This window comes from bacterium (assembly GCA_036504735.1).
Classification (GTDB): Bacteria; Electryoneota; RPQS01; order RPQS01; family RPQS01; genus DASXUQ01.
In genome coordinates this window covers 57,672-149,490 of the sequence record DASXUQ010000018.1, presented here as the reverse complement: position 1 = coordinate 149,490, position 91,819 = coordinate 57,672, and the positions used below count along the sequence as shown (strand labels likewise).

Genomic DNA, 91,819 nt, shown 5'->3' with positions numbered 1-91,819 from the left:
GCGCCGTTTGGAATACAGCACCTTCCTTGGTGGCAGTGATCGCGAATTTCCGAACGGGATACTCTGGGACAGCGATCAGCATACCGTCTGGCTGGCGGGGACCTCAGACTCACATGATTTGCCCGTAACCCCCAACGCTCTAGTACCAGACGATCATGGCGTGGAACACGGCTACGGCTTCTATCTATGCTACGACCTGCCTGAAGACAGTGCGGGCACTGCGCCAAAACCTTTACCCGTGCCGCAAACCTTCTCCCTGTCTACTTTCCCCAATCCCTTCAACCCCACCACGACGCTGTCCTTCACACTGCCCGCACCGTCCGAGGTGAAGCTGGAGGTGTTTGATGTGCTGGGGCGGTGTGTGTATCAGAGGGAATTCGGGAGGATGAGTGCGGGGGAACAGCGGTATCGGTTTGAGGGATCGGAGCTTTCTTCGGGGGTGTATTTTGCGCGGGTGGCGGCGGGGAGCAATGCGCAGGTGAGGAAGATGGTGATGCTGAAGTAGGCACTCTCAGGAAACTCCTTCACGTCTCTCCTTCGCCTTGTCATCCTGCATTTGTCTTCAAATGCAGGATCTCTCGGGGAGCAGCATCAAAGAGAGATCCTGCATCCCGCGGACGGCTGCAGGATGACAAGTAAGGGGGACGCCATGGACTGCGTTGTACTTCTATCGCATTAAAGGACAGAGAAAAGGCGAACCGCAGGGCTCGCCTTTTCTAATCTATTGCCGGGGCAGACGTCTATTCCTGCCGTTCCTTATCGCGCAAAATCTTGCTGGCTTTTTGAAGGCGCTTGCGTTCGGCAGGGGTCAGGCCGTCCATGCCGACACGGTTGATCTTGTCGAGCAATTCATCCACCTCGCGGCGAACCTTGTCCAGTTCAGCTTCTTCTCGGCGGCGGACCGCTTCATCGCGGGACTCCTTCCATGCTCCCATGCCGCGCCGGGGCAAAAAGGAGCGGCGCTTCAGATAGAGATAGCCAATCGCCATACCGCCCAAGTGGGCAAGGTGGGCGACGCCGCTCTCGCGCGAAAAGCTGGAAAGAAATTCAATCGCGCCGAAGATCAAAGCAAACCACTTGGCCTTGAGCGGGATAATGAAATAGACATAAATAATATTCTCCGGAAAGAGCACCGCATAGGCGGCCAGCAATCCGTAGATCGCGCCCGACGCTCCCACGGTGGGAACGGTGGAGTGCATATTGAACAGCGCATAAGAAAGTCCGCCGCCTAGTCCGGTCAGCAGGTAATACTTGAGGAACTCCTTGGAGCCCCATTCCTGCTCAAGGATCGAGCCGAACATCCACAGCGCCAGCATATTGAAGAAAATGTGCCAGAAGTTCGCGTGCAGGAACATGTAGGTAACGATCATCCAGATCTTACCCGCAAAGAACGCCGCCGGAATGAGGCCGAAATTGTAGGAGAGCAGCCCCTGCAGCTTGAAGATTTCCTGCACCGCAAAAATGGTCACATTCGAGAGGATCAGGAAGCGGACGATCTCCGTCCATCGCATCCCCATATCCATGTATGCGAATCGTAATCGCTGCACGAGTTATTCCCTAAAAGTCGGTTAGCGTTTAAAAGACCTGAGACGTGAGACTAAAGACGTGAAGGAAACGATCTCGAGTCTCCAGTCTTTGGTTTCGAGTCTTTCCTATACCTTCTCTGCCTTGTAATCCTTGCCCAAACGGGCGATCCAGCCGTGAAAATTGTGTGGAAAGCCCGAGTCGGGCAGAAACATGTAGGGACAATAGCCGGTAATCACGCGGATACCATTGTCCCTGCAGAACTCGATGTCTTCAGGGCTTAAGGGAGTCTTACCCGCGCCGAGGTGGATCCACACCCGGGAGATGCCGGCAGCGGCACAATCCCGCACGGCCTGTCCGGTGTGCCTGTCCGAGGTCATCACCAGCGCGGCCCCCACGGGAGGAACAATATCCTGCACCCGCGCCGCGCACGGCAGATCATCATAGTTCGACGTGCCCGGATTCACCGGCACCGCATCATAGCCGTGCTTCCACAGATCGTGGAACAGCTTGTGCGAGAACGATCCCGGCTTGCGCGATGCGCCGACGACGGCGATCCGCTTCTGCGCCAGAAAATCCCGGATGGACTGTTCGGTCGTCATGGGTGTCCCCTCAGCGAATTTCCATTTTCCAAAGGTAATTGAACAGCGAGTTGTGCTCGCCGCTGCGGATCATCACCCGGTTTTCCCCCCGTACCAGCGCGCCCGACAGCGACCATTCTTCATAACGCTCTTCATCGGCGGCCTGAGTGGTATAGGTGGGGCGGTAGCCATCAAGGAAGGTGTGTCCGTTGACCGTCACCACCACCTCCGCTTTGCCCGTCAGACTAAAGGCATAGCGGCGGCTGGAGCGGTACAGATAAAGCCGCAAGGTCAGCGGCGATTTGGGATCCGCGTCCGGCGGCAGGGCAAACGTAAACTCGATATAGTCCCCGCCGACTGGATTGCGGTTCGGGTCCCCCTCAGCCAGCTCCCAGCCGAATTTGCCGGACTCGGGAATCTGGCGAATCTTCGGCCCCAGGGCAGCAGACGGATGCGCGCCGTCATCTTCGAAGTAAGCCCCAAGCTGCCAGCGAACTCCGCCTGAAGCAACCGGCTTGCTGCCGTCCACCTCTGCCGCCGCATGAAACAGCCGGACATAAAGGCCGCGGACCGAGGGCCGCGGCTGTGTCGGCGTAATCGAGATATGGATCGGGTCGGGTGTTTTCCACCCGGCGGAATCCCCGAAGCTAACCGTGTATGAGCCGAAATCGCGCGAGACGGCCACTTTGCCATCGCCCACCGGAACACTATTGATCAGAATCTTTCCGGCTATCGGCGCAGTCTCGACGGCAAGCTCGCTGGCTACGTTTTGGGTATTCAGCGCAAAGTAAATCGACTGCAGCGGCGAACTGCGGAACATGCTGACCGTCTGGTCTGCCGGATCAGAGGTATAGCCTGTCAGTTCAACCCGCACCACGTATGTTCCGGCAGGCAGTCTCAGACTGGCTGGCGTGGTTTGAGGCTGTTCCTGATCATTGACAAAGACCTTGGCCCCCGGAAGAGAGGCTGCTACTTCGAGAACTCCAGTTGTGGACTGCGGTTCCACGACTTCGGTGGGTTGAGCGTGAGTTTGAGGCAGAGGCTCGGGTTGTCCCTGCGGCTTGATCGCACCCGTGTGGGGTGTCGATTCCGGAGGGGAAACCGGCGTCTGCACCGGTGGCAAACTTGGCAGCTTGTCGGTTATCGGTGGTGTCTCGGCAACATGCCGCAGGGCATGCGGAGCCAGCAGGCGGAAACGGACGGTATCCGTCCGGCCTTTTCGCACGTCAATGACTTGGGCGGTGGGGTCACATTCGAGTGTGTCTAACTTGACCATCACTGAATGCTTGCCGGAGGACAGGGACTCCAGACGGCCATTGGTCCGGGTGTCGGTGGGTCTCAGGTCCACCCACACCTGTGCCCCGGGAGGATCCGAGGTCACGACCACGGCTCCATGTCCTGCCGGCCAATACTGGTCATAGACCAGATAGCCGATCATCGCCACGACGAGCGCCGCTAATGTCCAAACTGCAACACGCATAGGTTCAATAATATACACTTATTCGGCAAAATCGCAATCCTTACAGAAGCAAGCTGAAACCGTGCCATTCAGTCAGTTTCCCCAAAGCTCGCGGGCAGCCACGGGACGAGGGGCAAAGATAGTGTGATGTTCATTGACATTCCGAGGTGAGATTCGTATTTTGTAAAGAGTTGCACTTATGAGGAAGCGATATCGACATGTGTGCCAAAGAGTCCTCGGAATGGTATGCGAGATGGTTTGATGAAGACTATCTTGCCCTGTACGCGCACCGCGATGTGAAGGAAGCGCAAGACTTTGTGGAAATTATCTGGGCGAGCCTCGAACTGAGACCCGGAATCACCGTGGCCGATGTGCCGTGCGGTGCGGGCCGTCACAGTCTGGCCTTCGCGCAAAAAGGTGCGCGCGTGATCGGTGTGGATCTGTCCAGTATTATGCTGGCCCGGGCCGAAGAGGTGGCGGAGGTCTACTCCCTACCGCCGCTGTTCGTGCGCGGCGACATTCGGCATCTGCCGCTGGCTGCCGAGTATGACGTGGTGGCCAATATCTTTTCCAGCCTCGGCTATTTTGACAGCGAGGCGGATAACCACGCGGCTTTTTCCGAACTGGTGCGGATTCTCGCTCCCGGCGGAATCCTGATCCTCGACGTAATCAATCCCAACTATCTGCGCTCGCATTTCATCGCCCATACTCACCGCGAAACGCGGGACGGAGAAATGTCCGAACGCCGCGAGTTGGATCGGGAACGGAAACGGGTGATTAAGCATATCGAAATACAACACGGCAGTGTCACGCGCAAGATCAGCGAGTCGGTGCGGCTGTACGAGTCGCAGGAACTCGAACAGATGGCCGAAGACCGCGGACTCTCGGTGGTAGAACTCTGGGGCGATTATGACGGCAAACCGTTTGTGCCGCAATCGCCGCGACTGATTCTTTTTGCCCGGAAGTGAGCAGCGTGAGCAGAACCTCTTCGGCGATCCCCTTCGGCAGCTTAGGCAACTTCTCGCGCACATGGCATGCCATCATGCAAGGCCGCGTGCCGCACGATCTGTTTGCGGCGATGCCTGCGGATATGAACTCCTGCCGTATCGCAGCCGAGCGGCAGCGTGCGCAGTCACGGCCGTGGAAAGAACTGGCGGATCTGTTTGAGGCGCGCGGCAAGAGTTACGGCGTGCCATCGTCCACCCTGGCTCGCCTCGATGCGTTGCGGGAAGGCCGCGCGGTAATGGTGGTGACCGGACAGCAGGCCGGCTTCCTCGGCGGACCGCTCTATACCTTTTTGAAGGCTTACCACGCCACGCGCCTGGCCGCTGAACTCGAAGACTATTTGCATCTTCCCGTGCTGCCGGTCTTTTGGCTGGAAGGGGAAGACCACGACCTCGAAGAGGTCCGCCATGCACGGTATCTGGCGCGCGGCGGCGACCTCGGAGATCTGCGCTTTGAACCGACTGCCGAGCATAAGGGATTCATGGTCGGTCTGTACGGCGTGGATGCGGCGGCGCAGATCGAAGAATTGGCGGCGGCGCTGCCCTTGCCCAGCGATGAGGGGCTGACGCTCTTGCGTGAGGCTTACAGCCATACCACCCTGTCCGATGCGATGGGCCGATTGCTGGCAAGGTCACTGGGGCCGCGCGGACTGTTGGTGATTGAAGGCATGGAGCCGGAGTTGAAACGGATGGCCCTGCCGCTGTGGGAAAAGGTGCTGGACCGCGGGCCGCTGCTGGGCGAGATGCTGCGGACACGCTCCGAAGAATTGAAGCAGCAGCAATGGGTCACGCCGCTGGAACCGACGCCGGACTCCTACCTGTTCTATCTGGCGGGAGAAGATCACATCCGCCATTCTCTCTCTTATGACGGCAAACTGCGGACTCCGGGCGGACAGGCCGAAACGCTTACGCACCGGGAGATCAAAGCGCGCGTGCGCGCGGGCGAGGTCAGTCCCAAAGCGGCCTTGCGGCCCTTGTATCAGGATGTTGTGCTGCCCAGCGTAGCCTACGTGGCGGGTCCGGGGGAACTGGACTATCACGCGCAGCTCACGCCGTTGTATACTGACTTAGGTGTTGCGGCGCCGTCGCTCTTCCCGAGACTCTCCGCCACGCTGCTCGATGCCAAGACCGCCAAGGCCGTGGAGAAGCTCGGAGTTACCTACGACAAGCTGCTGGGCGAGGACAAGCAGGCGCTGATCCGCGAACTGCTGCGGGAGGAAGATGATCAGCAAACGGCGCAGCTTTTCGATCTGGTGCGCTACACGATTGAAGCTCTCTATGCGCAGCTTAGGCCCGCGCTGGCGGAGATTGATCCGACGCTGGACGGCGCGCTGCACGGCGCGACGGGAAAGTCTTTGCATCCTCTGAATGAACTGCAGCAGAAGACCGAACGCGCACTGAAGCAGAAGTACGGAACGCTGCTGGCGCGTCTCGATAAGACGCTGACGGCCCTGAAGCCGGAAGGCAAAATTGCCGAACGGGTGCTCTCGACGGGATACTATCTGGCGAAGTTCTCTCCGGAGATGCTGTTGGAAGCGCTGGATCAACTGCCTACGGAGTTGCGAGAGCACTGGGTGATAGAGATGGAGCAGGGCTAAGCCCTGCACCTGTGTCGCCTGCTCGGCGGGGGGCGGGGGTCTGCCAGCATCCGCCACCACCACCCCGCTATGATTCCGGCGTGTCCACCCCGTGTAGGGGCGGGTTAAGCAGAAGACGCCACACCTCAGTGGATGCAACATGCGCAACCCGCCCGTGATGATTCCGGCAATAGGCAAGACGGGAGGGTTGCGGCAGACCTTAACCCTCCCCTACACGACAATGGCATGGGTATCGCCTCTGCCGTAGGGGCACGACATGTCGTGCCCGTCTTATCGGCCGCAACGCACCCGTCTCGCTCAATTTAAATTATGCACGAGAAACAATACATGGCATTCAATAATCTTCACGTAGATGTTTTGGCATTTGGGGCGCATCCGGATGATCTGGAATTGTCGTGCGGCGGGACGCTGCTGCGGATGAAGTCACTGGGTCACACCGTGGGCATGGTGGACATGACACGGGGTGAGAAAGGCACGCGCGGCACGGCAGCGATTCGCGCCTCTGAGGCGGCATGCGCTAAGAAAGTCATCGGCGCGGACGTGCGCGAAAATCTGGACCTCGGCGATATGACCGTAAAGGATACTCCCGAAGGCCGCCGCGCGGTGGTGGAGTGCATCCGCCGCCACACACCGAAGATTATCATTACCCATTGGCTGCAGGACCGCCATCCCGACCACGAAGGCACGTCGGCGCTGGTAAAGAACGCCATGTTTCTTTCCGGCGCGCGCAACTTCGAGGCCGAAGGCGAGCCGCATGTTCCCGCGCGGCTGATGTATTTCCCCTCCCATTGGATGCCCGAGGTGAATGTGTTTGTGGACATCAGCGAGTTCTGGGAGCAGAAGCTGAAGGCGGCGCAGTGCTATAAATCGCAGTTCTTCAATCCCAGTTCCACCGATCCGGACACGCTGCTCTCGCGCTCAGGATTCTTTGACGATCTGGAAGCGCGCTTCCGCAATTTCGGCCTGCAGATCGGCGTCAGGTACGCCGAAGCCTTCTGGGTGCGGGAAAAACTGCGGATTGACGATCCGGTCGCCTTTTTTAAATGATGAGCGAGGAACGATGAACGAGGAAACGAAGAAGGCCGCGATGGACGCTCTGCTGGCCAGGCACGGCATTGCGGATTACAAGTGGATTGCGCCGCAAAGCATCGTGGTCTCGCAGTGGGTGCGGATGAAGTGCATGTACGGCTGTTCCGAATACGGCAAGAACGCCTGCTGTCCGCCCAACACGCTCCCCGTGCCCGAGTGCCGCACCTTTTTCGATGAATACAAAACGGCGCTGATCTTCCGCTTCGAAAAGAAAGTGGAGAAGCCCGAGGACCGCAAGCTGTGGTCTCGGCAGGTCAATCAGGGGCTGTCTAAATTGGAGCGCGACGTGTTTCTGGCCGGCTATCAGAAGGCCTTCCTGCTGTTTATGGATTCCTGCCAGCTCTGCGCCGACTGCACCGCCCTGCGTGCTGACTGCAAAAATGCGGTGATGGCCCGCCCGGCTCCCGAGGCCATGGCGGTGGATGTCTTCGCCACGGCCCGCGCCAGCGGCTACCCCATCGAGGTTCTCTCCGACTATAATCAGGCGATGAACCGGTATGCGTTTCTCTTAGTGGAATGATGGCTTTATGAAAATCGGTATTGTCTGTTATCCGACCTTTGGCGGTTCTGGAGTGGTGGCTACCGAACTGGGGCTCACTCTGGCGGAGCGCGGTCACGAAGTGCACTTTTTTTCCAATGCGCGGCCTTTCCGGCTGCCGGGATTCAAGCCGCGGGTGTTGTTCCACGAAGTGCCCGTGGTGCACTATTCCCTGTTCGATCACACGCCGTACACACTGACGCTGTCCTCGACCCTCTACGAAGTTTTCGAGCTGCACCAGCTTGATGTGATCCACGCGCACTATGCGATTCCTCACGCCGCGGCGGCTTATATGGCCAAGCAGATGACCGGCGGCAAGCTGCCGTTTGTCACCACATTGCATGGCACGGACATCACACTGGTGGGCTCCCATCCGGCCTATGCGCCGGTGGTGAAGTTCACCATCGACCAGTCGGACGGCGTGACGGCGGTGTCGCAGGATCTGGCCCGGGAGACGCACGACCTGATCGGCGTCACGCGCGACATCAAGGTGATTCCCAATTTCGTAAACATGGAACTTTACCAGCACCGCGACGGCTGCGAGTTCAAACAGTTCTTTGCGCCCAACTGCGAGCCGCTGATTGTGCACATCTCCAACTTCCGCCCGGTCAAGCGCATTCCCGATCTGATCAAGGCCTTTATCAAAGTGCGCAAGGAGATCCCGGCGCGGATGCTGCTGGTGGGCGACGGCCCCGAACGTGCACGGGCGGAAATGGATGCCCGGGCGGGAGGAGTGCTGGATGACATTTTCTTCCTCGGCAATCAGGTGGCGGTGACGGATCTGCTGTCCATCGCCGATATGTATTTCCTGCCCTCGGAGACCGAATCCTTCGGTCTCTCCGCGCTGGAAGCAATGGCCAGCGAATTGCCCGTGGTGGCTACCCGTGTGGGTGGTCTGCCCGAAGTGGTGAGCGACGGCGAGACTGGATTTCTGGTTCCTGTCGGCGATACCGATGAGATGGCGCGGCGGCTGATCGAACTGGCCGTCCATCCCGAAAAGCGCCGCCAGATGGGTCTGGCCGCCCGGGAGCGCGCCGCCACCTTGTTCCCACGGGACAAGGTCGTGGCGATGTACGAGGATGTGTACAAGGAAGTAACTCATAAGAAAAGCTGAAACAGAATATGGTGTTAGAGATTTGTCTTATTTACAAAGGAGACTGTAGATGAACCGGAAGGCTAATGCCGTGTGGAACGGCGATTTGAAGGCGGGCAAGGGTGTGATGTCGGTGGACAGCGGCGTGTTGCAGAACGCGCAGTATTCCTTCAGCACGCGGTTCGAAAATGGAATCGGCACCAATCCCGAAGAACTGATTGCCGCCGCCCATGCGGGCTGTTTTTCCATGGCGCTGTCCGGAGAATTGACCAAGGCGGGGATGACTCCCGAAAGCATCCACACCACGGCCACCGTGACACTGGAAATGCTGCCGCAGGGTCCTACCGTAACCGAAATCCATCTCGACGTCACCGCGCAGGTTCCCGGTGTGGACAAGGACGCTTTTCTGAAGACCGCCGAGGCCGCCAAAGCCGGCTGCCCGATCTCGCGGCTGCTGAACACCAAGATCACCATGAACGCCAAATTATCGTCTTGAACGCACGAAAGGCACGATCATGATCCAGCATATCCCGGCGACCAGTCGCCACTATCAGGATTTCGGGTGGTTGAAGACCTATTGGTTGTTTTCCTTCGACACCTACCACGACCCTTCCAATTTGCGCTGGGGAGTGCTGCGTGTGTTCAATGATGACCGGGTGGATGCGGGACAGGGCTTCGGCATGCACCCCCACCGCGAAATGGAGATCGTGACCGTGGTGCATTCGGGTGAGCTTTCCCATGAGGACAGCACCGGCGGCAAGGGCGTGATCCGCGCCGGGGAAGTGCAGCACATGTCGGCGGGCACGGGGATCATCCATTCGGAATTCAACCACGGCAAGGAGCCGGTCAGCCTTTATCAGATCTGGGTGCTGCCCAACGAGCGCGGCGTGCAGCCGGGCTACGAGCAGAAGATGGTAGGCGCGCCGCAGCCCAATTCCCTGCTGGCGCTGGCGTCGGGCGAAGGCGTCAGCGGTGCGCTGACCATGCATGCCGACGCCACCATCTATCAGGGCAACCTCAAGGAAGGCCGCAAGCTGGACTATGACACCGACCCCGCGCGGCGCGTGTTCATCTACGTCACCACCGGCAATCTCAGTGTCAACACCGTCAGCTTTTTGAAGGGCGACCAGGCGCGCGTCAAGAGCGAGAGCAAGCTGACGCTCGAAGGCGTTGCCGACACCGACTTTATGCTGATTGACGCCGGTGTGGCGCTTTAAGAAAGGATGAAGGCGGAAGGATGAAGGATGAAACAATCCCTTCTGCTACTACCCCGCACCCTCCGGGTGCGGGTGAGAGCGGCGGCGGGAAATTCCTGCTTGAAACCCATCGCCTTACTCTGCGTGAACTGACCTTCGACGACACGGACAGCCTGTTGTCTATTCTCTCCGATCCGGTGGCGATGCGGTGGTATCCGCAGACCTACAGCCGCGAGGAAACCCGGGGCTGGATCGAACGCACGCGGGCCAGCTATGAGAAACATGGCCACGGCTTCTGGGCCTGCATCTTAAAAGAGAGCGGCGGGTTTGCCGGCATCTGCGGCATCCTGCAACAGACCGTCGAGGATGCGGAGGAGAAAGAAGTCGGCTACCTGTTCGTGCGCCGCCTGTGGAATCAGGGCCTGGCCACCGAAGCCGCCCGCGCCTGCTTTGAGTACGGCTTCAACATCCTTCATTTTCCGCGTATCATTTCCATGATCCGCCCGGAGAATCTCCCTTCTCAGCGCGTCGCCCAGAAAAACGGCCTCGTGCTGGAACGCGAAGTTTTCTGGAAAGGGTTTGTGCATGGAGTGTGGGCAAGAATGGAGTAAATAATGATTCGAACTGGAATAGTCTCAACCACACACGTAGACAAACACGGGGATCGCGTATCTGAAGAGGCGCTGAGGCAGTTGGCCGAGGCATGGAACAGCCAAGGGGGGCCACCGAATGGGATAGAGCATGATCCGTCCGTTCCACCGGTAGGGCGAACTGTATCCGGCAAAGTGGTGCCCACAGAGGATGGAGAGTTCGCTCTGGTCGCAACTCTGGAGTTCTTTGAGAGAACAGAAATGGTTGATGCTGTCGGACGGCACAAAGCTGATAAGAAAGAGCGGAGACCAAAGCTCTGTTCCGTTCTATGGGTGCGACGACCCGCCGGAGTGGATGACATTGTCAACGGACAAAAATAACTTTGCAGACTCATATAACGGCACCGACTACTTTGCGGACCTCCATGCGGCGTCCGAGGTGAAGTTTAAGGCACATTGGTCGTTTCGCAAATCTATGTTGCCTGATCCGGAGTTGGTCATTACCTTGAGCAAGGCAATCATAGAGATACTTGCTTTGAACAAAGTCTCTAAGTTAATTGTTGACCACGTTGGCCAGAAGCTTGCGGACCGAGCGGCGGATGACTTAGCGAAATTCTACGATCTGGTCAAGATCGCGTGTCTGAACCTTGCCAAGCATGCGATTCCGAAGAACCGGCCCATCACCTACGTTCTGGATGTTCCGGGCGTGCCCGAAGTACAATTTGTTGCCACCACCTCTGATCCAGTGCCCTTCCTCGATGCTATCTATGTGCCCCGGTTGCATGAATGCATGTCACGAGCGTCAGAGTTGGCGCGTTGGCTGGGCGCGGTCAAAGTACAGTTCCTTCTGAGTTCGGATGGGAAGTGGGATCTAAACTATTTGCTCACCAAAGATGGTGCCGTGGTGGGAACGCCCGCGAGCTTCGAGAGGCAAGTGAGAAAGCTGGAAATGCTCACCAGACCCTTGGATTATGGCCAGGTGAGTGAATAGATCCGAGGCGTGAAATCCTAGCCAGAGGGAACCGAGATGCTAATTGAACAACCGTGGCTACCAGGAATTCTATTTGATCTTTGCGAGGAAGACATGAGTAAAGGCGAAGTGATCATTGCAACGACACAAATGTCGCGGCATGGGTTTTGTATTACGCGCGACTATCTTGAGCGCGCATCCCAGGACATCAGGCTCAAGGGATGCATGCCGATAGATGTCGAGCACATTCATACTGTTCCTCCCATTGGAAGAATTGCTGAAACCAGGGTCGTTGCTCTCGATGACAATGTATATGCGTTGGTCGCAAAGCTCGAGTATTTTGAACTGGAACGACCGTATGTGTTGCCAAGTGGTGACCCTGTGGTGTGGAGACGGGTTAATGGGCCATCGCATCCTTTCGCTTCAGACGCCTCACCACCAGCAATTCTGGGGATCCAATATGACCCGGTCAATATTGATTCCGAGGACGACTTGCAATTCATCAAGGCCGCACTCCCAATGGACGGCGCTGCTGTCTTTAGTCCTTTCAGCAGAAATGCAAGAATCCCAGACCCAGAATTGATCATTGCCGTCGGAGAAGCACTTGTCAAGTTGTTCCTTGTCAAATATGTTTTGAAACCTATTGCGGAAGAGATAGGAAGACAAATATCGGCAGAGTTCGGCGTATTCATGCGTTCCACAAAAAGCGTATGTGCGAGGTGGGCACAGCGTGCAATACCTTTAGGAAAGTGTAGGACATATATTGTGCATATTGCCGGAACCCCGGAAATTGACTTGGCAGCCGAGACGGCTGACGTGGACTTGTTCCTAGGGGCGTTAACAGAAGAAAAGACCGGTGAGGCCATCCGACACGCTCACGATCTGCACCAACATATTGCAGCCACGAAAATCCAATACCTTCTCGACGGCGATGGCCATTGGAAATTTAATTACTTGTTGACAAGCGAGGGAGACGTAATTGGAACGCCTTTGAGCTTTGATCGACAGAAGCGCCGCTATGAACTTTCGTTTTCGCAAGTCTCCGATGACCCGGATGCCACTGGCAGTGAATAGAACATCAGGAGGTTTAAGCTTGTTTTGAAACTGAAAGGGCATCGTTCAGAGAGCGGGCTTGGATTTACAAGTAATAGATTTGTCTTTCATTCTTTACATAAACACATTGCGGGCAGGCGTGGGCGCCTGCCTCGGCGAGGGTAACGGAGAACAATGAACATCAACCCCAACATTTTTCGCGAGTATGACATTCGCGGGGTCGTCGTGGATGATTTGACCCCGGAAGTGGTCGTGGCTTTGGGCAAGGGCATCGGCACGCTGCTTAAGCGCAAGGGCGCGCAGCGGTTCACCATCGGGCGTGACGGGCGGCTCTCCAGCGAGCGCATTGCCAGCGATCTGAAAGACGGCCTGACCAGCACCGGCATCGAGATTACCGATGTCGGACAGTGCCCGACTCCGGTGCTCTATTTTTCCGCGGCGCACCTGTCGATGGACGGCGGGATCATGATCACCGGCTCGCACAATCCGCCGGAGTTCAACGGGATAAAGGTCGCCTTCGGCAAGGCCGCCATCTATGGCGAAGAGATCCAGGCCGTGCGGCAGTTGATCGAAGCCGATGATTTCGACAAGGCCTCGCCGCTGCCCGTGCGCAAGTACTCCATCCTCGACCCGTACGTGTCGTGGCTGACCACCAATATCAAATTCGACCGCGCCGTGCGCGTCGGCATCGATTCCGGCAATGGCGTCGGCGGGCTGGTCGCGCCGAAAATCTTCCGCGAATTGGGCGCGACGGTGTTCGATCTGTACAGCGACGTGGATGGCCGCTTCCCCAACCACCATCCCGATCCCACGGTGGAAAAAAATCTTGTGGATCTGAAGAAGCTGGTGGCGGACAAAGGTCTGGATGTGGGTGTGGGGCTGGATGGCGACGCAGACCGTCTTGGAGCGATTACCGGCAACGGCAAGGTGCTGTGGGGTGACCAGCTCATGGTGCTGTTTGCGCGCTCCATTCTGCGGCAACAGCCCGGCGCGACAGTGATTGCCGACGTCAAGTGCAGCGAGAACTTCTTCGAGGACGTGCGTAAGCACGGCGGCAATCCCATCATGTGGAAGACGGGCCACGCGCTGATCAAGAACAAGCTCTGGGCGGAAGAGGCGGTGCTGGCGGGCGAAATGAGCGGCCACTTCTTCTTCGCCGACCGCTACTTCGGTTTCGATGACGGCATCTATGCGGCCTGCCGTCTCGTGGAAATCGTCAGCCGCCTCGATCACACGCTCTCCGAAGAGCTGTCTGATCTGCCGCCGACCTTCAGCACGCCGGAAATTCGCGTGGACTGCCCCGATGAGGTAAAGTTCGCGCTGGTGGACAAGGTCAAAGCGGAATTCAAAAAGATGGGCGCCCAGACGATTGACCTCGACGGCGTGCGCGTCAAATTTCCCGACGGCTGGGGCCTGGTGCGCGCCTCCAACACCCAGCCGACGCTCGTGCTGCGTTTCGAAGCCAAATCGCAGCAGGCCTTGGATCGCATCATTGCCGAGTTCAAGTCGCTGCTGGCTAAAGAAGGGTTTGAATTGAAAGTTTGAGATTGCCGAACAGGGTGCATAAAACAAGGGCGGGTCCAAAAGGACCCGCCCTTGCCGCATCAGTGACGCCACGATCAAAGCTGCTTTGCGAACTACTCCGGCGTCACGTCAACCACCTCAAACATCCCACGTCATGCCGCGTATACTCATCCAAGTAGAAGTAGCATTCTCATCTGGTCTCAACTTTTCCACTCGAGCACATGAATTCCGGTTCCAAATCGTCTAATTATAGTTTCCGAGAAATCAACATGTTGAAAATCAATTTCTAAACTGGGCCTGATGAGGTGGGGACAAATCGGGTGCGCGAGGCGGACGCGATTTCGGGCAGAGACGATCTATGCCGGATAACTTATTGCGGATTATATATTTATCTATGAATTACCGCTCGTGTCGGTCACCAGGCAAAAAGAGGCGTTTTTGCATGGTGATTTCGTGCCTCTCTTCGCAGACATACTCTATGCGTTCTTCATGTGCCGAAAACCGCCGGATTCCGGTTGTGAAAGGGTTGGAATTGATGTTTTAATTGCAGATGTTTAAACAAGATACAGTTAAGCAGCCCGTTTCTTTTGACCGTTGAAAGCGGGCGCGGCTCTGCCCATGCGGATTTTCAGGAAGTTGTGTTAGGGTCTTGATAACATAGTTGATGGTATTATATTTGTAGTGTTCTACCCGTACTGGAATTGAACCTACTCCCAAGGAGATCGTATGAACCGTCGTTCGTTTGTTGTTATGCTGGCCATCGCGGCATTGTTGCTGCTCGGAGCCTTAACTGCCACTGCCGCGGTGCGCACCGTGCTGACGGAAGGCTTCACGCAATGGAACTGCGGCCCCTGCGCCGGCTGGAATCCAATAGAACGTCAGGTGGTGGAAGCCATGGGGCGCGACTCCGTGCTCAACATCAAGTATCACGTTTCCTGGCCTGCCCCCAATAACGACGCGATGTACTTGTGGAACACGTCGGAAGTCAACACCAAGATTACGTATTACAACGTGACCGGCGTTCCGGATGGCTGGGTGGATGGCCGCACGGAAATTACCCGCAGCGCCTCCGGCTTCCGTTCGCAGATCCGTACCGCCCGCAATGTCCCCGCGCCCTGCACGATCGACATCGAAGCCAGCATTTCCGGCGAAACCACCGTGCAGTTCAGCGGGACCGTTACCGCCACCGACAGCGCGCTGGCCAACACTCGTCTCTACGTGGTGCTGATCAGCGACGTGGACAGTCCGTCCCCGCATGGTTCCAACGGCGAGACGTCCTTCGACAACATTTTCCGCGATTTCTATCCCGATGCCGCCGGCCAGACCATCACCAGCGTGCCCCTCAACGGCACCCTGGATTTCTCCGGCACGCTCAATAAGTCAGCGGCCTGGGACACGGACAGCATGTCCGTCGTCGTTTTCTTGCAGGACTATGCCAGCAAGTACGTGCATCAGGCGGCGTGGGCCCCGGTGCTGAACCTCTGGCAGGTTCAGACCTCCTGCACCGATCCCGTTCAGCTCATCTCGGAAGTGAACGGTGGCGAAGTGGATTATACCATTCAGCTTTCCAACCATGGCCGCAACAATGACACCTACACGGTGTCCGTGGGCGATGCACTGCCCGGCGGCTGGACGCAGACGATTGAAGCGACCGATGTGGCTTCCGATCCGACCAGCATCGACGTGCCGCTGACTTCGGGCGAAGCGACGACGCTAACGCTGCGTGTGAATCCCAACGGCCACGGCGGCAGCGCCAACCTCGCGGTGAATATCCAATCGCAAGGCAATACCACTACCACTGCGGCGCTGGCCTTCCGCCTGATGGCGGGGCTGGACGTCCTGCTGGTGGATGATGACGGCGGCGCCAACAATGTCGAGACCTTCTACACCAACGCTCTGCAGGCGTCCGAGCCCAACCGCGCTTGCGGCTGGTGGGACCTCCATGCCGGCGCACTGGACGAGAATATTCTGCCCGCGATTCCGATGTTGATCTGGATGACCGGCGCTTCCCCCACGGGCAACACGCTGACCGCTGCCGAGCAGTCCACGCTGGAAATGTACGTGAACAACGGCGGCAAGCTGTTCCTGACCGGCCAGGGCATCGCCTTTGACCTGCGGACGTCGTCCTTCATGACCGACGTGCTGCATGTTGGCCATTACCTGCCGTTCCCCACGGGACACAATGTCACGGGAGTTTCCGGCAACGCCATCAGCGACGGCCTGGACCTCGCGGTCATCGGCGGCGACGGTGCGAGCAATCAGACCCGTCAGAACAAGATTCATGCATTGGATTCCTACGCCACTCCGATCTGGAATTGGCAGGGTGTGACCGGTGACACGTGCGCCGCGGTGCAGGTGGAAACGCCGGTGTACAAACTTGTGTTCATGGCCTTCGGCTTCGAAGCGATTTCCAGCGCGGCTAACCGCAATGCCGTGATGGGGCGCATCGTCGACTGGATGCTGGGCCCGGTCGCGGCCGATCCGCGCACGGTGTCCGCTCCCAACGAGTTTGCCCTTGCGCAGAACTACCCCAATCCGTTCAACCCCGAGACCGTGATTCCTTACGCGTTGCCGTTGCGGGCGGAAGTATCGCTGCGGATTTTCGACGTTCTGGGCCGTCAGGTGGCGGTGTTGGCGTCAGGTCTGCAAGAACCGGGAGCTCATGCCGTGACGTGGAATGCGGCGAAGGTGTCCAGCGGTTTGTATTTCTACAGCCTTGAGGCTAAGGCCGGAAGCCAAACCTTCCGGGCCACGCGCAAGCTGATGCTTTTGAAGTAAGTAATCTCTGCTTCATGATCCGGTCACCTGTGGCCTTGCGGCCACAGGTGCCGTTTCGTGAGCGGTCGCTCCTGCCTGAAAAGAAGGGAGATGGACCGCCCACGAAACGGACAGACTCCCGCCCGTCGAGCACGAGCGGCGACACGAGATCATGCACTTAACCTGGGAGGGCTACACTACCATGATGCAGTTGCTACGACCAATCCTCCATCGCTTGCGCCCATCCATGCTGTTGCTGGTGGTCGGCGCGGCGCTGTTCCTGTGGGGCGCGACCCACACGGCGGTTGCCTGCTGGAACTATGTGGAGACGCAGTGTTTCAGTACGGATCCACTTCCCCAATACTGGGGACCCAACGGCTGGTCGCACCCGGCCAATTCCGGCCGCTACTGGCAGCGCTATCCCAATTATCCTTACGATTATGTGCCCAGCAACGTAACCTCCTGGGATTGGCAGCGGGTGTACTATGATCCGCAGCACATGTGCAACGACCAGATCGGTCAGGCCCTATGGTGCGCCGGATTTCCGCGCAGCAACGACCCCGCCTATACCACCTATCCATCCTGGGACAGCGCGTACGTCACCTACGGACCCATTGATCTGAGCCAGGCGGTGGCCGGCGGATGCAGTTTTTATCTGTATAATCGCTCGGAAATTGCCCATGATTCGGTCTTTTGGGGTTTGACCACCGCGCGCGTGATTCGCCAGAATCATGACAGCATGTACATTGCGGGCGTGTCCTCGCAGATCATGCAGGGGATCGATTTCCAGCAGCGGATCATGGATTTTTCGCGGCTGCACCGGGTCGGCACGCTGGATACCGTATCGCTCCTGGGCCGGTCTCAGGTGTGGGTCTTCTGGCGTTTCTGGAGCGACGGCAATGCCAACCGCGACAAGGGCGCCTTCATTGACAATGTGTCGATTTCGTGGGATGACGGCGGTCAGGACTTGGGAGCGGTCAGCGGAGCGATCTACAAAGATTCCACGGTGAATGTCTTTCCTCTGGCCGGGGACACCAGTTATGCCAAGCTGACATTCCAGACTTGCGCCGGCGGAATCCAGAATTATGCTCCGTTCCGGGCTGTGGTAACGGTGGACACATCGGTAGTGCTCGACACCATAATCACTACGGCCGAGCAGGGCACTACCTACGAACTCCTTACGCACCCCTGGATTCTCTCGCCCGACACCCATGTGGTGCGGCTGGTGCTGGACTCCATGAATGTGATTCCCGAGGTCAACGAAGCGAACAACGTCGCGACCTTCACCTATGTCGTGCCGCAACCGCATCCGCCGGCAGCCTTTGCGTGGGTGACACCGCTGGACAGCATCGAATACGGCGATGAAACCGCCACGCTGCGCTGGGAAAGCTACGACGATCCGAACAATCCGTCGACGCTGGCATTCTATTCGACGACGCAGCACACCGGCTGTCAGGGATTGCCCGTGGAAGGCGGCACCGGTTTGCCTGTGGCAGATGGACCTGATTCTCTGGTCTGGAACCTCACGAGCTTCAATTATGGCCGCGTGCTGAATGTGTTCGTGCGGATTCATGATTCCTACAACGATACCTGCATCTATGCACCGTATCCCGTGATCCGCCGTCGCACTCCGACCGCGGTAGGTGACCATGGAACCAGTGTCATTCCCGATCATTTCTACCTCGATCAGAACTACCCCAATCCCTTCAATCCCGCGACCGATCTGCGTTATGGTGTGGCCAAAAGCGGCCACGTGACGCTGAAGGTCTTCGATCTGCTGGGACGGGAAGTAGCCGTGCTGGTCAACAGTGAACAAAGCCCCGGAACCTACACCGTGCCGTTCAACGGCGCGAAGCTTCCCAGCGGACTGTATCTGTATTCGCTGTCGACCGCCGAAGGGACGCAAACCCGTAAGATGATGTTGATGAAATAACCCACACCGGGGCTATGAATCAGGCACAGGCGGCGCGCAAGGCCGCCTGTGCCGTTTCGCAACGGCCAATGCGGTCGTGGCGCAGCGGATAGTCAGCTAACTTCAGGGGAGTAACCTGAAGATGCTGAACGGTTCGCACTTGCCAAGGGGTTTCTACTTGCGTATCTTGTCTACCGGGGAAGGTACGCAGACAACCGAGATAATGCTTTTGAAATAAGAGCGAAAAGAGAATCGTATTGCGGTAATATTTTCGCTTCTTTCGATGTTTCACAATTGGGAGGGCTACTATGATGGCGATGCTAAGACGAATCCTCCGCGGCGGGAGGGGTTTTGTGGGATGGAGTATGCTGCTGGCGGCGGGTGTGGTGCTCAGTCTGCAGCCGCACGTGGCGCAGGCGTGTTGGAATTCGGTGCTGTCCCAGTGCTGGGATCAGGCTCCGTCGAGCCAGTGGCAGGTCGCGACCAACCAGACGGACCGCTGGGGGATCCAGAACCGGTATTTCGATACCCATATGTGCCAGAACGATATCCATGCGGCCTGGATATTGGGGTTCCCGACGACCAATGATCCGGCGTTCACGCCCTATCCTCCCAATTTGGATACCTATTTGACGTGGGGTCCGCTGAATCTGGCACAGGCGCAGGCGGCGGCGGCGTCTTTCTGGATGTTCAACCGCTCCGAACCGGCGCACGATTCGATCTTCTGGGGCGCGGCGACTACGCGCCAGCTTACCACCCAGAACATGATGATCGCAGGCACCTATTCGGGAGATATGAACACCGACTGGGAATTGAAGTACATCGACTTCGCGCATCTGCGCAATCCGGCGGGGGACACGATTTCCTATCTTGGCCAGCAGACGGTGTATGTCTTCTGGCGGTTCCGCAGTGACGGCAATCCCAATCCGGCCAATAACCAGCCGCTGCGTTTCGGCGCGCTGATCGACAATATCAGCCTCTCTGTCGATGACGGGGGAGTCGATTTGCAGGCGCTGCCCGCCTCCCTGCTGCGCCCCAACGGCGAGCCCCACCTCACCCCGGTGGAAGGAGACTCGGCGATGGCCCGTTTCAGTTGGATGTCCTGCAGCGGCGGCACGGGCAACTATCCGGACTACCGTGTGAGGGGCGTCCTCGACAACGGCACGGTGGTGCTGGACACGGTTATCTCTGGCGACTCCGCGGGAGCCTCCCACATCGTGGACACCCGCCCGTGGGTGATGGTCGTCGACACCCACACCGTGCGCTTTGTGGTCGATACGCTGAATCAGGTGGGCGAGACCGACGAGACCAACAACGTCACCGTCATGCAATATGTGGCGGCGCCGATCCATGTGGTCCAGTTCAACTGGATCACCCCGTCGGATACCGTCTATTCGGGCCAGCAGACGATCACGCTCCGTTGGAACGCGCAGCATAATCCGCGCATCCCGGCCACGGTAAGCCTCTACTCGTCAACGCAGTCTTCCGGGTGTACCGGGGCGGCGATTCCGGATGGCAGCGGCCGTCCTGTAGTGGATGGCGAAGACTCTCTTTCGTGGGACCTCTCGCAATACGGTTGGGGTGTTCCCCGTTATGTGTTCATTCGCTGGCATGACGCCGCCGTCGACTCGTGCATCTACGCGCCGCGCACGGTGATCCGGCTGGACGCGGATGCCCGGCAGGGCGGTTTGATTCCCGAGCGCTTCTACCTCGCGCAGAATTATCCGAATCCTTTCAATCCCGCCACCGGCTTGGAATTTGGCGTGGCCAGAAGCGGGCATGTGAGCCTGAAGGTCTTCGACCTGCTGGGCCGGGAAGTGGCGGTGCTGGTCAACGGTCAGCGCAGCCCCGGTGTTTACCGCGCCGAATTCGACGGCAGCAAACTGCCCAGCGGTCTCTACCTGTACACCCTCCGCACTCCCGAAGGCACCCAGACCCGCAAAATGATGCTGCTGAAGTAAGTCCTTCGCAGGCAGCCTCCGAATAAGCGAAAGCCGCGTGACGAACAATCACGCGGCTTTCTGTTTCTCGAACTCTATGGCCGGGTCAGCGGCGGGCGATGAAGAAGAGGAAGTAAACGTTGGCCAGCAGCGCCAGGCCGCTGGAGACGGTCATGATTTCCGTAAACAACTGCCATGCCGAGCCATTGACAATCACGGTGTCCTCGGGCTTGAGCGAGGGGATCAGCCGCTTATCGCCGGTCTTCAAATACTTCTTCAGATTGACTTCAATGACTTCGCTGGTACTGCCTGTTCCGCCGCGGACGACCTTGACATCCGTCAGCCGCGAGCGGCCTTCCGGTCCTCCCGCCGCCGAGATCAGGGTAATCAAATCGGTGGTGGCCGGCACAAAGTACTGCCCGGGTTTCAACACGCGCCCCCACACGTTAACCCGCATCAGCAGTTCATTGGCCTGCCCGAGGTAATACTGGTTGCCTTCCCCGGCGGATTTGATCACCGAGGGAGTGGTCTGCTGCACCTGTCCTTCCTGCTTCTGATAGGGCGACGGCTGTTGCGCCATCGCGGCCACCGGCAGGAAGAAGGCTGCATGCAGAGCCAAAAAAGTTATCGCCACCGTATAAAATGCTCGACGAGTCGGCATCGCTCCTCCACTCGAACGCTATGGTTGGTATGAAAAAGTCGTGAACGCCGCCGCACCGGCCAGCGAATCGGTGTGGGCTTCATTCACGCGGTTACAGATGACATTGACTTGGCAGACATAGGTGCAGTCGCGCACCAGCGATGCGGCAATGCCGCGAAAATCCAGGGTGATACTCGCCAGGGTTTCGTAGCGGTGAATCTGCTGGAACGTGACCAGCGAATCCGGCCCGTAATAGTGCGAGTAGACGCGAATCATGTCGTACAACGGCCGGTCATCTTCACTGCCGGGCGTGTACACATAGTTTAAGGTATACACCTGCGCCGCGGCCCGCTCCGCCGACAGCGTGGTCGGATTGGCCAGCAGACGGTAATAGAGGCGCGGGGACAGCGTCGAGCGGTTTCCCGCCGAGTCAATCGCCTGAATTTCCCAGTAAAATCCGCGCGATTGTCCGGTCGTCTCATCCGGCGCCAGATTGTCCTGGCTGCCGTCATTGGGATTTTCCCCCCGGTCAACCCAACTGAAAATACTCTGTCCCTCGGGCAGATCCAAACCCACGCGCAGGTCTTTGATGACGTAGTGGCGCAGGGGATTTTGCTCGGTTTCGGAGATCCGCCACACGCGGTAGGTGGTTACATCCGATTCCGGATTGGCGTACCATTCGAGGTGCACCCAATGATAGTCGCTGTTCGGATGGCCCAGATCATTCTGCACCGGTTCGGCGCGGATGCCCTGCTGCGCGTACATATTGTCGGCGCTGCGGTCCACCCAGCGCGGAGCAGACGGCGCCAGATCGTCCTTGCTGCTCTGATCCTGCCCACAGCCGGAGAGCAGCGCCAGGGCAAGTACCAGGCCTGCCGCCGTGGCGGAAAGACTCTGTCTTGTGTTCATCCTTTGTCCCTCAGCGGATTTTGAAGGCCACACTGACCCGGTGAGTGTTGCCCAGTTCGCGAGACAGGTACGCATAGTCTACGGTCGCGCGCCAGATCGAGAGGCCCGCCCCGGCGGTCCATTCCCGTCCCCAGAACCCGCCGCGCAGCGCCAGCACTTTTTCGAACTGATATTCCAGACCGTAATGGTTCGTGTGCACCCAGCGGTATTCCGTATCATAGCTCAAAATGAGCTTGCTGCTGCGGCCCGGCATCTTCTGAATAAGCGCCACACCGTTACGGAAGTTGGTGGGAATCGCGTCCTTGTTGCCTTCACCCCAGTCCACCGCCGTCCGCGTCAGGTCCTGCACATTGAAGCCCCACGCTACCTGCGCCTTCCATTTATCCCACAGGAGATCGGAGAGCGGAACGCGGATCTGGCCGCCGCCATCCACGCCGATTCCCGAACCTTTCGCGCCGCCCAGACTCTGGTTGATGATCTTCACATTGGCGCCCAGCGGAATCTCGATGGGAATCTGGAAATAGGACCAGCCGAAGTCGATGGTAAACTTGTTCAGCTTGGCAAACGTCAGAAAGACGGCGGATTCGTTGTCGGAAAACTGTCCCTGAGCCGCGCCGCCGGTGGCCAGCAGATATTCCTGCACGGACAGGGTGTCGCCGTGCAGAATCCGGTTGGACAGCGCTGCGTAGTCGGGATGGCGGCCAATGCCGGAGACTCCCAACCGCACATAGTTCAGCGAGAACACCGCGCCGCTGACGGGCAGCGTCAGTCCCGCCACGGAGTAGTTGGCCAGTCCGTCGAACAGATCGGCATACATACCCGCCGCCTGCACGCCGCTGACATACCCCATACCGGCGGGATTCCAATAGAAGCTCATGGCATCATCGGCATGGGCGGTCATGGCGCCGCCCATGGCTACGCCGCGCGCTCCGATGCCGATCTCGAGAAATTCGCCCGCGTAGCGGGCCGCCTGCGCCGCCGAAGAGAGCAGCAGGGCGAGGCAGAGGAGAAGCAGAGTTTTTTTCATCAGCGCACCTTTGCCAGCTTAACCATCTTCTCCACTTCGGTCTTGCCCTGTTTGGCCCTTAACCGCGCAAAGTAGACACCGTTGGCAACCTCATTGCCGCGATCATCACGGCCATCCCAGGTAATCTCCCGGTAATTGGCCACGGCGCGTTCTACTTCCCGCACCGTGCGGATGTAGCGGCCCGACACCGTAAAGATCTTGCATTCCACGAAATTGTCGGCCACATCCGTGAGCAGGTAGGCGATGGTGGTGGTCTTGGGGAAGGGATTCGGATAGTTGATCGCCCACTCGATGCCGAACGCGCCGCTGACCTCGAACTCCACCGACGTGCTGTCCGCCATGCCCGTATTATCGGTGGCGAACACCCGCAGTACATGATGGCCGGGGTCGAGATTGGGACGGATCAGCGCGCTCATGGCCGCATTCGACACGAGGCTGTCTGACCAGACAATCTGGCCATCGGGCAGCGTGTCGCCGTCAAGGATAATGCCGAACTTGCCCGCGCTGCGGTCGATGCCGGAAGGGTCGGTCAGATTAGCAAAGATCTGCGGATGGCGCGGCAGGATCGAATGCGGTGTAAAGTGCATGCCGTCGACCGAAATCTGAATCTGCGGCCCCTGTTCGTCATGATACCGGAACAAGGCGAAATTCCCGAGGTCTGATGCCGTGCCGGACACTTTGCCCGCAAAGCTGATAATTCGCACACCGCGTGAGAAGGTCGTGTCGCGGTGAACGCCTTCTAAAAAGAGATTGTCGAGCTTGCGCCAGGCGGTGGCGACATCCCGCCTTTCAAACAACGCCAGTTCGGACAGTTCCAGTGAGTCGCGCACAAAAGAGAAGTTCAATGAGACGTTCGCCACGCCTCCGGGGACCAGTGCATCGCTGGAATCGGCCAGCGTCACGCGGAATACATACACGGAATCACGCAGGGTATCCGGCAACCCGGAGCCGGTCTGGCTCAGACCGGAGTAAGACAGTTGCGCCAGTTCGCCGGCACTCAAGGCGCGCGGCGCCGTGTAAATCAACGTCGTGGAATCCACCGGCAGCGACCCCGGCATCACCTTCAACCAGATGGTGTCCGCAAGTCCCGGTTTATAGAAATAGTGGAAGGCGGTGCTTTGCGTGGTCCGCGGCATGTACGTGCCCAGCGCGTTGGTCGCCGGAAACAGATTCGGCATGACCAGCGTGGTGGTGTACGTATTGTTGGACTCATTGATTTCGGGCACGATGTTATCCGGGTCCACCATGAGGGTAATCCGGTAAAACTGTGGCCAGAAATAGGTCGGAATCAGCGTGTCGAACAAGGCCGCATGCGCCGAAATATTGTTGATATGGATGGTCGTCGCAATCGAATCGAGCACCACGTGAACGGTGTGGTGAGTCGCGTCGGTGTAAGTGCAGTCATGCACCGCGGTCATTCGCACCGGAAGGTCATCGACGTTGCGCGTGAACGCGCTGTTGGTCGATCCCAGCGGAACGTAATAGGCCGGCTCCTTTCCCGCGACGGGCTTGGGCGCCACACCCGCGCTGCTGTTGAGCAGATAATCGTTGCGGGCTTCCAGCGTCAAATTGTAATCATCGGTGGACACAAATTCGCCCCCGGTCGCTGGCTGCACAAAGAACTGCATGCGGTACGAGCCGCCGTAAACCGAATAGGGTCCAAGGTCCGGTGTGCGCCACAATCCCGGCTCCTGTTCGACAAGGTCCAGAGTATCCAATGTCACCGGGCCCTGCGCCGGACGGAAAACACCGCGCGCCTTGACCCGGGCAATCCCTCCCGGGTTCATGAGATTGACCTGCACCTGAAATGTGGAATCATTGGGGATGAAACCTTCGATGTTCCCCAATTGCACATTGCGCAGAGGCAGCAACTGAATCGAAAAGACCTGCAAACCGGTCAGGCTGTCGGCCAGAAAGAGCGGCAGCGTGCCGATGGCGTCCTGCGGCTGAACTCCGGCGCTTCCCTGATTGACCGCGTACACCACCACATGGCCCTGCAAGGTGTGCAATCCCGCGGAAATCGGTACAGGCAGGTTGGAAAACTCGCGCGTTGTCACCTGCTGGGGAAAGGCGAGGTCAAGATTGAGGGCGGGTACATGGGAGGTCTGGACCGGAATCACAATCGCCGTGTCTTCTCCATTGGGCAGACGGTAATGCTGCAGATAATAGGACAATCCGGCGCCATTGTAGGGTAGCAGATAGACGTCGGTGGGTTGCCCGGCAGGGTCCCACGGCAACGTGCCGCTGACCCGCAACGTATCTCCCAGATGCACGAGGCCGGTGTTGGCATGCACATCATGCCACGTCTGCTGCGGCAGCGCGAGTTTGACTCCGGGATCGCCCAGCAGCGTCATCATCATCATCATCGAATACTCGGAATCGCCGATGGCGAGATAGTCGCCCATCGCCCAATTGTAAACTCGCCGTCCCCAGAACCGCGTCTTGTTTATCTGTACGATTTCGCCGAGTGTCAGCCCCGGGACGGTGGCGCAGAAGTCATACAGATACTGCTGCATGGTGCGTCCGGCATTTGCCCAACCGACGCCCGTGGAACTGTAAACTCCGATGCCGCCCACCGGATCCAGCCGGTTGTTCTGGGCGAATTCGAAAGCCTCCCCGAGCACGTCGGCCTGATTGATGGCATCGAACGCGCCCACGTAACAGGTAAAATTCGTAATAAACGGATAGGCGCGGCGGTTGTTGAGCTGGCGTACGCCGGCCACATCCATCAAGTTGGTGCCGCTCCACACACCACCACCACCGTGCCCGTTATAGTTGATCAGCACCGCGCCGTTGCGGAAGCCGTCGCGCAGCACGTTGGGACCCTGTCCGGAGGGCAGACTGTCGAGGTAGACGCGCGACACGTTGATCTCGTCCGGCATCGTCTGAATGGTCGGTTCCGAGTAGCCGCCGGGGAAATCGAACTGCGCGTCTTTCTTGTCGGCCACCGCCAGCATGGTGCAGTGATACAGCGAGTTGTAGGCCGTGCGGGACGGATCTTCGTAGGCGATCAGCTTTCGGACATACGATTCGAGTTCCGTGGCCGAGCGGCAGGAAATGCGGCCGACGGCGATGTCCGGCAAAATGTCCCACGGAGGACCGGAGACGCAGCCGAACAGCATATCCGCCGCGGTGGCTCCGTACTGGGTAGTCAAAGTATAGAGGCTGGAAATCAGATCGCCCTGCCGCGCGCCGCTGTACTTGTTTTCCATCACGCCGTCTCCCACGAGGCAGCAATGCGTGGGACGCACCGCCCAGTGTTCATAGGCGTACTTCAGGAAATTGCGGATCGCTTCCGGGTTGACGATGCCGTCATTGAACTGCTCATAAATCTGTGAGACTCGAATCGTATCCACCGAGCCGTCGAAGGTCACGCGGCGCAGACTGTCCAGCCGCTGCAGCCAGGGGGAAGCCGCCGGGTCATTGGCGAAACTGTCGTGATAAATGATCAGGTAGCGCGCGCCGTTCAGCGTCCGCAGATCACGGTTGGAGGTCTCGGGCACAATCGCCGCGGGATGTTGCGGATACCGGTCATCGAACAGCGCCATCTGATAGGCGCCGTCGCTGATCAGTTGGAAGCGCGCCGCCCAGCTTGGGCTTTCATCCGCCGGATTGACACGCCGCACCAGCACATTGGTAAGCCGCGCATGGTCCAGCTTCCAGACGGAAATGTTGCGGGTGGCAAAGCCGCGGATTTCAAAGGAATAGGTGTCGCCGCGAGTTGTATCGAACGGGAAATAGATGGATCCGTCGTAAGAGGCACGGGGCGCGCGGGCATAGTCGATCTCGAACCAGTTGACCATGACCTTGTCGTTTGCGCCCGCCAGACCATCGCCGGGAAGAGACACGGAAATGACATTATTCCCCTGCTCCAGCGTTCCGGCGGTGATGCCGACGCCCGCCGTATCCGTGGGACGCGTCTGCAAAATAATCGGCGTCTGGTTCTTCCATACCGGAAAGTTATCCCTCTCGGTAATCTTACCGCCCTGCAGTCCGGGAGCCGTCCGCCCATTGACATACACAATGGCCCGGTGGTTGCCCATCGGCTCGGCGTCCGAGAAGGTATACCCTTGCAGGCAGGCCCGCACGGTCACATTGTACAGAGCCTCGGGGCCCGACGTGGCCGGAAAGGGAAGATAGGCCAGGAAACTGCGTGAACTCAGGCCTTCAATCGGCGTACCCCAGAACCAATGGTCCTGGTGGATTCCCAAAGGACCGTTTGCCAGCAACGTTTGAGCGAACTGAGAGGTGCTGGCCTGCAGGCGGTCGAACTTCCAGTCGGCTTCGAAGTGCAAGGACGTCTGGACATTGGAGATCTGATGCACCTGCTGCGGCGACCAGTCGGGATGATAGGTTCCATCCTCATTGGCCAGCCGCAAACCGGGCTGACCGTCTCCCCACGACAGCCAGTAGACATTCTCATTGGTCCACGGGTCCTGATAAAAGGACGGCGAGAACGACTGGTAGGTCTGTTGATTGGGGATGCCGTAGAAATCGAAATAATCGCCGTCATCGAACCGGTTGTCTTCTTCACCGGAAAAGTAGATGGGGACTTCGTGCCCGCGATTCTTGAGATGCACTTCCCGCGCGGTGATCTGTTCGACGGGACATCCGGCAAAGCGCAGATCCGTGGCGGTCACGCGCACAATCCCGCGCTGGCTGACGATGATCTTCCAGCGGGGATGCAAGGGGTCGAAATCATCGAGGCGGTTCCGCCCCGACGCGCCGCGTCCTTCAAGGGCTTCAGGCATGCGCGTCGCCAGTGCTGTGGGCGCGAGCTGGCCGAGCATCTTGCGCAGCATGTCGGTTTCGGACGCCTGATCGGGAATGCGGCTGACGGCCGTGGCATTACGCGGCATGGTCACCCGTACCTTAATGCGTTTGACCACGTGCGCTACGCCGCGCTGGGCGTCCACCTGTACGGGAAAAATATTCAGAGACATCAGCCGGTGGCCGCGGTAAACGCCGGCCTCCTGTACACTGACCACCTGCGGCGGCCACATGCCGGAAATCAGCGGCGTGCGGGAGGCGCGCTCGCTCCAGGACAGTCGTTCTGCGGGCGAGTCGAGGGCCTGTCCGCCGCGCGTGCTGTCCGAAGCCGGAGGCGCATCTACCATAATGTCCTCGGGAGTGGCGATCATCTCGCCAAGCAGCCGCGTGTCGGCCTCCATATCGACGACTTGTGCCGTGACTTTGCCGGGCAGACAGTCCAGAAGCTGGGTAAATTGCGGCAGGGTCGGGACACCGGTTTTTTGGCAGGGATCCGCGCCGTTCATCATGACGGCGGCAATCCGGTGCGTCACCGGGTCACGTTCGAGCTGAATCTCCGGACATTTCCATTCCAGCGTCAATTCGCCGTCTTCCTGCCGCAAAAGCTGCAACGCAGCGCGGGTAGCGGCGGTGGACTTTTCGGCGTTGACGGTTTTGGCAGCAGGGGGAGCTGGGGGAGTCTTGCGGGCGGAGGGCAGGGCGCTGAGCACCGAGATGCTCCCACCAATTAGCAGGAGCAAGAGAAATGTAAATAGGATCTTACGGGTGGGAAATGCCATAGAGTTTCGGTCCCCGACAAAAAAGTTCGCTAAGCTACGCATGCCGTCAGAGAGCACTCCACCGGAACCCTGCCCAAAGGCAGCGTCCGGCGACAAGCATTGGAGTTTCTACTGACGGTACAAACAGCTTAGCGAACTTGCTATAAAGCCGACTCCCTGAGATTCGTTTCAAAATAGGAAAAACTTTCCAGTTTGTCAAGCCTCTTCAACTCCGCAAGTGCTTGGTTTTCCGCCAACAGTAAACATGACCCTGAATAATGGATTAATTAGCAATTCTTGCTCCAAGTCACAGGTTGGGGAAATTCACGTGCAGTGGACCGCTCTATCCAACGGGTACATTCTGTGCATTTCTGTCTCTCAAAATGCTACGGCTCCAAGAGGATCGGTTGCCTCAGTCCACAAGGTTTGTTATATTGCAAAGTTACAGTGCATTGCCGATTCGGTAGGCCTCTGCCCGAGCTTGATCGTGTGAAAACAGCAGGATCGTCCCGGACGGCATTGTCGAAAACCACATGCCTCTCTGCCGGCCGCACCGCATGCGCCGTCGGCCACACCTCAACCCCCACCTTCCCATGTCCCAGACACAAGACACCACCGCCAATCCCGCACCGCTCGGTCTCTTAGGATTCGGCATGACCACCGTCCTGCTCAATTTTCACAATGCCGGTTTTTACGGTCTCAGTTCCATGATTTTAGGCATGGGAATCTGGTACGGCGGCGTGGCGCAGATTATCGCCGGCGCCATGGAATGGAAAAAGGGCAACACCTTCGGCACCGTCGCCTTCACGTCGTACGGACTGTTTTGGATTTCACTGGTCGCCATGTTTGTGATGCCCAAGCTGGGCGTGGCCGATGCGCCGGATGCCACCTCGCGCGCCGCGTATCTGTTCATGTGGGGAGTCTTCACGTTGGTGATGTTTGTCGGCACGCTGCGCCTGAACCGCGCGCTGCAGGTCGTCTTCAGTTCACTGACCATTCTATTCTTCCTGTTGGCCTGGGGCACCATCGCGGAAAATGAAAGCATTATCCACGTCGCCGGCTGGGAAGGCCTGTTCTGCGGCCTGTCCGCCATCTACACCGGCCTCGCGCAGGTGCTGAACGAAGTCTACAAAAAGACGGTGTGGCCGCTGGGAGCAAAGTAAGCATAACAGGCGAAGAGACCCCCCTTGGTCCCCCCTTATTCTAAGGGGGGAGACCTGCCCCCCCCTTAGTCCCCCCGTAAACGGGGGGAGACCCGATGGCCCTTCCCCCTTTGAAAAAGGGGGAATCAGAAGGGGGTTCTTGAAGCAAAGCACCTTCCAACATCACCCTTCATGAAACTTTTCTTCAACCGGAAATAATCATGTCCCTATCTCTGAATACCACCAATGCCTACAGCGCCAGAGTGGGCGCGCACGGCGTGTCGACGGAGCAGATGGATCAGCTTGCGCCGCGAATGCACGAGGCGATTGCCGATCTGAACCGCCACCATGACATGGGCACCCTCGAGTTTCTCGATCTGCCTTATGACATGGGCGCGTATCTTTCCAGCCAGCAGGCGGCGGAGCATTTCCACGGTATCGATAATTTTGTGCTGGCCGGAATCGGCGGCTCGGCCCTCGGACCGGCGGCGATCTTCAATGCGCTGGCCCACCCGCTGCACAATCTGCTCTCATGGGAAGAGCGCGGTGGCCGCAGCCGGTTCTTTGTGCTGGACAATGTGGATCCGGACCAGGCCTGGAGCCTGCTGGATTTCTGCGAGCCGCGCGATACGGTGTACAACATTATCTCCAAAAGCGGCGCCACCGCCGAAACCGCCGCGGCCACGCTGCTGATTTTCGACCGCCTCAAAAAAGCTCTCGGTCCGCAGTGGAAAGAACACGTGGTCTGCACTACCGATCCGCGCTCGGGTGATCTGCGCAAGCTTTGTCAGGAAGAAGGATTGCCGACGCTGGATCTGCCGACGGCGGTGGGTGGGCGGTTCTCCGTGCTGAGTCCCGTTGGTCTGTTTCCCGCCTTCTGCCTGGGCTTCGACGTGTTGCAAATGCTGGATGGCGCGGCGGAAATGGCTGACCGCTGCCTGAATGATAACCTTGCCGAAAATCCCGCCGCGCAGATGGCCGCGCTGCTCTATCTGTTCGATACCGCGCACAAAAAGCCGATGCACGTGATGATGTCCTACGCCAACTCCGCCTATCTGCTGGCCGACTGGTTCCGCCAGATCTGGGCCGAATCGCTGGGCAAGGCCAAGGATATCGACGGCAAGACAGTCAATGTGGGACCGACGCCAATCAAGGCGCTGGGCACGACCGATCAGCACTCGCAGGTGCAGCTTTACATCGAAGGCCCGCACGACAAGGTGTTCCTGTTCCTCGAAGTGGAGAAGTTCCGCACCGCGCTGCCGTTGCCCGCCATCTATCCCGAAGTCTCCTCGCTGAACTATCTGGGCGGGCAGTCGATGAACAAGCTGATGGCCGCCGAATTCGCCGCCACGCGTGAGGCCCTTGCCCGTCAGCAGCGGCCTTCCCTTACCATCCGCTTCCCGCGCCTCGATGCCCGCAGCGTCGGCGAGTTCTTCATGCTGCTCGAAGTCACCACTGCCCTTGCCGGCTCCCTCTACCGCATCAACCCCTTCGACCAACCCGGCGTGGAATTAGGCAAAGTCCTGACGTATGGTTTGATGGGTAGGAAAGGATTTGAAGAGGCGGCGGACGGGATTTGATTGAGGCGGCGGGTTCCAGCCCGCCACTCTGAAAAAAGAGGATTGCCGATTAGCCGGCGGCTTCCATGCCGCCGGGAATTAAGACGATCCGTTGCGGCGCAAACTGCCCCGGAGCACAGATTTCCCGTGGTGCACAGAGGCCGTTGGAACATGAGTCTCTGGTGTCGGCACAGTGGCCGTTGGAACAGATTTCCTGTGGTGCACGGAGACCGTCGGAACATGAGTCTCTGGTGTCGGCACAGAGGCCGTTGGAACAGATTCCCCGTGGTGCACAGAGACCGTCGGAACATGAGTCTCTCGTGTCGCGGCGCGGAGGCCGTTGGAACAGATTCCCCGTGGTGCACCGAGGCCGTCGGAACATGAGTCTCTGGTGTCGGCACAGAGGCCGTTGGAACAGATGTCCCGTGGCGGCACGGAGACCGCCTGAACAAGAATCTTCTGCGGCGGCACGGAGGCCGCCGGCTAATCGGGTATGCCATTTTGGTAAGGCGGGATGGAACCCGCCACCGGACATGAAAGGGGAAGCTGTTCATGGACCGTGTGCCTGCTGACCGTCTCGAGGCAAACCGGTTGTTCTTCGTTACCGTGTCCACTGCGCACCGTAAACCAGTGTTCACGAATTCGGCAGTTGCTCTTGCCGTTGTGGAAACGATGGCCTTTTATGCCCAGCGTGGCCAGGCTCCCTTGATCGCCTATGTTGTCATGCCGGATCACTTGCATGTGTTGGTCTATCCGAGATCACCGCTGACGATTTCGCGGTGGGTGGGACAGGTCAAGAGTTATTCGACGCACCGAATCGGCATCGGGACCTTCTGGCAGGAAGGGTGCTGGTCTGAGATCGTGCTGCACGATCGGTTTCTTCAACAAAAACTTGTGTATGTTCACGATAACCCGGTCAGGGTCGGTCTTGCCGAGAGTCCGCACACGTATCCTTGGTCGAGCGCGGCGGAATACTACAACGAATCCTTCCGAATCGTGACCCCTTACTGGAAAATCGCCTTAGACGGTTCGGCTGACACACATGACGGCACGTCTGGTGCGGCGGGTTCCAGCCCGCCACTCTGAAAAAAGAGGATTGCCGATTAGCCAGCGGCTTCCATGCCGCCGGGAATTAAGACGATCCGTCGCGGTGCAAACTGCCCCGGAACACAGATTTCCTGTGGTGCACGGAGACCGTCGGAACATGAGTCTCTCGTGTCGCGGCACGGAGACCGCCACCTCATCGGGTGCGCACTATCTGATAGTGTCTGGATGGCACCCGCCGCCCAATCTACAAGAGAAAACCACCTCATGTCTCTCCCCCACATTCACTTGATGCTCAATCACGTTCCGATGATCGGCGTGATTTTTGGAATTCTGATTCTGTTGTTTGCGAAGCTGCGCGACAACCGGGACAATATGATCGTGGGATTATGGATGCTGGTCCTCGCGGCGGTGTTCACTGTTCCGGTGTACCTGACCGGTGACTATGCGGCGAGCGATATCCGCGAGCACCCCACATTCGTGAAAGGGATGGTCGAGGAGCACGAAGACGCGGCGGTGTGGGCGTTCATCCTGGTCGGCGCGCTCGGCGTGGCCGCACTGTTCGGGTTGACCTTTGCCCACCGGCAGAAGAAGCCGCCGAAATGGCTGCCGGTTACGGTGATGATTCTGTCGCTTCTGACCGCCGCCACCTTTATCCGCACGGCCCAGCTCGGCGGCCTCATTAGCCATCCCGAATTGCGCTCCGGATTTGTTGCGCCGCCGTTTCTCGATGAAGACGATTGACCTTCCATTTTTCAACTCCGGCTTATGAATTCCCTTTTTGACGATACCGTCCGCGCTCAGATTCGCGAGCGCCTCGAAAAACTGACACCGCAGCACAAGGCGCAGTGGGGCAAGTTCGTGCCCGCGACGATGCTGACGCACCTGATTGATACCTTTGAAGTGGCCTTTGCCGAGCGGCCCGTCACCGTCAAAAAGGGTTTTCTGAATTCGGCGCTGGGCCGATGGATGGTGATTGACTCTCCTATGCCGTGGCCCAAGGGGTCGCCCACCGCGCCGGAATATCTGGAAAGCAAGCCGGGAGAGTTCGTACGCGACAAGCAACGGGTGCTGGCGTACGTGGACCGCTTTGCCAAAGGGCGTGGCCAGCAATGGGGCCGGAGTCCCGGCTTCGGCGATCTGACGCCTGAGCAGTGGTCGCGGCTGAACTTCCGGCACTTGAATCACCATCTCATCCAATTCGGTCTCTGAGGCTCCCCATGGCCATCGTCGCCGTTTCCATCGCACCCTCCGATGTGGGAGGCACCAGCCTTTCCCAATATGTCGCCGCCGCCGAGCGCGTGATCCGCGAAGACGGGCGCGTCACCTACCGCCTCGATCCGATGTTCACCACCATGCAGGGCGAACTTAGCGTCTGCTTCGAGATTATCGAGAAGATGCACGAAGCTCTGTTCGCGATGGGTTGTAAACGCGTGGGCAGCGTCATCAAGATCGACGACCGCCGCGATAAGGCCGTCCAGATGGAGGACAAGGTGCGCTCCGTAGAAGAGAAGTTGAAATGAAATATGTCTGCCTGCTCGGTGTTCTTTTGCTCGTGACCGGCTGTGCCGAGACCTTTACCATCACGCGCGGCTCGTATTATTCCGACTTCGAAGAGGCCAACCTGCAATGCATGGGCACCACCAATCATGTGCGGCTGCGCAGCGGGGCCGTTATCGATACCCAGCAGCTCATTCTTGCCGCCGACAGCGCCACGTGGCTCTTGCCGGATGGCCGGCGTCAGCGGATCCGCCTGTGGGAGATTGCGCGGATCGATAATATCAACCACCGGCGCGGCGCGCGCAGCGGCGCGTTTGTGGGGCTGGTGGCCGGGCTGGGCGGCGGCATCGCCGTCTCCTCGCAGATCCACACCCACAACACCCTGGGCAAAATCGCGGTCGGAGCGCTCAGTGGCGCGACGTCCGCCATCGGCGGCTTTCTCGGCGCCACCGTTGGCAGCGCCATCGGCTACCGCACAGTCATAAAATTCGATTCCACCCGCAGGATTCTTGCCGATACCCTGCGCTCGCCTGCGCGCAGCAGTGCCGGCTGGGCCATGCCCGGAGCATCCGACAGCACGCAGAAACGATAAGTCCCTACACCATTCCGTCGAGTCCCGGGCCTGTCGGTCTGGCGCTTGATTTCAGATTTTCAGCACTTCAGTATTTCAGGATTTTCTTCCTATGCGACTTTACGAACATGAAGGCAAAGTCTTCTTTGCCAAAAGCAAGATTCCTGTTTCGGCAGGCAAAGTAGTCACCACTGCCGATGATGCCGCCAAGGCGGCTGTCGAACTCGGCTTCCCCGTTGTGATCAAGGCTCAGGTATTGATCGGTGGGCGCGGCAAGGCCGGCGGCGTGAAAATCGCCAAAGATGAAGCCGAAGCCCGTACCCTCGCGGCGCAAATTCTGGCCCTGACCATCAAGGGCTATCCCGTTGAACGGCTGCTGATCGAGCCCGCGCTGAAGATCGAGCGCGAAATGTACCTCGGCGTGACGATTGATCGCGCCAACTACAAGATCGTGCTCATCGGCTGCGCCGACGGCGGCGTCGAGATCGAAGAAACCGCCCGCACTGCGCCCGAAAAGATCGTCAAGATTCCCTTCGAGATCGACGATCCCATCTACACCTATCACGGCATCGAAATGGCCAAGGCCCTCGGACTTTCGGGCAACGATCTGAAGGAAGTCGGTGCGATCACCGTGCGGCTCTTCAATCTGTTCAAGAAGCTCGACGGCAAGGTGGTGGAGATCAATCCGCTGGTGCGCACCGCCGAAGGCAAGTGGATTGCCGCCGACGCGCGTGTGGCCTTGGATGACGATGCTATGTTCCGCCATCCGGAACTGGCCGAGATGGGGATTGTGGCCCGCCACGAAATCGGCGAACTGACGCCACGCGAAAAGCAGGCGCAGGAGTGGGGCATCCCCTACGTGGATCTCGAAGGTGACATCGGCATGTTCCCCGGCGGCGCAGGCTTTGGCATTGTGGGCAACGATTTCATTCACCATTTCGGCGGCAAGCCGGCCAACTTCATGGACAGCGGCGGCGGCCCGGCTCCCGAGCGCATTGCCAAGATGCTGGTGCTGCTCGATGAGAACCCCAAGGTGAAGGCGATTTTCGGTGCACGCTTCGGCGGCATTTCCCGCTGCGATGATTTTGCCAAGGGCGTAGTGCAGTTCCTGCGCGAGCACGGCCTCTCCAAGCCGATGGTGGTGCGCATGACCGGCAACAAGTGGGAAGAGGGCCTGAAGATTTTCGCCGAAGCCCGCAACAGTTCTCCCCAATTATTCTCCCAGCTCGAATTCCACGGCATCGAAACCCCCATCGAAGAAATTTCGAAGAGAGCCGTGGAACTGGCGAAGACGGCAAAGTAGGTTCTTATGTCCCTTCCCCTTTTCACCGTAGACTCCTTCACCGAGGTGCCGTTCAAGGGCAACCCGGCGGGGGTGTGTCTGTTGTCCGAAGCCAAAGACGCGGCGTGGATGCAGAATGTCGCGGCGGAGATGAAACACGCCGAGACTGCGTTCTTGGTGTCGCGGGCGGAAGGGTATGATCTGCGCTGGTTCACGCCGGCCGTGGAGGTCAACCTCTGCGGACATGCCACACTGGCCAGCGCGCACATCCTTTTTCAGGAAGGGCGCGTCAAACCGGGCGAGCCGATCCGCTTCTTTACCCGTAGCGGTGAACTGAAAGCGCGCCGGGAAGGTGACATGATTGTGCTCGATTTTCCCACTCAGCCCGCACAGGAAATCGCACCTCCGCCGCACCTGCTCGAAGCCTTGGGCGGCGTGGAGCCGCTGTTTGTGGGACAGAATGATGACGATTACCTTGTCTGTGTCTCGTCGGCGGAGATGGTGAAGGCCCTGTCGCCGGATTTCGCCCAACTTAAGCGCTTTGATGTGCGCGGAGTCATCGTTACCGCCTCCGACAATCAAAGCGGCGTGGATTTCGTCTCCCGCTTCTTCGCTCCCGGCGCGGGGATTGATGAAGATCCCGTCACCGGCTCGGCGCACTGCTGCCTCGCCGTCTACTGGAATCAGCGTCTGCACAAGACCGAGTTCATCGCCCATCAGCTTTCCGCGCGCGGCGGCGTGCTGCGCGTCACCTTGGCCGGAGACCGCGTGCTGCTCGGCGGCCATGCCGTGACTGTGTGGAAAGGCAGCCTGCTCGCGTAGTTCGCCTGCGAAGTCTAACAAGGGAAAGCCCGCCATGGAAGACACCGCTAAACTTCTGAAACGCGTTCGCGTCGTCTTGCGAATCGCGCAGTGGATTCTGCTGTTTTATGTGGTGGGCTCGGGAGTGCGGTTGTGGTTCACACGCACGGAAGGAAAAGTATACCGCAACTGGACACTGGACCAGGCCCGTTATCCGCTGATTCGCGTATTCACCGATTATGCGGATAACGTGCCGCGCGAGTTGGCGCTGATGCCGCCGCCATCCGATGCCGCACTGCTTGGGGTGTGGGCGGACAGCGTGCAGGTTCGCACCGGGAAGGACGCGGGAGTTTTTCTTCTGAAGAACAACGCTGTAACTTGGGTGCGCAAACCGTCGGCACTGGTTGATGACGCCGCCGCCTTTGAAACGCGCCTTGCGGACACCACGCATAAAGGCGCGCGTTTCCCCTGCGGCTCAACCGAAGGGCGAATGATGGTCGTCAAGGATGACCCGAAGTATGAAAAAGCGCGCGTGGCGGAAATCATCGGCGCGCCGGAGCAGCCGCTGCGCTGGGGCATCCTGCACCGGCGTGTGGAGCTGTGGCGGCCACTTTGGGCTCATGTCAGCCAGTTTACCGAACATAGCCCTGGCGGCGGCCCCATCGATCCCCTCGCCGAGCGGCTGAATTGTTCGGTACAAGTTGGAGACCTGAAGGTCCGCGAGAAGAGCTGGTCGACGCGCCCGACCATTCGCGTGTCACTCGACAACGATCTGCTGTTTACATCACCCGGTCTGGATACGACCATGGTGTCGAAAGTGGACTGGGTGGACGGGGCAAAGGTGGAGTTTTATGTCTCTGCCATGGACAATATCTTTGCTGAAAGGTTAGGCGGTCATGGCTGGCCGTGGGGCGGATTTGCCTTGTGGCTGCTGCTGCTGGTGGCCAATGAACTTTGCTACCGCTGGCTGCGCCAAGTTGGCAAACCGCTTTCCGCGCCTGCGATTCCGGTGAAGGATTGACCCGCAAGATGCCTGAGCAAACCGCCGCCCAGATCCGCCTGACCTCCATACGCCGCTTCCGCTGGATGGTGGTGATGCTGATTTTGATCTCCGGGCTGGCGGTGGCTGCCCGCTATGCCCAGCACCGCATTGCCGATAACTATGGCCGCGCCACGCTGGCGCGGGAGTCCGCCGCGCTGACCCGCGAGTACACGCGCTTTGAAGCAGCGCGCGGTCAAAACCTGGGACTTTTTCCGCCACCCGCAGACACCAGCCGGCGGGAGATTTGGGCGGTACAACTCGGCGACGAGTTCGATCAACCGTCCGCCCTCTGTCTGGTGGAACACGGAGTCGTGACGTGGCTCCGCAAACCCTACGGCTTCGAAACGACGGCTGATTCGGTCACCGGATGGCTGACCGCGCAGCAGGATGCTCCCAAAACACTGACGGCTGAACGGTTCGGAAATTCGCGGATGCTGCATGCGCGCTTTCAGTCCGGGGATGACATCCACAGCCTGTGGCTGTTCAGCCGCGGCGAGGACAGCCTGAGCTGGGGAGTGTTGCTGAGTTCCAATGACGCGTGGATCGCCTTCTTCCGCAATCTTCAATTGTCGGCGGCGGTGGACCCCGCGGTCGGCTCTCCGGCGTGGGCGCTGCAGGATATGTTCGCCCTCCCGAGGTCCAACACCAACCGCTGGAACATGGGCGTGCGCGCCTTCCTGAACGACAGTCTGATCTTTTCCAGCAGCGATCTTGACACCACGCGTCCCTCCTGTACCTATGACTTCAATGGCCGCAAGGCGCAGTGCTATCTCTCAAGCTGGCAGGAAATTTCCACGCACTGGAGAATCATGCGGCTGGCCTTCTGGCCGATTCTGTTTCTGCCGCTGGTGCTGATTGTCCCCTTCTTCCATGACTACCGTCAGATCCACCACCTGACGGCCAACGATGCGGGGTCCTCTTGATCAATCCGCAGAATCCGGCGGGACCGCAGGACGCCGCCAAAGCGCAGATCCGCAAGAAAGCCAAAAATCGTTTTCGTGTGACGGTGATTCTGCTGGTGATGATCTCGCTGGCGGGTGGGTTCGTCTTATATGGACTGCATTTCATTCCCCGCATCGAGCGGCAGACACAGCTCAGAAGCAACTCGCTGCGTCTCTACTATGAGTATCTGCGTTATGAGGTGGATCAGGGCATCGGCGTCGCGGCCTCGCCGCCTCCAGCGGTTGCCTCCGCTCAGCAACTATGGGCCGAACAGCTTGTCTCGCATTTCGATCATGGGGCGGCGGTGTTTGTCAAGAGCGGTTCCGCGCTGACCTGGCCGCAGACACTCCCCGATTCCCTTTCGCGTCGGCAGGTGGAAACCGTGCTTGCGGCCCTCGATACCGCGACCCGTGTACCCCAGCCGCTCAAGTCTTTCGGGTCCGCCGGTCTCTGGCTGCGGGACTTCGACCATCAGGACGCCGACTACCGCATGTGGCTGGTTGCCGAATCCAAAAACGGCCTCAAATGGGGCGCGGTCTACAAGGCTGACGCCGACTGGATTTCATTTTTTAAAGACTTGGACACGCCCAAGGGGACGCCGCTCGCTTACGGTGGTCCGGCCTGGGAACTCAACGGCTCCTTTGCCCTGCCCACTTCGGGCAACCCCCAGTTCCTCACCGGCATGCGCGCCTATCTGAATGATAGTCTGCTGTTTGCTTCACCCGCGCTGGATATGTCCCGCGACTCGCTGCAATGGACCTATCCCGCCGGGCCGCGCATGGAGTTCTTCACCGGATCGCGCGACTTCAGCTATGCCAAGATGCGGATCTTGCTCGTAGCGTTTCTGCCCCTGATTCTGTTGCCGCTGATCCTGATCATCCCCTTGACCTTCTGGTACCGCACCGTGCGGCGACTCACGGATGAAGGATGAAGGATGAAGGATGAAGGAAAGACTGCTCCACATCCTTGGCATTTTTGGTATTTTGGCTTTTTAGCTTTTTGGCCTTTTCTTTGGTGACACCGGGTTGCTTCGTTGAAACACACAATGCCGGAGGTAGGTCATGAGACGCTCTTTGTTTTGCATCTGTTGCCTCGCCGTGGTGTCGTTGGTCTGTGCACAGGGATGGGAGGTGCAGCCTTGCCATCCAACGCTGAATGATCTGAACAGTATCGCGCGCGTCAGTCCCACGGTACTATGGGCCGTGGGTCAAAAAGGAACCGTCATCCGCACCGATGATGCCGGAGTAACCTGGGCCGCGCAGGCCTCCGGAACTCAGGCAAACCTTAGCGACATTTTCGCGCTGAACAGCAGTACGGCCTGGGCGGTCGGTGATTCGGGGACGATGCTGCATACGACCAATAGCGGTCAAAGCTGGGAGATGCACCGGGCCACGGATTTCCGGCTGGTTGCCGTGACGTTCACCAACGCGCAAAATGGTTGGGTTGTAGGCTACAGAGGCTTCGCCCTGCACACCACCGATGGTGGCGAGACGTGGCTGACGGTGTCCATCCTGAATACCGGTAGTGATCTCCACGACATCCAATTTCTGAACGACAGCCGCGGCTGGATCGTCGGCAGCGTTGGATCGCGCTTTTACACCTCGGACGGAGGCACGACGTGGATTGACCAGATGGGCACCTGGCAGACCGGCATTTTGTGGAGTGTGCAGTTTGTGGATGACAGCAGCGGGTGGGCGGCGGGCGATAGAAGCAAAATCCTGCATACGACCAATGGGGGCACAAGCTGGAATGATCCGCATTTGGGATATGACGGCAATGGTTTTGTCAGTGTAAACTTTGCCGATCCGCTGCATGGCTGGATCGCCGCCGACAACGGCACGCTGCTACGCACGGCTGACGGTGGAATCACCTGGCATGAGACGGCAATTCCACTGAACCGCTGCCGCAAGGTATTGTTCAGCGACAGCCTGCACGGCTGGAGTGTGGGCGAGATGGGGCGCGTGCTTCAGACCGAAGATGGTGGCACCACGTGGGCCTCGCTGACCGGCTACTATCTGCAGGACAATGTGCAGAGCGTGTATTTCTGCGACCCACGCACCGGCTGGACCGCGGGAGATAATGGTTCGATCCATCGCACCACCGACGGGGGCCGGTCATGGGTTCGGTCCGGTTCCGGAACGACGATAGACTTGTACGGCACTTGGGCGACAGATCGCGATACGGCCTGGGTGGTCGGCGATGGCGCGACCATTCTCCGCACCACCGATGGCGGCGCGACGTGGCAGCCGCAAAACTACGGCACCGGCTACTACCTGTGGGCCATTGCCATGCAGGATGGGCACACCGGCTGGACGGTGGGCTCACAGGGCACAATTCTTTACACCACCGACTCCGGCGCTCGCTGGACCGCACAGACCAGCGGCACAGATCACTTCCTTTATGGAATCGCCGTCAGCGGTCAAACCGTTTACGTGGTGGGCGATTACGGCGATGTGCTGCACAGCACGGATGACGGAGCAACCTGGGACTTGCAAACCCTTCCGGTCTTGAGTTCCTTTGGCGGCGTAGCGGCCATCGGTACGGACTCCGCCTGGGCGGTGGGCGACGGCATCATCGCCCGCACGACCGATGCCGGCACCACGTGGACGTGCATGAACGTGCAGGCCTCGCCGCAAAGCGTCACCTTTTCCGATCATCTGAACGGCTGGGCCGCCGCACGAAGCGGCGTCATGCTGCGCACTACCGATGGCGGCAACACATGGACCGGATGGGATTCCGGCATCCCCTGGGATCTGGCCGCCATCACCTTCCCCACCGCTGGGCAGGGCTGGGCAGTTGGACAAATCGGCATCATCCTTCACTATGGCGGCGAAGCCGCGGCAACTCCGCATCTTCCGGTTCCGGCAGTCACGCGGGATTACGCGCTGAGTGCATACCCCAATCCCTTCAACGCGAGTACCATGCTCCGCATGGCGGTCCCGGTTTCCGGAGCGGCATCCCTTTCCGTTTACGATGTGACGGGCCGCCTCGTCACAACGCTGCAGAATGGTTTCCTCAGTGCCGGAATCCACACGTATCGTTTTGACGGCCAGGATCTTTCCAGCGGCATCTACTTCGCCCGCCTGAGCGCGGCAAAGGGTTCGACGTCGCAGAAACTTATCTTATTGAAATAGCCATGGACAGCGCCACCAGAACTGCGATTCTCGAAAAAGAGCGTGCGCTCTTCCGCGTGACGGAGACGCTGCTGGTGATGCTGTTTGTGCTTACCGCGCTCTTTGCCGTCAACCTGCGCGTGGCTGCCGACTTTATGGCCCTCTGGCCGCTGCGCGCTGCCAGTGATGGCTTTCACCGCGCGGTTGCTGAGTGGACTGCGCAGAACGCGCCGAAAGATTCGCTGGCCGCAAACACGGATCGCCTTTCGGCATTCGCGCATCAAGCTCTGAACTGGAAACCGACCCCCGCTACAGACTATCTGCGCACCGTCGTGGCGGTGGACAATCCCAACTATCCGGGACTGCGGGTCTACCTGAAGGACTCGCTTCTGGGCACCACGCCGGGGCTGGATACCACGCGCATCCATTACGTGGTTGCCTCCGGCCCGCTGCGCGAAGAGTATTATCTCCCTTACGCCCAGCAGGCGGTGGCCGACCGCCTGCGCAAGGCGTGGTTCCCGTGGCTCTTCGCCGTTGCGGAAGTGATCTTGATGGCCGTCGTCTACGCCTTTCACCGCTGGCTCCGCAGACTCGCATCGGAAGACTAAGCTCTCCCTTCCGTTTGTCCACTCCAAGGGATACTATGAAGCCCCTGCTCCTCGCGCTTGCGCTGGGCGTGTTCCTGTCCGGCTGCTCCCTGCACTCGGTCATTACGCCGCAGAGCCCGGCACAGCACTATGCCGCCATCAACACGGCAGCCAGGCAGTATCCGGTAGAGGTCAGCAGTGCCGCCGGCTCGGTACATCACGGCTATGCGGTCACTCTCGCCTCAGACTCCATCCGCTGGAAACTCCACGAACCGGACCTGATGGAGGATCTGCGTGCTTCCGGTATCCATGTGACTCCCCAGCCCCGGCAGGCACTGGCCCTGTGGGACGTGAGGGAAGTCCGCATCACCGACGGCAACCGCGGCATGCGTGACGGTCTGCTGTTCGGCCTTCTGTCCGGCGCGGCTTTGGGGGGACTGGTCCAACTCACCGGCGCCAACTATCTGCCGGCGGAGCACTTCATCGAACCGCTGATTGCCCAGTGGGCGCTCGAACTCGTCGGTGGGTCCTGCACCGGCGCTGTTATCGGCTCCATCATCGGAAGCCCGCACATTATCCGCATCGAGGCGGCCGCCTCGCCATCCACGCTTCGCTAAGCTATCTGACGTCCCATTTCCATACCGGAACTCGTTCATGCGACACCTGATTCTGCTTTTCGCCCTGTGTCTGTTCGCCGCCGTCTGCTACGCGCAGTCGGAGTTTCCCAATCCCACCGTGGGCACCCGCCCCGGAGCCTTCTCTTCGCGGTCGTTGAGCCTTGGACATGCCTATCTGACCGATGAAGAGGGGCCGCCTGCCGTCATGGGGAATCCCGCCGGCCTCGCCGAGCAAACCACGCGCTGGCGCTTCCTGTTCTCGGGCAATATCGCCCGGATCAAGGAAACCCGCAAATACCCCGTCTTCGACGCCTTCAACGCCGTGTTGATGTACAACAACTACGCGCTGAACGATCACCTCTATTCCAAGATGGACGGCGGCATTGCCTACAAGCTGCCGACCGATGCGGTCCAGTCCCTTGTGCTGTCGCTGGCCAGTTTCTCCGCCTACAGCTTCGATTACACTTACCATGAAGAAGTCCGCGACCGTTACGCTTCTGGCGGCATCATGGATCTGAAACTCGGAGAGAACGATCTGGACGTCTCCGGGGATCTGCGCACCATTTCCCTCGCCGCCGCCGCGAAGATGCACGGCCCGCTCTCGCTGGGCTTTGCCTTCAACACTCTGGCCGGCACCTGGACCTACACGCGCGGTGTGCATTATGTCAGCTCCGATTCAGCGAACTATGCGGATCGTGTGAAGTATTCCAACGTCGGCGCCCCCGGCGAACTCAACTTCGGCGCGGCCTATGCGCTGGGCGAGCGTCTGAAGTTCGGTGCGCGTGCCCTCATGCCCACGGGAGAGTACAAGTTCAAGCAGAACGGCACCTATGCCCATGAACATGACGTCCATCAGGTGGGCATCGATACCACGCTCAGCGCCGGCGGCAATGTGATCATCAAGTACCCCAAGCGCTTCTCCGCCGGACTGCAATTCCGCCCCAAAAGCGAATTCCGTCCGCTGCTGCTGCTCGAAGGCGAGATCTTCACCTATCATGATACCGATCCCACTCTGAACAACAGCTTCGAAATCCGCGCCGGTGTCGAGCATCAGGTGGTGCCCGGTGCGCCCGTGCGCTTCGGCTATGTCTACACCACGTCACCCTCGGACAAGGAGCATGCCAGTTCCCTGTTCACGGCGGGTATCGGGTTTGCCGTGCACAAAGTCAGCGTCGATTTCGGCGTGGAAATGGGCACCGTCAATTATGTCTCCACCGACATGTTCCCCCAGACCCTTTATGGCGGCGTGAACCGCACCGACAAGGACCACGTGGAAACCGACGTCTTCCGCGGCATGCTGACCCTGAAGTATGACCTGTAAACCCCTGTGATACTACTCCACACCCTCCGGGTGTGGGTGAAAAACAGGACGCCCGGCATGCGCAACGTCCCAGCAAATCGTTTCGAAAGCGATCGCACATTCTTCGTAACGAGTACCCTGAGCATTTCCCGGCCCCTGTTCGCGGATGCCCAAAACGCACAATGTATTCTGGATACGTGGGATTTCTACCGCGCGAGAAGCGAGATAGAGCTTTATGGCTTCGTGGTCATGCAGGATCACATTCATCTTATTGTCCAGGTGCTCAGCCCCTTAACGCTTGACGCATGGATGAACCGATTCAAGAGTTACGTGGCTCACAAAATCAACTGTGGGCCAATGTGGACTCGCAGTTACTGGTCCGAGGTGGTCGTCAACGAGAAATTCCTACGGCAGAAACTGCATTACATTCATCTCAATCCTGTAAGAGCAGGATTAGTTGCCAAGCCTGAGTTGTATTATTGGTCGAGCGCACGGGATTATGCCAATGAAGCTGGACCTTGGCGGGTAGACCTCTGAAATGCACAGCGCGGAATTTGTAATTGTAGATGGAGATTTCTGAGCGCTCGGTCCTTCACCCGCACCCGGGATGATAGATCGAAGGCGCGATCTTCCGTTTTTCACCCGCACCCGGAGGGTGCGGAGTAGTAAACTTCTTTCACACACAAATGAAACATTTTCTGCTTATTTTTTCCGTTCTGCTGTGGGCTGCGGTGGCCTGTGCGGGCGAGACGTGGTCGCTGGTGGTGTGCCATTCCAATGACGTGCACGGCGGCGTGGACTCGTCGCTGGCCACGTTCATGAATCCCGAATTTCCGCCGCAGCTTGGCGGTGGCGCGTCCGCCTCGACCTTGATTTCCTACATGCGCCAGTACTGCCACACCAAGGGGGACGGCTTTCTGCTGCTGGATACCGGCGACATCTTTCAGGGCACGCTGGTCGGTACCAAGACCAAGGGCGATGCCGTCGTGCGCTACATGAACGAAGTCGGCTACGACGCCTGGGTGCTCGGCAATCATGAATTCGATCTCAGCCGCGTGGTTCCGGAAAAGCTGATGACCGAAGCCGAATTCACCGTGCTCTCGGCCAATGTCTACGATACCACCAACGGTGTGTATACGCACTTTGCCAAGCCGTATCTGATCCGCGATTTCGGCAAGCTCAAAATCGGCATTGTGGGCATCACCACCGCCGGCACCGTGCGCGAAGCCTTCAAGGAAAATATCCACAACCTGTTCTTCGCGCCGGAAGTCCCCACGCTGGCCGCCTACCGCGATACGCTGCGCGCCAAGGGCTGCGACATTGTGATTGCCGCCTGCCACTTCGGTCTGCCCTTTGACCGCTGGGAAGCCTATGACGACGTCGAGAAGCGCGAGAAAGAAGGCTGGAAATCCGACTATGCGAAGAACGCCATGGAGCTGGTGCGGCGCGTGCCGGGCATCGATATTCTGTTCGCCGGCGATATCCACGTCGGCTATCAGGAACCGTGGGTGGATCCGGTCAATCACACGCCCTGCTTTCAGGGCTATGGCCGCGGCACCAATCTGCTCGCCGTCGAATTCGAGTTCGATCTGACCACCAAAAAACTCGTCGGCTGGAAGAACTTTCAGGATGAGGGCTCGCTGATCACGCTGATGTCGGACCGCTTTCCGCGTAACCGGCAGGTTGCCACCAGTATCGACACCGTGGCCGAACGCGTGGAAAAGGGCTTCAATGACCGCATCGGCGAAGCGATTGCGCCCATCACGCGCACCGGCGAAGGGGAATCGCTGCTCGGCAATCTGATCTGCGATGCCATGCAGTGGAAGATGAAGGGCGATATCGCCATCACCAACAAGGGCGGCGTGCGTACCGATATTCCTGCGGGCATAATTACCCCGCATGATGTGTTCGATGTGCTGCCCTTCGACAACACTCTCGGCACGGTGATGGTCAGCGGCAAGTTCATGAAGGATCTTCTGGAGGCTAAGGTGATTTACGGCGGCAGCGGCCTGTATGTCAGCGGCATGAAGGTCAAGGTGGACCGCGCGCGTCCCGCAGGAGATCGCGTGGTCTCGCTGGAAATCGGCGGCAAACCGTATCAGCCGGACAGCACCTACCGCCTCGTCACCACCGACTATCTGCTCGAAGGCAACAGCGGCATGGAAAAACTCGCGGCGTTGCGCTCGCAGGCCGCCATCGAGAGCGGCGTCTTTATGCGGGATGCGGTGCTCGAATACATCAAAGAACATTCGCCCATCGATCCTAAACTCGACGGGCGCTGGCAGACGACCGGCGACAAGCCGTAAGATCCCTCCACTATTTTCTCTTTGTCCATTACACTCTTTCATATCTTTAGGAGAACTCCCATGCTGCGCAAAACGCTAATGTTGTTTGCGGCTCTGGCCGTCCTCGGTCTGGGCCTGCTGTCCACGGCCAACGCCGTGATGCTCAACGAAATTCTGTATGACACTCAGGGCACCGACGACGTCAATCTGATGTTCACGGAGCTGTGGGGCACGCCCGGAACCGACATCGGCGGCTGGACGCTGGTCGGCATCAATGGCAACGGCGGTGCGGAATACGTCACCATCACCATTCCCGACGGCACCACCATTCCCGCCGACGGCTACTTTGTCATCGGCAATACTTCCAGCGTTTCCAACGTGGATTACGTCTGCGGCGGTGCGGGAGGCGCGGGTGTGGACTGGCAGAACGCCGGCTCCACCAGCCAGATAGATTGCGACGGCATCGATCTGCGGGACGCTGACGGCGCCACCGTGGACCACCTCTGTTACGGCGAATGCCGTGTCGCCGGCAGTTGCACGGGTGAAGGCAGCCACAATGCTCCCGATTACAATCCGCCTTCCACCGGCCCCAACAAGTCGCTGGCCCGCATGCCGGATCATCAGGACACCGGCGACAACGCCGCCGACTGGACCGTCAACGAGACGCTGACCCCCGGCGCTCCCAATGCGGGCGTGCCCTGCGTGCCGCAGTATGTAACGCTCTCGCAGGTCCGCGCCAATGACGCCGAAGGCATTCCCACATTGGACAGCTCCTTTGTGGTTTTCCGCGGCATCGTCAACATCGACAACTACCTCATCGACAGCACGTCGCTGACCAAGTTCTTCATTCAGGATGATGATGCCGGCGTGCAGATCTTCCGTGGCGGCGTTCCCGAGAACATCGTGGCCGGCGACTGCCTGACCGTGTCCGGCTGGGTGGGCTTCTACCGTGGCCTCACCGAAATCATCTCCGGCGGCAGCGGCAGTTGCGTCTACCGCATCGACCGCACCAATCATGTCAATCCGCCCACTCCGAGCCTGATCACCTGCGCCTCGCCCTTCGAGCAGTATGAAGGCATGGTGGTCCGCATCAACAACGTGCACATCGTCAGCGGCACCTGGCCGTCCGAAGGTCAGTACAGCAACAACCTCATCATCAGCGATGATCAGGGCACCATCGAACTGTCCATCAATAAGTGGACCAACGTCGACGGCTCGCCCCAGCCCACCGGAGCCTTCAGTGTGGTCGGCATCATCAGCCAGTATGACGTCGCCACACCGTATGATGGCTACTACGAGATCATTCCCCGTTCGACCGACGACATCATCACCCTCGGCGCCGATGATCCGCACGGCATGGCCACCGTTGGCGAATTCCGCCTCGATATGCCGTATCCCAATCCCTTCAACGGCACGGCACTCATTCACTACACCGTTGGTTCGGCGCGCGACCTGACCTTGACAATCTACGATGTGCTGGGACGTGAAGTGCTGCACGAGCGGCTGTCCGGCGTAACCCCCGGCGAGCATTCTTACTCCTGGACGCCGACCGCGGCCTCCGGCTTGTACCTGCTGCGTCTGACTGGAGCTTCCCAGACTCAGACCGCCAAACTGCTCTATTTGAGGTAAGTCGGTCAGGATTCCCGGAGCAGGTCGCCTTAGGGCGCTAACCTCCAGATTTGAAAACGCTTGCGGCTGCCGGACAAAGATTCCGGCAGCCGCTTTCTTATTGACTTTCCTCACGGTTGCCCTTACCTTGTGTATCAGGAGAGCTATCGATGCACGCACATTAAAGGCCGTCGAAATACGAAGTTATTGGGTCAGCAGGATTATTTGCGCAAGGAAGGACACAGGATGGGCTTGTATTCAAGAGTTTGGATCAGCGCAGCGATCATTCTCGCTGTGGCAACGGTCAGTTTCGGTCTGGGTGAAGCCACACGTTCGGCATTGCTTACACCTAACGCCGCCTTCGAACAGGCAGGCACGGGCGAGTGGCAGGGCACACAGGTGCTCAACAAAGCCACAGGCCGGGTTGAATCGTTGTTCGGAATGGCCGTCGGTCCCTTCTCGGGCTCTCCCGCGGAGGCTGCTCGCCGGTACCTCTCCACGCAAACCGCCGTCACCGGATACGCGGCGGAAGAACTCTCCCTTGTGCGCAGCATCGAATCGCAAGGCAGCCGCTTCGTCACCTTTGAAGCCAAGGTCGGCGGCCTGCCGGTTTATCCCGGCGAAACCGTGGTGACGTTCGACTCCCGGATGCGCGTCGTCTTCCTGTACAACGGTCTGCTCCCCGTGGACCGCACGGCGAAAACCGGCATGGGCATCTCAGCAGATGCCGCCATTCAAATCGCCCGCAGCTATCTGAAGCCCTCTGGCCGTGATCAAGGCGCACCTTCGGCCCGCGCCGTCCTGTGGACTGGAGATACAACCGTCCGCCCGGCGTGGATTGTTTCCATGCCCGCCGAGCAGCCGCGCGGCGACTGGCAGATCTTTGTGGACGGCAACTCGGGGCAGGTCTTCCGCGTCCGCAACAATGAAAAAGACTTCAACGGCCACGGCATGGCCTTCGTCCCCGATCCTCTGACCACGGCGCAAGCCACCTATGGCCAGACGGGTTACACCGACAACAGCGATGCCAACTCAACCCAGCTTCAAGCACAGCGCGTGGCCGTGACGTTGCCGGACATTACCTTCTCCGGCGGGGTCTACAGCCTTTCCGGACCGTGGGTGAATCTGCTCAACTTCGAGAGCCCGGCAGGCAATCCGGTCACCTCCACCGATTCCAACGGTTTCAGCTTCACGCGTGACGCTCAAGGCTTCGAAGATGTGATGTGCTACTATCACATTGACCTTTCCCAGCGCTGGATCCAGAGTCTCGGTTTCAGCAACATTCAGCACGCTCCCATCGGCTGCGATCCGCACGGTTTGTCCGGCGCGGACAACTCGCACTACGTTCCTTCTACGAACCGGATTGCTTTCGGTGAGGGCGGGGTGGATGACGCGGAAGACGCCGATGTGATCTGGCATGAATACGGTCACGGCATTCAGAACAGTCAGGTACCCAACTACGGTGCAGGCGGCGATGAAGGTGCGATGGGCGAAGGCTTCGGCGACTACTGGGCCGGATCCTATTCCCAATCCATCTCGTCCTTCAACAACTCCTGGATCTTCAACTGGGACGGTCACAACACCTTTTGGGCGGGCCGCACCTTTACACAGAACAAGGTCTATCCCACCAATCTCGACGGCGAAGTGCATGACGACGGCGAGATCTGGTCGCAGGCCTGCTATGACACCCGCAACCGCGCCAACGTGGGCCGCACGGTGATGGACAAGGTGGTGCTGCAGCATCATTTTTCGCTGGGCACAACCGCGACCATGCCCACCGCCGCCGCCGCCATTTTGACGGCCGACAACAGTCTTTACGGTGGCGTGCATTATCCGGATATCTACGCGGGCTTCGTGCCGCGCGGCCTGCTGTCCTCGACCGGCGCCATCTCCTGTCTGGCGCCCAATGGCGGCGAATCTTGGAATACGGGCACGACCCACACCATCTCCTGGTCCTATTACAATCTTACGGGCAATGCCCGCATCGAAATCAACCGCAGCTATCCGGCGGGCGCGTGGGAACTGGTAAACAACACCACAGCCCTCTCCACCGGCAGCTACACGTGGACGGTCAGCGGCGCGGCTACTGCCACCGCGCGTATTCGTATCAGCGCGGACAACAACACCGCCGTCAATGACATCTCCAACGCCAACTTCACCATCGTCTCTTCGGGGCCGCAGATCACCCTCACCGCACCCAACGGCGGCGAATCCTGGTACGTGGGTGATGCCAACACCATCACGTGGACCTCTTCGGGTCTTGCCGAAAATGTCAAGATCGAACTGAACCGCGCCTATCCCGGCGCCACATGGGAGACCATTGTCGCCAGCACGGCCAACACCGGCTCCTACAGTTGGACACTGACCGGCGCGGCGTCTACCACGGCTCGCGTGCGCGTTAGCGGCGTTACACAGACCACCGTGGCCGACACCTCCAATGCCAACTTTACCATTGGCGTCCGCGTCATCGTTCTCACCGCACCCAATGGCGGCGAAACATGGCTGACCGGAGATGCCAATGCCATCACCTGGACGGCGTCAGGGCTGCTCGAAGATGTAAGAATCGAACTCAATCGCACCTATCCCGGAGCCACGTGGGAGACCATCGTTGCCAGCACCAACAATACCGGTGTCTACGTCTGGACAGTAACCGCTCCTCTTACCGGCACGGCGCGCATCCGGATTTACCACGTGACGCACACCTCCATCGCCGATACGTCTGCGGCCAACTTCACCATTGCCGCGCGCGCACTGACCGTTACGTCACCCAACGGGTCCGAAAGCTGGACTACCGGATCGCTCCACAACATCACGTGGACCTCGCAGAGCCTCACCGGCACTGTGTCGCTGGATCTGAACCGCAGCTATCCCGCCGGAGCGTGGGAGAACATCGCCACAGGAGCCTTGAATAACGGCAGCTATCCGTGGACCGTCACCGGACCCGTCACCAGCGTGGCCCGCGTGCGTCTCACCAGTGAAAGCTTCGCCACCGTATCCGATGTCTCCGATGCGAACTTCAGCATCTTCGCCCCCAATCAGCCGCCGGTCATCGTCCACGATCCGCTGCATGATCAAAATCCCGCGCCCTTTACGGTAACCACGCTGGTAACCGATGATGCGCCGGGCGTCAGCGCGTCCATCTCCTATCGTCTGGTTGGCGCGCCATCCTTCAACACGCTGGCCATGCCTTCCACCGGCAATGCCAATGAGTTTGCCGCCACGATTCCTTCACTGGTTGAGGGATCGTATGAATACTACCTCAGTGCCACGGATGCAGGTCTGCTGACCTCCACCACGGCGCACTATGTCTTCTATGTGGCGCAAAGCTGTGGCAACGAACTGGGTTACGATGACGGCAATGCCGAGCGCAGCAACTGGAGTTCCAACACGGCCTTCAAATGGGCGGTCAAGTTCGATGCTCCCGCGCTGCCTTTCGCGCTCTGTAATGTTCGTGTCGGTATCAGCGCCGCCAACCCTGATGCGGCTCACTCGCAGGTTCAGGTCAGCATCCTCCATGCGGACGGTCCGGGCGGATTACCGGGCACTCCGGTGGTCACCCGCGTGGCCGGAAGCATCGGCAATGTTATCGGCGGCGTTCCGCAAAATCCCGACAACTGGACCACGGTCTTCTTCCGCGATAACGGTCAGCCCTTTGTATTGAGCGGCGCGTTTTATGTCGCCGTCTCCAATCCCGATTCCGCCGCGGGCTTCGAATCCTTCCTCTCCGACACCACCGGCGCTCTGGCCGGACGCAGTTATGTTTACAGCCCGTGTGACAGCAGTTGGCATCTGGAAAATGTCACCGACAGCATCACCTTCCGTGGCAACCGCATGATCCGCGTGTCCGGCTACGGCCTGATTCCGCCCGGCGACGTGGTCATTCTGCCCGTCGGCAATGATCTGCATCTGGATTGGACCAACGTCGGTGCGCCGTTCTATCACATCTACAGCGCCCTGTACGAGGATGGCCCCTTCACCACGCTGGTCGGCACCACCACAACCAATAGCTTCATCGACGCCGGTGCTGCCGACGCCCGGAAATTCTACCGCGTCCTGACCTCCACGACGCCGTAACGAACTCCTCTGCATCTCACTCTCTAAGGGCGGCCACAGTGCCGCCCTTGGCGTGTTATGGCGGTAATCCAACGCACGAATCCGCAAAAATTGCACACTTTGAATCCCTTTGCACAGATCGTCATAAACATGATTTCCCGATCTACAATCCATCTCGGGTCGCGTGTGTTGCTAAGGCCTTGCAAAGGAAACAGTAGGATTAGAGCAGCAACCGGTTTCTGATAACTTCTAAACGCCTTAGATTTCGGCATATGGATTGCGTAGTACAATCTACGCCATAAGTTTAAGTTCGCACCTTCAATCAGGGAGCCGTCATGAAAGCTTTGCGTATCAGTCTTGCTGTCGCCTTGCTGTTTGCTCTCTTGGGATCCTACGTCTCGAGCACCCTGTCCAAGCCCGCACCGTCTCATCCGAACCGTGGCCCCATTGCCGCTCCTGCCGGAGCCTTCTCCGCAACCGAACCCCATTCCGGGTCCTCTGCCACCGATAGCCGCGGTCCCTCGGCCAGCCCGCACCCCGACCGCAGCCCCATCAATCGCTGCTTGACCGCCCGCGCCGGAGATGCCCCACCGGTCAATCCGCCGCCTCAGGGTGGAGTAGACAATACGCCCCAGTTGGTCCGCGAGGGTGATGTATTGCGCGTTGTTCCCAACCGCCGTACACCACCGCCGCAGAACCATCCGCGCAACGGAAACTCCGCTCTGGATCAGGGCAGCGATGCCTGCCCGGCAACCGTGATTTCCGCGCTGCCCTTCCGTGATGAAGGCTCGCTGCGCGGCAAGCACAATGATTATGATATTAGCTGTGCCGCTTATTCCGGTCAGCCCGATGTCATTTATCAGTTCACGCCGACCCGCACGGCACTGCATGCCTTCGACTGCGATCCCGCCGATTATTACATAGCCTTCAGCCTCCGTACGGGCGGAGCCTGCCCCGGCGCCACGGAAATTGCCTGCGCTTCGGGGTCTTACCTCCATCTCGCACAGACGCTTACCGCCGGAAACGTGTACTACGTTATCGTAGATGGCGATACGACCGATGGCCATGGAAACTATTCCCTGTCCGTGAATGTTGCCACGGAATGCAACCCCGACGCCGACCTGACCGCACCGGGATCAATCTCCGGCAACACCTGCTTCGCCCACGATGACTGTCCGCTGGCAGCGGGTGACGATCAGATGGTGCGCGTGACCATTTCCCATGACGGCCGCTACACCTTCGGACTTTGTGACAGCCAGCCGTGGGACGCGCGTCTGTATCTCAGTTCAAGCTGCTGCGCCACCGACTCCATTCTTGCCACCAGCGACTACGGCTGTCCCTACGATCCCTACTATTACTTCAGCCGCCCGTTCATCGCCTCGCGCTTTCTCCGCGCCGGGGTCTATTACGTGGACATCGAAGGCTACTATGAAGGGGAATGTGGCGCATGGACGCTGACCGTCGAAGAACAACCCGTCTGCACCACTCGTCCGCCTAACGACAATTGCGAGAATGCCGGCCCTCCGCAGTCCTTGCCGGCCACCTTTACCGGAAACACCAGTTGCGCCAGCCGTGATTGTGATTCTCTGACCTACGGTGACGGTGAGACGTGGCACGCCTTCACGGTAGAAACGGCCTCTGACGTCATCATCAATATCTGCGGCAGCCCCGACTACTGGCTGTCCATGTACAGTTTGCTGGCTCAGGGCTGCCCCTGCGAAGGCCACCCCATGATTCGTTCCACAGAGAGTGCTTACGGCCTGTGCGAGCAGGGGCCGAGCGGTGGACTGATTTTCCGCAATCTGCAGCCCGGAACGTACTACTATCCGGTTCTGCGCGACAGCATCTATGGCACCGAAGGCGCTTATACCCTGCATGTCACCGCAGCGCCCACCTGCCGCATCGAAAGCCAGCCGGGCGACGTCATCGAGTGCTTCGACAGTCCCGAACTGTCCCGCAGCGGAGTGGATTGTGACCATGGCTGCGCCACCCCTTCTGCCTTCCAGCAGATTAATCTTGGTCAAACGGTGTATGGGCGCAGTTTCACGTGGCGCGATGCTCAATATAATTACCGGCGGGGCGACGAGGACAACTTTGAGTTCACGCTGAGCGACACGGGCACCGTGACCGTAACCATGCAAGCCGAGTTCCCCTTTTATGTGGGAATTTATGATCGCAGTTGCAGCTATCAGGCCTGTTATGCTTCGGACTATACTCTGCTGCCGTGCTCCACACTGACATTGACCACTCACGCGTTGCGGCCGAACACCTACGTTCTGCGGATTGAGCCTTCCTACTACCTTGCGCCGCTGGATACCATGCACTACCGGGCTACGATCACGGAAACGCCGTGCGCTTGGCCGGTGGTCATCACTCAGCAGCCGGGAGATCGCCCCGAGGGCGAACCCATCTGTCAGGATGATTATCACGACATCTATAACGGCGGCTGTGACGGAAATCCGCCGAACTTCGAGGAAATCGCCTGTGGCGATACCATCTACGGCACGTCCGGAGTGTTCCGTCTTGGCACATACACCTATCGGGACATTGACTGGTACCGCTTTACCACGACCGAGCCTTGTATCCTCAGCATGTCGGCCATCGCGGAATTCAATCCCTATCTGATTCTCTCCAATTATTGCCCGGGTTGTGACGGCGGTTTAGTGGAGACATGGGGATATGCGGGAGACCTGGTCAGCGGCTCCACACAATGCATGGATCCGGGCACTTACATCTTTGCCATCCTACCCGAGGATTGGTCGAACCTGCCCTGCGGCACGGCCTACCGGACGTGGATCACATGTCGTCCGTGCGCCCCTTGTACGGATCTGAACACGGTGGGCGATCTGCTCGAAAGCGAACCGCCCTGTTCCACGTGGAATTCCCCGGCGGATCATTTTAACGGCGGTTGCAACTCCGTTCCGCCCGCCTTCGGTCCCGAACTGCGCTGCGGGCAGAGTATTTCCTGCCAGAGCGGAACCTATTACAGCAATAACGGCCCGATGCGCGATACCGACTGGATGCCGTTTACGCTCACCTATCCCGAAACGCCACGCTTCTGCGTAAAGGCCCATTTCCCCGTCATGAGCGCGATTATTGGCCCCGGCCCCGGTGGCCACAACGGCTGTGATCAGGTCCTGATGTATAGTGACATCGGCACGGGCAACGCCTGTGATACCGTCTGCGTGTCGGCCAATGCCGAGCTGCCCGCAGGCACCTACTGGCTGTATGTCTCTCCTACAGCCTATCGCGGGATCGTCTGCGGTCAGGAGTACCGCGCCTGGGTGACGTGCGATCCCTGCATCCCCCGTCAGGTGACCAATTTGACCGCAACCCGCTCGGGAGATGACGTCATCCTGCGCTGGAGCGCCGACCGGGACTTTGCCGGAACCTATACCGTCTACCATTCCAGCACCTATGCCCAGTGGCCCAGCGGCAACTGGGAGGTTCTGGCGCAGAATGTCGCCCCCACGGCGGCCACCCGGGATCGCTACATCCACACCGGAGCCGCGCAAACTCTGGACAGTCAATACTATGCGGTGGTCCGCATCTGCCCCTAAGCCGTTGGCGCTTGCATTGTGCAGGCGGATATGTTAGATTAGCAGCAGAGTTGGCGACGGACGATCCCGGCAACGTCTGCGGCACGCAAGACCTTACCGAGGGAGCCGGCTTTTGGGCCGGCTCCTTTTTTGTAACTGGGCAGGAGATCCCGCGAATGACCCGTGGCAAGAATTATCTTTCAAGCGTGATGATAGCGGCATGCTGCCTGCTGGTGGCGTCCGCGTTGGCCGCAGAGCAGACACTGACCATTAGCCTGAAAGACCGGCCAGATCAGCAAAAGGGCAGCGTCGTTTACATGAGCGGCTACCTGCGCACCGTCTCCGGTCAGACGCTGGAGTACAGTTCTTCCCATCCCGATGCCTGCAGCGCCCTGCTGGTGCGCGCGCAAAAAGACCAGAGCGCCGTCTGGGAAACTGACACCCTGACGACTCTCGGCAAGGATGGACTTTATCATCTGATCTGGCTGACAGGCCTGGAACGTGGCGGTCTCGACAAACTGCAACCGCACACCTTTATGCTGCTCATCAACGGCAAACCGTATTTCCGCTTTGTCAATCACAAGGACGACACGGCCGGCAACTGGACCGTCCCCGGCCCGGACAAGTCCCAACTGCGCTTTGAATCTCAGATGTCCGATGTCTACGGTGATCTCTTCGGACTGATGTTTCTGGACCTTCCGCCCAGCGCCGTCGAACGCGGGAAACCGCTGAGGCTTGAAGTCCTTGGAGAGGACGCCGCCAGCGCCGATTGGTATATGACGTTCCAGTACCGCTTGAATTCCCGTCCCAATGTTCGCCTGCTGCCCGTGCGGTTGAAGTCGGACAGCGCCAATCGCCTGCTGCGCGTCAGCGCCGACAATTTGCTCTCGGCGGCAGAACTGGAAATCAGCGCGCCCGGACAGACGGCACTTCGCAAGACTCTGCAGCGCGGCGCTAACTCCGTAGATGTTCCTGTAAGCGATTCTCGCGGCACGGCTCTGCGAATTCTCTATCGGCACAACGGGGTGGAAACCGGCCACGAGGCCCTCTCGCTTCCGCCGCTTACTCCCCGCGACATCTATCTTCTGCCCTATGCCCATACCGACATCGGCTACACCGATCTACAACTCGTCGTGGAACGCAAGCACTGGAAAAACATCGACGACGCGCTGCGTTTCATCCAGAAAACAAAAGATTATCCCGCGGACGCGCGCTTCAAATGGAACATCGAAGTCCTCTGGCCATTGGAATCCTATCTGCTTCAAGCCAGCGATGCACAGAAGCAGGCATTGACGCAAGCCGTCAAGGACGGGACCATCGGACTCAATGCCTTCTACGCCAATGTCCTGACCGGTCTGATGAGCGCCGCAGAACTCCGCCATTCGCTCGACTACTCGCACACGCTGGCAACGCTGTATCAGCATCCCATCAACACCGCCGTGATTTCCGATATTCCCGGTTTCACGTGGGGCACGGTCAATGCTCTGGCGCAGAGCGGAGTGTGTTACTTTGCCAGCGCCACCAATCCCTTTGACCGCATCGGCCACATGCTCGAAGTGTGGGGCGATAAACCCTTCTGGTGGAGATCCCAATCCGGCACCGACAGTGTCCTGATGTGGATGCCCGCCGTCAGCTATGCCCTCTTCCACAAAGGCAGCCTGCCGCAAGTGGGCGGTGATAAGCTCTTTATGCTCCTCCACCAGCTCGATGAGCGCCACTACCCCTACCGCATCGTCCAATTGCCCTACACTCTCGGCGACAATGCGGGTGTGGACACATTGCTGCCGGATTTCGTCAAGAACTGGAATGAGAAATACTCTTCCCCGCATCTGATCATTGCTACCCATCAGCAAATGTTCGAGGCCTTCGAGAAGGACTACGGCAAGCAACTGCCGTCCTTTGCCGGGGATCTCACGCCCTATTGGGAAGACGGTGCGATGAGCACGGCATCAGAAGTGATTATGAACCGACATTCAGCGGATCGTCTGACTCAGGCGAAGAGACGGTACCCCTCTTGTCCCGATAGCATATTCAGTTCGGCATGGCGTGATGTGATTCTCTTTGATGAGCACACATGGGGTGCGGCCAATAGCATAGACCAACCGGATGATTCCGGGGTTGTCGCGCAGTGGAAGCATAAGCAGCAGTTTGCCGTGGAAGGATTCCGGCAATCGCGGAATTTGAATATCCCCGGGTTGCGCGATCCCCTCGTCACGAACGGCCATCCTAAGTCTGCTGCGCAAGTCAATGGCAATGTGCTCTCCAATGAATTCCTCACGGTGGAAGTGGATACGGCGACAGGCGCTATCAGACATCTATTCTCTAAGACTCTCCACCACGATTTTGCCGACAGTGTCAACTGGTTGAATCACCTCCTCTACCTGCCGGGAAGCAATCCGGATTCGGCGCAGCACTTTGTATACAAGAAAATTGGACAGACGGCAAGAAAAGGTTATGTCGTTCGTTGCAGATTAGTCGGTGAAAGCCCTGTCGGGGATGAAGACCGTTGTGAAATCCGCCTGATTTCCAGTGTCAACCGCGTGGACATCACCCACCGCATTACGAAGCGCCCCATCCGCACCAAAGAATCCCTCCACATCGCCTTCCCCTTCAACGTCCCGGACGGACAGATCCGCTACGATGTCGCCAATGCTATCGTGCGCCCTGAATTAGATCAACTCCCCGGCTCCAACAAGAATTTCTTCTCGGTCAATAGTTGGATAGACGTCTCCAACCACGACTACGGTATCACGCTGGCCACGCCCGATATTCCCCTCGCTGAATTCGGAGAAATCACTGCCGAACAGCCTTGGCGCGAGCACGTCGCTCCCGGCACCGCGGTCTACTCCTATGTGCTGAACAACTACTGGCATACCAACTTCAAAGCCGATCAGGAAGGTATTGTTGAGTTCCGCTATTCCCTTCAGCCGCATGGCCCTTTCGATTCCACGACTGCCGCCGCCTTCGGTCAGCAGCAGCGTGAACCTCTGATTACCTTCCCGGCCACTGCTGCTGAAGCCGTGCATTGACCCGCATCTGCGGTAAACGGCACCCCCTAAACCGCTGAACTCTTCGATATCCGCAACTTAAGCCGTCCCCTGTAGGCCCGTAGATAGGCTATATGCGGTCTGTAAATCCATAATCTCAGCCTTGCGAATCAGTCCGGATATGTTACATTAGGGGGGTCAGGAAATCCCCGATAGAGAGTCATGCAGAACCCTACACTCCATAAGCTGCAGGAACGCGTCAAGGAGCTGTCTGCTCTGCATCGCACCGCGCGCGTCCTTCAGGAAGAAACTCGCCCCAGCGCGGATGTAGTGCGGGAAATTGTCGGTCTGCTCCCCGCAGCATGGCAATATCCGGAGATTACCGTCGCCCGCATCCGCTTTCAGGAGATCTCCGAAGCCACGCCGGATTTTCGTGAGACTCCGTGGATGCAAACCGCGCGCTTCACCGCCAAAACCGCGGATGAAGGCCTGATTGAAGTCGCGTATCTGGAAGAGCGTCCGCCCGAAACGGAAGGACCGTTCCTGGCTGAAGAGCGCGAGCTGATTGAGTCGCTGGCCGACATGCTCAGTTCCTACTTCCGCCGTCTGCTGGCAGACCGCGCCATCCAGGCCGCGCAGGACAACCTCGAACAGCTTGTCGCTGCGCGTACCGAAGAACTGCGGACGACCAACGCCAAACTGGCGCGGGAGGTCAATGAGCACCGCGCAGCGCGGCTGCAGATCGAAGACTATCAGAACCGCCTGCGCCAGCTCACCACCGAACTTACTTTAGCCGAAGCCCGCGAGCGCCGCGAAATTGCCGTGGACCTGCATGACCACATCATTCAGGAATTCGCCTTTATCAAGCTGCGGATAGTGCAGTTTCGCGGTGACGCCGTCTTCTGCGGCTTCGAGCGCAACCTCGAAGAGATCATCGGATTGCTCGAAGGAGCGATCCATCACACGCGGCAGCTCACCTTCGAAATCAGCACACCGATTCTCTATGAGCTGGGCCTGTCCGCCGCCCTTGAATGGCTTGCCGAGCAATATGAAACGCGCCACAAGCTGAAGATCAAAGTTAAGGTGCAGGATGAGCCCCGCCAGCTTGCCGAAGCCATTCGCGTCATGCTCTTCAAGTGCGTGCAGGAACTGCTGACCAACGTAGTGAAGTATGCTCACACTTCGCAGGCCACCATCACCATGAAATGTGAATTCAAACAGCTCTGGATCGAAGTCGCCGACAACGGCAAGGGCTTCGATTTTGCCAAGGTGGAAAACACCGGCGATCCCCATCGCGGCTTCGGGCTGTTCAGCATTCGGGAACGGCTGAAATCTTTCGGCGGCGATCTTGTGGTGCATTCGGCCATCGGCAATGGAACAACCGCGCGGATTTCCGTCCGCCTCGAAGGATAGATATGCCCGACGTCAAACTGCTGCTCGCCGATGACCATAAGCTGTTCCGCCTCGGGCTGCGTCAGCTTTTGTCCCGCCAGCCTCTGGTACAGGTCGTGGGGGAGGCCGCCACAGGCTTCGAAGCGGCCACGCTGGCTCGTGACCTCAAGCCGGACATCGTGCTGATGGACATTTCCATGCCGGAACTCAACGGCATCGAAGCCACGCGCCGCATCGTGGATGAAGATCCCGCCGTACGCGTGATTATCCTTTCCATGCACTCCGACCGCCGCTACATTCAAGAGGCCCTGCGCGCCGGAGCCAAGGGTTATCTGCTCAAGGATGCCGCGCCGGAAGAAGTTATGCGCGCCATCCAGAAGGTCATGCGCAATCAGTTCTATCTCTCGGTGCTGATCAACGAACAGGTCATCGCCGATTTCATCCGTCTGACCGAATCCGACCAGCCGACGCCTTTCCGTCTGCTGAGTGCCCGCGAACGTGAAGTTCTGCAACTGCTGGCTGAGGGTAAATCCACCCGTGAGATCGCCGACAAGCTCAACGTCAGCGTCAAGACTGTGGAAACCCACCGCCAGCACATCATGGACAAACTGAACATGCACACCGTTGCCGAACTCACCAAATACGCCATCCGTGAAGGCCTGACACCGCTGGAATAGGCCGGTTTCATCCGGCCACATGACCAACGACCCCCCCTTGATCCCCCCTTATTCTAAGGGGGGAGGCCCGAGCCCCCTTGATCCCCCGTAAACGGGGGAAAGCCCGACTGCCCTTCCCCCTTTGAAAAAGGGGGAATCAGAAGGGGGTGCTTCGCTTTTTTCTAACCTTCACTGCTTTGATAATCCCTCAAGGCACGTTATTCTTATATATTTCATTTAGGAGGAAACCATGTTTGACACTGGGAACACTGCGTTTATGGTGATGGCGAGCAGCCTCGTGCTGCTGATGACGCCGGGCCTCGCGTTCTTCTACGGTGGACTGGTAGGCCGCAAAAATGTGTTGACGATCATGATGCAAAGTTTCGTCTCGATGGGCGTGACGGCGGTCATCTGGTGGGCATATGGCTACTCGCTCTGCTTCAGTGGCGGCGAGGGCAGCATTATCGGCAATCTGGACAAGTGCTTTCTGCAAGGCGTCACACTGAACTCCCTTTCTCCTTACGGCGAAGGACGGATTCCCGAGTTTGCCTTCATCGCCTTTCAGATGATGACCGCCATCATTACCCCGGCCCTCATCACCGGAGCCTTTTCCAATCGCATGCGCTTCGGAGCCTATCTGACTTTTCTCGTCGCTTGGCTGACGTTCGTCTATTTCCCGTTCGCCCACATGGTATGGGGCAATGGCCTGCTCGCCAAAATGGGCGTGCTGGATTTTGGCGGCGGTATTGTCGTCCACAACATCGCCGGCATGGCTGCTCTGGCGGCGGTCTTCTTTATCGGCAAGCGGAAGTTCACCAATGAAGTTCCTCACAGCCTGCCGCTGATGGCCATCGGTATGGGCCTGCTCTGGTTCGGCTGGTTCGGCTTCAATGCCGGCGGTGAACTTGCAGCCGACGGCGTGACCTTCCTTATCTTCCTCAACACCCAGCTCTCCGGTGCCTTTGCCGCCGTAGCGTGGATGCTGATGGCCTGGATCTTCGAAAAGAAACCCAAGTTTCTCGGCTTCCTGACCGGCGGTCTCGCCGGATTGGTCGTCATTACTCCCTGCTGCGGCTACGTCACTCCCACCAGTGCCGTCATCGTTGGCCTGCTTGCCGGCGTTGTCTGCTACGGAGCGGTAAATCTGAAGAACCGTATGAAGTGGGATGATGCGCTCGATGTCTGGGGCGTCCACGGCGTCGGCGGCTTCCTCGGCATTCTGCTGCTCGGTGTGCTGGCCGACAAAGCCGTCAACCCTGCCGGAGCCGATGGCCTGTTGAAGGGCAACCCCGCCTTCCTCGGCACGCAAGCCTTGGCCATTGTGATCTCGTCGGTCTGCGCCTTCGGTATCTCCTGGTTCATTCTGCGCGGCATCCAAACCGTCACCCGCGTCCGCACCACGGCGGAGGAAGAAGCCACCCTCGACGCCTCGATCCACGGCGAGTTTGCTTATGAACCGGAGGAAACCGAATTCAAGCCCAAGCGCCGCATCGAAGCCGCGTAAACTGTGCGAGGCGAGCGCGTACGGGAAGGTTAAGGTCTTCCGCAACCCTCCCGCTGAACATGAACCACTATGCTGGGATCGAAGCGGGCAGGTTGCGCCTGTGCGATCTCTTAGGTGTGGCCTCCGTTGGCTTAACCTGTCCCTACGATGTATTCACAACATGCAGGCCGTCCGCAAGGGCGGCCTGTTCTATTGCGGCGACCGACGGCAGTCCGCTCGTGACTTAATGCATATCGGCGGCACATCGGTGAAACGAGTTACGCCATCAGACAAAGAAATACGGCCCCGCGCACAGTTGCGCGGGGCCGCTTCCGATCAATCATCGTCTTCGAGGAGCATGGCTCATGGAACCATTGCTCTTGCTGCGGATCAGCACAAAACAAAGGAAGAGGATTTCCCGCAAGCATTGAGGGCTAACCGTGTGGATCGGCAAGTAGACGGTTACGGCGACGATGCCGTCCACTTCCGGGCTGGAATCGCATGTCTCAGTGACATACGACACCCCTTTGATCAGCATCCAAATGATGAGCAACATGATAACTGGGCGGTGCATTTTTGTGTCCTCAGAAAAGGGTAATGAAATGTTCTGTCTTGCTTTCAATTACTAAGTACCCTATAAATTGAGCAGTGTTTCGGATTTGTACCAAGTCTGTAATAGTATGTGATGGCTATGTTTGCTGGTGATGGACGGCAATTAGGTGGACTCATTCAAGGGGGGCGACCTGTACTGCCAAGCTCGTAAATGAGAAAATGGGTCGTTCACGGCCCATTTTCAGAATACAGTGCTCCATAATTCAGCGGCGATTTCGGATTTGTGCCGCCCTTCAGCCTTTTCCCCACCCAAAATCGGGCATTCCCTGATACCACCAATGTTAGGATCTCGTTATCTTCTTCACAATCCATGATCCCCATTCTGTGCAGGAGACCTCATGTTCGATACTGGAAATACTGCGTTTATGCTGGTGGCTTCAAGCCTCGTCATGCTCATGACGCCGGGCTTGGCCTTTTTCTATGGCGGCTTGGTGGGACGCAAGAATGTGCTGACCATCATGATCCAGAGTTTTGTTTCGATGGGTGTCACCACCATCATCTGGTGGGCTTATGGCTATTCTCTCTGTTTCTCCGGCGGTGAAGGTGGCATCATCGGCAACCTCGACAAGGTCTTCTTGAATGGCGTAACCCTGACCACGATGTGCCCCTTCGGCAGTGGCAACATTCCCGAATTTGTGTTCATGGCCTACCAGATGATGTTCGCCATTATCACACCCGCCCTCATCACCGGCGCGTTTGCCAATCGCGTTCGCTTCGGAGCTTACCTCGCCTTCCTCGTGGCCTGGTTGACCTTCGTGTACTTCCCCTTCGTGCACATGGTGTGGGGCAACGGCCTGCTCGCCAAGCTGGGCGTATTGGACTTTGCCGGCGGCATCGTGGTGCATAACATTGCCGGTATGGCGGCGCTGGCGTCTGTACTTTATGTCGGGCGGCGCAAGTCAGGGGACTCCATTCCGCACAGCATTCCGCTGGTTGCGCTCGGCACCGGACTTCTGTGGTTTGGCTGGTACGGCTTCAATGCGGGCAGCGAGCTGCGCGTAGATGCAGTCACCGGTCTGGCGTTCCTGAACACGGACATTGCCGCTTCCTTTGCCGGCCCAACTTGGCTGCTGCTGGCGTGGATCTTCGAAAAGAAACCCAAGTTCCTTGGTCTGCTGACGGGCGCGGTCGCGGGACTTGCGACCATCACTCCCTGTGCAGGTTATGTGACGCCTACCAGCGCCGTGATCATTGGCATTCTTTCCGGTGTCGTCTGCTACATGGCGGTGAATCTGAAGAACCGGCTGAAATGGGACGATGCCCTCGATGTCTGGGGCGTGCACGGTGTCGGCGGCGCCTTCGGTATTATTCTGTTGGGCATTCTTGCCGACAAGAGTGTGAATGCCGCGGGTGCGGATGGGTTGCTGATGGGCAATTCCGGTTTCTTTACCATGCAGGTCTTTACCGTGGTGGCGTCGTCCATCTACGCCTTCGGCTTCACCTATGTCATGCTCAAGGTCATCAACATCTTTACCCGCGTACGCACCACGGCGGATGAAGAAGAGCGCGGTCTCGATGCATCCCTCCACGGTGAAACCGCCTACGATGAAGCTCAGGTGATGGTAGCCATCCGCGAACGCCAGAGTTCCTTCTAACCCGGGAACCTTCATGAGCAAGCATTCTTCCCTGCTGCTGGTGATCATCGGCGTCGCTCTGCTGGCTCTTCCGCACCTCGCGGGCGCTACCGCCACGACTCACATCTGGGCGCCATCCACCGATGTCCAGAGCTTCAATCTCTGGCACATCACCAGCGACATGTATCTTCCGGTGGAGACCGATCCCAGCGGCCACGCGGTGCCCACCGTGACGAACGTTGGCCTTACCGTCGGCGTACTGCCTTTCCAGAAATTCAATCTGGAACTCGGCATCGATCACAAATCCGGTCTCGGGGCCGCCGACCGCTACCCGGTCTACGTCAATGCCAAGGCGGGCATTCCCGAAGGCGCATTCGGCAAGCTCTTTCCGGCACTGGCCGTTGGGATGTTCGATCACGGCCATAAGAACAAGGTCACCAACTACGACGTCGCCTATGCCAAAGCCGCCAAGACTATCGGCCCTGTGGGCAGAGTCTCCGTCGGCTACTTCTCGGGTAACAAAGACCTGCTGAAGAATGCCAATGGCGAGAAGGACAACAGCGGCCTGCTTCTGGCCTGGGAGCGCACCATGCCCGAGCTGTCCGACAAGCTTTGGCTGTGTGTTGAATATATGGGATCGAACAGCGCCTATGGCACTTTCAACGTGGGCGCGTCTTGGAAGTTTGCCGACAATGTGGCGCTGCTTGCGGGCTATGATATTTACTCCGAGAGCAAGCTGAACCTGCCCAACACCTTTACCTTGCAGGCCGATATTGATCTGAATCTGTGTGGCAAAAAATAGATCTCGACTCCGCCTGAACCGCGATCAAAAGAGCCGACCTTCTGGTTGGCTCTTTTCTTATGGGCCGGAGTTCTTGCTGAAGCGGTGGCTAAGAAAGCCGACAGAGCCTGTCGAATGTGTGGGTTATGGATCGCTTAGAGCCGCCTGAATGTTCATCTAAGCACTTCTAAATATTAAGCATATGGAACTTGTTCGTAAAAGTGGAGTGTTACGTCTGACAACGCAATTGCTATGCTATATAGTGTGATATGGACGGATCAGGAAGGATCGCTTCGGGCGCAAATAGCGCTGTAGGCGGCCTGTCTGATGTGCAGATTTCTCAATGTGTTTATTGTTTGATCTTAGTGATTAAAGAAAGGGAATAGAACTATGGATGGCACTCCCGAATTCGTCTCCCAGCCATCTGGCCGTACCGAGGTAGTAGCTCCTCCTGTTATTAAGAAGGTGTCTTGGGGCGCGATTTTCGTGGGAGCGTTCGTCTCCCTCGCGGTCCTGGCCACACTGGCCCTGCTCGGTCTTGCAGTGGGTCTGGGTGCATTCAATCCCGACCGGTATGTAAATCCCCTCTCCGGCATTACCGCCGGAACAGGCATCTGGTGGTTGATTATCTCTATTATTGCATTCTTCGTGGGTGGCTGGGCGGCCAGCCGTCTGATTACTCCGCTCTACCAGACAGAGAATGTCTTGCATGGTGTGGCCTCCTGGGCAGTAGCGGCCGTGGCCATGATTGTCATGGCTACTTCGGCGGCCGGTCTGATCATGGGTGGCGCACTCGGCGTGGTCAGCAATACCGTGCGCTATAACGGTCCGGGCAGCATGATTTCCAGCACCCTTTTTGGCGCTCCCATGGGGAATAATCAGGGTTGGGGTGCTCCGGTCGGCTCTGGGTATGGCTATGGCGGTTATGGCACAAACTACAACGGGCAAGGAATGGGTGGCCAGACCAGCACGGGTTCCAGCAATTACGGCACCAGCGGCACGAGCAACAACTATGGCGGCGCGTCGGAATCTAACCAGACCGGCAGCACCAGTGGCAGCAGCTATCCGTCGGGCACCAGCAGCACCGATACCGGCAGCTACAGCCGTTCGACCTATGGCACCGGCACAAGCAGTGACATGTCCGGCTCCAGCAGCGAGCGGACCGGAACCACCAGCCAATATGGCACCAGTGGCAGCAGTGACAAGGCTGGCACGTCCAGCAGCACCATGCGCCAGGGCCGCACCAGCAGCCGTAACCGCACCACCACCGGGACCAGCAGCACCTATGGCACCGGCGGCACTGGCACGGATAACACCGGCAACAGCAACATGAGCGGCACTGCCGGTAGCGGCTATGGCTCGAACCGCTATGGCGGCACCAACATGTACGGCGGCAGCGGCATGGGCAATCCGGATTATCAGAACTACCAGAATGCTCAGGCCCGTCAGATTGCTACGCAGGCGGCGCACACGGCGGCTACAGCAGCCGGCTGGACCTTTGTCATGCTGCTCCTGTCCCTTGCGGCATCGGCGCTTGGCGCAGGTCTGAGTGCTCCCAAGAATATTCCTGCGGCGCGCAACATGCCGTAACGGCGCTTCCCGCCAATAGATCATACTCAAAGCCTGCAAGGACAAATCCTTGCAGGCTTTCTTTTGGGCCACGATGGTCCCTATGTCCCTACTTGCTTCTCAAGCCCACTCTTCCTATCTTGCGCACTCCTTCTCCTCAGTTCTTAGAGTAAATAGAGATCCTGATTATGGACATGCGAACGATTTGCGATGACGTCTTCTGGCTGGGTGCCATTGATTGGGAGCGGCAACTGTTTGACGCTCTGGTGCCGCTGCCCGAAGGCACCAGCTACAATGCTTACCTTGTGCGCGGTAACACCAAAACCGCGCTGCTCGATACGGTGGAACCGGATATGGTGGACGTGCTGCTGAACCAACTGCGCGATGTCGAGCGCATCGATTACGTGGTGGTGCATCATGCCGAGCAGGATCATTCCGGTTCACTGCCGGTCATTCTCGAAAAATATCCGGATGCCAAAGTGGTGACATCGGCCAAGTGCCTGCCACTGCTGCGGGATCTTTATCCGGTAGACCCTGCGCGCTGCGTGCTGGTCAAGGATGGAGACACACTGGATCTGGGCGGGCGCACCCTCGAATTCATCTTCACCCCTTGGGTCCACTGGCCGGAGACCATGGTCAGTTACCTGCGCGAAGACGGCGTACTCTTTACCTGTGACTTCTTCGGCTCCCATCTGGCCACGTCGGATCTGTTCGCACACGACAGGCCGCGAGTCTACGATGCTGCCAGGCGCTATTATGCGCAGATCATGATGCCCTTCCGCAGCCATATCACTAAACATCTGGAGCGGCTTGCGCCACTGAAGGCGCGTGTGATCTGTCCCAGCCACGGCCCGGTCTTCGATGATGCCGCGTTCATCATGGATGCCTACCGCGACTGGGTCATCGGCGAACCGAAAAAGCAGGTCGTCATTCCCTATGTGTCCATGCACCACAGCACCAAGCAGATGGTGGACATGCTGGTCGCCGAACTGGCGCAGCGCAACATCCCGGTGCAGCCGTTCGAGATGACGGTCACCGACATTGGCCGCCTGGCCGCCGCGCTGGTGGATGCGTCCACCGTGGTCATGGCCACGCCCACCGTGTTGAACGGCGCCCATCCCAATGTGGCCTATGCCGCGTTCCTGGTCAACCTGCTGAAGCCTAAAACCAAATATCTGTCGGTCATCGGTTCCTTAGGCTGGGGTGGGAAGGTTGTCGAACAGCTTGCCGCCATGCTGCCGAATCTGAATGTCGAAATGCTCTCGCCGGTTCTGGTCAAGGGAGTCCCCGGCCCCGAGGCTCGCACCGCCCTTGCCGCCCTTGCCCAAACTATCGCCGACAAGCACCAGCCGGTGTAGTGCCGGACGGTCCTGCGCAGCCGAGATCTCGCCGCAGGCGATCAATCTGCTGCCACCTGTCCCATTTGTTATGCCCTTGTTAAGTTAGAACTTGACAAGGGCTTTCCATGTGGAGCGCGAACGGTACAACGCTACGGGTCTTCAGATCCTCTAACATGGTAATCCCCTCACACCAGAGGTGGTTCAGCCTTACTCGTCTTGTTTTTGTCCGAAATTTTCGCCATCTTATGAGGCTGCAACGGCCCATGTTACAAAACGGTTAGGACCATGCGACTCGACCGAATTCTTCAAAAACTTCTGCCCCATGATCAGCACTTCTTCGACATGTTCGAAGAGTCGGCGCAGAATATTGCCCTTGCCTCGGAAGCCTTAAGCCGGCTGCTCTCTGCTGCCAATGACGACGAGCGGCGTGCCGTCGTACGCGAGATCCAGGAATACGAGCATCAGGGCGACGCCATCACCCATAAGATTTTCAACGAACTCAGCGGCACCTTCGTTACGCCTTTCGATCCGGAAGACATTCATCTGCTGGCGTCCGTGATGGACGACATTCTCGACAACATCGACGGCAGTGCGCGCCGCTATCTGCTCTACCGGCTGGCCGGCTGCCCGCAGGATATGTTCTTTCTCGTTCAGTCCCTGCAACGCTCGGTGACCGAGGTGCAGCGCGGTCTGCACTTCCTGCGCAAGATGGAAAAGACCACCGAGATGAAAGAGATCATCCGCCGCATCAATGACTACGAAGGCGAGGCCGATGATATTTTTGCGCATGCCGTCGCGGATCTGTTCGACAACTTCGCCAACGACCCTGTGCAGATTATCAAGCTCAAGGAAGTGTACGTTGCGCTCGAAACGGCGACGGACAAATGCGAAGACGCCGCCAATGTGCTCGAGACCATCCTGATTAAACACGCCTGAAACTTCCGCTATGACGATACTTGTTGCCGTGATCATCCTGATCGCGCTCGGTTTCGACTTCCTGAACGGCTTTCACGATTCGGCCAACTCCATCGCGACCATTGTCTCCACGCGCGTTCTGACGCCGCGTAAGGCGGTCATGTGGGCGGCGTTTTTCAATCTGATCGCCGCGTTCATGTTCGATGTCCATGTGGCCAAGACCATCGGCAAGGGTCTGGTGGATCTGGCCGCGGTCAACGAATATGTCATCATGTCCGGGCTGATCGGCGCGATAGTCTGGAACCTGATCACTTGGTTTTATGGCATCCCTTCCAGCTCCTCCCATGCACTGATGGGCGGTTATGCCGGCGCAGCCATCGCCCATCACGGCTTCGGAAGCATCCTCTGGAGCGGCTGGACCAAAACCGTGCTCTTTATCGGCATTGCGCCCCTCATGGGTATGGTGATGGGCTTTATCCTCATGACCGCTGTGACATGGATCTTCCATAAGAAGCGCGAAGGCGACGTCAACGGCATCTTCCGCAAATTGCAGTTGGTGTCCGCTGCTGCTTACAGCCTTGGCCATGGTACCAATGACGCCCAGAAGACGATGGGCATCATTACGGGCTTACTGGTCACCACCGGAATTCTCAAGACGTTCGACGTGCCGTACTGGGTGATCCTCATGTCTCACGCTGCGATTGCCATGGGCACGCTCTTCGGCGGCTGGCGCATCGTCAAGACGGTCGGCCAGAAGATTACCAAGCTGAAGCCTGCGGGCGGCTTTTCCGCCGAAACCGCCGGAGCGATTACCCTGCTGGTCACCGCCTTCAGCGGCATCGCCGTCAGCACCACGCATACCATCAGCGGCGCGATCATGGGTGTTGGCGCCACCCGCCGCGCGTCTGCCGTGCGCTGGGGCGTCGCCGGCAATATCGTCATCGCCTGGATTCTGACCATTCCCGCCTCCGCTATCGTCGGAGCCGTTTGCTACTATGCCGTGGGCTGGATGGAAAAGTAGCGACGGAGCAAGAAACTCGTTCCATTTGAAGGCCCTTGCTGACGTCACCGTTAACAAGGGCTTTTCGCAAAATGAGGCGCTGTAAAGACCCGCACGTGAGCGACTACATAAGAGGGTTCTCCATCACATCACATGCTGGCATAGGTCGTGCAGCATTGCTTTTAATTGAGAGGGCTCCACGGAGATGAAATTGTAAAATTTACAATCTGTTCGTGCGCCGTTTCGAGATTTGCGGCTCGCTCAGACTCTGCAATTCCTGCAATTTTTAATGATTTCTGCACGAAAAGCAAGCTGATCCAAGTCCGTTTGCACTGCAACTTAAGGAGGCGTGAAGGTGAAACTGCATTCACTGTTACTCTTTTTGACGGCATTTGCCGTTGCCGCGAAGGCCGATCCGCGGCTGTGGGATACTCACGGAGCCACCGTGTTCCAGAATGGGCGTGTCGAGTGGTCCGCAAGCGTTGCCCGCGACGCCAACGGCATGACCGTGACCACATGGTCCGACCTGCACACGGGCAGCCGCGAAATCTATGCGCAGCTTATCAATCCGGTGGGCCAGGCGCTGTGGGGCAGTGGCGTACAGCTTACCGATGATCCGCACGAGCAAAGTCAGCCGCAAGTAATCGCGACCAGCGACGGGTGGATTGTAGCCTGGATTGACTATCGCAATGTCCCATCCGGTCATACGCATCGCGAAGAGGGCGGCTACCTCTATGCGCAGAAGCTGGATTACGATGGCAATCCCCTTTGGGTACAGGGGGGAGTGTGTATAGACAGCAGTTTCGATACCCGGGTGAGATGGGGTTTTCTGCACCTCGTCTCTGATGGGAGCGGAGGGGCGATGATCGCTTGGGCCACGGTGGCATCAGGATATTCCACTTATGTAGCTCGCGTGACAGGCTCTGGGGCGCTCGCCTGGCCGTGCATGACGATCACGACTTCCGGCACAAGCCCACTTCTCATGGATGTTGTTAGCGATGGCAACGGTGGAATCGTCATTGTTTGGCAGGCCAATTCGACTTCCGGACTGGCGGCGACACTGGTGAGCGCTGACGGCACCACTCCGTGGGGAGCGTATTCCCGAATCGGATGGTGGAGCAGCTCCGCGGTGTCGCTTGCTTCCGACGGGGAAGGCGGATTCTATGCCGCCTGGCAGGGCTACGTATCTCCGCAATGGGATCACAACATTTACGCGCAACACGTGAACGCGTCCGGACAACCGCTGTGGAATGCGGATGGCACCCTAATCTGCAACGTGACAGGTCCACAGAACAATCCGGTGCTGGCGGCCAGTTATCAAGGTGGAGCGAATGACGGCTGTGTGGTGGTGTGGAACGATGCGCGGAATACCAGCCGCCCAGACGTCTACTACACGCAGAAACTGAGCCCGTCCGGCGTTGCCCTGTGGGACAGCAACGGAATTGTCCTGTGTGACAGTGTGCGGGCCTACCGCAACATGGCGTTGACCAGTGACGGCGCGGGAGGATTCGTGGCCGCATGGGAAGACCTGCGGGGCATAGATTACACCAATCCCACCGGCGGACAGGATATTGGGGCCTTGCATCTGAACGCCAGCGGGCGGCGACTGTGGAATGGCGACGTCGTTCCCGTTTGCACCGGCGCGCGAGATCAGTTGCTTCCGGCGCTCGTGCCGGAGAATGGCGCGTTTCTGGTGCTGTATCAAAACGGAGATCGCATCGCCTACGACGATTCGGCCATCACCGGGTTCTCCCTTCAGAGACTCGATGCCGTCAGTGGCGCACGGCAGTTTTCCGATTCGGGGATGGTAGTGACGAACTACTCGGTTAACACACCGTCCGGTCTCTGCGCGGCGCCGATGTCGGATCACCGCACGGCAATGTTCTGGAATAGCAATGGCAACCACTACCAGATTCTCGACCAGCAAGGCCGCCGCACCCTGAATTCCGACACGGCCATCATCCGGTGTGATGTTGCGCAATTGACTCCGGAAATTACGCACGTATGTGCGGATGGTTCAGGCGGTGTATTCGCGATTTTGGATGGGTATACCAATCGCGAGGATGCTTTCCTGGCGCGGATTGCTCCTGACGGCCATCTTGTGAATAACGGTTATGCTCAGCGGCTTTTGCCGCCGGGCGATGAGCTTGGCATTTACAGTGACGCGGTTTGTCCGGACGGGGAAGGCGGATGCTATGTCACGGTCGAGAGGATCCTCGGCGAGAGCTTACCCAGTGACATCTGGGGTAATCTCTACCTGACTCACTGGGATGCCAATTGTCAACCGCTCTGGCAAACGCCGGTGCTGCTCGACACGATGATTGATATGTTCCAGCCCATTTCGCTGCTTCCTCATCCGCAGGGCGGTGTCGTGATGTGGTCGGCCGGGCGTCTGGCTCGTATCAGCGCCAACGGCACGGTGATCTGGAACGCTGACGTGGGCGATTCCTTAAACCTGTGGGGGCAAGCTCTCATCGCTGCTGGTCAGTCCGGATTCTATCTGGCCGGTACGCGGGGATCGGACATGCACGACGAGGTGGAGACCCTGCGCGTGACGCTGGATGGGCAGGTCCCATGGCCGGCGAGGGTGGTGGCTCTTCAGCCTGCTCAAGATTTCCAGCAGGAGTGCAGTATCGCCGCCGACAATGCGGGCAATCTGATCATCGCATGGGCGGACTACAGTCACGTTCTCCAGAGCCGGCACATCTTTGCGCAGAAATTGTCGCCGGACGGAGCGCGAATGTGGGGAGATAGCGGTCGCGTGGTCGTGTTCGCCACCGAGGGACAGTACTCCAGCCAATGCTATCCGGCGGTTGTCTCCGATGGTTCGGACGGCGCCTTTGTCGCCTGGTCCGACTATTACCACTCAAGTTCCATCTATGCCACTCACCTGAACGCTGACGGATGGTCCGGGCCCGATCCCTATTGGGTGCAGAACCGCGGCGGCTGCCTCTCGGATTCCAACGCCGATGCCGGGAGCGCGCCGCTCATGCTTTCGTCCGGTAGCGGTGAAGCGGTGGTGGTATGGACGCAGGATAACCGGCAGTCCCAAGCCGAAGATCAGGGGCTTTATGCGCAGCGCATTGTCTCCGCAACTTTGGCCGCAAGGAAGGAGAACACTCTCCTGCCGCTGCGGTACACGCTTTATCAGAACTTTCCCAATCCCTTCAATCCGACGACAGAGATTCGCTTCGACTTGCCCAAGGCAGAGCATGTGCGGCTGCGGATTTATAATTCCCTCGGTCAACTTGTGACCACGTTGATAGATGAGCAGCGATCTGCCGGATCCCATGCGGTTATATGGAACGGAGCCAATGCCGCCACCGGCCTCTACTTTTGCCGCCTCGAAGCCGGGAGCCATATGCAGACCAAAAAAATGCTCTTGATGAAATAGCGGTTTTCATTTCAGCCTTTTCTTTCAGTGCCCGAATACAAACAGCTTGAACGCGCGCTGCGAATCTTGCAGCGCATGATGACCTATGGCCGCGTCACCGCGCAGGAACTCCATCTCGATCTGTTCGATGGCAAGGAGTCTGTGCGCACCATTCAGCGGACGCTGCGCTTTATCGAAAACTCGCACATTCCGCTGGTGACCGAGCGCGGCGCGCATGGCGAGTGTTTTTACAGTCTGCCGCGCGCCTTCAAGTCTATTCCCGTGGCGCTGTCCTCCGATGAAGTCCTCGCTGCCATTCTGCTCAGCCAGTTTTCCGACTATTTTCAGGGCACCCAGATCGGCGAGGACATCGTCACAGTTTTCGAGAAGATCGACCAGCTTGTGCCGCCCGGATCGGTGGCTATGGCTACGGCCTTCCGCGATATTTCCGACACCTTTCTTGTCCATGAGCCGGGCCGTGTCAATCTGAAGCCGCGCGGCGGCGTGCTGCGTGATCTGTTCCGTGCCATTCTCGAACGCCGTGTCTGCACCGTCACCTATGGCCGCTCGGGCAAAACCTTTGAGATTCATCCGTACAGTCTGCTCTTTCACTCGGGTTCGCTCTATGCGGTGGTGTATCAACCCAAGCACGAAAGCTGGATTCATCTGGCCTTGCCGCGCATCGAAGAGATTATCCCTTCCGAAGAGTGCTTCGAGCGCGATGCGTCGTTTAATCTGAAAGATCGCGTCCGCAGCAATTTCGGCATCTGGTCCGAGGCTCCCGAACGGGTAAAGATCCGGTTTGAGAAGACCGTCGCCCCGTCCATTGCCGAGCGGATCTGGCATCCCAGCCAGAGTTTTGAATTTCTGGAGGGCGGCGATCTGGTACTCTCCATGACCGTTGGCCTCTCCTCGGAGCTTCTGGCCTGGGTCCTGCGATGGGAAAGATATGCGGAAGTGCTTGACCCACTTGAGTTTCGCCGTAGAGTCCGGGAGGCCCTCGAGAAAACTATTTCGCGCTATATTTAGCTCGTCATGATTTGACGTTCTGCGGTGTAAATTACCTCCTGTAACAATCAAGGAGGTCCAAGATGGCTGCGCAACCGCATTTCTTCCCACATCAGTTTGTTTCAAGTCTGTCCGCATCTCCCGCGCCGGGCACGTCCTTTCCCGACTGGCCGGCCCGGCCTGTCACCCGCCCATCGTCCAATTTCTCCGACGCCCAACGCACTTTCGAAACCCAGTTCATACATCAGGCTCTGCGGGAGCACCGGGGCAACATCAGCCGCACCGCTGATGCCATCGGCATGTCCCGCCGCAATCTGCAGCTCAAAATTCAGAAGCTCGGCATAGACATCGACGCCTTCCGCCCCGCCATCCACGAGCCGATAGAAGATTAAGGCTTTACGCGCATCCGTGCTCTTGGCCTTGTCATCCTGCATTCTTCTTAGGATGCAGGATCTCTCTTTGTTGCATGTTGTGTTCCTACACTTCCGGAGTTCTCATGCTCACCCCTACCGATTTTCTGCTCTTCGCCGCGATTACGCTCGTGGCCGCGTCTGTGCCGGTGCTGCTGGTGCTGCGGCGGCTGCGCGCGGAAGACAACAGCGCGAAGATTCTCGAGCAGCTTGCCGCTATGGAAAAACGGCTGTGCGATGAGAATCTGCGGCTGCGGGAATCCTTCGAGCGCGCGCTGCGGGAATCGGGCGAGGCTCATGGCCGCGTGCAACTTGATGCTACCGAACGGCTGATGGCCCAGATCCGCCTCAGCCTCGATGCCATGCGCGCCGACAATGAGAGTAAGCTCGAGAAGATCCGCGCCACGGTGGATGAAAAGCTGCAAACCACCCTCGAGAACCGTCTGGGCGAATCCTTCAAACTCGTCAGCGAGCGGCTCGAACTGGTGCACAAAGGACTCGGCGAAATGCAATCGTTGGCCAGCGGGGTGGGGGACCTCAAACGGGTGCTCACCAATGTGCGTTCACGCGGGACCTTCGGCGAAGTGCAGCTTGCCGCACTGCTGGAGCAGGTGCTGACGCCTGCGCAGTATGACTGCAACTGTGCCACCATTCCCGGCAGCAGCGAACGCGTGGAGTTTGCTATCCGCCTGCCCGGACGCGATGACGACACGAGCATTGTCCATCTGCCGATTGACGCCAAATTCCCGCAGGAAGACTACCTGCGGCTGCAGGATGCCTATGAAGCCGGCGATCAGGCTGCACTGGATGCCGCCCGCAAGGCGCTGCGCACACGGCTGCTGAATGAGGCGGCCACGATCCGCGCCAAGTATGTTTCTCCGCCGCACACCACCGATTTTGCGTTGCTGTTTCTGCCCACGGAAGGACTCTATGCCGAAGTCCTGCGCATCGGCGGCGTGGCTGAGGCCATGCAGACCGACCAGCATGTGATTCTCGTCGGCCCGACTACCCTCTATGCTGTGCTCAGTAGCCTGCAGATGGGATTCCGCACGCTGGCCATCGAAAAGCGCTCCAGCGAAGTCTGGACGATTCTCGCCGCCGTCAAGACCGAGTTCGGCAAGTTCGGCGAATCTTTGAGCGCCGTCAGCCGCAAGCTGCAGGAAGCATCCAACAAGATCGAAGACAGCGCCAAACGTTCACGAGCCGTCGAGCGCACCTTGCGTCAGGTGGAAGCGCTGCCCGAGCATGAAGCCGTGCGTCTGATTCCACCAACAGAGGCAGGAGGTAACGGCAGCGCTTGATGTCGCTTGGGAACCTCGGGGAAGAGCAGAGAATTCCTTCAGAGTTCGCCTCTCCACAGAGACTTTGATCAGCTAAAGCCGAGTATTATTTTGACAAACACAAGGGTTTACAAAGTTTTCTTTCTCACGCCTTTGCCCTGATCGTTCGATCAAAGAAACTTAATCTTACTGTTCCCGCCCTCTCTTAGTGTTATAAGTCCTGATTCGATAGAATTTTGTACTGGTTATGACATAGCTATTGCTAAATATGACTTGGCATGTTATTATATCAACGTGGGGTAGAGAGGTTTACTCCTACTCCGCGAACTCTTGGGAGTGCCTTGACCGTGGCGCTCTTGTTTTCTACTCAGGATATTGCGCCGATGCCTAAGAAGAAGACCAATCCATCGTTTGATGATACATCGCAGCCCGCAGAACTATCCCAGCCTTCGGAGGAAACGGCACCGGATGTAGCCGCAGCCGGAGCAGATCGGTCTGACAGCACCCATGCTGAAGCCGGGACAGAATCGCGGCCCGATAGCACCCGCCATGCAGCCACGTTCCCGATTGTAGGGATCGGTGCGTCAGCAGGCGGTCTGGAAGCGTTTGAACGTTTTTTCAAAGCCATGCCGGCGGATGCCGGAATGGCTTTTGTCATCGTCCAACATCTCGATCCGACCCATAAAAGTCTGCTTACGGAGCTGGTCCGTAAGTTTACCCAGATGCCGGTGCAGGAGATCGAGGATAAGGTGGCGGTGCAGTCCAATACCGTGTACATCATTCCGCCCAATTGCGACTTGACCATTTCCAAGGGACACTTGCACTTGCTCGACCAGTCCCATGTGCGTGGTCGGCGGTTGCCGATAGATCTCTTCTTCCACTCAATGGCCGCGGACTTGGAGGAGCGGGCCATCTGCATCGTGCTCTCGGGAACGGGGACCGAAGGCACGCTGGGCCTGAAGGCGATCAAAGAGCGCGATGGCATGGTGATGGTGCAGTCACCGGATTCCGCCCAATATGACGGCATGCCGCGCAGCGCGGTCTCCACCGGACTGGCGGACTTCGTGCTTCCGCCCGAACGCATGCCCGAGCAGCTCATCGCCTACGTTCGCCGTGCCGCCGTGCCGCAAGGTGTGAAACCCACCTCGCCGCCGCCCAAGCCGCCCAGCGAGCAGTTGACCCGCATCCTCACCCAGTTGCGCGCACAGACCGGCCACGATTTTTCCCTTTATAAGCAAAACACGATCATCCGCCGGATTGAGCGGCGGATGTCGGTCAGCCACATCGACAGCCTGGCCGATTACGCGCACTACCTGCCGCAGAACCCGGTGGAAGTGGAAACGCTCTTCAAAGAGCTGCTGATTGAAGTCACCAATTTTTTCCGCGATCCGGACGCCTTCACCGCGATCCGCGTTAAGGTCATTCCCGCGCTGATCACGCACCGCCCGCTGGACACGCCTGTGCGCATCTGGGTTCCCGGCTGCTCCACCGGCGAAGAGGCCTACAGCCTGGCCATGCTGCTGCGCGACTACATGGATGAGCACCGCCGCGAGTACAAGGTGCAGATCTTTGCCACCGATATCGACAAGGAAGCGATTGAAGTCGCCCGTGCCGGCGCCTACACCGACAGCATCAGCGCGGACATTCCCAACGACTCCTATTTGCGCTTCTTCAGCAAGGAAGGCAATACCTATCAGGTGCGCAAGCCGATCCGCGATATGATTGTCTTTGCGATGCAGAGCGTGGTCAAGGATCCGCCGTTCTCCAAGCTGGATCTGGTGAGCTGCCGCAACCTGATGATCTACATGGGACCGGAACTGCAACGGCGCGTGCTGCGTCTGTTCCACTATGCGCTGAAGCCGGGCGGCTATCTGTTCCTCGGCAGCTCCGAGAGCGTGGGCGAGTTTTCCGATCTGTTCACCGCGGTCGACCGCAAGTGGAAAATCTACGAGCGCCGCGGCCATATGACGCCGTTCCCCACGGGACCGACCTACGCCCACGAGCCCGCGCCCTCTCTGCCGTCCCCGGCCACCGAGCGCGACCTCCGGCCCCGTGACAAGGTCAGTCTGCGCGATGTGGCCGAACGCTCCCTGCTGAACACCTATGCGCCCGCCGCCGTCATCATCAACGACCGGGGTGACGTGCTCTATATTCATGGCCGCACCGGCAAATACCTCGAACCGTCCTCCGGCGAGGCCAACATGAACATCGTCGCCATGGCCCGCGACGGGCTGCGGCTGGAACTGGGCACGGCTCTGCGCAAGGCCCTGGTCCAGCATGAGGAAGTCCGCTATGAGCATCTCCGTGTGCGCACCAACGGCGATGCGCAGCATATCAATTTGGTCGTCCGTCCGCTGACCGAACCGGACTCCGTTTCGGGATTGCTGCTGGTGGTCTTCGAGGAATACACTCCGCCTGAGCCGGCGGAGACGGGCGGCGTCTTCGACGCTCCCGAGGCCGCCCAGCGCCGGATTACCGAACTGGAGCAGGAACTCAGCGCCACCCGCGAGTATCTGCGGGCCACCGTCGAGGAACTGGAAACGACCAACGAGGAGCTGAAGTCCGTCAACGAGGAACTGCAATCCGCCAATGAAGAGTTGCAGAGCACCAATGAGGAACTTGAAACCTCCACCGAAGAGCTGCAATCGGTCAACGAAGAGCTGATGACGGTCAACGTCGAACTGGAGACCAATCTCGAAAGCTTGACGCGGGCCAACAACGACCTGAACAACCTGCTGGTGAGCACCGACATCGGCACCATCTTCCTCGACGATGCGCTGTGTGTCGAGCGCTTCACCCCTGCCGCGGCGCGCTTCGTCAACCTGATTCCCGGCGACGTGGGCCGTCCGATTGCGCATCTGGTCGCCAATCTGGAAAACACTACGCTGGTCGAGGATGCCCGCGCGGTGATCGACACTCTGAAGGTGTGCGAACGGGAATTGCGCACCACGGAGGGACGCTGGTGTCTCGTCCGTGTGCTGCCCTATCGAACCGTGGAAAACGTGGTGCAGGGCGCAGTGATCTCCTTTATCGACATTACCGAGCAGAAGCGCACCCAGGAGCGGCTGCAGGTGCTGACGCGCGCCATCGAGCAGTCGCCCAGCATCGTCATGATCACCAATCTGCAGGGCGAAATCGAATATGTTAACTCCCGCTTCACCGCAGTGACCGGCTACACGCCGGAGGATGTCCTGGGCAAACCGCCGCGTTTCCTGCGCTCGGACGAGTATGCGGCGGAATTCTTCCAGCAGATGTGGGACACGCTGCTTGCCGGCAAGGAGTGGCACGGCGAACTGCACAACCGCAAGAAGAACGGCGATATGTTCTGGGAGACGGTGGTCATCTCGCCGCTGCGGCTGGCGGGCGGAACCATGACGCAGTTCGTGTCGGTCGGCGAGGATGTCACCGCTCTCAAGCAAATGGAGGGCTTGCGCCGGCTGGCGGCGGTGATTCATGATTCGGAAGACGCGATCAGCGTCCTCGATTTTGACGGCGGGATTCTCGCCTGGAACCGCGGTGCAACCAATACCTACGGCTGGACGGAAGCAGAAGCGCTGAAATTGAACCTCCGCGACCTGATCCCCGGCAGCCTGCATAGCAAGATGCTGGAAACACTACACCGCCTGAAGGAGGGCCACTCGCCCGAACCGTTCCGCTCGATGCGGCGGTCGCGCGACGGCAAGCCGTTTGAAGTGTGGTGTACGATGAGCCGCCTCCTCGGAGACAATGGGCAGGCCTTCGGCATCTCCGTCACCGAACGCAATATCACCGGGAGTGCGTCCCAGCCCTGGGACCAACGCAAATCCTGATACCGTGTTGTAGACGTCACAATAGAGTTCTATGTCGAGGCGCGGCGGCCCGGGAGGATGAGGGATGGCCGCTGCCGCCAAGCAAGCCGCGCGGGCTTATCCCGCTCCGGCGGATCGTTAATCATGCAATCAGATTGGAGTGCCACATTATGGTTAAGCGAGACGTGTCCGCTCCTCATAGTGGAAAAAGCACCAAGCTGCGTCAGGTAGCGGAAGATATCCTTAAGACGCGCGGCAAGGACTCCGCCGATAGCGCGCCGCTTATGCCCGATGATGTGCAACGGATCGCACATGAATTGCATGTTCATCAGGTCGAACTCGAGGCCCAGAACGAAGAGTTGCGGCGGAGCCAACTGGAACTGCAAATGGCCTACGCCAAACTGGCGGACATGTTCGATTTTGCGCCGGTGGGCTACTTTACGCTGGACCAGAAGGGCACCATTCTGGAGGCCAATCTCACCGCCGCGCTACTGCTGGGAATGGATCGAAGCAAACTGATCGGAAGGCCTTTCACGCGCTTCATCGCACCGGAGAGCCTCGACGCCTTTTATCTCTATCGCCGCAATGCGCTCGCCGCCCGGGCACGGCACACGCTGGTGGCGGCCATGGTCAAGGCCACCGGAGTGCCCTTCGTGGCCAACCTCGACAGCATCTCCGCGCCGGATACGTCGGGTAAGGCTCCCATGCTGCGCGTGACCCTGAGCGACATTACCCCGCTGGCCGACGCCGAGCGCGCGCTGCGCGTAAGCGAAGAGAAATACCGCACGCTGATTCACAACGTTCCGGTGGTGACGTGGACGCGGGACAGCCAGGGGGTATTTGTGTTCATCAGCCCCAACATCGAATCGGTCTGCGGGTTTACTCCGGAAGAAGTGCTCGGCACCGACATGCGCTTCTGGAAACGGCAGGTGCATCCCGAGGATACGCCGCGTGTGATTCACAGCTTTATGCAGATGCTCTCCAAGGGCGAAGCGGCCGACGTGGAATACCGCTTCCGCCACAAGCGCGGTGACTGGATCTGGCTGCAAGGCCGCGCACTGCGCCGCATCGAAGAGAGCAATAGCGTGCGCGTGGACGGCATTCTGATCGACATCTCCGAGCGCAAACGCGCCGAGGAGCAGGCGAAAGAGGCCCAGCGCCGCCAGGCCTTCCTGGAAAAGCAGGCGGCCCTCGGACAGATTGCCGCCGCCGTGGCGCACGAGATCAACAATCCGCTCGGCGGCATCCAGAATGCGTTTTTGTTGCTGAAGAAAGCCGTCCCACCCGATCATCCCAATGCCATGTTCGTCGGGCTGGTCGAACGCGAGATCCGCCGCATGGCCGAGATCGTTCGCCAGATGACGATGCTCTACCGCCCTTCCGCCGGAAAACGTTGTGAATGCGATGCGGTGACCGCGGTCAAGGAGACGCTGCAAATTCTCTCCAGCGACAGCCGCTCCCACGGCATTACCTTCCGCTTTGTTACGGAACTTCCCGAACTGGCCGTGCGGATGGGCGAAGGAGAATTGCGGCAGGTCATTTACAACCTTGTGATCAATGCCCTGCAGGTCTCCTCTCCGGGCAAGGATATCGAAATCGGTTTCGAGCACAACGGGGATGTGGGGCGGATCTCCGTCACCGACCACGGCGAAGGAATTCCCGAAGATGTGCTGCCCCATATTTTCGAACCCTTCTACTCCCGCGTGAAGCGCGGCGATCAGAGCAGCATGGGCTTAGGCCTCTCGGTCTCCCGCAGCCTTGTCGAGGGTGTCGGCGGCGCCATCGAGATCCAGACCAAGCCCGGCGAAGGAACCACCTTTACCCTGGTGCTCTCTTGCCCGGCGAAATAGAATCACTTGCCATCCTGACTTAAAGCCCTTGCCGGAAACCGCAAGGGCTTTTGTTTTGGCGCGGGGGCATCGCCCGAAACCTCGACGTGCCTCAACACGTGTACGAGTAGAAACGCAGAGGTCCGCTGATGAAGAAAGATAGATTATCGCGGGTCGGCAACGCGGAAATTGCCGAAATTTTCAATACGATGGCTGGCCTGCTGGATATTGAAGGCGCCAATCCCTTCCGCATCCGTGCCTATCGTACTGCCGCTTACACCGTAGGCAATCTCGCGCAGAATGTGTCCGATCTGGTCAAACAGAATGAGGATCTCTCCACGCTGCCGGGAATCGGCAAGGATCTGGCCGCCAAGATCGAGGAGATCGTCAACACCGGGACACTTTCCAAACTTCAGGAACTGGAGAAGGAGACCCCGCAGACGCTGATCGAGCTGATGCGCATGCCCGGGCTGGGTCCCAAGCGGATTAAGCTGCTCTATCATGAATTGGGTGTGAAGGATCTGGACACCCTGAAAGCCGCGCTGAACAGCGAGCAGATCACCACCGTTTCCGGCTTCGGTGAAAAGACGATCCAGCGCCTGCGTGAACAGATAACCCAGACCCAGCAGTGGGAACAGCGCGTCAAGATTTCCGTAGCCGATGACGTTGCGACCCGTATGGTAGACTACTTGCGCGGCGCCAACGGCGTCAAGGAATGCATTGCCGCAGGCAGCTACCGCCGCCGCAAGGAAACCGTTGGCGACCTGGATATGCTGGTGACCTGCACCCGTCACTCGGATGTGATGGAGCGGTTCATCCGCTATGGCGGCGTGGCCCGCGTCCTGTCTCATGGCGACACCCGCTCCACGGTGGTGCTGTCCTCGGGATTTCAGGTGGATGTGCGCGTGGTGCCGCAGGCCAGTTACGGTGCGGCCCTGCTCTATTTCACTGGCTCCAAGCCGCACAACATCACCCTGCGCAAGATGGCCCTCGAACGGCATCTGAAGATCAACGAATACGGCGTCTTCAAAGGCGCCAGGAGCATCGCAGGCAGAACTGAAGAAGAGATGTACGCCACTCTCGGCCTGCCCTACATCGAGCCCGAACTGCGGGAGAACCTCGGTGAAATCGAGGTTGCTCTGCAGGGCGAGTTGCCGGATCTTGTGGACCTCGGCGACATTCGCGGCGAATTGCATGCGCACACCACCGAGTCCGATGGCCGCAGCACACTCGAAGAGATGGCACAGGCTGCCAAGGCGCGCGGCTACAAATACCTGGCCATCAGCGATCATTCCCAGCGTCTGGCCATGGCCCGCGGCCTCGATCCCAAACGGCTGCGAGTCCAGATGGCCGCCATTGACAAGCTGAATGCCAAACTGAAAGGCATCGTCATTCTCAAATCCTCCGAGGTGGATATTCTGGAAGACGGTTCGCTCGATTTGCCCGATGAGATCCTTGCCCGGTTGGACGTGGTGACCTGTTCGGTGCACTCGCTGTTCAAACTTCCCCTGGCCAAACAGACCGAGCGGATCATCCGCGCCATGGACAATCCCTATTTCAACATTCTCGGCCATCCCACGGGCCGCCTGATTAACCAGCGTCCACCCTATGAAGTGGACATGCAGAAAATTCTGCTGGCCGCCCGCGAGCGCGGTTGCTTCATGGAAGTGAATGCCCATCCCGACCGCCTCGACCTGAATGACATGCACTGCCGCATGGCGAAGGATCTGGGGGTGAAGATCGCCATCTGCACCGACGCGCACACGACGCAGGACCTGAACCTGATGCGCTATGGCGTCTGGCAGGCGCGGCGCGGCTGGCTGTCCGCCGACGATGTGCTGAATACCCGCACCTGGACCCAATTGAAGAAGCTATTGAAGCGAAAGTGAGGAGACAGCGTCATGCTGGAATTTACCCGCGAGGACTTGCGAAAACTCATCGCACGGCAGGAGCAGCCGTGCGTTTCCATCTACACTCCCCTGCACCTCGATATGCCCGGAGCTTTGCACAATCCGGTGCCCTTCAAAAAACTGCTGAGTGATGCCGAAAAAGCGATGCTCGCCGCGGGGCACTCGGCGTCACGCGTGAACAAAGTCGTGCAGCCGGGCCGCGAACTCCTCGCGGACTATGGCTTCTGGCAGCATCGCAGCGCGGGGCTGGCCGCCTTTTTGTCCCCTTATGGTTTCTATCGCTTCCGTCTGCCCACGGTGCCGCCCGAAAAGCTGGTCGTGGCCGGCCGCTTCTATACCAAGCTCCTGCTTCCCCTGCTGCAAGGCGACGGCGCGTTTTGCATTCTCGCTATGAGCCAGAATGAAGTGCGGCTGATTCAGGCGACGCATCGGAGCGAACAGCGCCTCGATCTGAAAAAAGTCCCCGCCAACATGGACGATGCTCTGCAATATCAAAAGCTGGAGCGGCAGCTCCAGCTTCACACCTATGCCAATCCGTCTTCGGCCTTTCTGGGGACGCGCACCGGCGTCTTTCACACTCAGGGCGCGCCGCCCGATGAGAAGAAAGAAGACGTCTCCCGCTATATGGAAATCCTGGCCAAGGCGGTCTCCGAGCGTCTGCAAAATGATACCGCGCCGCTGATGCTGGCCGCAGTCGAATATCTGCATCCCATGTTCCATGCCCATTGCACTTACCCGCACCTGATTCCCGAAGGCCTCCATGGCAATCCGGAAACCCTGAGCGACATGCAACTGCGGGAACAGGCATGGGGCAAAGTCCAGCCCGTGTTCTCTAAAGCGCGCATGAACGCCATGAAAAGGTACGATGACATCAAAGCCTCGCCTCTGGCCTCCAACGATCCGCTCAAGGTCATTCCCGCCGCCTACAACGGCGCGGTGGATACTCTGTTTGCCGACGTCGACGTGGAACTCTGGGGGAGGTTCGATGCCGAGAACAACACCGTCGAACTGCACAAGGATATGCAGCCGGGGGACGTCGATCTGCTGGATGCTGCCGCCACCCAAACCCTGCTGCAATCGGGAGTGGTCTATGGCCTGCGCAAGGAGGACATGCCCAACCCTTCACCGCTGACCGCACTGTTCAGATACCCGGTCTGAAAGAAAATGCTGAAAGGCTGAAAAGAGAAAACCCGGACGCCTCTGCTCCGGGTCTTCTTTTGGCTCTTTGGCATTTCGGTTTTTTGGCTTTTGTCCTCAGTCTTGCGCTTCGGCGGCGGCGGTGGTGGTTCGCCTGCCCTTGATGTGCGGGTTCATCTCTCCGTAGTTCTTAGGAACCATTCCCCGGTCATAGCGTCGGGCGCGCACCTGTGTGATTTCCGCTCCAAAGAACACAATCAGCGACGTGTAATAAAACCAGAGCAGCAGCACCACCAGCGAGCCTGCCGCGCCGTACGCCGAGCCGACGCTGCTGTAGCCGAGGTATTTGCCGATGGCAAACTTGCCGATCACAAACAACATGGCGGTAATCAGTGCGCCGATCCACACATCCCGCCACGCCAGCCGCACGTCGGGCAGCACTTTGTAGATGAGGGCAAAGATCAGAACATAGACGGCAAAGGACGCGGTCGAGTCAACGGTCTCCCACATCCCGGTTCCGGAGAATACGAAGTTCAACGCGGCACTGATCACCAGAGAGGCCAGCGTCAGAAAGCCCGTCACAGCCATCATGGTCAGGGAAAGCAGCCGCTGACGGATAAAGGTCCAGACGTCGTTGCCCGGCTTGGCATGCACGTCCCAGATCGTGTTCATCGAAAACTGCAACTGGGCAAAGACTCCGGTGGCCGAAATCAACAGGGTGATTCCACCGATCACTGCCGACGTCGCGCCGGTGTGGTGCTGTTTGCGCAGGTTGTCGATCACCAGATCAATTACGGCACTGGCCTGCGGCCCGACCAGGCTCTGAATTTGATTTACCAGTTGAATCTGCGCATCCGAACCGATCAGGCCGGCGATAAACAGAAAGATCATCAGCAGCGGCGCAAGGGACAGCGCGGTATAGAAAGCCAGAGCCGCCCCCAGCGTTGCCGCGTTGTCGGTCGAAAAATCGTCCACCACACAGACGATAAACTTGAACAGATCCTTAACCGCCGACATGCCTGTCCTTTCTGTCTGAAAACCATGGGTGCTGCGCCCCTGCCCTTCACTCGGACCCGCAAGGGCATTCGGACTCCCTTCATCCTTCCGCCTTCATCCTTTCTTCTAAACCCTTTGCCCGAAAGCAGGGTTTCTTATACAGGCAGGGAATTTTTGAAAATGTGCAAGGGGGTTATTGCTTTTCGGGGTGCACCGTGATATATTTACCGAGTATGCGGTAAGCCCGCGCCCTTAGAGCACCCAGGCGGGTCCTACAACCACGGGAGGACACAATGTCAGAGCCGATGATTATCGAAGCAGTCCCGATTTTCGACGGATGGGCGGTGAAGTTCCAGGGTACCAAGTCAGCCTACAGCACCCACGACAACAAAGCGGCGGCGGTCAAAGCCGCCAGCGAGCTTGCGCAATCCATGCTCCCCAGCGCGGTCAAAATTCTGAAGGAGGACGGCACGGTCGAGACCGAGTTGGATTTTGCCGAATAGCCCTTTCCTCGATTTTCCCACGGCTTGCAGCCTGACCTGAACCCAGTCAGCAGCCATCCCTTGTTCCGTCACTGGCCGGCGGCGTGCGCCGCCGGCCTTTATCTGCCTGAACGTTCACCCCTTAGCCAGAGAAACGCACATGCACCGCAACGCCCTGATCCTTGCACTTCTGGTCTGTCTTATTACCACCTTGCCCGCCCTCGCCCAGCCGGAAAAGGGTAGTACCATGATCTCGGGTACCGTATCCTTCTCTCATTACAGCGGCGACCTCTATTCGAGTTACACGGACGTGATGTTGGCTCCCAATGTCTCCTACTTTCTGACACCAAACGTGGCTCTCGGTGGAGAATTGGCGGGAGGCTTGAGCAGTGGAAATGGCTATACCACCACTCGGGTGCTGATCGGCCCATCTCTAAACGTTTACTTCTCCTCAGCTTCGCAAGTCGTCCCATACGTCGGCGGGGCTCTGCTCTTGGAAAGCGAATCCCACAGGTACAGCGGTCACACCTTTACCTACTCCGGCAACAGCATCAAGCTTCGCGCGGGCCTGGCCTGGTTTGTCCGCCCGGCCTTGGCCCTTACGCCGGAATTTCAAATCAACTTTGACACCCGGGAGGAGCCTGAAGGCTACTGGAACGGGCAAGCACACACGGTGAATATGCACGGCACGGTGGTCTCGTTTGGCATGGGCATCTCCGGCCTGCTCGGCCCCCACAAGAAATAGCTAAGTCGCCTATTGATAGCACAGCGGGCGGGTCACTTGACCCGCCCGTTTCTATTGGCGCATACCCAGCAACAGTTCCATGCTGCCCGGCACGTGCTCATCTTTTAGTTCCACCACGGCGGGAAGCCCTTCAAAGCGCGGGTCATTGACCAGCAGTTCGAAAGCCTTGGGGCTGATGGTCCCCTCGCCGATGGCCTCATGGCGGTCCACATGGCTGGCAAAGGCGGATTTGCAGTCATTCAGATGAAAAGCCCGCAGCATCGGAAAGCCCACCGTCTTGCCGAACTGCTCCCACACCCCGGCATAGCTTTCCGCGGTGCGCAGATCATACCCCGCCGCAAAGGCATGGCAGGTGTCCAGACAGACTCCCGTCTGCTCCGGCAGGGCGGTCAACTGCAGGATCTGCGCCAGTTCTTCAAACCGCGCACCGATGTGGCTCCCCATTCCGGCCGTATTCTCTAACAGGATTCCCACCCCGCAGCCGTCCGTCTGTTCGAGGGCTTCACGCACCGACCGGGCGCAATTCTCGAGAGCCTGTTCGACCGTCGTTCCCTTGGAGGCACCCGGATGTGTCACCACCCACGGGATCCCCAGCACCGCCGCACGCTCGACTTCGTCGATCATCGCCGCCACGGACTTCTGCCGCAGGGTCTCGTCGGCGCTGGACAGGTTGATCAGATAGCAGTTGTGTACCATGCATGGCGGCCATTCGGCATTCTCCCAGGCGCACAACCACGCGTAAATATCGTCACCCTCGAGCGGCTTGGCCGCCCACTGCACCTGGCTCTTGGTAAATACCTGAAGGCTTTCACAGCCGAACTTCTCCACCCACCCAAAAGCCTTCGCCATCCCCCCCGCCACCGAAACATGTGCGCCAATCAACATAATCCGCGACTCCTTTTAGTAATTCACCCCGCAATATAACCAAACCGGGCCACACATGCATGTGTAGCCCGGTGTTCGAAATCAACCCAGCGCACGCTCAAGTCCTTCCCCCACTTCGTGGGGGAAGTTAGATGGGAGCAGGATTCTGTACCCCGGCGACGGCTGTAGTCCTTCCCCCACTTTGTGGGGGAAGATAGATGGGGGTTACTTCAGCGCCACCACCTTGGTGGTCAGCATATGGCCATTCGCCGAGAGTTTCACCAGATACACCCCGCTGGCTACCCCTTCCGAAGAAAACTGTACCGAATGAACCCCTGCGCCATACGTGCCGTTCGTCATCACCGCCACCAGCCGTCCGGTGACATCATACAGGGTCACACTGACTTTGGAAGCCTGCGGCAAGGCAAAGGGAATCGTCACCGTGGCATTGAAGGGATTGGGATAGACCGGACCCAAGGCCAGCTCCGTTGGTATCAACGCTTTCGGATCACCCACCGCATTGGGACTCTCCGTGCGGAAGCTCCACACCGGGCTAAGCGTCGTCCCCGAGGAATTGACTTCCCCCACGCGCCAGTAATACACTGTGCCTTCGGCAAGGTTCTGCGGCGGAGTATAGGAGCCACCGCTCTGTCCCTGCATCACCTGTGGCGGTGGATTGACCGTGCCCAGATACACATCATGCGCATCCGTCCGCGCCCCTGCCAGCCAGGAGAGGGTCACCCGCACCGTAATCGCCGTGTCGCCGTCCGCCGGAGAAGGCTCGGTGGCCGCTTCCGGAACTGCCAATGTCGTAAACTGCCAGACATCGCCCGGGGTCACACCCGAACTGTTGCGCTCATCAATCCGCCAGTAATAAACCGTTCCCGGAGTCAGATCTCCCGCCGGGTCATAACTGAGGGTGGCCTGATTGCCGATGAAGGCAGGTGGGGTCGTTGTGCCGAAATAGACATCATGCGATCCTGCGGCACTGCCTGCCGTCCAGCTCACTCCTGTCGTGATCGCTACATCCGGCGCGTCCGTTTGCGGAACCGGCAAGCTCGCCTGTCCCGGAATCGACAGCGTGATAAACTGCCAGACAGGCCCCGCCGTCACTCCAATGCTATTGCGTTCGTTAACCTGCCAGTAATAGACTGTCCCCGGAGTCAGATCCCCCGCCGGATCAAAGGATGTTCCAGCCTGATTGGTCACCGAGTCCGGCGGATTGGTCGTGCCGAAGAACACATCGTGGGACGTCGCACCGCTGCCTGCTGTCCAGGAAAGACTTGTGGTAATTGCCACCCCGGCGGCATTGTTCGCAGGAGCGGGGGCACTTGCCGTACCCGGCGCGCCGGGCACTTCGGTAGCGGTCACTGAGATCGTCGTATTGGCGCCGCCGGCAGACCCTTGGTGTGCGCCCACGTAAAGATGCACTGTTCCGGTTCCAGCCGCCGGTGCTGTCCACGTGAATGTGCCCGAATTCTGATTGGTGCTGGAGAAATGGATGCCGTTGGTTTCACCGCTCACATTGTAAGCCGCCGTGGCCGTGCCCGCGGCAATGGTTCCGGCATTGCTGCTCCCCGTGCCGATGCGGCAGGATGCATTGAAGTTGGCAATGGTGCTGCCCCCATTGTGGCCGATGGTGATGGTGTAAGCCTGTCCCGGAGTGTAGGAGGTAGGGAAGCCACTGACGGTCACCGTGCCTCCCGATGCCCCGTGGCAACTGGTCGCACAGGTCTGTCTCCCCGGAGCACCGGAATAGCCGGTGAAGGTCGCATGAGCCCAGACTTGGGCTGTGCCGAGAGACAGGAGCAAGATCAACTGAAACAAGCGCATGGATGACGTCCCTTTCCCCTGAAGATCACGGTTACAATGCAAGATGTCATGCACCAAAGGACACAAAGATCCATAATGGCGACTTTTTAAAAAGTAGTCTATCCATACCAATTTGTCAAGAGTAGAACCGAACAAAAATGAGTCATAGATAAAAAAACAGGCTATCCGCCGGGATAGCCTTTATTATATCAAAATATTGAAACTAATGGCTACGGCTGAACTGCCGTCACCGTGTAAAACTCCCGGAGTGCTGGCTGGGTCAGCGCGTTTGCGTCTGTGTACGTCGTGTCTGCTGTCGAACCAACAAGATTGACGGGAATCGGCAGAACTTCCGGTGTGGAGGCGCGATAAATCTTGTAGCTGCCGGCGCCGTTCACCCGTCTCCAGTTCAGCCGGATCAGGGGCTGCTCTGCCAATACCACCAGTGCCTGCGGCGATGCGAGGGTGCCGGTGGTCGTCGTGAAGGACCAGAGCGGCCCGGCGGTGGCGCCGGCGCCGTTGCGCTCATTAACATGCCAATAGTAGACTGTGCCCGCTGCAAGGTTACTCGGACTGTACGTCAATGTCGTCTGATTGCCAATCAACGGCGGCGTGTTGTTTGTCCCGAAGTAGACATCGTGCGAAGTCGCCCCGGATCCTGCGGCCCACGTCAGAACCGGATCGCGGGAGATGCTTGTTTCGCTGTTGGCCGGATAGGGATTGCTTGCCGCGTCAGGCGGCGCGATCTCACCGGCAATTTGTACAAGCGCGGAGTTCAATCCCGAAGCGGTCAGACTCTGATGCGCTGCCAGATAGAGCCGCACCGTTCCTGTTCCCGCAGGAGGCGCCGTCCAGGCAAAGCTGGCGGTATCCTGAAAAGCATTCATCATGGCTACGCCGCTCGTCTCACCCGTAGCACTGTAGGTCTGCGTATTTCCCACGCCCGCCATGCTCCCGGCGTTCGCACTCCCTGTGCCGATGCGGCAGGAACTGTTGAAATTGGCAATCACTCCGCCGTCGCCGTGGGCGACATGAATCAGGTAGGTCTGCCCCGGCGTGTAGGTGCTGGGAAATCCGGTTACCGAGACTGTTCCGCCCGCCGCGCCATGACAACTCCCCGCGCAGCTCCCCGAACTGCCCGGAGCATTGGAATATCCCGTATAGTAATGGTGGCAAAAGGCCGGTGAGGCTGAAAACAAGCCAATCAGCATCCAGACTGCAAACCGTGTTCGCATAGGGTTCTCCTTTCATCCTGTCCTGCATCCGCTTTTTCACCATGTGCCACTGAACAGGAGACCCTGCAGCCACCTATAAACTATGCTATGTGGATAAAGATGTCAAGAGTGTTCTGTAAAATAATCGCTGAATGAGAGTTGTATGTACGATTTTAACCTGTCTCTCATTCATTGAACAAACGGGAAGGAGCCCCCGGGGAGGGACTCCTTCTGACACTCGAGCACAGAAATCCAGACCTATGGTGTGGATGCAGTCACGGAGTAAAAAGCTTTAAGATCTGGACTTGCGAGCCCGCTGCTGTCCACAAAGGACGTATCCGCCGTAAACCCAATGGCACTCATGGCCGAACCATAACTGGTACCACGGTAAACAATGTAGGTTGTAGAAATCGGCGCAGGATTCCAGAAGAGCCGCACCAGCGGCTGATCCTGCAAAATGACTAAATTCTGCGGCGGCATGAGTCCGGTAACCATCGTCGTAAACTGCCACACAGCACCGGCGGTAGTTCCGCCCGGACCCTGCTCGTCAATCCGCCAGAAATAAGTGGCTCCGCCGTTCAGCATTCCCGGAGAGTAGGCTGTCCCGGCCTGATTGCCGATGAACGCCGGCGGATTGCTGTTGCCAAAGTAAACATCATGTGACACAGCTCCCGCTCCTGCAGTCCAACTCAAGGCGGGACTCATTGCGACGCCGATGGCATTATCTGCCGGAGACGGGTTAGTC

General features: G+C 58.7%; 69 protein-coding genes (1 of these 69 running past the window's edge). 56 read left to right on the top strand and 13 right to left on the bottom strand.

The genetic code is table 11. The annotated features are described in order from the left end of the window. Positions 1-505 (top strand): T9SS type A sorting domain-containing protein (locus tag VGL38_14665; protein HEY3296671.1); only part of this gene is annotated, 505 nt, incomplete at its 5' end. A 235-nt stretch (positions 506-740) separates the two neighbouring features. On the opposite strand, the gene VGL38_14660 is transcribed toward VGL38_14665, so the two are convergent. The 3 genes from VGL38_14660 to VGL38_14650 form a co-directional block, all read right to left on the bottom strand. After that, positions 741-1,511 (bottom strand): rhomboid family intramembrane serine protease, encoded by a 771-nt coding sequence (locus tag VGL38_14660; protein ID HEY3296670.1) that lies wholly within the window; start codon positions 1,509-1,511, stop codon positions 741-743. 141 nt (positions 1,512-1,652) lie between these two features. Beyond that, positions 1,653-2,126 (bottom strand): CoA-binding protein, encoded by a 474-nt coding sequence (locus tag VGL38_14655; protein HEY3296669.1) that lies wholly within the window; start codon positions 2,124-2,126, stop codon positions 1,653-1,655. Positions 2,127-2,136: 10 nt separating this feature from the next. Beyond that, positions 2,137-3,585: a PEGA domain-containing protein gene (locus tag VGL38_14650; protein ID HEY3296668.1), complete on the bottom strand. Its 1,449-nt coding sequence runs from the start codon at positions 3,583-3,585 to the stop codon at positions 2,137-2,139. Positions 3,586-3,782: 197 nt separating this feature from the next. Between VGL38_14650 and VGL38_14645 the strand changes: the two genes are divergently transcribed. The 14 genes from VGL38_14645 to VGL38_14580 all read left to right on the top strand — a co-directional run bounded on the left by VGL38_14645 (position 3,783) and on the right by VGL38_14580 (position 20,849). After that, positions 3,783-4,532 carry a class I SAM-dependent methyltransferase gene (locus VGL38_14645; GenBank protein HEY3296667.1) on the top strand — a complete coding sequence of 250 codons (750 nt, stop codon included), beginning with the start codon at positions 3,783-3,785 and terminating at the stop codon, positions 4,530-4,532. Positions 4,533-4,537: 5 nt separating this feature from the next. Next, on the top strand, positions 4,538-6,166 hold the full coding sequence (gene bshC, locus VGL38_14640; protein ID HEY3296666.1) for a bacillithiol biosynthesis cysteine-adding enzyme BshC: 1,629 nt from the start codon (positions 4,538-4,540) through the stop codon (positions 6,164-6,166). Between the two features lie 327 nt (positions 6,167-6,493). After that, on the top strand, positions 6,494-7,213 hold the full coding sequence (gene bshB1 / locus VGL38_14635; GenBank protein HEY3296665.1) for a bacillithiol biosynthesis deacetylase BshB1: 720 nt from the start codon (positions 6,494-6,496) through the stop codon (positions 7,211-7,213). 13 nt (positions 7,214-7,226) lie between these two features. Then, a complete protein-coding gene (locus VGL38_14630) occupies positions 7,227-7,775 on the top strand; it encodes a DUF2284 domain-containing protein (GenBank protein HEY3296664.1) in 549 nt (182 codons plus the stop codon). A gap of 7 nt (positions 7,776-7,782) precedes the next feature. Beyond that, positions 7,783-8,907, top strand: a complete 1,125-nt coding sequence (gene bshA, locus VGL38_14625; protein HEY3296663.1) for an N-acetyl-alpha-D-glucosaminyl L-malate synthase BshA — start codon at positions 7,783-7,785, stop codon at positions 8,905-8,907. A gap of 49 nt (positions 8,908-8,956) precedes the next feature. After that, a complete protein-coding gene (locus tag VGL38_14620) occupies positions 8,957-9,382 on the top strand; it encodes an OsmC family protein (protein HEY3296662.1) in 426 nt (141 codons plus the stop codon). Between the two features lie 19 nt (positions 9,383-9,401). Beyond that, on the top strand, positions 9,402-10,103 hold the full coding sequence (locus VGL38_14615) for a pirin family protein (protein ID HEY3296661.1): 702 nt from the start codon (positions 9,402-9,404) through the stop codon (positions 10,101-10,103). Positions 10,104-10,123: 20 nt separating this feature from the next. Further along, the gene (locus VGL38_14610) at positions 10,124-10,693 is read left to right on the top strand and encodes a GNAT family N-acetyltransferase (GenBank protein HEY3296660.1); all 570 of its coding nucleotides are present in this window, start codon (positions 10,124-10,126) and stop codon (positions 10,691-10,693) included. A 226-nt stretch (positions 10,694-10,919) separates the two neighbouring features. Beyond that, positions 10,920-11,663, top strand: coding sequence for a hypothetical protein (locus tag VGL38_14605; protein ID HEY3296659.1), 744 nt, complete (start codon positions 10,920-10,922; stop codon positions 11,661-11,663). A 36-nt stretch (positions 11,664-11,699) separates the two neighbouring features. After that, positions 11,700-12,716: a hypothetical protein gene (locus VGL38_14600; protein ID HEY3296658.1), complete on the top strand. Its 1,017-nt coding sequence runs from the start codon at positions 11,700-11,702 to the stop codon at positions 12,714-12,716. 153 nt (positions 12,717-12,869) lie between these two features. Further along, positions 12,870-14,240 carry a phosphomannomutase/phosphoglucomutase gene (locus VGL38_14595; GenBank protein ID HEY3296657.1) on the top strand — a complete coding sequence of 457 codons (1,371 nt, stop codon included), beginning with the start codon at positions 12,870-12,872 and terminating at the stop codon, positions 14,238-14,240. A gap of 705 nt (positions 14,241-14,945) precedes the next feature. Next, positions 14,946-16,997, top strand: a complete 2,052-nt coding sequence (locus VGL38_14590) for an Omp28-related outer membrane protein (GenBank protein HEY3296656.1) — start codon at positions 14,946-14,948, stop codon at positions 16,995-16,997. A 151-nt stretch (positions 16,998-17,148) separates the two neighbouring features. Continuing rightward, complete coding sequence (locus VGL38_14585) at positions 17,149-18,909, top strand: T9SS type A sorting domain-containing protein (protein ID HEY3296655.1); 1,761 nt, start codon at positions 17,149-17,151, stop codon at positions 18,907-18,909. A 332-nt stretch (positions 18,910-19,241) separates the two neighbouring features. Beyond that, positions 19,242-20,849 carry a T9SS type A sorting domain-containing protein gene (locus VGL38_14580; protein HEY3296654.1) on the top strand — a complete coding sequence of 536 codons (1,608 nt, stop codon included), beginning with the start codon at positions 19,242-19,244 and terminating at the stop codon, positions 20,847-20,849. An 85-nt stretch (positions 20,850-20,934) separates the two neighbouring features. Here VGL38_14580 and VGL38_14575 read toward each other — a convergent pair whose 3' ends face one another. From VGL38_14575 to VGL38_14560, 4 genes are read right to left on the bottom strand one after another with little or no spacing between them, the layout of a single operon-like run. Further along, complete coding sequence (locus VGL38_14575) at positions 20,935-21,489, bottom strand: hypothetical protein (GenBank protein HEY3296653.1); 555 nt, start codon at positions 21,487-21,489, stop codon at positions 20,935-20,937. Between the two features lie 18 nt (positions 21,490-21,507). Beyond that, positions 21,508-22,377, bottom strand: coding sequence for a hypothetical protein (locus VGL38_14570; protein ID HEY3296652.1), 870 nt, complete (start codon positions 22,375-22,377; stop codon positions 21,508-21,510). Positions 22,378-22,387: 10 nt separating this feature from the next. Beyond that, positions 22,388-23,404 (bottom strand): hypothetical protein, encoded by a 1,017-nt coding sequence (locus tag VGL38_14565; GenBank protein ID HEY3296651.1) that lies wholly within the window; start codon positions 23,402-23,404, stop codon positions 22,388-22,390. After that, positions 23,404-28,884, bottom strand: a complete 5,481-nt coding sequence (locus VGL38_14560; GenBank protein HEY3296650.1) for a C25 family cysteine peptidase — start codon at positions 28,882-28,884, stop codon at positions 23,404-23,406. The genes VGL38_14565 and VGL38_14560 overlap by 1 nt, the downstream gene beginning before the upstream one ends. Before the next feature lie 605 nt (positions 28,885-29,489). Here VGL38_14560 and VGL38_14555 point away from each other — a divergent pair. From VGL38_14555 to VGL38_14435, 25 genes are all read left to right on the top strand, one after another. After that, entirely contained in the window at positions 29,490-30,095 is a 606-nt protein-coding gene (locus VGL38_14555; GenBank protein HEY3296649.1) for an acetate uptake transporter, read from the top strand. A 200-nt stretch (positions 30,096-30,295) separates the two neighbouring features. Then, positions 30,296-31,654 (top strand): glucose-6-phosphate isomerase, encoded by a 1,359-nt coding sequence (locus VGL38_14550; protein ID HEY3296648.1) that lies wholly within the window; start codon positions 30,296-30,298, stop codon positions 31,652-31,654. A 531-nt stretch (positions 31,655-32,185) separates the two neighbouring features. Further along, positions 32,186-32,719: a transposase gene (locus VGL38_14545; GenBank protein HEY3296647.1), complete on the top strand. Its 534-nt coding sequence runs from the start codon at positions 32,186-32,188 to the stop codon at positions 32,717-32,719. A 225-nt stretch (positions 32,720-32,944) separates the two neighbouring features. Continuing rightward, a complete protein-coding gene (locus VGL38_14540; protein HEY3296646.1) occupies positions 32,945-33,421 on the top strand; it encodes a DUF2231 domain-containing protein in 477 nt (158 codons plus the stop codon). Positions 33,422-33,445: 24 nt separating this feature from the next. Next, positions 33,446-33,889 (top strand): DinB family protein, encoded by a 444-nt coding sequence (locus tag VGL38_14535; protein ID HEY3296645.1) that lies wholly within the window; start codon positions 33,446-33,448, stop codon positions 33,887-33,889. Between the two features lie 8 nt (positions 33,890-33,897). Further along, a complete protein-coding gene (locus VGL38_14530; GenBank protein HEY3296644.1) occupies positions 33,898-34,200 on the top strand; it encodes an MTH1187 family thiamine-binding protein in 303 nt (100 codons plus the stop codon). Continuing rightward, positions 34,197-34,769 carry a hypothetical protein gene (locus tag VGL38_14525; GenBank protein HEY3296643.1) on the top strand — a complete coding sequence of 191 codons (573 nt, stop codon included), beginning with the start codon at positions 34,197-34,199 and terminating at the stop codon, positions 34,767-34,769. The genes VGL38_14530 and VGL38_14525 overlap by 4 nt, the downstream gene beginning before the upstream one ends. 91 nt (positions 34,770-34,860) lie before the next feature. Further along, on the top strand, positions 34,861-36,051 hold the full coding sequence (locus VGL38_14520) for an ATP-grasp domain-containing protein (GenBank protein HEY3296642.1): 1,191 nt from the start codon (positions 34,861-34,863) through the stop codon (positions 36,049-36,051). A gap of 6 nt (positions 36,052-36,057) precedes the next feature. Continuing rightward, positions 36,058-36,852 (top strand): PhzF family phenazine biosynthesis protein, encoded by a 795-nt coding sequence (locus tag VGL38_14515; GenBank protein ID HEY3296641.1) that lies wholly within the window; start codon positions 36,058-36,060, stop codon positions 36,850-36,852. Between the two features lie 34 nt (positions 36,853-36,886). Further along, the gene (locus VGL38_14510) at positions 36,887-37,852 is read left to right on the top strand and encodes a hypothetical protein (GenBank protein HEY3296640.1); all 966 of its coding nucleotides are present in this window, start codon (positions 36,887-36,889) and stop codon (positions 37,850-37,852) included. Positions 37,853-37,860: 8 nt separating this feature from the next. After that, positions 37,861-38,796, top strand: a complete 936-nt coding sequence (locus VGL38_14505; GenBank protein HEY3296639.1) for a hypothetical protein — start codon at positions 37,861-37,863, stop codon at positions 38,794-38,796. After that, entirely contained in the window at positions 38,793-39,746 is a 954-nt protein-coding gene (locus VGL38_14500) for a hypothetical protein (GenBank protein ID HEY3296638.1), read from the top strand. Before VGL38_14505 ends, VGL38_14500 begins: the two co-directional genes overlap by 4 nt. 130 nt (positions 39,747-39,876) lie before the next feature. Then, the gene (locus VGL38_14495) at positions 39,877-41,949 is read left to right on the top strand and encodes a YCF48-related protein (GenBank protein ID HEY3296637.1); all 2,073 of its coding nucleotides are present in this window, start codon (positions 39,877-39,879) and stop codon (positions 41,947-41,949) included. A gap of 2 nt (positions 41,950-41,951) precedes the next feature. Further along, positions 41,952-42,536, top strand: a complete 585-nt coding sequence (locus VGL38_14490; GenBank protein ID HEY3296636.1) for a hypothetical protein — start codon at positions 41,952-41,954, stop codon at positions 42,534-42,536. Positions 42,537-42,571: 35 nt separating this feature from the next. Beyond that, positions 42,572-43,132, top strand: coding sequence for a hypothetical protein (locus VGL38_14485; GenBank protein HEY3296635.1), 561 nt, complete (start codon positions 42,572-42,574; stop codon positions 43,130-43,132). Between the two features lie 37 nt (positions 43,133-43,169). Next, the gene (locus VGL38_14480) at positions 43,170-44,453 is read left to right on the top strand and encodes a hypothetical protein (GenBank protein ID HEY3296634.1); all 1,284 of its coding nucleotides are present in this window, start codon (positions 43,170-43,172) and stop codon (positions 44,451-44,453) included. Between the two features lie 57 nt (positions 44,454-44,510). Then, positions 44,511-44,969 (top strand): transposase, encoded by a 459-nt coding sequence (locus VGL38_14475; protein ID HEY3296633.1) that lies wholly within the window; start codon positions 44,511-44,513, stop codon positions 44,967-44,969. Positions 44,970-45,118: 149 nt separating this feature from the next. Beyond that, on the top strand, positions 45,119-46,738 hold the full coding sequence (locus tag VGL38_14470; protein ID HEY3296632.1) for a bifunctional UDP-sugar hydrolase/5'-nucleotidase: 1,620 nt from the start codon (positions 45,119-45,121) through the stop codon (positions 46,736-46,738). 60 nt (positions 46,739-46,798) lie between these two features. After that, positions 46,799-48,346, top strand: coding sequence for a T9SS type A sorting domain-containing protein (locus tag VGL38_14465; GenBank protein ID HEY3296631.1), 1,548 nt, complete (start codon positions 46,799-46,801; stop codon positions 48,344-48,346). 231 nt (positions 48,347-48,577) lie between these two features. After that, entirely contained in the window at positions 48,578-52,399 is a 3,822-nt protein-coding gene (locus VGL38_14460; protein HEY3296630.1) for a M36 family metallopeptidase, read from the top strand. Positions 52,400-52,713: 314 nt separating this feature from the next. Continuing rightward, a complete protein-coding gene (locus VGL38_14455; protein ID HEY3296629.1) occupies positions 52,714-55,938 on the top strand; it encodes a hypothetical protein in 3,225 nt (1,074 codons plus the stop codon). A 155-nt stretch (positions 55,939-56,093) separates the two neighbouring features. Further along, a complete protein-coding gene (locus VGL38_14450) occupies positions 56,094-58,946 on the top strand; it encodes a hypothetical protein (protein ID HEY3296628.1) in 2,853 nt (950 codons plus the stop codon). 180 nt (positions 58,947-59,126) lie between these two features. After that, complete coding sequence (locus VGL38_14445; protein HEY3296627.1) at positions 59,127-60,317, top strand: ATP-binding protein; 1,191 nt, start codon at positions 59,127-59,129, stop codon at positions 60,315-60,317. A gap of 2 nt (positions 60,318-60,319) precedes the next feature. After that, on the top strand, positions 60,320-60,973 hold the full coding sequence (locus VGL38_14440; protein HEY3296626.1) for a response regulator transcription factor: 654 nt from the start codon (positions 60,320-60,322) through the stop codon (positions 60,971-60,973). Between the two features lie 229 nt (positions 60,974-61,202). Then, positions 61,203-62,456 (top strand): ammonium transporter, encoded by a 1,254-nt coding sequence (locus VGL38_14435; GenBank protein HEY3296625.1) that lies wholly within the window; start codon positions 61,203-61,205, stop codon positions 62,454-62,456. A gap of 319 nt (positions 62,457-62,775) precedes the next feature. Here the strand turns inward: VGL38_14435 and VGL38_14430 are convergent, their stop codons facing one another. Beyond that, positions 62,776-63,009 carry a hypothetical protein gene (locus tag VGL38_14430; protein HEY3296624.1) on the bottom strand — a complete coding sequence of 78 codons (234 nt, stop codon included), beginning with the start codon at positions 63,007-63,009 and terminating at the stop codon, positions 62,776-62,778. 376 nt (positions 63,010-63,385) lie between these two features. Between VGL38_14430 and VGL38_14425 the strand changes: the two genes are divergently transcribed. From VGL38_14425 to VGL38_14360, 14 genes are all read left to right on the top strand, one after another. Then, positions 63,386-64,642, top strand: coding sequence for an ammonium transporter (locus tag VGL38_14425; protein ID HEY3296623.1), 1,257 nt, complete (start codon positions 63,386-63,388; stop codon positions 64,640-64,642). 13 nt (positions 64,643-64,655) lie between these two features. Next, positions 64,656-65,423, top strand: coding sequence for a hypothetical protein (locus VGL38_14420; GenBank protein HEY3296622.1), 768 nt, complete (start codon positions 64,656-64,658; stop codon positions 65,421-65,423). A 369-nt stretch (positions 65,424-65,792) separates the two neighbouring features. Next, positions 65,793-66,992 carry a hypothetical protein gene (locus VGL38_14415; protein ID HEY3296621.1) on the top strand — a complete coding sequence of 400 codons (1,200 nt, stop codon included), beginning with the start codon at positions 65,793-65,795 and terminating at the stop codon, positions 66,990-66,992. A 167-nt stretch (positions 66,993-67,159) separates the two neighbouring features. Continuing rightward, entirely contained in the window at positions 67,160-68,329 is a 1,170-nt protein-coding gene (locus VGL38_14410; GenBank protein ID HEY3296620.1) for an FprA family A-type flavoprotein, read from the top strand. 267 nt (positions 68,330-68,596) lie between these two features. Further along, positions 68,597-69,247 (top strand): DUF47 family protein, encoded by a 651-nt coding sequence (locus tag VGL38_14405; protein HEY3296619.1) that lies wholly within the window; start codon positions 68,597-68,599, stop codon positions 69,245-69,247. Between the two features lie 10 nt (positions 69,248-69,257). Then, entirely contained in the window at positions 69,258-70,247 is a 990-nt protein-coding gene (locus VGL38_14400; protein HEY3296618.1) for an inorganic phosphate transporter, read from the top strand. Between the two features lie 334 nt (positions 70,248-70,581). Beyond that, positions 70,582-73,620, top strand: coding sequence for a T9SS type A sorting domain-containing protein (locus VGL38_14395; GenBank protein ID HEY3296617.1), 3,039 nt, complete (start codon positions 70,582-70,584; stop codon positions 73,618-73,620). Between the two features lie 27 nt (positions 73,621-73,647). Then, complete coding sequence (locus tag VGL38_14390; protein HEY3296616.1) at positions 73,648-74,628, top strand: WYL domain-containing protein; 981 nt, start codon at positions 73,648-73,650, stop codon at positions 74,626-74,628. A 62-nt stretch (positions 74,629-74,690) separates the two neighbouring features. Next, on the top strand, positions 74,691-74,999 hold the full coding sequence (locus VGL38_14385; GenBank protein ID HEY3296615.1) for a helix-turn-helix domain-containing protein: 309 nt from the start codon (positions 74,691-74,693) through the stop codon (positions 74,997-74,999). A gap of 104 nt (positions 75,000-75,103) precedes the next feature. Beyond that, positions 75,104-76,318, top strand: coding sequence for a DNA recombination protein RmuC (gene rmuC / locus VGL38_14380; GenBank protein ID HEY3296614.1), 1,215 nt, complete (start codon positions 75,104-75,106; stop codon positions 76,316-76,318). A 326-nt stretch (positions 76,319-76,644) separates the two neighbouring features. Continuing rightward, a complete protein-coding gene (locus tag VGL38_14375) occupies positions 76,645-80,106 on the top strand; it encodes a chemotaxis protein CheB (GenBank protein ID HEY3296613.1) in 3,462 nt (1,153 codons plus the stop codon). Between the two features lie 149 nt (positions 80,107-80,255). After that, on the top strand, positions 80,256-81,935 hold the full coding sequence (locus tag VGL38_14370; GenBank protein HEY3296612.1) for a PAS domain S-box protein: 1,680 nt from the start codon (positions 80,256-80,258) through the stop codon (positions 81,933-81,935). A 128-nt stretch (positions 81,936-82,063) separates the two neighbouring features. Next, positions 82,064-83,803: a DNA polymerase/3'-5' exonuclease PolX gene (gene polX, locus VGL38_14365; protein ID HEY3296611.1), complete on the top strand. Its 1,740-nt coding sequence runs from the start codon at positions 82,064-82,066 to the stop codon at positions 83,801-83,803. Between the two features lie 12 nt (positions 83,804-83,815). Further along, positions 83,816-84,982 carry a hypothetical protein gene (locus tag VGL38_14360; protein HEY3296610.1) on the top strand — a complete coding sequence of 389 codons (1,167 nt, stop codon included), beginning with the start codon at positions 83,816-83,818 and terminating at the stop codon, positions 84,980-84,982. A gap of 96 nt (positions 84,983-85,078) precedes the next feature. Here the strand turns inward: VGL38_14360 and VGL38_14355 are convergent, their stop codons facing one another. After that, positions 85,079-85,978, bottom strand: a complete 900-nt coding sequence (locus VGL38_14355; protein ID HEY3296609.1) for a YihY/virulence factor BrkB family protein — start codon at positions 85,976-85,978, stop codon at positions 85,079-85,081. 272 nt (positions 85,979-86,250) lie between these two features. Between VGL38_14355 and VGL38_14350 the strand changes: the two genes are divergently transcribed. Beyond that, positions 86,251-86,460, top strand: coding sequence for a DUF2188 domain-containing protein (locus VGL38_14350; GenBank protein HEY3296608.1), 210 nt, complete (start codon positions 86,251-86,253; stop codon positions 86,458-86,460). Between the two features lie 139 nt (positions 86,461-86,599). Then, positions 86,600-87,184, top strand: coding sequence for an outer membrane beta-barrel protein (locus VGL38_14345; GenBank protein ID HEY3296607.1), 585 nt, complete (start codon positions 86,600-86,602; stop codon positions 87,182-87,184). 51 nt (positions 87,185-87,235) lie between these two features. On the opposite strand, the gene VGL38_14340 is transcribed toward VGL38_14345, so the two are convergent. The 4 genes from VGL38_14340 to VGL38_14325 form a co-directional block, all read right to left on the bottom strand. Then, positions 87,236-88,069 carry a deoxyribonuclease IV gene (locus tag VGL38_14340; GenBank protein HEY3296606.1) on the bottom strand — a complete coding sequence of 278 codons (834 nt, stop codon included), beginning with the start codon at positions 88,067-88,069 and terminating at the stop codon, positions 87,236-87,238. 204 nt (positions 88,070-88,273) lie between these two features. Next, entirely contained in the window at positions 88,274-89,881 is a 1,608-nt protein-coding gene (locus tag VGL38_14335; GenBank protein HEY3296605.1) for a T9SS type A sorting domain-containing protein, read from the bottom strand. 209 nt (positions 89,882-90,090) lie between these two features. Next, positions 90,091-91,095 (bottom strand): hypothetical protein, encoded by a 1,005-nt coding sequence (locus VGL38_14330; protein HEY3296604.1) that lies wholly within the window; start codon positions 91,093-91,095, stop codon positions 90,091-90,093. Between the two features lie 237 nt (positions 91,096-91,332). Continuing rightward, positions 91,333-91,819, bottom strand: the final stretch of a protein-coding gene (locus VGL38_14325; protein ID HEY3296603.1) for a hypothetical protein. Its footprint extends 503 nt past the window's final position; 487 of the gene's 990 nt are visible here — the last part of the coding sequence; the start codon falls outside the window, past its right edge — the gene reads right to left on this strand; it ends in the stop codon at positions 91,333-91,335.

What these genes read in the sequence shown, in the direction of transcription:
- VGL38_14660 (HEY3296670.1), bottom strand. Translation starts at nt 1,511, where the DNA reads ATGCGATGGACGGAGATCGTCCGCTTCCTGATCCTCTCGAATGTGACC.
- VGL38_14655 (HEY3296669.1), bottom strand. Translation starts at nt 2,126, where the DNA reads ATGACGACCGAACAGTCCATCCGGGATTTTCTGGCGCAGAAGCGGATC.
- VGL38_14650 (HEY3296668.1), bottom strand. Translation starts at nt 3,585, where the DNA reads ATGCGTGTTGCAGTTTGGACATTAGCGGCGCTCGTCGTGGCGATGATC.
- VGL38_14645 (HEY3296667.1), top strand. Translation starts at nt 3,783, where the DNA reads ATGTGTGCCAAAGAGTCCTCGGAATGGTATGCGAGATGGTTTGATGAA.
- bshB1 (HEY3296665.1), top strand. Translation starts at nt 6,494, where the DNA reads ATGGCATTCAATAATCTTCACGTAGATGTTTTGGCATTTGGGGCGCAT.
- VGL38_14630 (HEY3296664.1), top strand. Translation starts at nt 7,227, where the DNA reads ATGAACGAGGAAACGAAGAAGGCCGCGATGGACGCTCTGCTGGCCAGG.
- bshA (HEY3296663.1), top strand. Translation starts at nt 7,783, where the DNA reads ATGAAAATCGGTATTGTCTGTTATCCGACCTTTGGCGGTTCTGGAGTG.
- VGL38_14620 (HEY3296662.1), top strand. Translation starts at nt 8,957, where the DNA reads ATGAACCGGAAGGCTAATGCCGTGTGGAACGGCGATTTGAAGGCGGGC.
- VGL38_14615 (HEY3296661.1), top strand. Translation starts at nt 9,402, where the DNA reads ATGATCCAGCATATCCCGGCGACCAGTCGCCACTATCAGGATTTCGGG.
- VGL38_14610 (HEY3296660.1), top strand. Translation starts at nt 10,124, where the DNA reads ATGAAGGATGAAACAATCCCTTCTGCTACTACCCCGCACCCTCCGGGT.
- VGL38_14600 (HEY3296658.1), top strand. Translation starts at nt 11,700, where the DNA reads ATGCTAATTGAACAACCGTGGCTACCAGGAATTCTATTTGATCTTTGC.
- VGL38_14595 (HEY3296657.1), top strand. Translation starts at nt 12,870, where the DNA reads ATGAACATCAACCCCAACATTTTTCGCGAGTATGACATTCGCGGGGTC.
- VGL38_14590 (HEY3296656.1), top strand. Translation starts at nt 14,946, where the DNA reads ATGAACCGTCGTTCGTTTGTTGTTATGCTGGCCATCGCGGCATTGTTG.
- VGL38_14585 (HEY3296655.1), top strand. Translation starts at nt 17,149, where the DNA reads ATGCACTTAACCTGGGAGGGCTACACTACCATGATGCAGTTGCTACGA.
- VGL38_14575 (HEY3296653.1), bottom strand. Translation starts at nt 21,489, where the DNA reads ATGCCGACTCGTCGAGCATTTTATACGGTGGCGATAACTTTTTTGGCT.
- VGL38_14570 (HEY3296652.1), bottom strand. Translation starts at nt 22,377, where the DNA reads ATGAACACAAGACAGAGTCTTTCCGCCACGGCGGCAGGCCTGGTACTT.
- VGL38_14565 (HEY3296651.1), bottom strand. Translation starts at nt 23,404, where the DNA reads ATGAAAAAAACTCTGCTTCTCCTCTGCCTCGCCCTGCTGCTCTCTTCG.
- VGL38_14555 (HEY3296649.1), top strand. Translation starts at nt 29,490, where the DNA reads ATGCGCCGTCGGCCACACCTCAACCCCCACCTTCCCATGTCCCAGACA.
- VGL38_14550 (HEY3296648.1), top strand. Translation starts at nt 30,296, where the DNA reads ATGTCCCTATCTCTGAATACCACCAATGCCTACAGCGCCAGAGTGGGC.
- VGL38_14545 (HEY3296647.1), top strand. Translation starts at nt 32,186, where the DNA reads ATGGACCGTGTGCCTGCTGACCGTCTCGAGGCAAACCGGTTGTTCTTC.
- VGL38_14540 (HEY3296646.1), top strand. Translation starts at nt 32,945, where the DNA reads ATGTCTCTCCCCCACATTCACTTGATGCTCAATCACGTTCCGATGATC.
- VGL38_14535 (HEY3296645.1), top strand. Translation starts at nt 33,446, where the DNA reads ATGAATTCCCTTTTTGACGATACCGTCCGCGCTCAGATTCGCGAGCGC.
- VGL38_14530 (HEY3296644.1), top strand. Translation starts at nt 33,898, where the DNA reads ATGGCCATCGTCGCCGTTTCCATCGCACCCTCCGATGTGGGAGGCACC.
- VGL38_14525 (HEY3296643.1), top strand. Translation starts at nt 34,197, where the DNA reads ATGAAATATGTCTGCCTGCTCGGTGTTCTTTTGCTCGTGACCGGCTGT.
- VGL38_14520 (HEY3296642.1), top strand. Translation starts at nt 34,861, where the DNA reads ATGCGACTTTACGAACATGAAGGCAAAGTCTTCTTTGCCAAAAGCAAG.
- VGL38_14515 (HEY3296641.1), top strand. Translation starts at nt 36,058, where the DNA reads ATGTCCCTTCCCCTTTTCACCGTAGACTCCTTCACCGAGGTGCCGTTC.
- VGL38_14510 (HEY3296640.1), top strand. Translation starts at nt 36,887, where the DNA reads ATGGAAGACACCGCTAAACTTCTGAAACGCGTTCGCGTCGTCTTGCGA.
- VGL38_14505 (HEY3296639.1), top strand. Translation starts at nt 37,861, where the DNA reads ATGCCTGAGCAAACCGCCGCCCAGATCCGCCTGACCTCCATACGCCGC.
- VGL38_14495 (HEY3296637.1), top strand. Translation starts at nt 39,877, where the DNA reads ATGAGACGCTCTTTGTTTTGCATCTGTTGCCTCGCCGTGGTGTCGTTG.
- VGL38_14490 (HEY3296636.1), top strand. Translation starts at nt 41,952, where the DNA reads ATGGACAGCGCCACCAGAACTGCGATTCTCGAAAAAGAGCGTGCGCTC.
- VGL38_14485 (HEY3296635.1), top strand. Translation starts at nt 42,572, where the DNA reads ATGAAGCCCCTGCTCCTCGCGCTTGCGCTGGGCGTGTTCCTGTCCGGC.
- VGL38_14480 (HEY3296634.1), top strand. Translation starts at nt 43,170, where the DNA reads ATGCGACACCTGATTCTGCTTTTCGCCCTGTGTCTGTTCGCCGCCGTC.
- VGL38_14475 (HEY3296633.1), top strand. Translation starts at nt 44,511, where the DNA reads ATGCGCAACGTCCCAGCAAATCGTTTCGAAAGCGATCGCACATTCTTC.
- VGL38_14470 (HEY3296632.1), top strand. Translation starts at nt 45,119, where the DNA reads ATGAAACATTTTCTGCTTATTTTTTCCGTTCTGCTGTGGGCTGCGGTG.
- VGL38_14465 (HEY3296631.1), top strand. Translation starts at nt 46,799, where the DNA reads ATGCTGCGCAAAACGCTAATGTTGTTTGCGGCTCTGGCCGTCCTCGGT.
- VGL38_14455 (HEY3296629.1), top strand. Translation starts at nt 52,714, where the DNA reads ATGAAAGCTTTGCGTATCAGTCTTGCTGTCGCCTTGCTGTTTGCTCTC.
- VGL38_14450 (HEY3296628.1), top strand. Translation starts at nt 56,094, where the DNA reads ATGACCCGTGGCAAGAATTATCTTTCAAGCGTGATGATAGCGGCATGC.
- VGL38_14445 (HEY3296627.1), top strand. Translation starts at nt 59,127, where the DNA reads ATGCAGAACCCTACACTCCATAAGCTGCAGGAACGCGTCAAGGAGCTG.
- VGL38_14440 (HEY3296626.1), top strand. Translation starts at nt 60,320, where the DNA reads ATGCCCGACGTCAAACTGCTGCTCGCCGATGACCATAAGCTGTTCCGC.
- VGL38_14435 (HEY3296625.1), top strand. Translation starts at nt 61,203, where the DNA reads ATGTTTGACACTGGGAACACTGCGTTTATGGTGATGGCGAGCAGCCTC.
- VGL38_14430 (HEY3296624.1), bottom strand. Translation starts at nt 63,009, where the DNA reads ATGCACCGCCCAGTTATCATGTTGCTCATCATTTGGATGCTGATCAAA.
- VGL38_14425 (HEY3296623.1), top strand. Translation starts at nt 63,386, where the DNA reads ATGTTCGATACTGGAAATACTGCGTTTATGCTGGTGGCTTCAAGCCTC.
- VGL38_14420 (HEY3296622.1), top strand. Translation starts at nt 64,656, where the DNA reads ATGAGCAAGCATTCTTCCCTGCTGCTGGTGATCATCGGCGTCGCTCTG.
- VGL38_14415 (HEY3296621.1), top strand. Translation starts at nt 65,793, where the DNA reads ATGGATGGCACTCCCGAATTCGTCTCCCAGCCATCTGGCCGTACCGAG.
- VGL38_14410 (HEY3296620.1), top strand. Translation starts at nt 67,160, where the DNA reads ATGGACATGCGAACGATTTGCGATGACGTCTTCTGGCTGGGTGCCATT.
- VGL38_14405 (HEY3296619.1), top strand. Translation starts at nt 68,597, where the DNA reads ATGCGACTCGACCGAATTCTTCAAAAACTTCTGCCCCATGATCAGCAC.
- VGL38_14400 (HEY3296618.1), top strand. Translation starts at nt 69,258, where the DNA reads ATGACGATACTTGTTGCCGTGATCATCCTGATCGCGCTCGGTTTCGAC.
- VGL38_14385 (HEY3296615.1), top strand. Translation starts at nt 74,691, where the DNA reads ATGGCTGCGCAACCGCATTTCTTCCCACATCAGTTTGTTTCAAGTCTG.
- rmuC (HEY3296614.1), top strand. Translation starts at nt 75,104, where the DNA reads ATGCTCACCCCTACCGATTTTCTGCTCTTCGCCGCGATTACGCTCGTG.
- VGL38_14370 (HEY3296612.1), top strand. Translation starts at nt 80,256, where the DNA reads ATGGTTAAGCGAGACGTGTCCGCTCCTCATAGTGGAAAAAGCACCAAG.
- polX (HEY3296611.1), top strand. Translation starts at nt 82,064, where the DNA reads ATGAAGAAAGATAGATTATCGCGGGTCGGCAACGCGGAAATTGCCGAA.
- VGL38_14360 (HEY3296610.1), top strand. Translation starts at nt 83,816, where the DNA reads ATGCTGGAATTTACCCGCGAGGACTTGCGAAAACTCATCGCACGGCAG.
- VGL38_14355 (HEY3296609.1), bottom strand. Translation starts at nt 85,978, where the DNA reads ATGTCGGCGGTTAAGGATCTGTTCAAGTTTATCGTCTGTGTGGTGGAC.
- VGL38_14350 (HEY3296608.1), top strand. Translation starts at nt 86,251, where the DNA reads ATGTCAGAGCCGATGATTATCGAAGCAGTCCCGATTTTCGACGGATGG.
- VGL38_14345 (HEY3296607.1), top strand. Translation starts at nt 86,600, where the DNA reads ATGCACCGCAACGCCCTGATCCTTGCACTTCTGGTCTGTCTTATTACC.
- VGL38_14340 (HEY3296606.1), bottom strand. Translation starts at nt 88,069, where the DNA reads ATGTTGATTGGCGCACATGTTTCGGTGGCGGGGGGGATGGCGAAGGCT.
- VGL38_14335 (HEY3296605.1), bottom strand. Translation starts at nt 89,881, where the DNA reads ATGCGCTTGTTTCAGTTGATCTTGCTCCTGTCTCTCGGCACAGCCCAA.
- VGL38_14330 (HEY3296604.1), bottom strand. Translation starts at nt 91,095, where the DNA reads ATGCGAACACGGTTTGCAGTCTGGATGCTGATTGGCTTGTTTTCAGCC.